The organism is Streptomyces sp. NPDC032198 (genome assembly GCF_040636975.1).
GTDB lineage: Bacteria > Actinomycetota > Actinomycetes > Streptomycetales > Streptomycetaceae > Streptomyces.
In genome coordinates this window covers 56,052-171,394 of record NZ_JBEZVL010000013.1, presented here as the reverse complement: position 1 = coordinate 171,394, position 115,343 = coordinate 56,052, and the positions used below count along the sequence as shown (strand labels likewise).

At 71.4% G+C, this 115,343-nt stretch carries 78 protein-coding genes and 3 pseudogenes (2 of these 81 cut by a window edge); 56 read left to right on the top strand and 25 right to left on the bottom strand.

The window, feature by feature from the left end; genetic code table 11:
• The 10 genes from AB0E78_RS31315 to AB0E78_RS31270 all read left to right on the top strand — a co-directional run.
• Nucleotides 1-4,127, top strand: partial view of an amino acid adenylation domain-containing protein gene (locus tag AB0E78_RS31315; protein ID WP_361839555.1) — the 3' portion only. It extends 2,467 nt beyond the left edge of the window; 4,127 of the gene's 6,594 nt are visible here — the last part of the coding sequence; its start codon lies off the left edge, out of view; it ends in the stop codon at nucleotides 4,125-4,127.
• Nucleotides 4,124-8,767, top strand: a complete 4,644-nt coding sequence (locus AB0E78_RS31310; protein WP_361839552.1) for an amino acid adenylation domain-containing protein — start codon at nucleotides 4,124-4,126, stop codon at nucleotides 8,765-8,767. Before AB0E78_RS31315 ends, AB0E78_RS31310 begins: the two co-directional genes overlap by 4 nt.
• Before the next feature lie 82 nt (nucleotides 8,768-8,849).
• Entirely contained in the window at nucleotides 8,850-22,775 is a 13,926-nt protein-coding gene (locus AB0E78_RS31305; protein ID WP_361839550.1) for an amino acid adenylation domain-containing protein, read from the top strand.
• Nucleotides 22,776-22,818: 43 nt separating this feature from the next.
• Nucleotides 22,819-29,322 carry an amino acid adenylation domain-containing protein gene (locus AB0E78_RS31300; RefSeq protein ID WP_361839547.1) on the top strand — a complete coding sequence of 2,168 codons (6,504 nt, stop codon included), beginning with the start codon at nucleotides 22,819-22,821 and terminating at the stop codon, nucleotides 29,320-29,322.
• A gap of 3 nt (nucleotides 29,323-29,325) precedes the next feature.
• Nucleotides 29,326-29,553 carry an MbtH family protein gene (locus AB0E78_RS31295; protein WP_361839545.1) on the top strand — a complete coding sequence of 76 codons (228 nt, stop codon included), beginning with the start codon at nucleotides 29,326-29,328 and terminating at the stop codon, nucleotides 29,551-29,553.
• Nucleotides 29,554-30,840, top strand: a complete 1,287-nt coding sequence (locus tag AB0E78_RS31290) for a cation:proton antiporter (protein WP_361839543.1) — start codon at nucleotides 29,554-29,556, stop codon at nucleotides 30,838-30,840.
• 116 nt (nucleotides 30,841-30,956) lie between these two features.
• Nucleotides 30,957-32,468, top strand: coding sequence for a tryptophan 7-halogenase (locus AB0E78_RS31285; protein ID WP_361839541.1), 1,512 nt, complete (start codon nucleotides 30,957-30,959; stop codon nucleotides 32,466-32,468).
• Nucleotides 32,469-32,515: 47 nt separating this feature from the next.
• A complete protein-coding gene (locus AB0E78_RS31280; RefSeq protein WP_361839538.1) occupies nucleotides 32,516-33,688 on the top strand; it encodes a cytochrome P450 in 1,173 nt (390 codons plus the stop codon).
• 7 nt (nucleotides 33,689-33,695) lie between these two features.
• Complete coding sequence (locus AB0E78_RS31275) at nucleotides 33,696-34,913, top strand: cytochrome P450 (RefSeq protein WP_361839535.1); 1,218 nt, start codon at nucleotides 33,696-33,698, stop codon at nucleotides 34,911-34,913.
• A gap of 11 nt (nucleotides 34,914-34,924) precedes the next feature.
• The gene (locus tag AB0E78_RS31270; RefSeq protein WP_361839533.1) at nucleotides 34,925-35,248 is read left to right on the top strand and encodes a ferredoxin; all 324 of its coding nucleotides are present in this window, start codon (nucleotides 34,925-34,927) and stop codon (nucleotides 35,246-35,248) included.
• Here AB0E78_RS31270 and AB0E78_RS31265 read toward each other — a convergent pair.
• Together AB0E78_RS31265 and hppD are read right to left on the bottom strand one after the other, a co-directional pair.
• On the bottom strand, nucleotides 35,242-36,342 hold the full coding sequence (locus AB0E78_RS31265; RefSeq protein ID WP_361839530.1) for an alpha-hydroxy acid oxidase: 1,101 nt from the start codon (nucleotides 36,340-36,342) through the stop codon (nucleotides 35,242-35,244). The two genes, AB0E78_RS31270 and AB0E78_RS31265, sit on opposite strands and share 7 nt — an antisense overlap.
• Complete coding sequence (gene hppD, locus AB0E78_RS31260) at nucleotides 36,329-37,435, bottom strand: 4-hydroxyphenylpyruvate dioxygenase (protein ID WP_361839527.1); 1,107 nt, start codon at nucleotides 37,433-37,435, stop codon at nucleotides 36,329-36,331. The genes AB0E78_RS31265 and hppD overlap by 14 nt, the downstream gene beginning before the upstream one ends.
• 183 nt (nucleotides 37,436-37,618) lie before the next feature.
• Here hppD and AB0E78_RS31255 point away from each other — a divergent pair, with 183 nt between their 5' ends.
• From AB0E78_RS31255 to AB0E78_RS31225, 7 genes and pseudogenes are all read left to right on the top strand, one after another.
• Nucleotides 37,619-38,950, top strand: coding sequence for a PLP-dependent aminotransferase family protein (locus AB0E78_RS31255; protein ID WP_361839524.1), 1,332 nt, complete (start codon nucleotides 37,619-37,621; stop codon nucleotides 38,948-38,950).
• On the top strand, nucleotides 38,947-39,849 hold the full coding sequence (locus AB0E78_RS31250; RefSeq protein ID WP_361839521.1) for a prephenate dehydrogenase: 903 nt from the start codon (nucleotides 38,947-38,949) through the stop codon (nucleotides 39,847-39,849). Before AB0E78_RS31255 ends, AB0E78_RS31250 begins: the two co-directional genes overlap by 4 nt.
• Before the next feature lie 125 nt (nucleotides 39,850-39,974).
• Nucleotides 39,975-40,547, top strand: a complete 573-nt coding sequence (locus AB0E78_RS31245) for a hypothetical protein (RefSeq protein ID WP_361839518.1) — start codon at nucleotides 39,975-39,977, stop codon at nucleotides 40,545-40,547.
• Nucleotides 40,547-41,947 carry a peptidoglycan-binding protein gene (locus AB0E78_RS31240; RefSeq protein WP_361839515.1) on the top strand — a complete coding sequence of 467 codons (1,401 nt, stop codon included), beginning with the start codon at nucleotides 40,547-40,549 and terminating at the stop codon, nucleotides 41,945-41,947. Before AB0E78_RS31245 ends, AB0E78_RS31240 begins: the two co-directional genes overlap by 1 nt.
• Nucleotides 41,944-42,678, top strand: coding sequence for an ABC transporter ATP-binding protein (locus AB0E78_RS31235; RefSeq protein WP_361839512.1), 735 nt, complete (start codon nucleotides 41,944-41,946; stop codon nucleotides 42,676-42,678). The genes AB0E78_RS31240 and AB0E78_RS31235 overlap by 4 nt, the downstream gene beginning before the upstream one ends.
• 92 nt (nucleotides 42,679-42,770) lie before the next feature.
• Complete coding sequence (locus AB0E78_RS31230) at nucleotides 42,771-43,943, top strand: ABC transporter permease (protein WP_361839850.1); 1,173 nt, start codon at nucleotides 42,771-42,773, stop codon at nucleotides 43,941-43,943.
• Nucleotides 43,944-44,142: 199 nt separating this feature from the next.
• Nucleotides 44,143-44,574: pseudogene (locus AB0E78_RS31225) on the top strand (PPOX class F420-dependent oxidoreductase); the annotation flags it as partial.
• A 110-nt stretch (nucleotides 44,575-44,684) separates the two neighbouring features.
• Here the strand turns inward: AB0E78_RS31225 and AB0E78_RS31220 are convergent.
• A complete protein-coding gene (locus tag AB0E78_RS31220) occupies nucleotides 44,685-45,536 on the bottom strand; it encodes a LysR family transcriptional regulator (protein ID WP_361839510.1) in 852 nt (283 codons plus the stop codon).
• A gap of 208 nt (nucleotides 45,537-45,744) precedes the next feature.
• On the opposite strand from AB0E78_RS31220, the gene AB0E78_RS31215 reads away from it, so the two are divergent.
• The 8 genes from AB0E78_RS31215 (at nucleotide 45,745) to AB0E78_RS31180 (ending at nucleotide 51,388) form a co-directional block, all read left to right on the top strand.
• Nucleotides 45,745-46,548, top strand: a complete 804-nt coding sequence (locus AB0E78_RS31215) for an EamA family transporter (protein WP_361839847.1) — start codon at nucleotides 45,745-45,747, stop codon at nucleotides 46,546-46,548.
• A gap of 117 nt (nucleotides 46,549-46,665) precedes the next feature.
• Nucleotides 46,666-47,652: a DMT family transporter gene (locus AB0E78_RS31210; protein WP_361839507.1), complete on the top strand. Its 987-nt coding sequence runs from the start codon at nucleotides 46,666-46,668 to the stop codon at nucleotides 47,650-47,652.
• Between the two features lie 40 nt (nucleotides 47,653-47,692).
• Complete coding sequence (locus tag AB0E78_RS31205) at nucleotides 47,693-48,475, top strand: 2OG-Fe(II) oxygenase (RefSeq protein WP_361839504.1); 783 nt, start codon at nucleotides 47,693-47,695, stop codon at nucleotides 48,473-48,475.
• Nucleotides 48,476-48,586: 111 nt separating this feature from the next.
• Nucleotides 48,587-49,093 carry a methylated-DNA--[protein]-cysteine S-methyltransferase gene (locus AB0E78_RS31200; protein WP_361839501.1) on the top strand — a complete coding sequence of 169 codons (507 nt, stop codon included), beginning with the start codon at nucleotides 48,587-48,589 and terminating at the stop codon, nucleotides 49,091-49,093.
• Between the two features lie 27 nt (nucleotides 49,094-49,120).
• Nucleotides 49,121-49,858, top strand: a complete 738-nt coding sequence (locus tag AB0E78_RS31195; protein WP_361839498.1) for a 2OG-Fe(II) oxygenase — start codon at nucleotides 49,121-49,123, stop codon at nucleotides 49,856-49,858.
• Nucleotides 49,855-50,160 (top strand): Ada metal-binding domain-containing protein, encoded by a 306-nt coding sequence (locus AB0E78_RS31190; protein WP_361839495.1) that lies wholly within the window; start codon nucleotides 49,855-49,857, stop codon nucleotides 50,158-50,160. Before AB0E78_RS31195 ends, AB0E78_RS31190 begins: the two co-directional genes overlap by 4 nt.
• Nucleotides 50,157-50,720: a hypothetical protein gene (locus AB0E78_RS31185; protein WP_361839492.1), complete on the top strand. Its 564-nt coding sequence runs from the start codon at nucleotides 50,157-50,159 to the stop codon at nucleotides 50,718-50,720. The genes AB0E78_RS31190 and AB0E78_RS31185 overlap by 4 nt, the downstream gene beginning before the upstream one ends.
• A complete protein-coding gene (locus AB0E78_RS31180; RefSeq protein WP_361839489.1) occupies nucleotides 50,717-51,388 on the top strand; it encodes an alpha-ketoglutarate-dependent dioxygenase AlkB in 672 nt (223 codons plus the stop codon). Before AB0E78_RS31185 ends, AB0E78_RS31180 begins: the two co-directional genes overlap by 4 nt.
• Nucleotides 51,389-51,398: 10 nt before the next feature.
• Here AB0E78_RS31180 and AB0E78_RS31175 read toward each other — a convergent pair whose 3' ends face one another.
• Nucleotides 51,399-52,019 carry an L-threonylcarbamoyladenylate synthase gene (locus AB0E78_RS31175; protein ID WP_361839486.1) on the bottom strand — a complete coding sequence of 207 codons (621 nt, stop codon included), beginning with the start codon at nucleotides 52,017-52,019 and terminating at the stop codon, nucleotides 51,399-51,401.
• Nucleotides 52,020-52,085: 66 nt separating this feature from the next.
• Nucleotides 52,086-52,844, bottom strand: a complete 759-nt coding sequence (locus AB0E78_RS31170) for a protein phosphatase 2C domain-containing protein (protein WP_361839483.1) — start codon at nucleotides 52,842-52,844, stop codon at nucleotides 52,086-52,088.
• Nucleotides 52,845-53,081: 237 nt separating this feature from the next.
• Here AB0E78_RS31170 and AB0E78_RS31165 point away from each other — a divergent pair, with 237 nt between their 5' ends.
• Together AB0E78_RS31165 and AB0E78_RS31160 are read left to right on the top strand one after the other, a co-directional pair.
• Nucleotides 53,082-53,978: an AraC family transcriptional regulator gene (locus tag AB0E78_RS31165; protein ID WP_361839480.1), complete on the top strand. Its 897-nt coding sequence runs from the start codon at nucleotides 53,082-53,084 to the stop codon at nucleotides 53,976-53,978.
• A gap of 173 nt (nucleotides 53,979-54,151) precedes the next feature.
• A pseudogene (locus AB0E78_RS31160) lies at nucleotides 54,152-54,718 on the top strand (dioxygenase); the annotation flags it as partial.
• Nucleotides 54,719-54,822: 104 nt separating this feature from the next.
• On the opposite strand, the gene AB0E78_RS31155 reads toward AB0E78_RS31160, so the two are convergent.
• Nucleotides 54,823-55,197 carry a TIGR04222 domain-containing membrane protein gene (locus AB0E78_RS31155; protein ID WP_361839477.1) on the bottom strand — a complete coding sequence of 125 codons (375 nt, stop codon included), beginning with the start codon at nucleotides 55,195-55,197 and terminating at the stop codon, nucleotides 54,823-54,825.
• Nucleotides 55,198-55,416: 219 nt separating this feature from the next.
• Between AB0E78_RS31155 and AB0E78_RS31150 the strand changes: the two genes are divergently transcribed.
• From AB0E78_RS31150 to AB0E78_RS31140, 3 genes are all read left to right on the top strand, one after another.
• Nucleotides 55,417-56,421, top strand: a complete 1,005-nt coding sequence (locus AB0E78_RS31150) for a winged helix-turn-helix domain-containing protein (protein WP_361839474.1) — start codon at nucleotides 55,417-55,419, stop codon at nucleotides 56,419-56,421.
• A 194-nt stretch (nucleotides 56,422-56,615) separates the two neighbouring features.
• A complete protein-coding gene (locus AB0E78_RS31145; RefSeq protein ID WP_361839473.1) occupies nucleotides 56,616-57,305 on the top strand; it encodes a peptidoglycan-binding protein in 690 nt (229 codons plus the stop codon).
• 96 nt (nucleotides 57,306-57,401) lie between these two features.
• Nucleotides 57,402-58,112: a C39 family peptidase gene (locus AB0E78_RS31140; RefSeq protein WP_361839470.1), complete on the top strand. Its 711-nt coding sequence runs from the start codon at nucleotides 57,402-57,404 to the stop codon at nucleotides 58,110-58,112.
• 249 nt (nucleotides 58,113-58,361) lie between these two features.
• Here the strand turns inward: AB0E78_RS31140 and AB0E78_RS31135 are convergent, their stop codons facing one another.
• A complete protein-coding gene (locus AB0E78_RS31135) occupies nucleotides 58,362-58,955 on the bottom strand; it encodes a sigma-70 family RNA polymerase sigma factor (RefSeq protein WP_361839467.1) in 594 nt (197 codons plus the stop codon).
• A 155-nt stretch (nucleotides 58,956-59,110) separates the two neighbouring features.
• Between AB0E78_RS31135 and AB0E78_RS31130 the strand changes: the two genes are divergently transcribed.
• Complete coding sequence (locus tag AB0E78_RS31130; RefSeq protein ID WP_361839464.1) at nucleotides 59,111-60,166, top strand: MerR family transcriptional regulator; 1,056 nt, start codon at nucleotides 59,111-59,113, stop codon at nucleotides 60,164-60,166.
• A gap of 28 nt (nucleotides 60,167-60,194) precedes the next feature.
• Here the strand turns inward: AB0E78_RS31130 and AB0E78_RS31125 are convergent, their stop codons facing one another.
• Genes AB0E78_RS31125 through AB0E78_RS31115 form a run of 3 tightly spaced genes read right to left on the bottom strand, consistent with a single transcriptional unit; the run spans nucleotide 60,195 to nucleotide 62,278 of the window.
• Nucleotides 60,195-61,286, bottom strand: coding sequence for an iron-containing redox enzyme family protein (locus AB0E78_RS31125; protein ID WP_361839461.1), 1,092 nt, complete (start codon nucleotides 61,284-61,286; stop codon nucleotides 60,195-60,197).
• Nucleotides 61,276-61,611, bottom strand: a complete 336-nt coding sequence (locus AB0E78_RS31120) for a CDGSH iron-sulfur domain-containing protein (protein ID WP_361839458.1) — start codon at nucleotides 61,609-61,611, stop codon at nucleotides 61,276-61,278. The genes AB0E78_RS31125 and AB0E78_RS31120 overlap by 11 nt, the downstream gene beginning before the upstream one ends.
• Nucleotides 61,595-62,278 carry a HemK2/MTQ2 family protein methyltransferase gene (locus AB0E78_RS31115; RefSeq protein WP_361839455.1) on the bottom strand — a complete coding sequence of 228 codons (684 nt, stop codon included), beginning with the start codon at nucleotides 62,276-62,278 and terminating at the stop codon, nucleotides 61,595-61,597. Before AB0E78_RS31115 ends, AB0E78_RS31120 begins: the two co-directional genes overlap by 17 nt.
• A gap of 363 nt (nucleotides 62,279-62,641) precedes the next feature.
• Here AB0E78_RS31115 and AB0E78_RS31110 point away from each other — a divergent pair, with 363 nt between their 5' ends.
• The 3 genes from AB0E78_RS31110 to AB0E78_RS31100 all read left to right on the top strand — a co-directional run bounded on the left by AB0E78_RS31110 (nucleotide 62,642) and on the right by AB0E78_RS31100 (nucleotide 66,572).
• A complete protein-coding gene (locus AB0E78_RS31110) occupies nucleotides 62,642-63,946 on the top strand; it encodes an ATP-grasp domain-containing protein (protein ID WP_361839452.1) in 1,305 nt (434 codons plus the stop codon).
• Nucleotides 63,947-63,982: 36 nt separating this feature from the next.
• The gene (locus AB0E78_RS31105; protein WP_361839449.1) at nucleotides 63,983-66,067 is read left to right on the top strand and encodes a CocE/NonD family hydrolase; all 2,085 of its coding nucleotides are present in this window, start codon (nucleotides 63,983-63,985) and stop codon (nucleotides 66,065-66,067) included.
• A 148-nt stretch (nucleotides 66,068-66,215) separates the two neighbouring features.
• Nucleotides 66,216-66,572 (top strand): PRC-barrel domain-containing protein, encoded by a 357-nt coding sequence (locus tag AB0E78_RS31100; protein ID WP_361839446.1) that lies wholly within the window; start codon nucleotides 66,216-66,218, stop codon nucleotides 66,570-66,572.
• Nucleotides 66,573-66,730: 158 nt separating this feature from the next.
• Here the strand turns inward: AB0E78_RS31100 and cpt are convergent, their stop codons facing one another.
• Together cpt and AB0E78_RS31090 are read right to left on the bottom strand one after the other, a co-directional pair.
• Nucleotides 66,731-67,264, bottom strand: coding sequence for a chloramphenicol phosphotransferase CPT (gene cpt / locus AB0E78_RS31095; protein ID WP_361839443.1), 534 nt, complete (start codon nucleotides 67,262-67,264; stop codon nucleotides 66,731-66,733).
• A 78-nt stretch (nucleotides 67,265-67,342) separates the two neighbouring features.
• On the bottom strand, nucleotides 67,343-67,756 hold the full coding sequence (locus AB0E78_RS31090; RefSeq protein ID WP_361839441.1) for a hypothetical protein: 414 nt from the start codon (nucleotides 67,754-67,756) through the stop codon (nucleotides 67,343-67,345).
• Between the two features lie 212 nt (nucleotides 67,757-67,968).
• Between AB0E78_RS31090 and AB0E78_RS31085 the strand changes: the two genes are divergently transcribed.
• The 3 genes from AB0E78_RS31085 (at nucleotide 67,969) to AB0E78_RS31075 (ending at nucleotide 72,683) form a co-directional block, all read left to right on the top strand.
• A complete protein-coding gene (locus tag AB0E78_RS31085) occupies nucleotides 67,969-69,231 on the top strand; it encodes a 4-hydroxybenzoate 3-monooxygenase (RefSeq protein ID WP_361839439.1) in 1,263 nt (420 codons plus the stop codon).
• Nucleotides 69,232-69,344: 113 nt separating this feature from the next.
• Nucleotides 69,345-70,886 (top strand): SulP family inorganic anion transporter, encoded by a 1,542-nt coding sequence (locus AB0E78_RS31080; RefSeq protein WP_361839436.1) that lies wholly within the window; start codon nucleotides 69,345-69,347, stop codon nucleotides 70,884-70,886.
• A gap of 228 nt (nucleotides 70,887-71,114) precedes the next feature.
• Nucleotides 71,115-72,683 (top strand): esterase, encoded by a 1,569-nt coding sequence (locus AB0E78_RS31075; protein ID WP_361839433.1) that lies wholly within the window; start codon nucleotides 71,115-71,117, stop codon nucleotides 72,681-72,683.
• Between the two features lie 84 nt (nucleotides 72,684-72,767).
• Here the strand turns inward: AB0E78_RS31075 and AB0E78_RS31070 are convergent, their stop codons facing one another.
• Complete coding sequence (locus AB0E78_RS31070; RefSeq protein WP_361839431.1) at nucleotides 72,768-74,309, bottom strand: carboxylesterase family protein; 1,542 nt, start codon at nucleotides 74,307-74,309, stop codon at nucleotides 72,768-72,770.
• Nucleotides 74,310-74,481: 172 nt separating this feature from the next.
• Here AB0E78_RS31070 and AB0E78_RS31065 point away from each other — a divergent pair, with 172 nt between their 5' ends.
• Entirely contained in the window at nucleotides 74,482-75,030 is a 549-nt protein-coding gene (locus tag AB0E78_RS31065) for an isochorismatase family cysteine hydrolase (RefSeq protein ID WP_361839428.1), read from the top strand.
• Entirely contained in the window at nucleotides 75,027-75,809 is a 783-nt protein-coding gene (locus AB0E78_RS31060) for a uracil-DNA glycosylase (protein WP_361839425.1), read from the top strand. Before AB0E78_RS31065 ends, AB0E78_RS31060 begins: the two co-directional genes overlap by 4 nt.
• 24 nt (nucleotides 75,810-75,833) lie before the next feature.
• On the opposite strand, the pseudogene AB0E78_RS31055 reads toward AB0E78_RS31060, so the two are convergent.
• Nucleotides 75,834-76,178: pseudogene (locus AB0E78_RS31055) on the bottom strand (DUF6766 family protein); the annotation flags it as partial.
• Here AB0E78_RS31055 and AB0E78_RS31050 point away from each other — a divergent pair.
• A complete protein-coding gene (locus tag AB0E78_RS31050) occupies nucleotides 76,108-76,476 on the top strand; it encodes a hypothetical protein (protein WP_361839422.1) in 369 nt (122 codons plus the stop codon). The pseudogene AB0E78_RS31055 and the gene AB0E78_RS31050 sit on opposite strands and share 71 nt — an antisense overlap.
• 319 nt (nucleotides 76,477-76,795) lie before the next feature.
• Here the strand turns inward: AB0E78_RS31050 and AB0E78_RS31045 are convergent, their stop codons facing one another.
• Together AB0E78_RS31045 and AB0E78_RS31040 are read right to left on the bottom strand one after the other, a co-directional pair.
• Complete coding sequence (locus AB0E78_RS31045) at nucleotides 76,796-76,990, bottom strand: CsbD family protein (RefSeq protein ID WP_361839419.1); 195 nt, start codon at nucleotides 76,988-76,990, stop codon at nucleotides 76,796-76,798.
• A gap of 135 nt (nucleotides 76,991-77,125) precedes the next feature.
• The gene (locus AB0E78_RS31040; RefSeq protein WP_361839416.1) at nucleotides 77,126-77,587 is read right to left on the bottom strand and encodes a VOC family protein; all 462 of its coding nucleotides are present in this window, start codon (nucleotides 77,585-77,587) and stop codon (nucleotides 77,126-77,128) included.
• A 216-nt stretch (nucleotides 77,588-77,803) separates the two neighbouring features.
• On the opposite strand from AB0E78_RS31040, the gene AB0E78_RS31035 reads away from it, so the two are divergent.
• Nucleotides 77,804-78,868, top strand: coding sequence for a YafY family protein (locus AB0E78_RS31035; protein ID WP_361839413.1), 1,065 nt, complete (start codon nucleotides 77,804-77,806; stop codon nucleotides 78,866-78,868).
• On the opposite strand, the gene AB0E78_RS31030 is transcribed toward AB0E78_RS31035, so the two are convergent.
• Nucleotides 78,798-79,808: a hydroxyacid dehydrogenase gene (locus AB0E78_RS31030; protein ID WP_361839411.1), complete on the bottom strand. Its 1,011-nt coding sequence runs from the start codon at nucleotides 79,806-79,808 to the stop codon at nucleotides 78,798-78,800. The two genes, AB0E78_RS31035 and AB0E78_RS31030, sit on opposite strands and share 71 nt — an antisense overlap.
• Nucleotides 79,809-80,274: 466 nt before the next feature.
• Here AB0E78_RS31030 and AB0E78_RS31025 point away from each other — a divergent pair, with 466 nt between their 5' ends.
• The 8 genes from AB0E78_RS31025 to AB0E78_RS30990 all read left to right on the top strand — a co-directional run bounded on the left by AB0E78_RS31025 (nucleotide 80,275) and on the right by AB0E78_RS30990 (nucleotide 88,683).
• On the top strand, nucleotides 80,275-81,603 hold the full coding sequence (locus tag AB0E78_RS31025; RefSeq protein ID WP_361839408.1) for a sugar ABC transporter substrate-binding protein: 1,329 nt from the start codon (nucleotides 80,275-80,277) through the stop codon (nucleotides 81,601-81,603).
• The gene (locus AB0E78_RS31020; protein WP_361839405.1) at nucleotides 81,600-82,574 is read left to right on the top strand and encodes a sugar ABC transporter permease; all 975 of its coding nucleotides are present in this window, start codon (nucleotides 81,600-81,602) and stop codon (nucleotides 82,572-82,574) included. The genes AB0E78_RS31025 and AB0E78_RS31020 overlap by 4 nt, the downstream gene beginning before the upstream one ends.
• Nucleotides 82,571-83,437: a carbohydrate ABC transporter permease gene (locus AB0E78_RS31015; protein ID WP_361839403.1), complete on the top strand. Its 867-nt coding sequence runs from the start codon at nucleotides 82,571-82,573 to the stop codon at nucleotides 83,435-83,437. The genes AB0E78_RS31020 and AB0E78_RS31015 overlap by 4 nt, the downstream gene beginning before the upstream one ends.
• Nucleotides 83,438-83,492: 55 nt before the next feature.
• On the top strand, nucleotides 83,493-84,785 hold the full coding sequence (locus tag AB0E78_RS31010) for an alpha-L-fucosidase (protein WP_361839400.1): 1,293 nt from the start codon (nucleotides 83,493-83,495) through the stop codon (nucleotides 84,783-84,785).
• Nucleotides 84,786-84,863: 78 nt separating this feature from the next.
• The gene (locus AB0E78_RS31005) at nucleotides 84,864-86,300 is read left to right on the top strand and encodes a polysaccharide lyase 6 family protein (protein ID WP_361839397.1); all 1,437 of its coding nucleotides are present in this window, start codon (nucleotides 84,864-84,866) and stop codon (nucleotides 86,298-86,300) included.
• Nucleotides 86,297-86,791, top strand: a complete 495-nt coding sequence (locus AB0E78_RS31000; protein WP_361839394.1) for a hypothetical protein — start codon at nucleotides 86,297-86,299, stop codon at nucleotides 86,789-86,791. Before AB0E78_RS31005 ends, AB0E78_RS31000 begins: the two co-directional genes overlap by 4 nt.
• Before the next feature lie 14 nt (nucleotides 86,792-86,805).
• On the top strand, nucleotides 86,806-87,450 hold the full coding sequence (locus tag AB0E78_RS30995) for a GDSL-type esterase/lipase family protein (protein WP_361839391.1): 645 nt from the start codon (nucleotides 86,806-86,808) through the stop codon (nucleotides 87,448-87,450).
• Nucleotides 87,451-87,555: 105 nt separating this feature from the next.
• Nucleotides 87,556-88,683 (top strand): S1 family peptidase, encoded by a 1,128-nt coding sequence (locus AB0E78_RS30990; protein ID WP_361839388.1) that lies wholly within the window; start codon nucleotides 87,556-87,558, stop codon nucleotides 88,681-88,683.
• A gap of 64 nt (nucleotides 88,684-88,747) precedes the next feature.
• On the opposite strand, the gene AB0E78_RS30985 is transcribed toward AB0E78_RS30990, so the two are convergent.
• The 3 genes from AB0E78_RS30985 to AB0E78_RS30975 all read right to left on the bottom strand — a co-directional run bounded on the left by AB0E78_RS30985 (nucleotide 88,748) and on the right by AB0E78_RS30975 (nucleotide 92,530).
• Nucleotides 88,748-90,250, bottom strand: a complete 1,503-nt coding sequence (locus AB0E78_RS30985) for a carotenoid oxygenase family protein (RefSeq protein WP_361839385.1) — start codon at nucleotides 90,248-90,250, stop codon at nucleotides 88,748-88,750.
• Nucleotides 90,251-90,420: 170 nt separating this feature from the next.
• Nucleotides 90,421-91,581, bottom strand: a complete 1,161-nt coding sequence (locus AB0E78_RS30980) for an agmatine deiminase family protein (RefSeq protein ID WP_361839382.1) — start codon at nucleotides 91,579-91,581, stop codon at nucleotides 90,421-90,423.
• A gap of 379 nt (nucleotides 91,582-91,960) precedes the next feature.
• Entirely contained in the window at nucleotides 91,961-92,530 is a 570-nt protein-coding gene (locus AB0E78_RS30975; protein WP_361839379.1) for a DinB family protein, read from the bottom strand.
• A gap of 286 nt (nucleotides 92,531-92,816) precedes the next feature.
• Here AB0E78_RS30975 and AB0E78_RS30970 point away from each other — a divergent pair, with 286 nt between their 5' ends.
• The 5 genes from AB0E78_RS30970 (at nucleotide 92,817) to AB0E78_RS30950 (ending at nucleotide 99,966) form a co-directional block, all read left to right on the top strand.
• Complete coding sequence (locus AB0E78_RS30970) at nucleotides 92,817-94,088, top strand: alginate lyase family protein (RefSeq protein ID WP_361839376.1); 1,272 nt, start codon at nucleotides 92,817-92,819, stop codon at nucleotides 94,086-94,088.
• A 298-nt stretch (nucleotides 94,089-94,386) separates the two neighbouring features.
• Nucleotides 94,387-95,520 (top strand): serine hydrolase domain-containing protein, encoded by a 1,134-nt coding sequence (locus tag AB0E78_RS30965; RefSeq protein ID WP_361839845.1) that lies wholly within the window; start codon nucleotides 94,387-94,389, stop codon nucleotides 95,518-95,520.
• A gap of 384 nt (nucleotides 95,521-95,904) precedes the next feature.
• Nucleotides 95,905-97,359 carry a hypothetical protein gene (locus AB0E78_RS30960; RefSeq protein WP_361839843.1) on the top strand — a complete coding sequence of 485 codons (1,455 nt, stop codon included), beginning with the start codon at nucleotides 95,905-95,907 and terminating at the stop codon, nucleotides 97,357-97,359.
• A gap of 163 nt (nucleotides 97,360-97,522) precedes the next feature.
• Nucleotides 97,523-98,938 (top strand): NAD-dependent succinate-semialdehyde dehydrogenase, encoded by a 1,416-nt coding sequence (locus AB0E78_RS30955; protein ID WP_361839373.1) that lies wholly within the window; start codon nucleotides 97,523-97,525, stop codon nucleotides 98,936-98,938.
• Nucleotides 98,939-99,138: 200 nt separating this feature from the next.
• Entirely contained in the window at nucleotides 99,139-99,966 is an 828-nt protein-coding gene (locus AB0E78_RS30950) for an aldo/keto reductase (protein ID WP_361839370.1), read from the top strand.
• A 69-nt stretch (nucleotides 99,967-100,035) separates the two neighbouring features.
• Here AB0E78_RS30950 and AB0E78_RS30945 read toward each other — a convergent pair whose 3' ends face one another.
• From AB0E78_RS30945 to AB0E78_RS30935, 3 genes are all read right to left on the bottom strand, one after another.
• Nucleotides 100,036-102,453, bottom strand: coding sequence for a SpoIIE family protein phosphatase (locus AB0E78_RS30945; RefSeq protein WP_361839367.1), 2,418 nt, complete (start codon nucleotides 102,451-102,453; stop codon nucleotides 100,036-100,038).
• 118 nt (nucleotides 102,454-102,571) lie between these two features.
• Nucleotides 102,572-103,711 carry an endonuclease/exonuclease/phosphatase family protein gene (locus AB0E78_RS30940; RefSeq protein ID WP_361839364.1) on the bottom strand — a complete coding sequence of 380 codons (1,140 nt, stop codon included), beginning with the start codon at nucleotides 103,709-103,711 and terminating at the stop codon, nucleotides 102,572-102,574.
• Complete coding sequence (locus tag AB0E78_RS30935) at nucleotides 103,708-104,274, bottom strand: M15 family metallopeptidase (RefSeq protein WP_361839361.1); 567 nt, start codon at nucleotides 104,272-104,274, stop codon at nucleotides 103,708-103,710. The genes AB0E78_RS30940 and AB0E78_RS30935 overlap by 4 nt, the downstream gene beginning before the upstream one ends.
• 186 nt (nucleotides 104,275-104,460) lie before the next feature.
• Between AB0E78_RS30935 and AB0E78_RS30930 the strand changes: the two genes are divergently transcribed.
• Both AB0E78_RS30930 and AB0E78_RS30925 read left to right on the top strand, forming a co-directional pair.
• Nucleotides 104,461-105,156 (top strand): response regulator transcription factor, encoded by a 696-nt coding sequence (locus tag AB0E78_RS30930; RefSeq protein ID WP_361839359.1) that lies wholly within the window; start codon nucleotides 104,461-104,463, stop codon nucleotides 105,154-105,156.
• Nucleotides 105,149-106,273: a HAMP domain-containing sensor histidine kinase gene (locus AB0E78_RS30925; protein ID WP_361839356.1), complete on the top strand. Its 1,125-nt coding sequence runs from the start codon at nucleotides 105,149-105,151 to the stop codon at nucleotides 106,271-106,273. Before AB0E78_RS30930 ends, AB0E78_RS30925 begins: the two co-directional genes overlap by 8 nt.
• A gap of 82 nt (nucleotides 106,274-106,355) precedes the next feature.
• Here the strand turns inward: AB0E78_RS30925 and AB0E78_RS30920 are convergent, their stop codons facing one another.
• Together AB0E78_RS30920 and AB0E78_RS30915 are read right to left on the bottom strand one after the other, a co-directional pair.
• The gene (locus AB0E78_RS30920) at nucleotides 106,356-106,970 is read right to left on the bottom strand and encodes a dihydrofolate reductase family protein (protein WP_361839354.1); all 615 of its coding nucleotides are present in this window, start codon (nucleotides 106,968-106,970) and stop codon (nucleotides 106,356-106,358) included.
• A 119-nt stretch (nucleotides 106,971-107,089) separates the two neighbouring features.
• Nucleotides 107,090-115,343 carry the 3' portion of a type I polyketide synthase gene (locus AB0E78_RS30915; protein ID WP_361839351.1) on the bottom strand. Its footprint extends 194 nt past the window's final position, so 8,254 of the gene's 8,448 nt are visible here — the last part of the coding sequence; the start codon falls outside the window, past its right edge; it ends in the stop codon at nucleotides 107,090-107,092.

The window sequence follows — 115,343 nt, the reverse complement described above, 5'->3', positions numbered from 1 at the left end:
CCGACGAGCCGACGCTGGTGGCGCCCGAGGAATCCGCCGGGGCGCCGGTGGTGCCGGAGCCCGTGCCGTTCGAGCTCTCCGCCGAACTCACCCGGGGAGTCGCGGAGTTGGCCCGCTCCCAGGGCGTGACCCTCAACACGGTCGTGCAGGGCGCGTGGGCCCAGATCCTCGCCAGGCTCGTGGGGCGCACGGACGTGGTGTTCGGCACCCCGGTGGCGGGCCGGCCCGCGGAGCTGCCGGGCATCGAATCGGCGGTCGGCCTGTTCATCAACACCGTGCCCGTACGCGTGAGCCTGGCGGCGGACCAGTCGGTCGCCGGAATGCTCGCGGACCTGTGGGAGCGACAGATCGCACTGATGGCCCAACAGCACCTGGGCCTGCGGGAGATCCGCCAACTCGCGGGTCCAGGCTCGGTGTTCGACACACTCGTGGTCTTCGAGAACCTCCCCAAGACGCCGGACAGCACCGGAACGGGCGCCGACCTGGCCATCCGCACCCTCGGGGAGCCCGAGGACAGGGGCCACTACCCGATGGCGCTGATCATGGTCCCCGACGCCCGCCTGAGGGGTCTGCTCGTGCACCGCCCGGACGTGGTGGGACGCGACAGGGCCGAGGTCGTGATCACCGCGCTGCGCCGCGTCCTGGAGCAGATGGTGACGGACCCGTCCGCGCCGGTGGGACGGCTCGACATCGTCACCGAGCCCGAAGGGGCCGAAGGAGTCGAAGGGGCTGAGAGGGCCGAAGTGTCCGAGGCGCCCCACGTGATGACGGCACCGGAACTCTTCGCCGAACAGGCGGCGGCCACACCCGCCGCGGTGGCGGTGGTGGACGGCGGGCGCTCGTTCACGTATCGCGAGGTGGCTGTCCAAGCTGCGGGCCTGGCACGGTACTTGACGGACAGGGGAGTGGGGTCGGAGACGCGCGTGGCCGTCCTGGCGGACCGCTCGGCGGAACTGGTGACCGCGCTCATCGCGGTGTCGGCCGCGGGCGGTGTCTACGTCCCCGTGGACCCCGGCCTCCCCGCCGCGCGGCTGCGCATGCTGCTCGACGACGTGGCCCCGCCGGTCCTGGTCTGCGTGCGCGAGACCCGCGACGCGGTGCCGGACGCGTACACGGGGCAACTGGTGGTCCTGGACGACCCGTCGGTCGCCCGGACCGTGGCCGCGTACGCGGACGGTCAGACGGAAAACGCGGAAGAGCGCGCACCGTTGACCGCGTCCCACGCGGCATACGTGATCTACACGTCCGGATCGACCGGCATCCCCAAGGGCGCGGTCGTCCCCCACCGGGGCCTGCGCAACCTCGTGGCCGACCGCATCGAGCGCTACCGCATCGGCGCGGACAGCGCGGTGCTCCAACTCGTCTCGCCCAGCTTCGACGTCTCCATGTCGGACATTTGGCCGGTCCTGTGCGCGGGCGGCCGGCTGGTCCTCGCACCGCCCGCACGGCGCCACGCGACCGGCGAGGAACTGGTCGACCTGATGCGCGCGGAACGGGTGACGCACGTCGCGATGACCCCGACCCTGCTGGCGCAACTGCCGCCGGAGGAACTGCCCGCGCTGCGCGTCCTGGTCATCGGCGGCGAACCCGTCTCCGACGAACTGCGCGGCCGGTGGTCGGCGAACCGCGAGATCTACAGCGAGTACGGGGTCACCGAGGCGACAGTTGCCTCAACGGTGAGCCGCGCCCTCGGCGCACACGACGAACCGTCGATCGGCCGGCCGGTCGCCAACACCTCCGCCCACGTCCTCGACGCGTTCCTGCGGCCGGTGCCCGCGGACACGGTGGGCGAGCTGTACGTGGCGGGCGCGGGTCTGGCACGCGGCTACCTGCGGCGGACGAGGCTGACGGCACGGCGCTTCGTGGCCAGCCCGTTCGCGCACGGCGAGCGCATGTACCGGACCGGGGACCTGGTGCGCAGGACCGGCACCGGTGACCTCGTCTACGCAGGCCGGGCCGACGCACAGGTGAAGGTCCGCGGGTTCCGGGTGGAGCTGGGCGAGATCGAGGCGGCACTCGCCGGACACCCCGCCGTCGGCCGGGCCGTGGTGATCCTCAAGCAGGACCGGCGAGGGGAACGGCGTCTGGTCGGCTACGTGGTCGGCACCGGCACCCGGCCCGGCGGCCCCGAGGCCGGTACGGAGACGGTGGACGGACCATCGGTACGCGAGTACGCCGCGAAGGCGCTGCCGGACTACATGGTGCCCGCGGCCGTGCTCACCCTCGACACACTGCCGGTCACCCCGAACGGCAAGATCGACGTCCCCGCCCTGCCCGCCCCCGACTTCGCCGATCACGTCAGGGGCCGGGCGCCGGCGGGCGAGGCGGAGGAGATCCTCTGCGCCCTGTTCGCCGAGGTCCTCGGCCTGGAGCGGGTCGGCGCCGACGACAACTTCTTCCGGCTGGGCGGGGATTCGATCAGCTCGATGCAGCTGGTGAGTCGCGCCCGCCGGGAGGGAGCCTTCTTCAGCGCCCAGGACGTGTTCGAGCACGGGTCACCCGAGGGCCTCGCCCCCGTGGTCAGGCTCGGCGCCGGGCGTGTGTCGGGGCCGGACGTGGGCGAGGGCGAGGTGACCTGGACGCCCGTGATGCGCGCCCTGGGCGAGCGCGCCCTCGGCGGCGGCTTCACCCAGTGGGTGGTGATGGGCACGCCCGCGGGTCTCGGCACCGAAGTCCTCGCGGCGGGCCTGGGAGCCGTACTCGACACGCACGACATGCTGCGCGCCCGCGCCGTGGCGGACGACGGCACCGGGCCACGCCTGGTGGTGGGCGAGCGGGGGTCCGTGGACGCGGCGCGCCTGATCACCCGGATCGACGCGGCGCAGCCACGAACGGACGCCCCGGGCAACCCCGACGACCCGGACGCCCTGGACGCCCTGGACGACGTGGAGGCCCTGGTCGCCCCGGACGCCCTGGACGAGCTCGCGGGGCGCGCCGCGCGCGACGCGGTCCTGCGTCTCGACCCCTCCGCCGGAGTGATGGTCCAGGCCGTGTGGCTGGACGCGGGCCCGCGGCGCATCGGCCGACTGGTCCTCGTGGTGCACCACTTAGCGGTCGACGGCGTCTCCTGGCGGATACTCGCCCCCGATCTGCGCGCCGCGTGCGAGGCGGCAGCCAGGGGACAGAAGCCCGTACTCGACCCGGTGGGAACGTCCTTCCGGCGCTGGTCCAGGCTCCTCGTCGAGGAAGCGACCGGCGGGAACCGCGTCGCGGAACTCGAAGGCTGGACCGCCCTCCTGGGCGACCGGGCAGAACCACCGCTCGGCGAACGGGCCCTGGACCCGGTACGGGACACGGCGGCAGGCATGCGCCACCGGACCTGGACGGTGCCGGCCAAGCAGGCGGCGACGCTCGCGGGACCGACACCCGCGCTCTTCCACTGCGGCGTGCACGAGGTGCTCCTCGCCACGCTGGCCGGAGCGGTCGTCCGGGCCCGCCGGGGCGCCGACGGCACGGTCCTGATCGACGTCGAGGGACACGGGCGCAAGCCGGTCGGCGACGCGGACCTGCTGCGTACCGTCGGATGGTTCACCAGCGTGCACCCCATCCGCCTCGACCTGTCCGGCATCGACGTGACCGGCGCGGCAGCCGGCGGCCCCGCCGTCGGCACGCTCCTGAAGGCCGTCAAGGAGCAGGCGCGGGCGGTCCCCGGCGACGGCCTCGGATACGGGCTGCTGCGCCACCTGAACCCCGAGACGGGACCGGCGCTCGCCGCGCTGCCGAGCCCGCAGATCGGCTTCAACTACATGGGCCGCTTCCCCGCGGCCGCCAGGACGGACGCCGTCGGGCCCTGGCAGATGGCGGGCGAAGAGGCGATAGGGAGCTCCACCGCCGACGCCATGCCCGCGACACACACCCTGGAGGCCGGTGCGACCGTCCGCGACGCCGACGGAGGACCCGAGCTGACCCTGTCGCTGAGCTGGCACGGAGCGGTCCTCGACGAGGCGGTCGCGGAACGCGTCGGCCACCACTGGCTCGACCTGCTCGCGGGCCTGGCCGCACACACCACGGACCCGGCGGCGGGCGGCCACACCCCGTCCGACTTCCCCCTCGTGGAGCTCGCCCAGGACGAGGTCGAGCAGTTCGAAGCGATGGCAGCAGAGCTCGAAGGAGGGCGTTCGCTGTGAAGACCCCCACCCCCGCCACGGGGCACGCGCCCGCCGCCCCTCGGCCGGCGCCGCAGGCCAAGGGCTCCGCGCTCGCGGAGGTCTGGCCGCTCTCGCCCCTCCAGGAAGGGCTCCTGTTCCACGCCGACTTCAACGGCCAGGGACCCGACGTCTACACCGTGCAGAACATCCTGGCGGTCGAAGGCCCCCTGGACGCGGACCGCTTCCGTGCCTCCTGGGAGGCGCTGCTGGCCCGGCACGCGGCGCTGCGGGCGAGCTTCCAGCGGCGCAAGACGGGCGAGGCCGTGCAGCTCATCACCCGCGAGGTCGTCCTGCCGTGGAGCGAGGCCGACGTCTCGGACCTCTCCGAGGCCGCGGCGAAGGCCGAGACGGAACGCCTGGCCGAAGGCGAACGCGCGCGGCGGATCGACCCTGCGGCGGCGCCCCTGATGCGGCTGCTCCTGATCCGTGCCGGCGAGCGCAGGCACCGCCTGGTGATGACGAGCCATCACATCCTGATGGACGGCTGGTCGGCGCCGGTCCTGCTCAACGAGCTCGCCGAGATCTACGCGGCGGGCGGCGACGCATCGGGCCTCAGGCCCGCCACGTCCTACCGGGAGTACCTGGCCTGGCTCTCCCGGCAGGACAAGGAAGCCGCACGCGCCGCCTGGAAGGCGGAGCTGGCCGGAGCGGACGAACCGACACAGGTCGTGGGCCCCGCGAACCCGGCACGCGCCGACACACCTCCGAAGAAACGCTCCGCCCACCTCGCCGGGGAGACGACCGAGGCGCTCGCCGCGCTGGCCCGCGCCCACGGTCTGACGATGAACACCGTCGTGCAGGGCGCGTGGGCGCTGGTGCTCGCCCGCCTTGCCGGACGTACGGACGTGGTGTTCGGCGCGACGGTGGCGGGCCGTCCCCCGGAGCTGCCGGGCGCCGATTCCATGATCGGCCTGTTCATCAACACGCTGCCGGTGCGGGTCCGGCTCGACGGCTCGCAGCCGCTGCTCGACCTACTGCGCGAGCTGCAGGACCGCCAGTCCGCGCTGCTGGCCCACCAGCACCTCGGGCTCCCGGAGATCCAGCAGCTCGCGGGCCCCGGCGCGGGCTTCGACACCCTCCTCGTGTACGAGAACTACCCCCGCCCGCCCGCGGAGGCGCCCACGCCCGACGCGATCTCCCTCACCACGGTGGAGTCGCGCCAGGCGACCCACTACCCGCTGTCCATCGGCATCGCTCCCGGCGAGCGCCTGCGGGTGGACGTGACGTACCAACCCGACCTGGTGGACGACGCGGTGGGCGACGCACTGGGCGGGCTGCTGATACGGGTGCTGGAACGCCTGGTGGCGGATCCGTCCGTGGTGGTGGGGCGCGTCGGTGTGGCGAACGCGCTCCCCGAGCACGGCACGGGGACGCCTTCGGTGGATGAGTCGGTGCCTCGGCTGATCGCGAGGCGGGTGTCGGAGTCACCGGACGCGGTGGCCGTCCAAGGCGAACAGGCAACCTCGTACAGGGAGTTGTGGAATCGCGCGGGCCGTTGGATGACGCATCTGGCATCCCTGGGCGTGCGGCGGGGTGACCGTGTCGCGGTGGTGATGGAGCGGTCGCCGGATCTGGTGGCCGTACTCCTGGGCGTGTGGCGAGCGGGCGCGGCCTATGTGCCGGTGGACGTGGGTTCACCGGCGGAGCGGGTGGCCTTCGTACTGGCGGACGCGGCTCCGGCGGCGGTGGTGTGCACGTCGGAGAGCCGGCGCGTGCTGCCGGAGAAGACTGCCGGGAGCCTGGTGGTGGCGGACGACCCGCAGGTCACCGAGGCATTGGACACAGCTGAGGGCGGGGAGTTCGCCGCACCGGTGGCTGCGCGGGACGTGGCGTACGTGATGTACACGTCGGGGTCGACCGGCACCCCCAAAGGCGTGGCGGTGCCGCACGGGAGCGTCGCGTCACTGGTGGGGGAGCGGAGCTGGGCGGTGGGCCCGGCGGACGCGGTCCTGATGCACGCCCCGCACGCCTTCGACGTGTCGCTCTACGAGCTGTGGGTCCCCCTCGCCGCCGGTGGCCGCGTGGTGCTTGCGGGGCCCGGCGTCGTCGATGCCCAGCAGGTGCGCGAGCACGTGCGGGGCGGCATCACGGCGCTGCACCTGACCGCCGGTTCGTTCCGGGTGCTCGCGGAGGAGTCCCCGGAAAGCTTCGTGGGCCTGCGTGAGGTCCTGACCGGCGGGGACGTCGTCCCGGCCGCATCGGTGGCGAGGGTGCGGAAGGCGTGCCCCGAGGTCACGGTCCGCCATATGTACGGGCCTACGGAGACGACCCTCTGCGCGACCTGGCACGTGCTGAGGGCGGGCGACGTGATGGACCCCGTACTGCCGATCGGACACCCGCTGCCCCACCGCCGCGCACTCGTCCTGGACGCGTTCCTCCAGCCCTTGCCCGCGGGCGTGACCGGTGAACTCTACGTGGCGGGCGCCGGGTTGGCGCAGAGCTACTGGGGCAGCCCCGGTGCGACGGCCGACCGGTTCGTGGCCTGCCCGTCCGCACTCGGCGAGCGGATGTACCGCACCGGCGACCTGGTGCGCGAGAGCGACACCGGTGAGCTCCTGTTCGTCGGCCGCGCGGACACGCAGGTCAAGGTGCGGGGATACCGCGTCGAGCTGGGTGAGGTGGAGGCGGCCCTGACCGCCCACTCCGCCGTGGCCCAGGCGGTCGTCGTAGCCCGTGAAGACGGTCCGGGGGAGCGCCGCCTCGTCGGCTACGTCGTCCCGGACGGCCGGACGGTGGACCCCCGCACGGGCGCCCCCAGCACAGTGGACCCCCTGCTCCTCCGCGAGGACGTCGCCCGGACGCTGCCCGACTACATGGTGCCCGCCGTCGTACTCGTCCTGGACGCCCTGCCGGTGACCCGCAACGGCAAGGTCGACCGCGCGGCCCTGCCCGCGCCCGACTTCGCCGAACGCGTCACGGGCCGCGAGCCGCGGAGCGAGGCCGAGGAGACCTTGTGCGGCTTGTTCGCCGAGGTGCTCGGCCTGGAGCGGGTCGGTGTCGAGGACAGCTTCTTCGAGCTGGGCGGCGACTCGATCATGTCGATGCAGCTCGCCGCGCGGGCCCGCCGCGTGGACCTGCTCTTCAAGGCACAGGACGTCTTCGAACACGAAACCCCTGCCGGGCTCGCGGCCGTCTGCGGGCTCGCGGAAGCGACGCCCACGACGCCGGACGTGGGTGTGGGCGATGTGCCCTGGACGCCGGTGATGCGGGAGCTCGGCGAGTCGGCCGTCCGCCCGAAGTTCGCCCAGTGGGCGATCGTGGGAGCTCCCTCCGGCCTCGAACGGCACGTCCTGGCCGCCGTGTTGGGCGCGGTCGTGGACACCCACGACGTACTCCGCGCGCGAGTGGTCCCGGACGAGGCGGGGCCGCGGCTCGTCGTCCACGAGCGGGGCTCGCTGGATGCCGGTGAGCTGATCACCCGAGTGAACGCGACCTATGCGGTGGCAGGCACCCTCGACGACATCGCGGATGAGGCGGCACAGGAAGCCGCGGAGCGTCTCGACCCGTCGGCGGGCGTCATGGTCCAGGTGGCGTGGGTGGATGCCGGGCCGGGACGTGTCGGCCGACTGGCCTTCGTGGTGCATCACTTGGCGGTGGACGCCGTTTCGTGGCGGATCCTCGTTCCGGACCTGAAGGCCGCGTGCGAAGCGGTGACCGCCGGCCGGGAGCCTCGACTCGACCCGGTGGGCACCTCCTTCAGACACTGGTCCAGGCTGCTGGTCCAGCAGGCCGCCGAGCAGACGCGCGTTGCCGAACTCGCCCAGTGGAAAGCCCTGTTGGAGCCGGGGGAACCCTCGCTAGCAGAGCGGGAGTTGGACGCGGGCCGCGACACCGCGGCGACCGTACGCCGCCGGTCGTGGGCCGTGACGGCGGAGCGGGCGGCGATTTTGGTGGGTCGGGCGCCGGCGGTTTTCCACTGTGGGGTGCATGAGGTGCTGCTGTCGGCGCTGGTGGGTGCGGTGGCGCTGTGGCGGAAGGAGGCGGCTCCTGGGGTTCTGGTGGATGTGGAGGGGCATGGCCGTGTGCAGGCGGGTGAGGTGGATTTGTCGCGTACGGTGGGCTGGTTCACCAGTGTGCATCCGGTGCGTCTTGATGTCGGGGCCGTGGATGTGGGTGCGGTGGCGTCGGGTGGTCCGGCGGCCGGGGCGTTGCTGAAGGCGGTCAAGGAGCAGGCGCGGGCGATACCGGGTGACGGTCTTGGCTTCGGGCTCCTGCGTCATCTCAACGCGGACACGGCACCGCTCCTTGCGGCCTTGCCGCGTCCGCAGATCGGCTTCAACTACCTGGGCCGCTTCACCGCCGACGCGGCGGGGACCTCGATCGGCGGTTCCCTCGACCCGGCCATGCCCGCCACCCACACGATCGAAGCGGGCGCGGTCACCGTCGACACGGCCGCGGGCCCCAGGCTGACCCTCACGCTCAGCTGGGCTGCCGAGCTCCTCGACGAGGCGGCGACGGAACGCCTCGGCCGACTCTGGCTCGACCTGCTCGGTGGTCTCGCCGCCCACACGGCCGACCCCACCGCAGGCGGGCACACGTCGTCCGACTTCCCGCTCCTCGACCTCGCGCAGGACGAAGTCGACGAGCTCGAATCCGGTTTCGCCGACGACATCCCGTAGCCGCTGTGCCCGGCCCCGATCCCACTCCTGCATCCGCACGCCGCAACCCGCTGCGCAGCAACTCGCTCTGAGGAGAGAAGCGATGACCCGATCCCTTGTCGAGGACGTGTGGCCGCTGTCGCCACTGCAGGAAGGGCTGCTCTTCCACGCCGCCTTCGACAGCGAGGGTCCCGACGTCTACCAGGGGCAGCGGCTGCTCGAACTGACCGGCCCACTGGACGCGGACCGGCTGCGGGCCTCATGGCAGGCACTCCTCGCCCGGCACGCCGCCCTGCGGGCGAGCTTCCGCAGGCGCAGGACCGGCGAGGCGGTGCAGGTCATCGCGCGCGACGTCGAACTGCCGTGGCGTGCGGCCGACCTCTCCGGGCTCCGGGAAGAGGACGCGTCGGCCGAGGCGGACAAGCTCGCGGGCCGGGAGCGTGCCGAGCGGTTCGACCTGGCGAAGGCGCCGCTGCTGCGGCTCCTGCTGATCAAGGTCGGCGCCGAGCGGCACCGCCTGGTGGTCACCAGCCACCACGTCCTGATGGACGGCTGGTCCATGCCGGTGCTGCTCGGCGAACTCTCGGCGGCCTATGCGGCGGGCGGCGACACCTCGGGGCTCCCGCCGGTGACGTCGTACCGGGAGTACCTGGCCTGGCTCGGCCGTCAGGACAAGGAGGCGGCGCGGGCCGCCTGGCGGGCGGAACTGGACGGGGCGGACGGGCCGACGCTGGTCGCGGCCGAGGACCCCGGCCGGTCGCCGCTACCCCCGGAGAGCCTCATCGAGGAGTTCCCCGGTGAACTGGCCGGGGGTCTGGTGCAGTTCGCCCGCGCGCATGGGCTGACGGTGAACACCGTGGTGCAGGGCGCGTGGGCGCTGGTCCTCGCGCGGCTCGCCGGGCGCACGGACGTCGTGTTCGGTGCCACCGTGGCGGGCCGGCCGATGGAGCTGCCGGGCGTCGAGTCGATGGTCGGTCTGTTCATCAACACACTGCCGGTACGCGTCCGCCTCGACGCCGGTCAGCCGGTCGCCCGGATGTTCGCCGAACTTCAGGAACGTCAGTCGTCCTTGATGGCCCATCAGCACCTCGGGCTGCCCGAGGTGCAGGGACTTGCCGACTCCAAAGGCGCGGTCTTCGACACCCTCGTGGTGTACGAGAACTATCCGAGCCCGCCCGCCGAGCCCCCGTCGCCGGACACCTTCGGGGTGCGCGTCGCTGTCGGCCAGGAGACCGCGCACTATCCCTTCACGCTGGTGGTGGCGCCCGACGGCGAGCGGATGCTCTGCAAGCTCGACTACCGCCCCGACCTGTTCGACCGCGAGACCGCCGACTCGGTGTTCGCGTGGCTGGTGCGCGTGCTCGAACAGGTGGTGGCGGATCCGGCCGTCCTCGTGGGACGGATCGGGGTGCTCGCGGCGCCGGAGCGCGGCCTGGTCGTGGAGGGATGGGGCGGCACGGCGGGGGAGGTGCCGCGCGGCCTGGTCCCGGAGCTGGTGGCCGAACGCGTGGCAGCGACGCCGGACGCACCGGCCGTCGAGGGTGAACGGTCCTTCTCGTACAGGGAGTTGTGGGAGGAGTCCGGGCATTGGGCCCGGTATCTGTCGGACACGGGGGTGCGGCGCGGTGACCGCGTCGCGGTCGTCATGGAGCGGTCGGCCGAGCTGCTGCCCATCCTGCTGGGCGTGTGGCGGGCGGGCGCCGCCTATGTGCCGGTCGACGCGGGCTTGCCGCCGGAGCGCGTGGGCTTCGTCCTAGAGGACTCGGCTCCCGTCGTCGTGCTGTGCACGGAGAAGACCCGGGCCGTCGTGCCAGGCGGTCCTGAGCCGGTCGTGGTCGACGATCCGCGCGTGCTGGGGGCCGTGCGCGCCGCGCCCGCGGCCGCCGATCCGCCGGTGCTCGTGGGCGCGGACGATGTGGCGTACGTGATGTACACGTCGGGTTCCACGGGGGTGCCCAAGGGCGTGGCCGTCTCGCACGGCAGCGTCGTGGCGCTGGTGGGGGAGCGCGGCTGGTCCGTGGGCGCGGACGACGCGGTCCTGATGCACGCCCCGCACGCCTTCGACGTGTCGCTCTTCGAAGTGTGGGTCCCGCTGGCCGCCGGAGGCCGTGTGGTCGTCGCCGGGCCGGGCGCGGTGGACGCCGAGCAGGTGAAGGAGCACGTGGCCCGCGGGGTCACATCGGTGCATCTGACCGCCGGTTCGTTCCGCGTCCTGGCAGGGGAGTCGCCCGAGTGCTTCACCGGCCTGCGCGAGGTCCTGACGGGCGGGGACGTGGTCCCGGTCGGTGCGGTGGCCCGGGTGCGCGAGGCCTGCCCCGATGTGGTCGTACGGCATCTGTACGGGCCGACCGAGGTGACCCTGTGCGCGACCTGGCGGCTCTGGGGCCCGGACGACGCCGTGGGGTCGGTGCTGCCCATCGGCCGCCCCCTGGGCAACCGGCGGGTGTTCGTCCTCGACGCGTTCCTCCAGCCGGTCCCGTCGGGAGTGACCGGGGAGCTGTATGTGGCGGGCGAGGGCCTGGCCCAGGGGTACTGGGGCCGCGCCGAGCTGACGGCGGAACGCTTCGTGGCCTGCCCGTTCGTACCGGCCGGGCGGATGTACCGCACCGGGGACCTGGTGCGCTGGTCCGACACCGGTGAGCTGCTCTTCGTCGGCCGTGCGGACGCGCAGGTCAAGGTGCGCGGCTTCCGGGTGGAGCTCGGGGAGGTGGAGGCGGCTCTCGCCGCGCACCCGGCGGTGGCGCAGGCGGTCGTGGTCGCCCGTGAGGACGGTCCGGGCGAACGCCGGCTGGTCGGCTACGTCGTGCCCGAAGGACCTGAGGGAGTGGACCCCGAACTCGTCCGCGCCCATGTGGCCAGGACGCTCCCCGACTACATGGTCCCGGCCGCCGTGCTCTCCCTGGCCGAACTCCCGGTGACCCGCAACGGCAAGGTCGACCACAAGGCCCTGCCCGCCCCCGACTTCGCGGCACGGGCGACCGGGCGCGCGCCGCGCACGGAGACCGAGGCGTCCCTCTGCGGCTTGTTCGCCGAGGTGCTCGGCCTGGAGCGGGTCGGTGTCGAGGACAGCTTCTTCGAGCTGGGCGGCGACTCGATCATGTCGATGCAACTGGTCGCGCGAGCCCGCCGGGTCGGCGTGGTGGTGACGCCTCGGCAGGTCTTCGACGAGAAGACCCCGGAGCGGCTGGCACGCGTCGCGGAAGCCGGGGGTGCCGCGCCGGCCGTGGCGCGGGCGCGCGACGCGGGTGTGGGCGACGTCCCTTGGACGCCGGTGATGCGGGAGCTGGGGGAACGCGGGCTGCGCGGTGGGTTCGCGCAGTGGATGATCGTCGGCGCCCCGGCGGATCTCGGCCGGGATGTGCTGACGGGCGGTATGGGCGCCCTGCTCGATGCGCACGACATGCTGCGGGCACGCGTGACGACCGGCGGTGACGGCCCCAAGCTGACGGTGGGGCAAAGGGGTTCGGTCTCTGCCGAAGACCTGGTCGTCCTTGTCGGTGCGCAGGACACGCCGGCGGACTCGCTGGATGACGTCGCGGTACGGGCGGCGCGCGAGGCGGTGGAAAGGCTGGACCCGGGCGCGGGTGCGCTGGTCCGAGCCGTGTGGGTGGACGCCGGTCCGGGGCGTGTCGGACGGCTGGTCCTCGTCGTGCATCACCTGGTGGTGGACGGCGTCTCGTGGCGGATCCTGCTGCCGGATCTACGTGCCGCGTGCGAGGCGGTGGCAGCAGGTCGAAAGCCGCAACTGGACCCGACCGGTACGCCGTTCAAGGCCTGGGCGGAAGCACTGGCGGAAGAGGCGACCGGCGAACGCCGGACGGCCGAACTCACCGAGTGGACCGAGCTGCTCGGCAGCACGCCCGAACAGCCTTTGGGAACACGGGGCTTGGTGCCGGAACGGGACACCGCCGGGACCATGCACCGCCGGTCGTGGACCGTGACGGCGGAGCGGGCGGCGATTTTGGTGGGTCGGGCGCCGGCGGTTTTCCACTGTGGGGTGCATGAGGTGCTGCTGTCGGCGCTGGTGGGTGCGGTGGCGCTGTGGCGGAAGGAGGCGGCTCCTGGGGTTCTGGTGGATGTGGAGGGGCATGGCCGTGTGCAGGCGGGTGAGGTGGATTTGTCGCGTACGGTGGGTTGGTTCACCAGTGTGCATCCGGTGCGTCTTGATGTCGGGGCCGTGGACGTGGGTGCGGTGGCGTCGGGTGGTCCGGCGGCCGGGGCGTTGCTGAAGGCGGTCAAGGAGCAGGCGCGGGCGATACCGGGCGACGGTCTTGGCTTCGGGCTCCTGCGTCATCTCAACCCGGACACGGCACCGCTCCTAGCGGCCTTGCCGCGTCCGCAGATCGGCTTCAACTACCTGGGCCGCTTCACCGCCGACGCGGCGAAGAACACAGTGGCCCCCTGGGAACTGGCCGGAAGCGAGGCGATCGGCGGCTCGATCGACCCCGACACACCGGCGCTGCACGCCCTGGAAGCCAGCGCCGTCGTACAGGACACCCCCGAAGGCCCCGAGCTGACCGTGACCCTGAGCTGGCCCGGCGGACTCCTCGACGATTCCGACGCGGCAGAGCTCGGCCGCGCGTGGGAGCAGGCCCTCGGCGGCCTTGCCGCGCACACCGCCGGTCCCGCGGCCGGCGGACACACCCCGTCCGACTTCCCGCTCCTCGCCCTCACGCAGCACAACGTGACGGAACTTGAGGCAGCGGAACCGCAGTTGGCCGACGTATGGCCGCTGTCGCCGTTGCAGGAAGGGATGCTGTTCCACGCCACGTTCGACGAGGAAGGCCCGGACGTCTATCAGAGTCAGCGGCTCATGGCGCTGGACGGGCCGCTGGACGTCGGCAGGCTGCGCGCCGCATGGGAGGCGCTCCTCACCCGGCACGCGGCCCTGCGGGCGAGCTTCCACCGGCCGGAGTCGGGCGAAGCGGTACAGGTCGTCGCGCGGCGCGTGGAACTCCCCTGGCGCGAGGCCGACGTGTCGGGCCTGCCGGAGGCCGAAGCGCAGGCCGAGGCCGAGCGCCTGGCCGAGCGTGAGATGGCGGAGCGCTTCGACCTGACCAGGGCGCCACTGCTGCGCCTGCTGCTCATCCGCTTCGGCGAGAACCGGCACCGCATCGCCGTCACCAGCCACCACATCCTGGTGGACGGCTGGTCCATGCCGGTCATCCTCAACGAGGTGTCCGCGCTGTACGCGGCGAACGGCGACGTGACGCACCTGAAGCCGACCGCCTCCTACCGCGACTATCTGGCCTGGCTGGAGCAGCAGGACGCGGAGGCCGCACGGGCCGCCTGGCGGGCGGAGCTGGCCGGAGCGGACGAACCGACGCTGGTGGCGCCCGCGGACCCGGGCCGGCCACCCGTCGCGCCCGAAGTCAGTTCCGCGGAGCTCTCCCCGGAGCGAACCCGGGCGCTGACCGAACTGGCCCGCGCCCATGGGCTGACGGTGAACACCGTGGTGCAGGGTGCGTGGGCGATGGTCCTCGCGCGGCTCGCCGGTCGCACGGACGTCGTGTTCGGCGGCACCGTCGCGGGGCGGCCCCCGGAGCTTCCCGACGCCGAGTCGATGATCGGGCTCTTCATCAACACCCTGCCGGTACGCGTGCGGCTCGACGCCGGTCAGCCGGTCCTGGACATGCTCGCCGAGCTCCAGGCACACCAGTCCGCTCTCATCGCCCACCAGCACCTCGGACTGTCGGAGGTCCAGCAAGTCGCAGGGCCCGGCGCGGTCTTCGACACCATGATGATGTTCGAGAACTACCCGCGGAACTCGGCCACGCTGCCCGGACCGGACGGCGGTCCCGCGGCCGACGAGGTCACGATCACCCAGCTGAGCACCCTGGCAGGGACCCACTACCCGCTGGCGGTCGGGATCGTCCCCGCCGACCGGCTCCGCGTCCTGGTCACCTACCGGCCCGATCTGATCACCAGGGAGAACTCCCTTCGGACCGCACGTCAGGTCGTACGAATCCTTGAGCAACTCCTCGCGGAGCCCGCGCTGTTGGTGGCACAGGTGAGCCCGCTGGACGCCGCCGACCGCGCAACGGTCGTGGAGGCGTGGAACGCCACGGGGGCACAAGCGCCTCGCGTGACCGTGCCTGAGCTGATCGCTGAGCGCGTGGCGTCGTCGGCGCCGGGCGCGGTGGCCGTCGAGGGCGAACGGACGGTCTCGTACGAGGAGTTGTGGGCGGAGTCGGGTCGATGGGCCGCACATCTGGTGGAGTTGGGTGTGGGCCGGGGTGACCGTGTGGCGGTGGTGACGGAGCGGTCGCCGGACCTGCCGTCGCTGCTCCTGGGCATCTGGCGGGCCGGTGCCGCCTACGTGCCGGTGGACGTGGGGTGGCCGGCGGAACGGGTCGCCTTCGTCGTGGACGACGCGGCTCCGGCGGCAGTGGTGTGCTCGTCGCGGAGCCGAGGAGGGGTGCCGGACATCGCTGCCGCCCCCGTCGTGGTCCTTGACGACTCTCGGACGCGGGTGGCGCTGGCGGCGTACGGGACCAACGGCCCGATCGTCCCGGTGACCGCACACGATGTGGCGTACGTGATGTACACGTCGGGGTCCACGGGCACCCCCAAGGGCGTCGCCGTGCCGCACGGGAGCGTGGCGGCGCTGGTGGGGGAGCGCGGCTGGTCCGTGGGCACGGACGACGCGGTCCTGATGCACGCCCCGCACGCCTTCGACGTGTCGCTCTACGAGATGTGGGTCCCCCTCGCCTCCGGTGGCCGTGTGGTCATGGCAGAGCACGGAGTGGTGGACGCCCAGCGGATGCGCGAGCACGTGAAACGCGGGGTGACGTCCGTCCATGCCACGGCCGGCCAGTTCCGCGCCCTGACGGAGGAGACACCCGACTGCTTCACCGGGCTGCGCGAGGTGCTGACCGGCGGCGACGTCGTCCCGGCCGCATCGGTGGCCCGGCTGCGGGAGGTCTGCCCGGATGTCACCGTCCGGCACATGTACGGCCCGACCGAGGTGACCCTCTGCGCGACCTGGCACGTGCTGGAGCCGGGCGACGCGATGGACTCCGTACTGCCGATCGGGCGTCCGATGGAGGGGCGGCGGACCTACGTCCTTGACGCGTTCCTGCAGCCGGTGGCGCCGGGCGTGACCGGTGAACTGTACGTGGCGGGTGCCGGGTTGGCGCAGGGCTACCGGGATCGCCCGGGCCCGACCGCCGAACGGTTCGTGGCCTGCCCGTACGCACCCGGCGAGCGGATGTACCGCACCGGCGACCTGGTGCGCTGGACCGAGGACGGGGAGCTGCTCTTCGTCGGGCGCGCGGACGCGCAGGTCAAGATCCGTGGCTACCGGGTGGAGCTGGGCGAGGTGGAGGCGGCCCTGGCCGCCCACCCCGCCGTGGCCCAGGCCGTGGTCGTCGCCCGCGAGGACCGGCAGGCGGAGCGCCGCCTCGTCGGCTACGTGGTCCCGGACGGCAGCGGCCCGCCGCCGGACCCCGAGCTCGTCCGTGCCCATGTCGCCGCGACGCTGCCCGAGTACATGGTCCCCACCGCCGTCCTCACCCTGGAAACCCTCCCGGTGACCCGCAACGGCAAGGTCGACCGCGACGCCCTGCCCGCCCCCGACTTCGCGGGCAAGGTCACCGGGCGTGAACCGCGCACGGAGGCCGAGGCGGTCCTGTGCGCGCTGACGGCCGAGTTGCTGGGCCTGGAACGGGTGGGGCCCGACGACAGCTTCTTCGAGCTGGGCGGCGACTCGATCATGTCGATGCAACTGGTCGCCCGTGCCCGCCGCGCGAACCTGCTCCTCAAGGCACAGGACGTCTTCGAGCACGAGACCCCCGCGGGCCTCGCGGCCGTGGCCCGGCAGGTCGGCGCGGAGACGGCCACCGCGGCATCGGGTATCGGTGACGTCCCCTGGACGCCCGTGATGCGAGCGCTGGGCGAGCGCGGCCTGCGCGGCAGGTTCGCGCAGTGGACGATCGTCGGCGCCCCCGCAGGTCTTGGCCGGGATGTGCTGGCCGGTGCCGTGGGAGCCGTCCTCGACACGCACGACATGCTGCGGGCCCGCGCCACGGCAGGCGGGGGAGCCGGCGAGCACGGCTCGGACGGACCCAGGCTGTCCGTGGGGCCGCGTGGCTCCGTCGATGCCGCGTCCCTGGTCACGCGCGTCGACGCGACGGGCGCACCGGCCGAAGCGCTGGACGAGCTCGCGGACGAGGCGGCCCGTGCGGCCACCGAGCGCCTCGACCCCTCGGCGGGTGTACTGCTCCAGGCCGTCTGGGTGGACGCCGGTGAGGAGCGGGCCGGCCGACTGGCCCTCGTCGTGCACCACTTGGTGGTCGACGGACTGTCGTGGCGCATCCTCGTCCCCGATCTGCGGATCGCCTGCGAGGCGTTGGCGGCCGGACAGCAGCCGGAGCTCGACACGGTGGGCACGTCGTTCAAGCAGTGGACGGACGTCCTGGTCACGGAGGCCGCCGCCGAAGCCCGGACCGCCGAGCTCGCGGACTGGACCGCTCTGCTCGGCCCGGCCGAACTCCCGCTCGGCAAGCGGCAACTGGACCCGGCACTCGACACCGCGGCCACCATGCGCCGCCGCTCGTGGACCGTGCCGCCGCACCTCGCGAGCACTCTTGCGGGCGCCACACCGGCGCTGTTCCACTGCGGAGTGCACGAGGTGCTCCTGTCGACGCTCGCGGGCGCGGTCACGCAATGGCGCGGCGCGAGCGGTTCCGTACTCCTCGACGTGGAGGGCCACGGCAGGGAGCCGCTCGCGGGCGCCGAACTCTCCCGCACGGTCGGCTGGTTCACCACCACCCACCCCGTCCGTCTGGACGCGGCCGGGATCGACCTGGCCGAGGCACGGACCGGCGGCCCGGCGGCCGGAACGCTCCTGAAGACCGTCAAGGAGCAGGCGCGGACGATACCGGCCGACGGGCTCGGCTTCGGCCTCCTGCGCCACCTGAACCCCGACACCGCACCAGCCATGGCGGCCCTGCCGACCCCGCAGATCGGCTTCAACTACCTGGGCCGGTTCATGGCGGAGACAGCGGCGGGCCCGGTCGCCCCCTGGCAGCTCGCAGGCGGTGAGGCGATCGGCGGCTCGGTCGACCCGGACATGCCCGCCCTGCACGCCCTGGAGGCGGGTGCCGCCGTGCAGGACACCCCCGAGGGGCCGCAGCTGACGGTCACGCTGACGTGGCCCAGCGGCGTGATCGAGGAGCCGGAGGCGGAGCACCTCGCCCGGCTCTGGCTCGACCTGCTCGCCGGTCTGGCCGCCCACACCACCGCCCCCCCGCCCGATGCCGCCACCGGCTCCACCGCGGGCGGACACACCCCCTCCGACTTCTCGCTCCTCGACCTCGCGCAGCACGAGGTCGACGAACTCGAAGCAGCGGTATCGGAGTTGGCCGACGTGTGGCCGCTCTCTCCGTTGCAGGAAGGGCTGCTGTTCCACGCGGGATTCGACGAGCAGGGACCGGACCTCTACGAAGGGCTGCGCGTACTCGACCTGGAGGGGCCGCTGGACGTGGACCGGCTGCGGGCCTCATGGGAGGCCATCCTCAGCCGGCACCCGATCCTGCGGGCCAGCTTCCACCGGCGTGCGTCGGGCCAGGCGGTGCAGGCCATCGCCCGGTCAGTGGAACTCCCCTGGCACGAGGTCGACCTGTCGGCACTCCCGGCACCGGAGGCCCGCGCCGCTCTCGACCGGATCGTCGAGGAAGAGCGTGCCCGCCGACTGGACGTGACGGTGGCCCCGCTGCTGCGCCTGCTGCTGATCCGTCTCGGCGAGAACCGGCATGCCCAGGTGGTCATCAACCACCACATCGTCACCGACGGCTGGTCGCTGCCGGTGCTCATCGCCGAGATGTCCGAGATCTACGCGGCAGGCGGCGACGGCCGTGCCCTGCCCGCCGCGACCTCGTACCGGGAGTACCTGGCCTGGCTGGAACGGCAGGACAAGGAGGTGGCGCGCGAGGCCTGGCGCAGGGAGTTCGCGGGCGCGGACGAACCGACGCTGACGGTGCCCGAGGATCCCTCCGCCGCGCCGGCCGTGCCGGAACGCGTGCCTTTCGAGTTCGGCGAGGAACTCACCCGCGGTGTCGTCGGCCTGGCGCGCGGACACGGCCTGACGGTGAACACCGTCGTGCAGGGCGCCTGGGCGCTCCTCCTCGCCCGGCTCGTCGGACGTACGGACGTGGTGTTCGGCGCGACGGCGGCCGGGCGGCCCGCCGAGCTGCCCCGCGTGGAGTCGATGGTCGGCCTGTTCATCAACACGCTCCCCGTCCGGGTCGATCTGGCGGCGGAGCAGTCGGTCGCCGCGATGCTGACCGGGCTCCAGGAGCGGCAGGTCGCGCTCATGTCCCACCAGCACATCGGCCTCTCCGAGATCCGCGGGCTCGCGGGCCCCGGCGCCGCCTTCGACACGCTCGTCGTGTACGAGAACTACCCGCGCCCGCCGCTCCGTGAGCCCTCGCCCGACACCCTGTCCATCCTCCCCGGCGGCACACCGCAGGACACGGGCCACTACCCCCTGACGCTGATCGCGGTGCCCGGCGATCGCCTGCATGGCGAATTCATCTACCGGCCCGGCGTGTTCGACCGTGCCTGGGCCGAGGAGATGGTGGCGGCACTGGGCTGCGTGCTCGAAGGGATGGCCGCCGATCCGTCGGCGCCCGTCGCACGGGTGGGCGTCCTGGGCGGGACGCGCCGCGAGCTCGTCGTCGGCGAGTGGAACCGCACGCGGGTCCTCGTGGCCGCCGAGCCATTGCCCGAGCTCTTCCGGCGGCAGGTGGCGCGGTCGCGCGATGCCGTCGCCCTGGTGTCGGGCGAGCGGACGCTGTCGTACGGAGAGCTGGAGGCCGAAGCGGGACGCTGGGCCCGCCGTCTGATCGCGGCGGGCGTGGGTCCTGAGCGCCGCGTGGCCGTGCTGGCACCCGGATCGGCGGCGACGGTGGTGTCCCTCCTCGCGGTGTCCATGGCGGGCGGCGTCTTCGTACCGGTGGACCCGGGATACCCGCGCGAGCGCGTCGCGTTCGTGCTCGCGGACGCGGACCCGGCGGTGGTGCTGTGCACGCGGGAGACGCGTGCCTTGGTGCCGGACGGGTTCGCGGGTCACCTGATCGTCACCGACGACCCGGAGGCCACCACGGCAGTCGCCGAACAGACGGCCGGACCCGTCGACGACGCGGAACGCACCGGACCGCTGGGCGCGGACAACGCGGCCTACGTGATCTACACCTCGGGGTCGACCGGCACGCCGAAGGGCGTGGTCGTGCCGCACGCGGGGCTCGCCAATCTGGCGCGGGCGCAGATCGAGCGGTTCGCGGTGGGGCCGGACGCGAGGGTGCTCCAGTTCGCTTCGCCGAGCTTCGACGCGGCGGTCTCCGAACTGTGCATGGCGCTGCTCTCGGGAGGCACCCTCGTGGTTCCGGGTGCGGACGCCCTGCCGCCCCACGTGCCGCTCGGACAGGCGGCCCGCACCTGGGGGGCGACCCATGTGACGGTGCCCCCGAGCGTCCTCGCGGTGGAGGAGGAACTCCCCGCGGAACTGCGGACGTTGGTGGTCGCGGGCGAGACGTGTCCCCCGGCGCTCGTCGACCGGTGGTCCACGGGACGGCGCATGGTGAACGCGTACGGGCCCACCGAGCTGACCGTGTGCGCGGCCATGAGCGCGCCCTTGTCGGCGGACGAGGGAACGGGCCGGGACGCGGTGCCGATCGGCCGCCCGATGGCCAACGTCCAGGTGTACGTCCTGGACCGCTTCCTCCAGCCCGTCCCGCCGGGAACGCCGGGCGAGCTGTACGTCACGGGCGCGGGAGTGGCCCGCGGATACTGGGCGCGGCCCGGTCTTACCGCCGAGCGGTTCGTGGCGTGCCCGTACGTGCCCGGCGAGCGGATGTACCGCACCGGCGACCTGGTGCGCTGGACCGACGACGGCGAACTCGTCTTCATCGGGCGCGCGGATGCCCAGGTGAAGGTGCGCGGCCACCGGATCGAACCGGGCGAGGTCGAGGCGGTCATCGCCGCGCACCCCGGGGTCGCCCAGGCGGTGGTCGTGGCGCGCGACGACCGCAGGGCCGGCGAGCACCAGCTGGTGGCGTACGTCGTCGCCGACCCCACGGAGGCGTGGCAGACCGATCAGCTCATGGCAGCCTTGCGCGATGCCGCGGCCGAGCGGCTGCCCGCCTCGATGGTCCCGTCCGCGTTCGTCCCGCTGGAGCGGCTGCCCCTCACCGCGAACGGGAAGGTGGACCGGCGTGCGCTGCCCGCCCCCGACTTCGCGGGGAAGGTCTCGGGAAGGGAGCCGCGCACGGAGACGGAGGCCCTGCTGTGCGGCCTGTTCGCCGAGGTGCTCAACCTGGAACGGGTCGGTGTCACGGACAGCTTCTTCGAGCTGGGCGGCGACTCGATCTCCTCGATGCAACTGGCCTCCCGCGCCCGCCGCTCCGGCCTCGTGGTGACACCCCGGCAGATCTTCGAGGAGAAGACCCCGGAGCGCCTCGCCACCGTGGCGGAAACGGTCGACGGCTCCGGCCACACCGCCGTCGAGGACATCGGCGTCGGCGAGGTGCCCCTGACCCCGGTGATGCGGGAGCTCGGCGAGCCCGCGCTCCGGCCGCGGTTCGCGCAGTGGGCGGTCATCGGCGCCCCGGCCGGCCTCGGACACGACGTACTCCTGACCGGCGTGGGCGCGGTCATCGACACCCACGACATGCTGCGCGCACGCGTGGTCACGGCGGACGACGACGGCACAAACGGCGACGTGACCGAACCGCGGCTCGTCGTCGGCGAACGAGGATCCGTTGACCCGGCGACCGTGGTGACCCGGGTGGCCGCCGAGGACGCGGCGGACGGATCACTGGACGAGATCGCCGAACGTGCGGCGAAGGAGGCCGCCGAGCGCCTCGACCCCGCGACGGGCGCGATGTTCCAGGTCGTGTGGGTGGACGCGGGCCCGGCACGGACCAGCCGACTGGTCCTGATGGTCCACCACCTGGCCGTGGACGGAATGTCCTGGCGGATCCTGGTGCCCGACCTGGCCCTCGCCTGCGAGGCCGCGGCGGCGGGCCAGGAACCCGTGCTCGACCCGGTGGGGACCTCCTTCAGGCGCTGGGCGAACCTCCTGTCGGCACAGGCGACGGGACCGGACCGCGTGGCGGAGCTCGACGCGTGGACGGCCCTCCTCGACGGCACCGAGCCGCTCATCGGCCGACGTGCGCTCGACCCGGCGGTGGACACCGCCGAGACCACGCGCCGCGTGTCCTGGCAGGTCCCACGGAGGGATGCCGCCACGCTGGCGGGCCGCACCCCCGCGCTGTTCCACTGCGGGGTCCACGAGGTGCTCCTGGCGACGCTCGCGGGCGCGGTCACGCACTGGCGCGGCGAGGGCGGGCCCGTACTCCCCGACCCCGTACTCCTCGACATCGAGGGCCACGGCCGTGAACCGGTCGAAGGCGCCGAACTCTCGCGCACCGTGGGCTGGTTCACCAGCACGCACCCGCTCCGCCTCGCCGTCGCCGACGTGGACCTGACAGAAGCGGCAGACGGCGGTCCGGCCGCCGGAGCACTCCTGAAGGCGGTCAAGGAACAGGCACGGGCGGTGCCCGGCGACGGCCTCGGATACGGCCTGCTGCGCCACCTGAACCCCGACACGGGCCCCGTGCTTGCCGCCTTGCCCGGCCCGCAGATCGGCTTCAACTACCTGGGCCGGTTCACCGCAGGTGACCCGTCCGACGGCCGTACGGTCGCGGCCTGGCAGATGGCCGGGGACACGGCGATCGGCGGCTCGGCCGACCCGGACATGCCGTCCATGCACGCGCTGGAAGCGGGCGCGGCCATCGTGGACACTGCTGACGGGCCCGAGCTGACCGTCTCGCTCAGCTGGGCGGGCCGCGCCGTCGACAACACCGCGGCGGAACGCATCGGACAGCTCTGGCTGGACATGCTCGGCGGTCTCGCCGCCCACACCACCGATCCCACGGCCGGTGGACACACGCCGTCCGACTTCCCCCTCCTCGGCCTCGCGCAGAGCCAGATCGAGGAGCTCGAAGCCGGATTCAACCCGCACTGAAGCCCTGAGGCTCCGAGGCAACGAAGCTCCGAGGAGAGAAGAGATGACCCGATCACCGGTCGAGGACGTGTGGCCGCTGTCGCCGCTCCAGGAAGGACTGCTCTTCCACGCCGCCTTCGACGACCAGGGCCCGGACGTGTACACCGTGCAGTCCGCACTCGACATCGACGGCCCCGTGGACGCGGGCCGGTTGCGGGCATCGTGGGAGGCGCTCCTGGCCCGGCATGCCGCACTGCGTGCCTGCTTCCGGCAGGTGAGCGGCGCGCAGATGGTGCAGGTCATCGCGCGGGACGTGGCGCTGCCCTGGCGTACGGAGGATGTGTCGGACCTCGGCGGGTCCGCACAGGGGGCCGCTCTGGAACGCCTCGCGGAGAGCGAACGGGCCCAGGCCTTCGACCTGGCGGCGCCACCGCTGCTGCGCCTCCTCCTGATCCGGACCGGCGAGCACCGGTACCGGCTGGTCATCACCAGCCACCACATCCTGATGGACGGCTGGTCGGCGCCGATCCTCATCGGTGAGCTCGCCGAGATCTACGCGGCGGGCGGCGACGCCTCCCGGCTCGGCCGCACGACCTCCTACGGCGAGTATCTGAAGTGGCTCGGCCGCCAGGACACGGCAGCCGCGAAGGACGCCTGGCAGGCGGCACTCGCGGGCACCGACGAACCGACCCTGGTGGCACCAGCCGTCCCCGACCGGCTCCCCGTCTTCCCCGAGAACGTGACCGAAGACCTCCCCGAGAAGGCCACGCGGGGCGTGACGGAGCTGGCCCGCGCCAACGGCCTGACGGTCAACACCGTGGTGCAGGGCGCGTGGGCGCTGGTCCTTGCGCGGCTGGCCGGGCGCACGGACGTCGTGTTCGGCGCGACGGTGGCGGGCCGTCCTCCCGAGCTGCCGGGCGTGGAATCAATGGTCGGGCTGCTCATCAACACGCTGCCCGTGCGCGTACAAATCCACGGTGATCAGCCGGTGTTGGAGATGTTCCGCGACATTCAGGAACAGCAGTCCGCTCTGATGGCACATCAGCACCTGGGCCTCCCGCAGATCCTGAAGGCGGCGGGCCCGGGAGCGGGCTTCGACACGCTCCTGGTGTTCGAGAGCTTCCCCCAGCCTCCGGCCGCCGCCGCGTCGCCGGACAGCGGGAGCCTCTCGCTCAGGCCGGCGGGGTTCACCCGCGAGGCCGCGCACTATCCGCTGACGCTGGTCGTCGGCCCCGCCGAACGCCTGCATCTGAAGCTCGAGTACCGGCCGGACCTGTTCGACCGAGGTGTCGCCGCGGCGGCGCTCGCCTCGCTGGTCCGGATCCTTGAACAAGTGGTCGCCGATCCCACGGTGGTGGTGGGACGCGTCGGGGCGATGGCGGCAGTCGAGCGCGGTGCGGTGCTGCGGTCCCCGCAGGCGGTGGTGCCGGAGCTGATCGCCGGGCGCGTGGTCTCGTCGCCGCGCGCGGTGGCTGTCCAGGGCGAACGAGCGCTCTCGTACGGGGAGTTGTGGGCGGAGTCCGGCCGCTGGGCCCAGTACTTGTCGGGCATGGGGGTGCGGCGCGGCGATCGCGTCGGGGTGGTGATGGAGCGGTCGCCGGACCTGCTGGCCCTGCTCCTGGGAATCTGGCGTACGGGTGCCGCCTATGTGCCGGTGGACGCGGGCTGGCCGAGGGAGCGCGTGGCGTACGTCCTGGAGGACGCGGCTCCGGTGCGCGTGGTGTGCACGCGGGAGTGCCGGGACGTGCTGCCGGAGCAGGCCGCGGCGCGATCGGTGGTCCTGGACGACCCTCAGGTGCGGGCGACGCTGGCGGCGTGCGGAACCGACCAGCCCATGGTCCAGGTGGCCGCGCAGGACGTGGCGTACGTGATGTACACGTCGGGCTCGACGGGTGAGCCGAAGGGCGTGGCGGTGCCGCACGGAAGCGTGGCCGCGCTGGTGGGGGAGCGCGGTTGGTCCATGAGCACGGACGACGCGGTCCTCATGCACGCCCCGCACGCCTTCGACGCGTCGCTCTACGAGATCTGGGTCCCGCTGGTCGCGGGCGGCCGCGTCGTGGTCGCCGATCCCGGCGTGGTGGACGCCCAGCAGGTGCGCGAGCACGTGAAGGGCGGCGTCACGGCGGTGCATCTGACCGCCGGGTCGTTCCGGGTGCTCGCGGAGGAGTGGCCCGACTGCTTCGCGGGACTGCGCGAGGTGCTGACCGGCGGTGACGTCGTCCCGGCCGCATCGGTGGCCCGCGTGCGCGAGGTCTGCCCGGACGTCACCGTCCGCCACCTGTACGGCCCGACGGAGACGACCTTGTGCGCGACCTGGCACGTGCTGAGGCCGGGCGACGCGATGGACCCCGTACTCCCGATCGGAAGCGCGCTGCCCCACCGCCGCGCCTTCGTCCTCGACGCGTTCCTCCGGCCCCTGCCGCCGGGCGTGACCGGCGAACTCTACCTGGCGGGCGCGGGGTTGGCGCAGGGCTACCGGAACGGGCAGGGCCTGACCGCCGAGCGGTTCGTGGCGTGCCCGTACGCACCCGGCGAGCGGATGTACCGCACCGGCGACCTGGTGCGCGCGACCGGGGACGGGGAACTGCTCTTCGTCGACCGCGCGGACGCGCAGGTCAAGATCCGTGGCTTCCGGGTGGAGCTCGGTGAGGTGGAAGCGGCGCTGGCCGCCCATCCCGCCGTGGCCCAGGCCGTGGTCGTAGCCCGCGAGGACGGCCCGGGCGAGCGCCGCCTCGTCGGCTACGTCGTACCCGAGGGGACGGAGACCATAGACCCACAGCTCGTCCGCGCCCACGCGGCCGAGATCCTGCCCGACTACATGGTCCCGGCCGCCGTGCTGGCCCTGGGCGCCCTGCCCGTGACCCGCAACGGCAAGGTCGACCGCAAGGCCCTGCCCGCCCCCGACTTCGCCGAGCGCGTGTCGGGCGGCAAGCCCCAGACGGCGGCCGAGGAAACCCTGTGCCGGCTGTTCGCCGAGGTGCTCGACCTGGAGCGGGTGGGACCCGACGACAGCTTCTTCGACCTGGGCGGCGACTCGGGCCTTGCGATGCGCCTCGCGGGACGGATCCGCGAAGAGTTCGACGCGGAGCTCGGCATCCGGCAGTTCTTCGGCTCACCGACACCGGTGGGGGTGGCCCGGCTGCTCGCCACCAAGGCGCGGCCCGTGCTGCAGCCGGTCGAGAACCGCGACGAAGTCCCGGTCACCGCAGGGCAGTTCCGGACCTGGCTGATGTCCCGGCTCGACGACGAGGCGGGCACCGACCGCATCCCGGTGGCGCTGCGGCTCAGCGGCGAGCTCGACCAGGAGGCGCTGTGGGCGGCTCTCGGCGATGTCGCCTCGCGGCACGAGATCCTGCGCACCACTTTTGACGGAGAGCGCGGCGGCATGAGGCAGCGCGTCCTGGACGCCGCCGTGTCCCGTCCGGCGCCGGCCGTCGTGCCGGCGACCGAGGCGGAGCTGCCGGAGCTGCTGGCCGCCCGCGCCGGGCAACCGTTCGACCTCGGCCGGGAGTCGCCCTGGACGCAGACGCTCCTGCGTCTCTCGGACTCCGATCACGTGCTGCTCCTGGTGGTGCACCGGATCGCCGCCGACGACGCATCGCTCGACGTCCTGGTCCGTGACCTGGCGACCGCGTACGGCGCGCGCCGCGAGGGTCGCGTACCGGAACGGGCCCCGCTGCCCCTCCAGTTCGCCGACTACGCGCTCTGGGAGCGGCAACTCCTCCAGGGCGAGCAGGAACCCGAGAGCCTGGTCAACGACCAACTCGCCTACTGGCAGGACGCGTTGGCGGGAATCGACCCCGAGATCGCGCTGCCCGCCGACCGGCCGCGGCCCGCCGTCGCCTCGCACCGGGCGGGCACCGTCCCGCTGCACCTCGACGCCGAGGCGCACGGCCGCCTCGCCGACCTGGCCGAGGACGACGGGACGACGACGTTCATGGTGGTGCAGGCGGCCCTCGTGATGCTGCTCGCCCGGCTCGGCGCCGGCACCGACGTCACCATCGGCACGCGGATACCGCGCCGCGACGAATCCGGCCTCGAAACGCTGGTGGGCCCCTTCGCCGGGGCGCTCGCCCTGCGCACCGACGCGTCCGGCGACCCCACGTTCCGCGAGCTGCTCGGCCGGGTGCTGACGGGCAATCAAGAGGCACGCGAACACCGCGACGTGCCCTTCGAGCGCCTCGTGGACGCCCTGGAGCTGCCGCCCTCGCTCGCACGCCACCCGGTGTTCCAGGTGCTCCTCGAGGTCGACGACAGCGTCGCCGAGCCGTGGGACCCCTGGGAGCTGCCCGGTCTGCGCACCGCCCGCCTGGGGGCGGGCGCGGAATCCACCGAGCTCGACCTGTCCTTCAGCCTCACGGAACGGTACGAGCCGGACGGCGACCTCGGCGGCATCGACGGGCAGCTCCGTTACGCCACCGAGCTGTTCGATGACCCCACCGCGCAGACACTCGCGCGGCGGTTCATCCGGGTCCTGGAGCAGGTGACCGCCGATCCCGAGCGACGCCTGAGCGCGGTCGACGTCCTGCTCGACGCCGACGAGGCCCGCCGCCTCGTGGCGGGCGGGAACGACACCGCGGCCGGACGCCCGGCACGCACCGTGGTGGAGATGCTGGCCGAGCAGACGGCACGTACGCCCCACACGGTCGCCGTCACGGATCCGCGGGGCTCCCTGACGTACGAGGCGTTGGACGCCGCCGCGGGGCGGCTCGCCCGGCGGCTGGCCGAGCGGGGGGCGGGCCCGGAGAGCGTCGTCGCCGTGGCGCAGCCCACCGGTAACGCGCTGGCCGTCGCGCTGCTCGGCGTACTGAAAGCCGGAGCGGCCGTCACCTTCGCCGAGCATCCCGCGAGCCCTTCGGCCGCAGGCGCTCCCGCCGCCGGCGGAATCCTGGTCTGCTCCGAGGCGGCCGCCTCGGCGATGCCCGCCGACGCCACCACGCAGGTCGTGGTCCTCGACGAACCGGCGCGGGACGAGACCGACGGGCTGCCGGAGGAGACTCTTTCCGCCCGGCCCGCCCTTCTGGGGCACGCGGCTCTCGTCATCGCGGGCGCCGTCCTGGAACACCGCACGCTCGCCTCCCACACGACGTACCGCATGCATGCCTCCCCGGCGTTGGGAGCGACACCGCTGCTGGACGCGAGGGCCCCGTCCGCGGCGCTCGTGACGCCCCTGCTCGCGGCACTCTGCGCGGGAGGGAGCGTGCGGCTCGGTACACCCGGTCAGGACTTCGCGGCCGAGGAGCCCGGGACCCTGGTGGTCACCACCCCCGAGCTGCTCGAAGCCGCCCCCGAGGCCCTGGTCGTCGACCTGGCGGGCGAGCCGCGGACCCTGGACCAGTTGCGGGAGCGGCGGGAGCGGCACCCCTCGGCACCGTTGGTGTGCGGCTACGGAGTGCCCGAGACGGGCGGGGTCTGGCTGGAGGACCGGACGGGCCCCGGGACGACCGGGGTGTGGGAGCCCCGCACCGGCAGCCCGGTCCCGAACACCCGCGCCCTCGTGCTCGACGAATGCCTGCGCCCGGTACCGCCGGGTGTCACGGGCGACCTGTACCTGGCGGGCGTCCTGCTGGCCCGCGGCTACGCGGACGGCCCGGGACGCACGGGGGAACGGTTCGTCGCGTGCCCCTTCGGCGCCGCGGGCGAGCGCATGTTCCGTACCGGCGAACGGGCGAAGCGGACGACCACGGGACGCATCGCCGTCCAGCCCGAGGAGCAGGCGTGGAAGCGGGACACCGGCGCGGGGCGGCGCCTCGGCAGGAGCCGGGGCGACCTGGGTGTCCTGCTGCCCCTGCGGCCGGAAGGCAGCCGCCCTCCGCTGTTCTGCCTGCACACCGGCATGGGCCTGAGCTGGACGTACGCCGCTCTCCTGCCGCACCTTCCGCAGGACCAGCCGGTGTACGGGATACAGGCGCGGGGGATCGCCCGGCCCGGTGAACTGCCGGGCAGCATCGAGGAGATGGCGGCCGACTACGCGGACGAGATCCGCGCCGTTCAACCCGTCGGCCCCTACCGCCTCCTGGGTTGGTCCATCGGCGGGACCATCGCCCAGGCCGTCGCCGCCCGCCTCGAGGAACTGGGCGAAGAAGTGGCGCTCCTGGCGCTGCTGGACGCCTACCCCGGCAGCGGCGCCGCCAAGTCGCGGTTCCGCGGCGAGGAGGGACAGGAGTCGGAGGGCTACGGAGTGCTGCGGCAGGGAGAGGGCGCCGACGTGTCCTCCCTCTACCGGTCGTCGGGCATGAGCGAGCAGGCCCTCTCCAATCTGGAGACGGTCGTCCGCAACATGTCGGGGTTCGCGCCGGATCACACCCCTCGCCCCTCCCGCGGTGACCTGCTGCTCTTCGTGGCGGCCGCCGACCGGACCGAGGAGCGGACCGTGGCGGACGCCGTCGCGAGCTGGCGCCCCTACATCGAGGGCGACATCGAGACGCACGAAGTACCCGTCGGCCATTACGACATGCTCAAACCAGAAGCCCTGACGCGCGTCACGCGCGTCCTCACGCGGAAACTCGGCGCAGCGAATCCCGGCCGCCGCACATCAACCCGGAACCCAGCAACCGAAAAGGACTGAACGATGACCAATCCGTTCGACAACGAAAACGGCACCTTCCTGGTTCTCGTCAACGACGAGGGACAGCACTCCCTGTGGCCCGCCTTCGCCGAGATCCCCGAAGGGTGGACCACCGCGCACGGCGAGGGCACCCGGCAGGAATGCCTCGCGTACATCGAGGAGAACTGGACGGACATGCGGCCCAAGAGCCTCGTCGCGGACATGAGCAGGCACGGGACGGCGGCGTCGTAGGTGGACACCGAATCACTGGTGACCGTGGCGATCGGCGACGTGGCCGTCATCGTCATCGTCTCCCGTCTCCTGGGAGCGCTGGCCCGCCGCTGCGGCCAGCCGGTGGTCATCGGCCAGATCGTCGCCGGTATCGCCCTGGGCCCGACGCTGCTCGGCCGCCTGCCCGGGGACCCGACCTCGAAGCTCTTCCCGCCGGAAGTGCTGCCGTTCCTGACGGTGCTCTCACAGATCGCCATCGTGATCTTCATGTTCGTGGTGGGGTACGAGATGGACTGGCGGCAGCTGCGCCAGGGAGGCAGAGCGGCGGCCACCGTGGCGCTGTGCGCGTTCCTGGTGCCCGCCGGACTGGGCGCGGGTGCGGTGGGCGTGTTCCACGGGGCGTTCGACGCGGTCCAGCCGGGGCACGCGGACGGCAGGGCGTTCTGGCTGTTCATGGCCGTGGCGGTGTCCGTCACCGCACTGCCCGTGCTCGCGGCCATCGTCCGTGAGCGGGGGCTCGCGGGCACCCCCGAGGGCACGGTGGCCACCACGGCCGCCGGGCTCATGGACGTCGTGGCGTGGCTGGTCCTCGCCGCCGCGCTCGCCGGCACCGGGCACGCCACCGGCAGGTCGTGGCAGCTGACGCTGCTCCTGATCGCCCTGTTCGTGGCCGCCTTGTTCCTGGCGGTGCGGCCGGTGCTCGGGTGGTGGCTCCGGCGCTCCAGGGCGCTGCATGCCCACCAGCTCACGATCGCGCTCGGCCTCGCGCTGGGCAGCGCCTGGGTGACCGCGGAGCTCGGCCTGCACCCCGTGTTCGGCGGGCTCCTGGCCGGCCTCACGATGCCTCGCAGGGACGGCGTGCCGGACGCGGACGTGCTGCGGCCGATGGAACAGACCTCCGATCTGCTGCTCCCGCTGTTCTTCGTGACGACAGGGCTGTCCTTCAACATCGGATCGCTGGACGGGAACGGCGGCCTCCTGCTGCTCCTGATCCTCGCCGTGGGGGTCATCGGCAAGCTCGGACCGGCGTACGCGGCGGCACGGCTCAGCGGCATGGACTCCTACCGGTCGGCGACCGTGGCCACACTGGTGAACACCCGCGGACTCACGGAACTGATCGTCCTGAACGTCGCGTTGAACGCGGGCATCATCGGCCCGCCGCTTTTCACCGTCCTCGTACTCATGGCATTGATCACCACCTTTATGACGGGGCCTTTGTTGTCCCTGACAGGGCGCAGGCACAAGCGGGAAACGCGGCACACTCCGAAAAAGAACGCCGTCCACGAGCTGACGGATGGACGGCCTTGACGCCCGGGCAGGGCGATTTCAGACTCAATTGAGCGTCAGTACCCATGGGAAAAAGGGGCTCCTCGGGCGGATGCCGTGCAATTCGGTATCCCGTCCGGGAGAAAAGGGGAGGAGGGATGACCTTGCCGGATTCCGAGGAATTCGACGTGGTGGTGGTCGGCGGAGGGCCCGCCGGGTCGACACTGGCCGCACTGGTGGCCATGCAGGGGCGGCGGGTGCTGGTCCTGGAGAAGGAGTTCTTCCCGCGCCACCAGATCGGTGAGTCGCTGCTGCCGTCCACCGTGCACGGCGTGTGCAGGCTGACCGGTGTCGCGGACGAACTGGCCAAGGCGGGCTTCCCGCGCAAGCGCGGCGGCACCTTCAGGTGGGGGGCCAACCCGGACCCCTGGACCTTCTCCTTCTCCGTATCCCCGCGCATGAGCGGGCCGACGTCGTTCGCCTACCAGGTGGAGCGGTCCAAGTTCGACGACATCCTGCTCAAGCACGCCCGCAAGGTGGGCGCAGAGGTCCGCGAAGGCTGCGCCGTGCTCGACGTCATCGCCGACGACGAGCGGGTCAGGGGCGTCACGTACACCGACGCCGACGGCAACGAACGCCGGGCGCTCGCCACGTTCGTCGTGGACGCGTCGGGCAACAAGAGCCGTGTGTACCAGCGGGTGGGCGGCAAGCGCGAGTACTCGGAGTTCTTCCGCAGCCTCGCCCTGTTCGGCTACTTCGAGGGCGGCAAGCGGCTCCCGGAGCCCAACTCGGGCAACATCCTGTCGGTCGCGTTCCCGAGCGGCTGGTTCTGGTACATCCCCCTCAGCGACACCCTGACGAGCGTCGGCGCCGTGGTGCGGCGCGAGATGGCCGAGAAGATCCAGGGTGACCAGGAGAAGGCGTTCATGGCACTCGTCGACGAGTGCCCCCTGATCGGCGAGTACCTCGCGGACGCCAAGCGGGTCACCACCGGCCAGTACGGACAACTGCGCGTCCGCAAGGACTACTCGTACCACCACACGACCTTCTCCCGCCCCGGCCTCGTCCTCATCGGCGACGCCGCCTGCTTCGTCGACCCGGTGTTCTCCTCGGGCGTCCATCTGGCGACGTACAGCGCGCTGCTCGCGGCCCGTTCCATCAACAGCGTGCTGTCCGGACGCGTCGACGAGGAACCGGCGTTGAAGGAGTTCGAGGCCCGCTACCGGCGCGAGTACGGCGTGTTCTACGAATTCCTGCTGTCCTTCTACGACATGCACCACGACGAGGACTCGTACTTCTGGCAGGCCAAGAAGGTCACCCAAACCGCGCGGCCCGAACTCCAGTCGTTCGTCGAGCTCATCGGCGGGGTCTCCTCCGGCGAGCGCGTCCTGACCGAGGCCGAGATCCTCGCCAAGCGCTTCTCCTCGGACTCCGAGGAGTTCGCCGCCGCGGTCGACGAACTGGCCGGCAGCCAGGACGGAAGCATGGTGCCGCTGTTCAAGTCGTCGGTGGTGCGCGAGGTCATGCAGGAGGGCGGTCAGGTCCAGATGCGCGCCCTGCTCGGGGAGGACGCCGAAGCGGAGGCCCCGCTGTTCAGCGGCGGTCTGGTGCCGTCACCCGACGGCATGTTCTGGCAGCTGCCCGTGTCCGCCCAGAGCCCACCCGAATAGAAGCCGAGCAGAAGCCGAGTAGAAGTCGAGCAGAAGGAGGTCCGCGCATGGCGCGGCCGTCAGACCTCTCCATGCACAACCGCAGGGACCGCCTCGACCCGCTTCCCGAGTTGAGCGAACTCAGTGCGCGGGCACCGCTGTCCGAGGTCGAACTCGTCGACGGGGCGAGCTCGTCGCCGGGCTGGCTCGTCACGGGCCAGGACGAGGTGCGCGCGGTCCTGGGCGACGCGGAGCGGTTCAGCACGGCCCCGCCCGCGGGCGGCAACCGGCCGGTCCAGGCGGGCAACCTCATCCAGTACGACCCGCCCGACCACTCCCGGCTCCGGCTGCTGCTCACCCCGGAGTTCACCGTGCGCCGCATGCGCGGCCTGGAGCCCGCCGTCGAATCCGTCGTGGCGGACTGCCTGGACTCCATGGAGAAGGCCGGACAGCCCGCCGACTTCATGCGGCACGTCGCCTGGCCCGTCCCCGGCCTCGTCATGTGCGAACTGTTCGGGGTGGAGCGCGACGACCGCGCGGAGCTGGCGCGGCTGCTCAAGGTCAGCCGCCCCGCCTTCCGCGGTCGGCAACTGCAGATGACCGCGGGCGCCGCCTACCTCGCGTACGTCGACCAACTCGTGGCCCGCAACCGGCGCGCACCCGGCGACGACCTGCTCGGCAGGCTGGTGCGCGCGCACGGCGACGACATCGACGACGACGAACTCGTCGGACTCACCGCGTTCGTCATGGGCTCGGGCGTCGAGAACATGGCCAGCATGCTGGGCCTCGGTATCCTCGCGCTGCTCGAACACCCCGACCAGCTGGGCCTGTTGCGGAAATGCCCGCACCTGATCGACCAGGCGGTGGAGGAGTTCATCCGCTACCTGTCGATCATCCCGACCGCGTCGCCGCGGACCGCCCGCGAGGACGTACCCCTGGCAGGCAAGGTGATCAAGGCCGGGGACCAGGTGGCCTGTTCGCTGTTCGCGGCCAATCGCGTCCGGCCGCCCGGCACGCCGCCGGACGTCCTCGACATCACCCGTGAGGCCACCGCCCACGTGGGGCTCGGCCATGGCATCCACTACTGCATCGGGGCCTCCCTGGTGCGCATGGAACTCAAGAGCGCCTATCTGGCGGTGCTGCGCCGCTTTCCCGAGCTGCGCTCCGCCACGCCGCCGGAGGAGATCCGCTTCCGGACACAGGCGCCGTACGGCGTGGAGACACTGCCCGTCACCTGGTAGGGGAGCGATGACATCGACGACCGAGCCCGGACTCGTCCACACCCGCCGCGCACGCTTCGGCCCGGCCGAGGAACTGCGCCGGCTGTCCGAGGGGCGTCCCGTCACCAGGATCGACGTGGGCCCAGGGACTGACGGAGTGCCCGTCTGGCTCGTCACGGGCCACGCCGAGGTGCGTCAAGTCCTCGGCGACCACCGGCGGTTCTCCACCCGGCGCCGCTTCGGACCGGCCTCGTCGCGCTCCTCGCAGGGGCGGGGTGAAGGGCCTCGGCCCGACGAGCTCATCGGGCAGCTCATGGACTACGACCCGCCCGAGCACACCCGGCTCCGGCACATCCTCACGCCCGAGTTCACCCTGCGCCGGATGCGCAGGATCGAGCCGGGCGTCACCGGCATCGTCACCGAGCACCTTGACGCCATGGAACGCACGGGCCCGCCCGCCGAACTGGTCGCGGCCTTCGCCTCACCCGTCCCCGGCGCGGCCCTGTGCGAGCTGATCGGCGTGGAGCGCGACGACCGCGCCGACTTCCTGCGCCGCTGCCACGCCTTCCTCGCCCCCGGCCGGGGACGCCAGCGGCGGGCGGCGGCCGGGGAACTGCTCTCGCGGTACGTCGCCGCGATGGTGGCCCGGCAGCGCACGGACCCCGACGAGGGCTTCCTGGGCATGCTCATCCGCGATCACGGCGATGAGGTCACGGACAAGGAACTGCGTGGCGTCTGCGTCCTGTTGGTGCTCGCAGGCCTCGACAACATCTCGGGCATGCTCGGCCTCGGCACCCTGCTGCTGCTCGCCCACCCCGACCAGCTCGCCGCGGTCCGCGACGACCCCGGAGCGGTGGACCGCGCCGTCGAGGAGCTGCTGCGCCACCTGTCGGTGCCGCACGCGCCGACGCCACGGACCGCCCTGGAGGACGTCACCGTCGGCGGGCAGCTCATCAGCGCGGGGGAGCACGTCCTGTGCTCGCTGCCGATGGCCAACCGTGACCCCGCGCTGCTCGCCGAACCCGACCGTTTCGACATCACGCGAGAGCCGGGAGCCCACGTCGCCTTCGGCCACGGCATCCACCACTGCCTGGGCGCGGCACTGGCCCGGATGGAACTGCGGATCGCCTACCCGGCGCTGCTGCGGCGCTTCCCCGGCCTGCGCCTCGCCGTGCCCGAGGACGAGGTGCCGTTCCGCGTGCACGCGCTCGCCCACGGGGTGGAGCGGCTGCCGGTGACCTGGTGAAGAGCCATCCGGTGACAGAGATCGCGGAAGCCAACGCGGAGGAGGAGCAGATGGACGTACGGGTGGACCGCCACCGATGCGCGGGTTCCGGGCTCTGCATGGCCCAGGTCCCCGCGGTCTTCGACCAGTCGGACGAGGACGGCAAGGTTCTGCTGAACGTGCCGGCCCCCGGATCCGAGCTGGCAGGGGCCGTGCGCAGGGCAGCCGCCCGCTGCCCGTCCGGCGCGATCACGCTCCACGAGAGCGACCACGGGTCCGAGCACGCACCCGAGGACGAATCCGAGCCCGGACCCGAGCACGATCCCGAACGCGCACACGACACAGCTGGTCACTGAGGCAGTCGCACCGTACGCAGTTCCCTGGCCGCCGCGACACCGGCGCAGCCCGCGAGCCCCAGCGCGTCGCGGAGCTCGGCGGCCAGCAGGTCGAGGACCTGCAGGACGCCGGACTCACCGGCCGCGGCGAGCCCCCACACCGGAGGCCGCCCCACGAGGACCCCGTCCGCCCCCGACGCCAGCGCCTTGAGCACGTCCGTGCCGCCGCGCACGCCGCCGTCCACCATGACCTCGCACGCGCCGCCGACGGCATCGACCACCCCGGGAAGGGCCTCGATGCCGGGCAGCGCGCCGTCGAGCTGGCGGCCGCCGTGGTTCGACACCACGACGGCGTCCACGCCGAGGCCGACGGCCCGCACCGCGTCCTCGGGGGCCAGGATGCCCTTCACGATCAGCGGGAGACGGGTGGCCGCCCGCAGTTCCTCCACGCAGGACCACGTCACCGCGGGCGAGAACGCCTCGGCGGTGTGGGCGGCCACCGCCGAGCCGACCGTGCCGGAGCGGTGCGCCGCCGAGGGCGCACCGCCGTCGAGATGCGCCGCCCGCACATGGCCGGGCAGCGCGAAGCCGTTGCGTACGTCCCGCAGCCGGCGGCCCATCCAGGGCACGTCGACGGTCAGCATCAGCGCCTCGCAGCCCGCGTCCTCGGCCCGGCGCGCCAGATCCAGGGACCGCTGCCGCTCACGGAGCCAGTAGAGCTGGAACCACACCGTGCCGCCGACCGCCGTGATCTCCTCGACGGGGACGGTGCTCAAGGTGGCCACGGTGAACGGCACACCGGCCGTCTTCGCCGCCCGAGCGGTTGCCAACTCGCCCTCGGGATGCACCAGTCGGTGGTACGCGATCGGCGCGACCGCCACCGGCATCCGCACCGGGCGGTTCAGCAGCGTCGCGTCGGTGGCGCACCCCGAGACGTCCCTGAGCACCCGGGAGGCGACGAAGATGCGGTCGAACGCCTCCCGGTTCGCGTCGAGGGACCGCTCACGGCCGCTGCCACCCGCGATGAAGTCCCACACCTCGGGTGACAGGGCCGCGGCCGCGGCGCGCTCGACGTCGCTCAGATCGCGCGCGGCCGCGGGATCACCGCGCCACACGCTGCCCGGTCCGTTCCAGCTCCACGGCCTCGTACAGCGCCTTGATGTTGGAACTGCCGAAGGTCTGCGCGCCCTGGCGCTCGATGACCTCGAAGAAGATCGTGCCGCGCGGGTGCGCCGACGCGGTGAAGATCTGGAAGAGCTGACCGTCGTGGTCCTCGTCGACGAGGAGGTTCGTCGCGCGCAGTTCGTTCAGGGTGTGGGACTTGAGCCCGATCCTTTCGGAGAGCAGGTCGTAGTACGTCGACGGGGTCTGGAGGAATGCGACACCGCGCGCGGACAGCGCGCGCACCGACCGGACGGCGTCCCTGCTGGAGAAAGCCAGATGCTGCACGCCCGCGCCGTGGTGGCTCTTGAGGAATTCGTCGATCTGACCGGGCTGCGCCAGCGGATCGGGCTCTATGAGCGTCAGCGTCACCGCTCCGGCCCCCGCGCTCTGCACGACCTTGGAGTCCATCGCCTGGGCGCCGACGACGATGTGCTCCTTGAACACCTCACGGAAACCGAGAGCCTGTTGATAGAAGCGGGCCGTCGATTCGAGGTCGCCGGCGTTCAGACACACCGCTATGTGGTCGATGTCGAGGAGCCCCGCCTCGCTGGTGCGCGCCTCGCGCGAGCCGAGCGCCGGAACGAAGCCCGGCGGGAGTCCGGGGCCTTCGCCCGGGGTCCGCTCGACCAGCGTGTGCACCACGTCGCCGAAGCCGCTGACGGCCGCGGTGACGGCGGGGCCCTCGCCCACGTGCCGCGTCGGCTGCCGCACGGGACGCGCGCCGCCCGCCACCGCGGCGGCGAAGGCCGCGGACACGTCGGCGGTGCGCAGAGCGATGTCGGCCACGCCGTTGCCGTGCATGGTCACGTACGTGGTCGCGGGATGCCGTCCCGCGGTCGCCTCGGTGAGCACCAGGGTCATCCGTCCCTGGCGCAGGGCGATACTGCGGTGCTCGGCGGATCCGCCGGTGCCGACGACCGTGAAGGCGTACTTGTCGACCCAGGCGAAAACCGCCGCCTCCAGGCCGTCGACGTACATCTCGACATAGTCGATCGCGAGATCCGCGAGGTCACTGTTGGGGGCCGTTGCGGGTAAATCCGTCATCGGAGTCCTCGTGGGAAGAAGAATGTGGATTCCTGGCTCACGACGCGCCGGTCGCGGAATGCCGGAACGGCAATAGGCGCGAGGCGGGAATTCTCTTTGCGGCCCCGATAGTACGACCGCCTCCGCGGTTCTCGCACCTGTCAAGCCATTGCTGTGGATCTGTTGTCAGGAGACGCTGAAGTGATGGAAATCCTGCAAACCGAAATCGCCGTCGCGGAGTTGAACGCGGCCACGCTGCACGCGTCGCTCTCCGATGTGTCGATGGAGTCCATGAACCTCCTCAACCAGATCGCCGACACCTATCCCGACGCGATCTCCTTCGCGGCCGGGCGCCCCTACGAGGGCTTCTACGACGTGACCCAGATCCACGACCACCTCCGGGTCTTCTGCGACCACCTGCGCACCCGGCTCGGCCTGAGCGAGGCGGAGACCGCACGCACGCTGTTCCAGTACGGCGCGACGAAGGGGATCATCGGCGACCTCGTGGCGCGCAGTCTCGCCGTGGACGAGGGCATCGACGCCGACCCCTCGTCCGTGGTCGTCACGGTCGGCTGCCAGGAGGCGATGTTCCTGCTGTTGCGCGCGCTGCGCGCCGACGACCGCGATGCCGTGCTCGCCCCCAGCCCCACCTATGTCGGCCTGACGGGGGCCGCGTTGCTCGCCGACATGCCCGTGCTGCCGGTGCGCACCGGTGCGCACGGCATCGACCTCGACGACCTGCTGGTCCAGCTGCACCGGGCCCGCGCCGCCGGGCAGCGGGTCCGCGCCTGTTACGTGACGCCCGACTTCGCCAACCCGGTGGGCGTCAGTCTGCCGCTCGCCGACCGGCAGCGGCTCCTGGACATCGCCGCCGCCGAGGACCTGCTGCTCCTGGAGGACAACGCGTACGGAATCCTGAGCGGCGCCGCCGACCGGCCGCCCACGCTCAAGGCCCTCGACCGGCACCAACGCGTCGTCTACCTAGGCTCGTTCGCCAAGACCGTGATGCCGGGCGCCCGCGTGGGCTACGTGGTCGCCGACCAGCGGGTGACCGGCCGCGGCGGCGGTGACGTACTGCTCGCCGATGAGCTGTCGAAGCTCAAGAGCATGCTCACCGTGAACACCTCACCGATCGCCCAGGCGGTGATCGGCGGCAAGCTCCTCGCCCACGACTGCAGCCTGGTCGCCGCCAACCAGCAGGAGACGGACGTCTACCGGCGCAATCTGGAGCAGGTGCTCGACGGCCTCGACCGGCGCCTCGGGAGCCGCCCCGACGTCACCTGGAACGTGCCGACCGGCGGCTTCTTCATCGTGCTCACCGTGCCGTTCACCGTCGACGACTCCCTCCTGGAGTACGCGGCGCGCCGCCACGGCGTGCTGTTCACACCCATGCACCACTTCTACGGCGCGTCGGCCGGGTTCCGCCAACTCCGCCTCGCGATCAGCACGTTGACGTACGAGCGGATCGAGCAGGGCCTCGACGGGCTCGCCGCGCTGATCCGTGAGCGGCTGGACGGGGATGGTGAGGTCGCGTGACGATCCGCACCATGACCGTCGTCGGCACCGGCCTGATCGGCACCTCGGTGGCCCTCGCGGCCCGTCTGCGCGGTGTGACCGTGTACCTCTCCGACCGTGACGAGTCCGCTGTCCATGCCGCCGCGGTGCTCGGCGCCGGACGGCCCGAGCCCCCGCAGGGCCCCGTGGACCTGGCCGTCCTCGCGGTGCCCCCCAGCCAGATCGCCCCGGTCCTTGCCGAACTCCAGTCGCGTGGGCTGGCGTTGAGCTATACCGACGTGGCGAGCGTGAAGGCGCTCGCCGAGCGGGAGATCCTGGACACCGCCCCCGAGCCGTCCCGCTACATCGGCGGCCACCCCCTGGCGGGCCGCGAGCGGTCGGGCCCCCTCGCCGCCCGCGCGGAGCTGTTCCGGGACCGTCCCTGGGTGCTCACCCCGACGCGCCTCACCTCCCGGGCCGCCTTCGGCCGCGCCCTGGAACTGATCGCGCTGTGCGGTGCGGTGCCCCGCGTGATGCGGGCCCGCGCCCACGACGACGCGGTGGCGCTGACCTCCCACGCTCCCCATCTGGTGGCCAGCCTGATGGCGGCCCGCCTGGGGGATGGGCCGCCGGAGGCCGCCCATCTGGCGGGACAGGGACTGCGCGACACGACCCGGATCGCCCGCGGCGACTCCCAGCTGTGGAGCGACATCGTCGAGTCCAACGCGGCGGCGGTCGCCGACATCCTCACCCGGCTCCAGGAGGATCTCTCCAGCGTCGTCGCCGCCCTGTACGACCTCGCCGACCGTGAGCGGGGGCGGGAACTGTCGGGCAAGAGCAGGCACACCCTGGTGGACCTCCTTGACCGCGGTGCCGCCGGGGTGGGGGAACTGGACGAGCCCCGGCCGTCTGGACAGCCCGTCCCTTGCCCTCCCCGGTGAAGTTCCCTGTCGCCGCAGGTGAGTTGGGGTGCCTTCCCCGTCGGCGGCCGGGAGCCGGGGGAGCCTGTACGGACGGCGTCGCTTGTATCCGCCGTGTGACCGGTGCCCGCGTAGAACTTGGCCCCATGTCCACCACACACAAGCGAACCGCACAGACACTGCTCGCGGCGTCGGCGCTCGTCGCCGGCGTCCTCCTCACCGGTTGCTCCGGTGACTCGTCGGCCGCGTCGTCGGACAGCCCGAAGAAGGCCGACGCCTCGCCCACCAGCCCCTTCGACCAGGCACTCGCCTTCTCCCAGTGCATGCGCAAGAACGGCGTGTCCGGCTTCCCCGACCCGCAGAAGGACGCGGGCGGCGGCATCGCGCTCACGCCGGGCGGCGACGTCGACCCCAACTCGCCGGAGTTCCAGTCCGCCACGGAGGCCTGCCGCGACAAGATGCCCCAGGGCGGCCAGCTCGGCGGGGGCGGAGGCGGCGGCAAGGCGCTGGACTCGGCCAAGGTCGCGGCCTGGGCGAAGTGCATGCGCGAGAACGGCCTGCCCAAGCTGCCCGACCCGGAGATCAACGGCGGCAACATGTCGCTCGACTTCGGCGCGAGCGGCATCGACCCCGGCAGTGACGCGTTCCAGAAGGCCAGGGTCGCCTGCCAGGACAAGTGGCCCGGCGGCGGCCTCACCGGCTCCGGCGGCGGCGCCTGATGACCGCCCCGGACGAGACCCGTGAGAGGGAACGGGACGAGGAGACAGCGGAGTTCGACGAGGCCGAGGAGCCGGTCCGTGGTGCGGTCAACGGCTCCGGAGCCCTGGAACTGCACAAGACCGGAGAGGTGTCCGAGCGGCCCCCCGGCGCGGTCGGCACCGGGCGCGAGGAGACCGACCCCGAGAAGACCGCCCTGGAGAAGGCGTCCCTCCAGAAGACCGCCCCCGAGGCCGGTGGCGGGGACGGCGGCGACGGCGAAGGGACGACGCCCCCGCCGGCGAGCGGCCGCAGGCGCCGCCCCCTGCGGATGTCGCTGATCGTCGTCGCCGCGATCGCCGTGGTCGTCGCGGCGGGAGCCGCCACCACCGGCGTCTTCGGCGACGACGGCTCCGGCTCGTCGGGTGCCGCTCCCTCCGCACCGCCGAAGACCGCCAAGGTGGAGCGGACCACGCTGACGCGCACGGAGTCCGTGGACGGGAACCTCGGCTACGGCGATCCGACGGCCGTGCAGGGCCCGGCCCCCTCCAAGACGGGTGCCGGGATCATCACCTGGGTGCCGGGCGACGGCGACACCATCAAGCGAGGCCAGACGGCTTACAAGGTGGAGGAGCAGAAGGTCCCGCTGCTCTACGGCTCCACCCCCTTCTACCGCCCGCTGAAGACGGGCACCGAGGGCAAGGACGTCGAGATCCTGGAGAAGAACCTCTCCGCGCTCGGCTACACCGGCTTCACCGTCGACGACACGTACGACGCCGGTACCTCCCAGGCCGTACGGGACTGGCAGGACGACCTGGGCCGTCAGGAGACCGGGACCGTGCAGCCGTCGGACGCCGTGGTCGCCCCCGGCGCCAGGCGCGTCGCCGAGGTGAAGGCCACGGCCGGAGCCCCGTCGAACGGGCCCGTCCTCACCTGGACCGGCACCGAACGCACCGTCACCGTCGACCTCGACGTGCAGTTCGAGGACATGGTCGAGAAGGGCACCAAGGCCACGGTCACGCTCCCTGACGACACCTCGGTCCAGGCCGAGGTGACCGACATCGGCACCCCCACCACGCCCTCCCAGGACGGCGGCTCCGGGGGCTCGGGCGGCGGTCAGTCGGGCGGCGACGACAAGCCCACCCTGCCCGTCGAGATGAAGGTCAAGGACCAGAAGGGCCTGGGCCGCTACCAGGCCGCCGCCGTGAAGATCTCCCTGAAGGCGGAGACCCGCAAGGACGTGCTCGTCGTCCCGATCAACGCCCTGGTGGCGCAGCGCGGTGGCGGCTACGCCGTGCAGGTCGTCGAAGCGGACGGCGACGTGAGGACGCGGACGGTCAAGGTCGGCATGTTCTCCGACAGCATGGTCGAGGTGTCCGGAACCGGCATCACCGACGGCACGGTCGTGGGGGTCCCCAAGTGACCGCTGCCGCCCACCCGGTGGTCGAACTGGCCGGAGTCTCCAAGACGTACGGAGAGGTCGAGGCGCTCAAGGGCGCCGACCTCGTCATCCGGCGCGGGGAGCTGCTCGCCGTCGTCGGCCCGTCCGGCTCGGGCAAGTCCACGATGCTCAACATCATGGGCACCCTCGACCGCCCCACCACCGGAACCGTGCACATCGACGGGCACGACGTCGACCGCCTCAGCGACCGGGAACTCTCCGCGCTGCGGGCCGGGACGATCGGCTTCGTCTTCCAGCAGTTCCATCTCGCCCCCGGCGTACCGGCGCTCGACAGCGTCGCCAACGGCCTGCTCTACAGCGGCAGGCCGCGCGGCGAGCGGCGCAGACTCGCCGAGCGGGCCCTGCGCCGGGTAGGCCTCGGCCATCGGCTGTACCACGAACCGCACCAGCTCTCCGGCGGGGAGAAGCAGCGCGTCGCCATCGCCCGAGCGGTCCTCGGCGACCCGCCGCTGCTGCTCGCCGACGAGCCGACCGGAGCCCTCGACTCCCGTTCCGGCGCGGTGGTGATCGAGCTCCTGCACGAACTGCACCGGGCGGGGACCACGGTCGTGGTCATCACCCATGACCGGGACATAGCGGGCTCCTTGCCGCGCGAGGTCCGGATCAAGGACGGCCGCATCGAGGCCGGAGCCGCCGATGCCGACGAAGCCGCCGGCCTGGCCGAGCTGCTCCCCGAGGAGGCCCTGCGATGAGCCCGACCAAGGAGTTGAGTACGACAGGGGAGCGGGGCCCGGCGCAGGAGCCGAACCGCCTCGCACCGCCGCCGCGCCCCAAGCCGGCCCGGATGGGCCCGGCCGACGTGCTGCGGGTCGGCGGGTCGGGCCTGCGCTCGCGCCCCATGCGGGTGTTCCTCTCGGCGCTCGGCATCGCCATCGGCATCGCGGCGATGGTCGGCGTGGTGGGCATTTCCACCTCCAGCAGCGAGGACCTCAACCGGCGCCTCGCGGCCCTCGGCACCAACCTCCTGACCGTTGCCCCGGGCCAGTCCTTCGCCGGTGACGCGGCCCATCTGCCCGACTCGTCCGTCGACATGATCGGCAACATCAAGGGCGTCGAGTCGGTCTCGGCCATCGGCAAGACGAGCGCCAAGGTCTACCGCAACGACCACATCAAGAAGGAGGAGACCGGCGGCCTGAACGTCTACGCGGCCCGTACGGACCTGCCGAAGACGGCGGGCGCGGAGCTCGTCGAGGGCCGCTGGCTGAACGCCGCGAACCAGCGGTACCCGGCCGTCGTGCTCGGCCCCAAGGCCGCCGAACAGCTGGGTGTCTTCCGGGCCGGGCCCGACACGAAGGTGTGGCTCGGCGGTCAGTGGTTCACCGTCGTCGGGATCCTCGCGCCCAACGAGCTCGTCCCCGACCTGGACTCGGCCGCGCTGGTCGGCTGGCCCGTCGCGGAGAAGGAGCTGGACTTCGACGGCTACCCGACGACGGTCTACACCCGCGCCGAGGAGTCCGCCGTGAGCGACGTCCAGTCCGTGCTCGGCGCCACCGCCAACCCGGAGAACCCCAGCGAGGCGAACGTCTCGCGGCCCTCCGACGTCCTGGAGGCCAAGGAGGCCACCGACGACACCCTCAGCGGTCTGCTGCTCGGCCTGGGCGCGGTCGCCCTGCTGGTCGGCGGGGTCGGTGTCGCCAACACCATGGTCATCTCGGTCCTGGAACGCCGCTCCGAGATAGGCCTGCGCCGCTCGCTCGGCGCCACCCGCGGCCAGATCCGTACGCAGTTCCTCTGCGAGGCCCTGCTGCTTTCGGCCCTCGGCGGCCTGGGCGGGGTCCTGCTCGGCATAGCCGTCACCTCCGGCTACTCCACCTACCAGGGCTGGCCCTCGGTGGTGCCGGTCTGGGCGATGGCGGGCGGTGTCGGCGCGACCCTGGTCATCGGCGGGCTCGCCGGGTTCTATCCCGCGGTCCGCGCGGCGCGGCTGCCTCCCACCGAGGCGCTGGCCACGACATGACGTCCCAAGATCCGGGACGCACAGAGCCAGGACCCGTAGACGTGTGACCCCATGGACGCGGTGCCTTCGTCAGCCCAAATCCCCCGCGGGCGACGAGGGCATCGCTTTTTTCCGCGGTGCTTTCCCTGGGCTTCAGCACGTTGTCGAGAAGGGATGGTTCCGCTGTCTGGACAGCCATGACCCGCCGTATTCTCGCCGCATGACTGAGCACTTAGGGAAAGTCGACGACAATGCCCTGCTCGAACTGCTCCAGGAGCAGCGCATCGGCACGCTCGTCACCCTCAAACGCGACGGCCGCCCGCAACTCTCCAACGTCGGTTATGCCTACGACCCCGACGAGCGCGTCATCCGCCTCATGGTCACCGACAGCCGCGCCAAGACCCGCAATCTGCGCCGTGATCCGCGCGCGAGCTTCCTCGTCACGGACGGCGCCGGCTTCTCGTACATGATCGCCGAGGGCGACGCCGAGCTGACGCCGGTCGCGACCGATCCGCATGACGCGGTCGCCGACGAACTGGCCCTGGTCTTCCGGGGGTTCCAGGGCGAGCACCCCGACTGGGAGGGGTTTCGCGCCGCCATGGTGCGCGAGGGGCGTCTGGTGATACGGCTGCACGTCAAGCACGTGTACGGAGCCGCGGGGAAGCGGATCCTCGCGGGGAGCGCCCCCTCGGGGCCCGGGAACGGCGGTCCGGTGGTGGCGGGACGCCCCGGTCTGCAGCTCGGCACGGACGGCCCGCCGCCTCACGTGCGGTAGAGATCGGTCAGGAGCGCCACCGCGGCGTGCGTCATCGGGTGCGGGTCATGACGGCGCCAGATGAGGTGCACGGCGATGGGGTCGGCGTCGCGCAGCGGGCGGAACACGACACCGTCCCTGCGGTACTGGTTGGCGGTGCTCTCCGGGGTGAGGCCGACGCAGCGCCCGGACGCGATGATGGCCAGCCAGTCGTCGATGTCCTGGGTGTACTCCACCGGGGGGCGGGCCTCTTCGGGCCACAGCTCGGCGGTGGTGGTGCCGGTGCGCCGGTCGATGAGCAGTGTCCGCTCCCTTATGTCGGCCAGGGGGATGGACCGTCGTCCGGCCCACGGATCGTCGTCGGCCAGGGCGCAGAAGCGGCGCTCGTGACCGACGACGGCGCTGGCGAAACGGGTCTCGTCGAAGCCGGTACGGACGACGGCGAGGTCGCACAGGCCCTCGGCGAGCCCACCGGTCGCCGAGTTCGTCCGGATCAAGTACAGCTCGACGTCCGGGTGTCCGGCAGCCCAGCGGCGCTGGAACTCCGCGGTGTGACGGCCCATCGCCGACCAGGCGTGGCCGATGCGCAGCCGGGTGTGTCCGGTGGTCGCCTCCCGGATGAGGTCGTCGGCCTCCGCGAGCAGGTGCCGGGCCCGGGCGAGCACCTGCACTCCCGCGGTCGTCGGCGTGACGCTGCGGCTGGTGCGGTGCAGCAGCCGCACCCCGAGGACGCCCTCGAGACCGCCGAGGGTGCGGGACACGGCCGCCTGGGAGACGCCCAACTCGGCGGCGGCATCGGTGAAGCCGCCGCTGTCGACGATGGCGACGAGGCAGCGCAGATGCCGCAGTTCCAGATCCATGGCCGCAGTGTAGGGATGACCGGCGTGCATGGATGACCAGAACGTATGGATGAGCACGCGCATGCATTTTCCGTATGCGCGTCGATGACGCATCCTGCGGTGCATGCGACCGTCTCAGAGCCACGCCGTGCCCGCCGCCGTCCAGGGCGTCGAGGCCGCTCCCGGAGCCCCGGCGGGCACGGGCAGTTCACGAAGTCGCCTTCCGGGCATGGCGATGATGTTCGGCAGCGGTCTGTCCAACCAGGTCGGTGCCGCCACGGGCGCCTTGGCGTTCGGCGTGATCGGCCCCGCCGGTGTGGTCGCCGTACGGCAATGGGTCGCGGGAGCCGTGCTCCTGACGGTGGGCAGGCCCAAGGTGCGCGCCTTCACCTGGCGGCAGTGGTGGCCGCTGCTGTGCCTGGCGGCGGTCTTCGCCACCATGAACCTGTCCCTGTACACCGCGATCGACCGCGTCGGCCTCGGCCTCGCGGTGACCCTGGAGTTCCTGGGCCCGCTGTCGGTCGCGCTGGCCGCGTCCCGCCGTGCGGTGGACCTCGGCTGCGCGGTCGTGGCGGGGGCCGCGGTGGTGGCGCTGGTCCGCCCGCAGCCCAGTACGGACTACGCCGGCATCGCGCTCGGGCTGCTCGCCGCGGCCTGCTGGGCCTCGTACATCCTGCTCAACCGCACGGTCGGCGCCCGGCTCCCCGGCGTCGAGGGGTCGGCAGCGGCGGCGGGAATCTCCGGGCTCCTCTATCTCCCGGTCGGCATCGTGGTGCTCGCCCACCACCCGCCGACGGCCTCCGCCCTCGGCTGCGCTGCCGCCGCGGGCATCCTCTCCTCCGCGGTCCCGTTCCTCACCGACCTGCTCGCCCTGCGCCGGGTCGACGCCCGCTTCTTCGGGATCTTCATGAGCGTCAACCCGGTCCTCGCGGCGCTGGTCGGCATGGTCGTCCTGGGGCAGTCCCTGGGCTGGGTGGAGTGGCTGGCCATCGCGGCGATCGTGACGGCGAACGGGGTCAGCGTCCTGAAGTAGGCATGGCGGATGTAGCTGAGCTTAATAAAAGTTCAAAACTTGTTGCTTGTTCTTTCAGGTCGGTGGCGGCATCGTTCCTGACGTCGGCTAACAACGGCCCGAACAAGGAGAGCAACAGTGAGCGGCGTCCCTGGGAGAACGTGGGCAGCGGCGAGGGTGGGCGTGCTCGCCCTCCTCTGGGGATCGACCTTCCTGTGGATCAAACTGGCCTTGGACGGCCTGTCTCCCGTCCAGGTCACCCTCCTGCGCTGCACGCTAGGGGCGGCCACCCTGGCGGTCCTGCTCGTCAGCACACGCAAGCGTCTTCCCCGGGGCCGCGCGACGTGGAAGCACATCTTCGTCGCCGCCTTCTTCTGCAACGCCCTGCCCTTCGGGCTGTTCAGCATCGGGCAGCAGACGGTCGACTCCGGGGTGGCGGGGGCGCTGAACGCGACGACTCCGCTGTGGTCCGTCCTGATCGGCCTCGGCATCGGCACGGAACGAGGACTGCGTCCCGTACGCCTCGCCGGGCTTCTCATCGGTTTCGCGGGTACGTCGCTGATCTTCGCCCCGTGGCAGCAGTCAGGGCTGACGAGCTGGGGTGCTCTCGCGATCGTGGGGGCGGCGGCGAGCTACGCCGTCGGCTTCGCCTACATGGGGCATCACCTCGTCGGGAAGGGCCTGCCCACCCTGTCCCTCTCCGCGGCCCAGCTCATGGCGGCCACGGGCCTGACGGCGCTGGCCCTGCCGGTCGGCGGCCTGGAGACGGTCCACGTCGACCCCACGGCCCTGATCGCCGTCGTCATCCTGGGGATCTTCGCCACCGGCATCACGTTCCACCTCACCTACCGGATCATCGCGGACGAGGGCGCCACCAACGCCGCGACCGTCGGGTATCTCCTTCCGGTGGTCTCCGTCGCGCTGGGCGCCATCGTGCTCGACGAGGCCTTCAGCTTCCGGGTGGCCGCGGGGATGGCGGTCGTACTCGTCGGAGTGGGCATGACGCGTCGGCAGAAGCGGACCCGGACCCCGGGTGCATCCGATGCGCCCAAGGCGCGGGCGACCATGAACGCCACGTCCGAATGCCGCCAGCGCCCGCCCGCGCATCCGGCGAGCATCGAGTAGACCGGGGCAGCCCTGCCCCGGCCTGCAAAGGACCGGGAACATGAACGAGCCCACCCTCACCCCCGCACTCTTCGGCCACGCCGCCGAGCCGCAGACCACACCGCCCGTCACGTCCGACCCCATGCTGCCCGCCCTCGGCACGTTCAACTGGAGCGACCTGTATGCCCAGTTGAACGAGGAAGGGGTGGCCGTCACGCCCCCCTTGCTGTCGCGCGAGCAGTGCCAGGAGATCAGCGGCACGTTCGACAAACCGGGCCTGTTCCGCTCGACCGTGGTCATGCAGCGCCACAACTTCGGCCGCGGCACCTACAAGTACTTCGCCGACCCGGCGGCCGTCCCGCTGGTGCGGACGCTGCGCGAGAAGCTGTATCCGCCGATGGCCTGGATGGCCAACCAATGGGCCCCGCGCCTCGGCGAGCGCACCTTCCCGCCCATGCTGGACGAGCTGATCGCCGAGTGCGCGGCGAACGGCCAGCGGCGCCCCACCCCGCTGATCCTGAACTACGGCGAGGGCGACTACGCCTGCCTGCACCAGGACATCTACGGCGACATCGTCTTCCCCCTGCAGATCGCCGTCATGCTGAACCAGCCCGGCGAGGACTTCACCGGCGGCGAGAACGTCTTCGTGGAGCAGCGGCCGCGCTTCCAGTCCCGCGCGATCGTCGTCAGGCCGCAGCTCGGCCAGGGCATGATCTTCCCCGTCCGGCACCGGCCCGTCCCTGGCCGGAACGGCTACCGCCGCCACCCCATGCGGCACGGCACGAACGCCGTGGAGTCCGGCCACCGCAACACCCTCGGCGTGATCTTCCACAACGCCCGCTGACGTCAGCGCCATGTCCGATTCCCGCCAGCACGCGCGCTCGCGACCCCGCACTGTTGAGGTGCAAGGGAAGCAAGCAAGAAGGCAAGGAAAAGGAAGCAGAGGGAGGTCATGATGACCGTCCACACGACCATCACCAGCCCGCTCGGTGAACTGCTGCTCGTGGGCCAACCGACACCGGACGGCGGCGTGGCACTGACGTCACTGTCCATGCTCGGACAGAAGAACGCACCCGCCGTGCACAGCAGTTGGGTCCACGACCGCGACCGCTTCTCCGGCATCGCACGACAGCTGTCCGCCTACTTCGCCGGTGAACTCACCTCGTTCGACATCGAGTTCACCCCGAGCGGCACGGACTTCCAGCGGCGTGTCTGGGCCGCCCTGGAAGAGATCCCGTACGGCACGTCGACCACCTATGGCGCACTCGCCGGGCGGATCGGTGTGGACCGCGGCCGGATCCAGGCCGTGGGCGCCGCGATCGGCGCGAACCCGCTGCTCCTCGTGCGCCCCTGTCACCGCGTGATCGGCGCGGACGGCTCCATGCGGGGCTATGCGGGCGGCGTGGAGCGCAAGGTCGAGCTCCTCACCCTCGAAGGTGCCCTGCAGTCCACTCTCGTCTGACCCGCACGACCACGAAGGACCCTCATCATGATCGACACCACCGCTCACCCGGCGGCCGGCCACGTCGGCGAATGCGTCGCGGCGGGGGACTGGGACGCGCTGGCCGCCGAGCTCGACGAGCACGGCCACGCGCTCACCGGCCGGCTCCTGACCCCGGAGGCCTGCCGCGACCTCGCCGCCCTGTACGACGACACCGACCGCTTCCGCTCCACCATCGACATGGCCCGCTACCGCTTCGGCTGCGGCCAGTACCGCTACTTCACCCACGAACTCCCGGATGTCGTACACGAGTTGCGCGAGGCCTTCTACCCCCGGCTGCTGCCCATCGCCCGCGACTGGGCCGCGCGGCTCGGCAAGCCCGCCCCCTGGCCCGACAGCCTGGGGGAGTGGGTGGAGATGTGCCACGCGGCCGGGCAGGCCAAGTCCGCGCAGATCCTCCTCCGTTACGGGCCCGGCGACTGGAACGCCCTGCACCGCGACGTCTTCGGCGAGATGGTCTTCCCGCTCCAGGTCGTCGTCGGGCTCGACGCCCCGGGAGCCGATTTCACCGGCGGCGAGTTCATCATGACCGAGCAGCGTCCCCGCGCCCAGTCCCGCGGGTCGGCCACGACCCTGCCGCAGGGGTACGGGCTGGTCTTCACGACCCGCGACCGGCCCGTCGCCTCCCAGCGCGGATGGTCGACCGGGCCGATGCGGCACGGCGTGAGCACCGTCCGCTCCGGACGCCGGCACACCCTCGGCCTGGTCTTCCACGACGCGGCGTGAACCCCTCCCGGGCAGGAGGAGGGCCGCGCCCGCGTACGTACACGCTGTGCGGCCCGGACGGAAAGCCGTACCCCAGCGGCACACCCGGCACCCTGGGCGGGCATCGCCGAGGGCGCCTGTACGGCCGCCTCGACTGCCCCTCCGCGCTGCGGGCCGTCGCCCGCGGCCCGTACGCCACCCACCGGGTGTTCTTCCCCGACGAGGCCACCGCGATCGCGGCCGGATACCGCCCCTGTGCGGTCTGCCTGCCCGGTCAGTACGCTCGCTGGAAAGCAGACCCAGAAAGCACCGGCACACCATGAGCATCCTGAAGGAGCGGGAGTCCTCCCGCTCACCCCTGATCGGCGCCGCCGAGCCGGCCGCCCACGCGGACCTGCCCGCGCCCGCCGCCCACACCGAAGCCGAACTCGCCGCTCTCATCGACCTGTTGACCCTCCCGAAGGCGCGGATCGAGACCGTCACCGTCGGCCACAGTCGTGACGCCGCCTCCCGGGCCGCCGCCGAAGCCTTCGCCGCCGCGTGGACGGCTCGCGGCGGCACGGTCCTCACCACGGTGAGCTGGCCCGAGACCGCCGCGTCCTGGCTGCGCCCCGCGCACCGGCTCACCGCGGAAATCCCCGACGCCTGGGTACTGGCCGCGGCTCCCCTCGGGTTCGCCCAGCTGGCCCGCCGCCTGCGCCACTCCACCGACTGGGACCCGGCCCGCAGTTACGCCTTCGCCTCCCTGCAAGACTCCCGGGTCCCCGCGCTCGCCGGGGACGACGTCCTGCACGGCCTGCGGGGTGCCACCGCCGACGGCGCCCCCTGGGACGTACGCCACCGCTGGGTCACCACGCACCTGCCCGCCGGGGCGACCCCGTGAGCGCCCTGATCCCGCGACCCACCACGGAGATCGCCCCCGGGGCGGTGCACGTGCCGGAGTGGCTCACCCTGGACCAGCAGCGCGAACTCGTCACGGCGTGCCGTGCATGGGCCACCGGCCCCGTGCCGATCCGCCACACCGAGCTGCCGCGCGGCGGGGTGATGTCCGTGCAGACGGTGTGCGTGGGCTGGCACTGGCAGCCGTACCGCTACACGCGGACCGCCGACGACGTGAACGGCAGACGGGTCGCGGAGTTCCCGGACTGGCTGGTCGAGCTGGGCCGCCGGGCGCTCACGGCGGCGTACGGCGACGTGCCGGGCGCGGCCGACTGCACCCCGGACACCTACACGCCGGACACCGCGCTGATCAACTTCTATGACGGGCAGGCCAGGATGGGCATGCACCAGGACAAGGACGAGCGGTCGTCGGCCCCCGTGGTGTCCCTGTCCATCGGCGACACCTGCGTCTTCCGCGTGGGCAACACGGAGACCCGCACCAAGCCCTACACCGACATCGAACTGGCCTCGGGCGACCTGTTCGTCTTCGGCGGCCCCTCGCGCTACGTCTTCCACGGCGTGCCCAAGGTCCACGAGGGCACCGCGGACCCCGCCACCGGCCTGACCTCGGGCCGCCTGAACATCACGATGCGGGTCACCGGCCTGCGGTGACCCGGAGCGGCTACTCGAACCGCGAGGTGTCGCCCGCGCCGCGGCGCACGATCTCGGCCTCGCCGTCGGAGAAGTCGATGACCGTGGTCGGGCTCGTGCCGCAGTCGCCCGAGTCGACGACGGCGTCCACGACATGGTCGAGGCGTTCCTTGATCTCCCAGCCCTGGGTGAGCGGCTCCTCCTCGTCGGGCAGGAGCAGCGTGCTGGAGAGCAGCGGCTCACCGAGCTCGGTGAGCAGCGCCTGCGTGACGACATGGTCGGGAATCCGGACGCCGACCGTCTTCTTCTTGGGGTGCAGGAGCTGGCGCGGCACCTCCTTCGTCGCGGGCAGGATGAAGGTGTAGCTGCCCGGCGTCGCCGCCTTGATCGCACGGAACACGTCGTTGTCGACGTGCACGAACTGACCCAGCTGTGCGAAGTTCTGGCACACCAGGGTGAAGTGGTGGCGATCGTCGAGGTTCCGGATCTTGCGGATCCGGTCGAGGCCGTCACGGTTGCCCAGCTGGCATCCGAGCGCGAAACAGGAGTCCGTCGGATACGCGATCAGCGCACCGGACCGGATGCTGTCGGCCACGGTGCTGATGCTGCGCGGCTGGGGGTTCTCGGGGTGCACGTCAAAATACTTCGCCATCCGGCGAGCGTACGTGATCGCATCAGGAGTCCCTGGCTTCTCGGCCGCTTCCCGGCGGTCCCGGCCTCACTCGTCGTCGACGACCGAGATCAGCGCGAGAGTGATGTTGTCGGGGCCGCCGGCGTCGATGGCGGCCTTCCACAGTTCGAAGACCGCCCGGCCGCTGTCGTGGGCCGTGAGCAGCTCGTTCAGGGTGTCCTCGGGTACCGGGTCGGTCAGGCCGTCGGAACACACCAGGAAACGTTCACCGCCGACGAGCGGCAGCGTGCTGACGTGCGGGGTGACCGCGCTGAAGCGGAGCGCACCGCCCAGCGCCTGGGTGACGATCGACGTGGTGCGTCGGCCGGGCGCGGGCGGCGGGCTGTCGTCGACGCTCACCTGGCGGAGCGCGCCGTCCTCGCGGCCGCGGCTCACGTCGAGCACGCGGCTGTCGCCGACGTTGAACACCACCAGCTCTTTCCCCAGGAGGACGACACCCGCGACCGTCGTCCCCATGGTCGTCAGCTCCGGATCGCGCTCGGCGGCCGCGTACACGGCGTGATTGCAGGCGTTCAGCGCGTCATGAACGGCCTGCTCGCCGTCCAGCGACGCTCCGATCGCCGCCAGCTGCCGCACGACCAGGCCGCTGGCCACCTCGCCGCCCGGCTGACCGCCGATGCCGTCGGCGACCGCGACGACCAGGGGGTTGCCGAGCGGGAACCCCAGGGTCTGCGGGTTCTCCGTCATCGTCCCGCACAGCGTCCATGGGCCGACGGCCAGGCTGTCCTCGTTGTGATCGCGTACGAGCCCGGGATGGCTCAGAGCGGTGACCGTGATGTACGGCATCCGTGGACCCCCTCTCCGCAACGGCAGGCGTGTTCCGCACCCCCATTGTCACGCCGGGAGCCGCTCCCGGCTCAGTGGCGGACCGTGGCCGGCCTCTGCCCGCAGGTGACGGGGCGTGCCATGGTGGGGAAGTCGGCTGGTCTGGACCAGCTTCCGGTCGTGGTGAGGAGCGTACGCATGCGCGGCACAACGGTCTTGCCCGGAGAGGGGAACAGCGGATTACCCGGCGAGGAAGGGATGCCGACGCACCGCCTGGAAGTGCCGATGCCCAACGCGCTGCCGTTCGCCATCGGCACCTTCGACACCATCGGGCCGATGTCGCGTGCGGCGTTCCCGCACCGGCACACCTTCCACGAGATCGTCCACGTCACCGGCGGCACCGGCAGGCACGTCGTCGACCTGGCCGGTTTCGCCCTGCGGCCGCCGAACCTCTTCTTCATCGCCCCCGGCCAGGTCCACCACTGGGAGAACGTCACCGGCCTGGAGGGAAGCGTCATCCTCTTCACCGACGACTTCCTCCTGGACCACCCCGCCGACGGCCACGCACTGCGCGGGCTCGGACGGCGCTCCTGGCTCGAACTCCGTGCCGAGGCCGCCGACGCGATCTCGCGCCTCGTCGCCGAGCTGGACGGTGAGTACCGTGCCGGGGCCGACGGATTCCAGGGCGTGCTGCGGGCCCTGCTGCACGTCCTCGTGGTCCGCGCGGCGCGGCTGCCCGCACACCATGCGGATGCGGCCCCGCCGGCCCCGCACACCCGGCCCGGCTCCGTCGCCGCCGCGTTCGTGGCCCTGCTCGGCACCCCTGAGGGCTCCCTGTGGTCCGTGCGTGAGAGCGCGCGGCACCTCGGCGTCTCCGAGAGCTACCTCAGTGAGGCGGTGAAGACGTCCACCGGCCGCACGCCCGGTGAACTGATCCGGCAGACCCGCGTACACGAGGCCAAACGCCTGTTGCTGCGCACGGAGTTGTCGGTCCGTCAGGTCGCGGGCCGGGTCGGCTTCGGTGATGCCGCCTACTTCTGCCGCTTCTTCCGCCGCGAGACCGGCGCGAGCCCCGGGGACTTCCGGCGCGGCCGCGGCGATATTCACCACGACCACCGACTTGAGTCCATCGCCCGCGCTCAGCCGTCCGCATAGCTTCGGAGCCGATCCGGAACCCACCCCACCCCCCTTCAGGAGGAGCGATGGAGCGCGAGATCGGCACGACCGGAGACGGCATACGGGACGACGGCGGGACCGACGAGCCGAAGGGATCCCAGGGCGGCGGTCCCAGCCGCAAAACCGTCCTGAGAGCGGCCGCCGCGGTGGGCATGTCCCTGCCCGTGGCCTTCATGGGCGTCCCCGCACTGGCCCGCACGGCCGGCGAGCGGGGCGTGCTGCCGGAGGCGACCCCGGCCTGCGACGACGGCGACGACCCGACACCTCCGCAGATGGAGGGGCCCTACTTCAAACCCAACTCGCCCCAGCGCACCTCGCTCCTCCAGCCCGGCACCCCGGGCGTGCGGCTCACCGTCACCGGTTACGTATTCGGGCGCGCCTGCCGGCCCATCTCCCGGGTTCTGATGGACTTCTGGCAGGCCGACACCTATGGGACGTACGACAACACGGGGTACCGCTTCCGGGGCCACCAGTTCACCGACGCGAACGGCGCGTTCAAACTCACCACGATCGTGCCCGGCCTCTACCCGGGCCGCACCCGGCACCTGCATGTCAAGGTGCAGGCCCCTGGGCGCCCGGTGCTCACGACCCAGCTGTACTTCCCCGGGGAGCCGCGCAACAACACGGACCCGATCTTCGACTCCCGGCTGCTCATGAACGTACGCACCGTCGGAAACGCGAAGGAGGCCGACTTCGACTTCGTCCTGAACGTGCCGCAGTAGGCACGGCGCTTTTCAGTCGCTGCCACCTCTGCCACCTCCGTCCGAGCCGTGGTCCAGGGCGTGGCCCATGCGGAGGAGGGCCCGGCCGATGCCGGGCGGCATCAACTGCGCCTCCGTGACACCGCGTCGGACCGGGCCCTGGTCACCAGACCCAGGTCGGCGAGCCGGTTGCCGATCTCCGCCACCTCGGGGGACTCCCGGAGTTCGGCGCACACGGACGCCGTGCTGCGGCTGTTCGGGCACGCCGTGACCAGGGCGCGCTCGACCAGCCGCTCCGGCAACTCCTCGTATGCGGCGTCCACGGCGCGTATACGTGTGGCCCTGAGCCTGACCAGTTGGCGCTCGGCCAGCGCTATCACGGCGCACTCCGCCACGCGCCGCGCACCACCCGCCAGATAGGCGACGTCGTACAGCCCAAGTGCCTTCCGATCGCCCGCCGTTGTCGTCGTCGTGGCCCGCTTGAAGTACATCCGCATGCCCCCACCCCCTCATCCGGACACCCCGTCTTGCGGCTGTGGTGCCCGACGCCGGGAGCGCACATCCCTCTCCCTCGCCGCTTCAGAGCAACACTTGAGGGTCGTGGCACCATCCGTCTCTCTTGACAGCAACCGCCCCACGGCGATCGCCTGGAGCCCTGCCGTGCGGCGACGCGGCGGCCACGGGACCGGGCACGGGCACACGGGGAGAGGCGGGCCATGCTGCGGGTGTACTTCACGGCCGAGGATCTGGCGCGGGTGCGGGTCGCATCGGGCCCTGACTTCCTCTGGGAGATCAGCAACAGCGTGCAGACGCTCCAACGGCGGGACGGAGCAAGGGTGTTCGGTGCCTGGCGTCGGTGGGCGAGGCCACGCCTCTCGGACAGCTGCCGGCTCCTCTCGCCCCTCCTGCCGCCGCACGGCTGCTCCCCGGACTTCCTCACCCCCACCCACGGAGCGGGCGAGACGCTCCACGCGGCGGTCGACACCCTGGTGCGCACTCCCCGGCCGCGGCTGCGCACCGATCTGACACGGGTGGCCGCATCGCGTCGGCTCCCGGGCTGGACGGAGTCGCTGGCGCAGGGCGACGCCGCCGCTCTGCGGCAGTTGGGGCAGGCCCTCCATACGTACCACCTGGAGGCGCTCGCGCCGTTCTGGCCCCGCATCCACGCCCAGATCGACGCCGACCGCATCATCCGCCTGCACAGCCTCCTCGACGGCGGGACCGACGGGCTCCTTGCCGGGCTGGGTCCTCAACTGCGCTGGAAACCGCCGGTGTTGGAGGCCGACTATCCCGTGGACCATCAGCTGCGGCTCGACGGCCGTGGGATCACCCTGCAGCCCTCGTTCTTCTGCTGGCCCACGCCCGTCACGCTCGCCGACGGCGAACTGCCGCCCGTCCTGGTCTATCCCATCGACCACGCGATGGACTGGACCCACCCCGCGCCCCCTCCCGCACCCCAACTCGCACCCCCCGCCCGTCCGGACGACGGCGCCCTGGGGCCGCTCATCGGCCACACGCGCGCCGCGGTCCTCAGAGCGGCCCGCACCGGTTCGTCCACGGTCGAGCTCGCCCGTCTCCTCGCGGTCACCCACCCGGCCATCAGCCAGCACGTCAAGGTGTTGCGCGCCGCGGGCCTGCTGACCACCGTCCGCAGGGCGGGACGGTCGCTTCATGTCGCAACGGCGGAAGGGCGCGCGCTGCTGCGCAGTTGCGGGTCGTAAGTCTGGGCTTTCAACGATTGCGTCTGGCATGGGCATGCAAGGAAGCTGACCGGGCTGTTGCACACGCATCCCCCCACCGCGTTGCGTCCCCAGCACCCCGCCCCGCGCGCACCGCTCAACGCGCGTCCACGTGCGAACTCCCGCGCACGGCACGAGTCCTGGGGACGCATCGACGATCCGATGAAGGAGTGGCGTTGCGCACTACTCGTACTCTCACCCGCCGCGCGGCCGTGGCCGCCTCGCTCGCCGTGGCCTGCACCCTGTGTGCCGTGCCCGGCATCGCCCAGGCCTCCGAGCCCCCCACGGCTTCAGAGACTCCCGAGGCATCCGCCGGGCACGGCCTGAAATGGTTCCAGGAGCGCCACGGCCTGCCCCGGACCGGCTCCGTCGACGGCCCGACCGCCAGAGCCCTGCAACAGGCGTCCGACACCGAACTGCACCGGACCTTCCGTACGGCCGCCGACCTCGGGCCCGAGGAACTCGCCAACGCGCGCACCGTCATCGGCGTCGGCAAGGGCGCGCAGATCCCCGAACAGGGCATGGTCATCGCGCTGATGACCGCCATGCAGGAGTCCAAGTTCGTCAACTACCTGACGCCGGTGGACCACGACTCCCTGGGGATCTTCCAGCAGCGCCCGAGCACCGGCTGGGGCACCCCGGAGCAGATCACCGATGTCGCCACCTCGTCCAAGTCCTTCTACGGAGTGGCCCCCTTCGGCAGCAACCCGGGGCTGATCCAGATCGACGGCTGGCAGACGATGCCCCCGGGTGACGTCTGCCAGGCCGTCCAGGTCTCCGCCTTCCCCGACCGCTACGCGCAGTGGGAGCAGTTCGCCCGCGACCTGCTGGCCCAGGAAGGGCCCACGGTCCCGCCGATTCCCTGACCCCAAGGGGCATCACCGGGTCCACCACGAACGCCGGCCCTCGCCTCTCGCACGCCCCTGAACACTTCTTCACCCCTCACACCACCAGGAGCCCGTATGCGCAAGAGACTTGTCTCCACCGCGATCGCCGTGGCAGCCGTCGGCGCGCTCGTCACCCCGGCCGCCGCCCAGGCGGACCCCGCGCGCCCGCACGGCGTATCGGTGCTCGGCCACGGCTCGAAGGCCGGGACCGCGGTCGTCAGCGGACAGAACGAGCCCGGCACCCGGCTGCGCGTCGGCGGTGCGCGGACCAGGAGCGCACACACGCTCCCGGTCGACTACCAGGTCCAGGAGACCGGCTACTGGTGCGGTCCCGCCGCCACCCGTATCGCCCTGTCCGCACGGATCACCCCGCCCAGCCAAGGCTCTCTGGCCGCGCAGCTCGGCACCACCGAGGCGGGTACGGACCACATCAGCCAGGTGACCGGCGTGCTCAACGCCAACCTCGGCACCGGCTGGTACGAGACCAAGGAAATGCCGAACGACCCGCCCACCCAGGCCCAGAAGGACCTGCTGTGGAACGACATCGTCCTGGACATCGACAACAACTACCCGCTGGTGACCAACATCGTGGCCCCGCCCGGCAACCAGCCGCCCGGCTACCCGTCGGACCAGACGATCTACCACTACTTCACGGTCATCGGCTACGACGACGCGAACCGCACCGTCCTCATCGCCGACCCCGCGTCCTTCGGCGGCAACCAGATCTACTGGCTCTCCTTCGATCAGCTCGCCACCCTGATCCCGCCGAAGGGGTACGCCGCCTGAGCGGCGAGGGGTGAGCAGGGAGCAGCGAGCGACGGCTGTGGGCGGCGCCACCGACACATGCGCCGCCCACAGCCCGTTCGGCCGCCGTCTCGGGGGTGACGGCGACAGCCTCAGCGGCACCGACTCCGCTGAGGCCGAACAGGGAGCAGGGTCCAGGCGTTCCTGCCGACCTCAGGCTGACGGTCACGACGAACTACTACCTTCTTCCGTCGTCTCCGGGTGCTTGGATGCACCGGAGCCCGAGATTTCTCAGGGGTCTTCCCGCACGTCCTCCAGGCGGACGCGCAGACTGTGGATGCCGCGCCGGGCATGGCTCTTGACCGTGCCCAGCGGCCACCCGGTGCGCGCGGCGATCTGCGGGTGGGTCAGGTCCTCGTAGAACGAAAGACGCAGCACCGTTCGCTGGGGAACCGGCAGCCTCGCCAACTCCACTGCCAGCAGCGTCCGGTCGAGGACCGCCGAGGCCATGTCGGCCTGGGCGCGGTGATCCAGGGCGGCATACTGCGCCTGCGCGCCCTCGACGAGCGCCGCACGCCGGGTGCGCGCGTTGAGCGCGTCCGCGATCCGGTGCCGCGTGATGCCCGTCAACCAGCCGGCCAGACTGCCGAGTTCGGGGCGGTAGCCCGCCCGGCCGCGCCACGCGGCGAGGAACACCTGCTGCGTGATGTCCTCCGCGTCACGGCTGTCGCCGAGCGCGCGCTGCGCCAGGGCATGCACCAGCGGCCCCCACCTGCGGTAGACCGCGGCGAGGCTCGCTTCGTCTCCACCGGCGAGGCCCCTGGCCAGATCCGTGGCCGGCTCCCCGACCGGGGAACGCACCGGCTGGCGCACCAGTGTGCTCATCGACGCTTAGTCAGCTCCTCTGTGGCGATCACAATCGCCGTACGACCGGACGGAAACGGGCAGTCGCGCCGTCGCCGTGGGCGCGATCCGGTCATCCTGGGAACAGCCGCTCACGCACGGCAACTCGCATCGGTTGTGCGTCGTATCGTGGCCGGATGAGCGAGGGGCAACACCGCGGTCAGGACAGCGAGTCGGCCCGCACCGGACTCACCACCGGCGCCCTGGCGCGGCGGCTGGGGGTGTCACCGACGACGTTGCGGACCTGGGACCGCAGGTACGGCCTTGGCCCCGCCCGGCGCGATGCCGGCCATCACCGCCGCTGGTCCGAGCGGGATGTCGCCATGGTGGAGGAGATGGGCCGCCTCACCTCCTCCGGGGTGCCCCCGGCCGAGGCCGCCCACGCGGCGCTCAAGCTGATCGACGCCGGCAGCGGCGCCGACCCCGCCCCGGACACGGGAGCCGGGCCCGCTCCCGTCCGGGCCGTCGTGCCGCGACCGCGACGGCCCGCTCGCCCCGCCGCGACGCCGTCACCCGACACGTTCGTCCGCCGACGGCGCGGTCTCTCGCGCGCCGCCGTTCGGCTCGACGCCCCCGCCGTGCAGGACCTGCTGGACGACGCCGTGGAGAGCCACAGTCTGATCACCGCCTGGCAGGAGGTGATGGTGCCGACGCTGCACGCGGTGGGCCGCAAATGGGAAGAGGCCGGGGACCGTTACGTGGAGGTCGAGCACCTGCTGTCCTGGCACGTCTCCCGCACCCTGCACCGCTGCACCACGGCCTCGGTCGCCGAGGCCCCGCCGAGCTCGCCCGCCGCGAACACACCCCTCGTGCTGGCCTGCGTACCGGGTGAACAGCACTCACTCCCGCTGGAGGCGCTCAGCGCGGCGCTGGGTGAACTGGGCGTCCCGCAGCGGATGTTCGGCGCGGCCGTGCCGGTCGAGGCGGTCGCGGCAGCCGTGCGCAGGACCGGACCGGCCGTCGTGGTGCTGTGGGCACAGGCCCGCTCCACCGCGAGTGTCCCGCTGGCCCGGCACATTGCCGAGACCCGGTGGGGAGTGCGCGGCGCCCGCGGCCGTCCCGTGGTCATGCTCGGCGGGCCCGGGTGGGCAGGTCCCGCGGTGCGCGGTGCGCTGCGGCCCACCAGCCTGCGGGAGGCGCTGACCCAGATCGGCAGGGTGCGCGGGGAAGCCACGGCCGGCCGCGGGAGGTAACCCCCGCCGTCACCGTCCCCCCCGGGTGTCAGCCCGCTGCCGGCAACGGCGTGCGCAGAGCGCTGCGTTCGTCGCGCCAGGCCGCCAGGAGCCGTGCACCCAGGCGGTCTTCGAGGAAGCCCGTGGCCTCGATGCCGAAGACCACGTCGGACTCCAGGCCGGGTTCGCTCGCGAGGAGGCCGCCGATCACGTCACGGCGCACCACCTGCTCATGGACCGCGTCGGCCTCCACGTGCTCGTCGTAGAAGCGCTCGGCCGCCCGCCCCGCGCCGCACCTGCGCATGGCCTTGGCAAGCCGCCGCGACCCGGGGGACGAGGTCACCTCCACGGCGGCGAAGTGCCCGACGAGCGCGCCGCGCAGCGCCCGGTGCAGGCCGAGCAGGGACATCAGATTGACCGTGGCGAGCACCTCGCCCGGGGCGGCGTCGAGGTAGTGCCCGTACGCCGTCTCCAGCGAGAGGTCCTCCATGAGGTCGGCGAAGAGCCGGGCATGGATGTCCTCGGCGCGCCCGGCCCCGAACTCGTCGAACTCGACGGCCACCATGCCCGCCTTGGCCCGGCCGTGCAGCCGGGGGATGACCCAGGCGTGCGGGTCGGCCTCCTTGAGGTGGTACAGCGAGCGGGCCGCCGCGTACTCCCGCAGCTGCCACAGTTCGCCGTCGCGCTGGAGATGGTGGCTGACGCTGTCGGGGCTGTGGCCGATCGGCTCCACCAGGAGGTCGGCCAGGGCGCGTTCGGCACTGTCCGTGGAACGGCAGTTGGCGCGCAGGGCACCCAGGAAGCGCCCTTCGAGCGCGCGGCGCAGGCCCAGCAGTTCGGGGTCCCATTCGAGGTCGTCACGGACGCCGTCGAAGCCTTGGTAGTGCAGCTCGTAGAGGGTGTAGAGGGCGAGCTGGAGATCGTCGCCGTACGGGTCGGCGTCGTGCGTGTCGAGGGGGAGCTGGCCGGGACTCCCGCCGGAACGCAGCGTGCTGACCACGAGGCGGGACAGCGGGCCGCGGGGCTCGGGCAGGGCGGGGCTCGCCCGGCGCGACTCGCGGACACCGCCGGGGGCGGCCCGGCTCGCGGCGCTCTCCGTGTCCTCGGCGCGCTCGGGCTTCGTGGCGTTTTCAACGGACATCGGGTGCTTCCTCCCCCGTCGTGTTCTCGGCATCCTCGGTGTCGGTATGCGGGTCGGCATGGTCGGGCGAGGTCTCGTCATCGGCCTTGACGCGGCGGCGGTGGCTGGTGTCGCACCACGGGTAGGTCCGGCTGCGGCGGCAGGTGCAGATCGCGGCGGTGAAACGCCGGGAAGCGATGACGCTGCCGTCGTCCGCGACCACCTCGACGGGGCCCTCGACGAGCAGCGGGCCCTCCGGGTCGATCGTGACGCGGCGGGGCCGCTGGTCCCGTGTGGTCGGCGCGGGGTCAAGTGCGGTCGGCGCGGGCTCAGGTGCGTTCGGCACGGATGACCACCAGTTCTTCCATGTCCTTGTCGCCCTCGATCAGCCCTTGCCCGCGCAAGTAGGCCAGTCTCGAGCGTAGGACCGGACCGAACGGAATCAGGGCGCGGTCGGCGACCGAGGTCTCCAGACCCGCCTTCGACAGGCGCCGCAGCGTGTCGTCGGTCCCGCACAGGGCCGAGTGGACCATCAGCAACACGCCCCCGGGGCGCAGCGCTCGGGGAGCCGCGGCACAGATCCGGTCGACCACCGCGCGGCCGTCCTGCCCGGCATCCCAGGAACGCGCCGCACCGCGCCGTGGCAGGCGGTGGGAGGGGGAGGGGACGTACGGAGGGTTGCTCGCCACGACGTCGTAGGACCGCCCGGGAACAGCGGCCGTGAGGTCGCCCCGCAGGACCGTGATGCGCTGCCGCGCCGCCAGCGCGTTGAGGCGGGCGGTCAGGACGGCACGCCAGGCGATGTCCACCGCCGTCACGTCGGCACCGAGCCGCGCCGCGTGGACGGCCAGCGCGCCGCTGCCGGTGCCGAGGTCCAGTACATCCGTGCCCGGGCCGATGTCCTCGCGGCACAGTGCGCGGGCGAGGAGGCCCGTGTCGTCCTGCGGCGCGTAGACCCCGGGAAGGGTCAGCAGATGTCCCGGGGCCGCGCCTGCGGTCGTATCGGCGATCATCACGCACCTCCGGTCGTCGCGGGGCCGGCCGGGCGAAATCCCTCCTTGCTCCGCCCTCCCACCACCCTCCGCTGTTCCCGCGCCCGCCACCACTCGAGTGATGACGCACAGTGACATGCCGGACGGACTGCGTGCCTCTCTTGCCTCACATGGGTTCCTTTGGTGCTCGGAGCTCGCTCCCGCGACTGTCGTCCGTCCCTGGTGCCCTGCGAACGGTGGAGCACACGTGGGGTGCCCGCGGGGCGCGGGAGCGGCGCCGGGGCACGCGCAGGGGCGCTGATTGCGCCACTGCGGCGTGGGTACGCGGCATGCCTGCCACACCAGCGGAACAGCTGTCGGCACCCCAACCAACGAAAGGACGCCATGCCGTACAACATCTTCGTTCTCGGCCTCGACGAGGCCAATCTGCCGACGCTGCGCGCCGTGCCGAACGCGCAGGAGTACGTCTTCCACCCTCTGCTCACCGTCGACGAACTGCAGAGCGGGGAGGTGTCGGTCCCCGGGCTGCTCGCCGAGGCCGAGCGGGTCCTCGACGCGTTCGACGGCCACATCGACGCGATCGTCGGCTACTGGGACTTCCCCGTGAGCACGCTCGTGCCGATCCTCAGCGAGCGCTACGGGACGCGCAGCACCAGTCTGGACTCCGTGGTCAAGTGCGAGCACAAGTACTGGAGTCGCCTGGAGCAGCAGCGGGTCACCGACGCGCATCCGCCGTTCGGCCGCGTCGACATGGAGAGCGCCGACCCCAAGCCGCCCGAGGGCATGGACTTCCCGATGTGGCTCAAGCCGGCGCTGTCCTACTCGTCGGAACTGGCCTACGGGGTCGGGGACCAGACCGAGTTCACGGAGGCCGCCGACCGCATCCGCGAGGGGATGGGACGCATCGGGCGGCCGTTTGAGGACATACTCGCCCGCGTCGAGCTGCCCCCGGAGATGGCCGACGTCGGCGGCCAGGTGTGCCTGGCCGAAGGGGCGCTGAACGGCATCCAGGTCGCGGTCGAGGGATACGTCCACGAGGGCCGGGTCACCGTCTACGGCATCCTCGACTCGATCCAGTACCCCGACTCGTCGTGCTTCCTGCGCCACCAGTACCCCTCGCGGCTCCCCGAGCCCGTCCTCGAGCGGCTGCGGGACGTGTCGGAGCGGGTGATGCGGCAGATCGGCATGGACGCGGCGACCTTCAGCATCGAGTACTTCTACGATCCACGGTCCGACGTGCTCAACCTCCTTGAGATCAACCCGCGTCACTCCCAGTCCCACGCGGAGCTGTTCGAGTACGTGGACGGTGTGCCCAACCACCACTGCATGCTGAGCCTCGCGCTGGGCAGGGATCCCGCACTGCCGCACGGCGAGGGCCGGTACGACACGGCCGCCAAGTGGTACTACCGCTGGTTCGCCGACGCCACCGTCCATGACGTCCCCTCCCGCAAGGACATCGAGAGCATCGAGCGCCGCATCCCCGGAGTGCGCATCGACGTGCTCGTCGAGGAGGGGCAGCGCCTCTCGGACGTGTGCGACCAGGACAGCTACAGCTACGAGTTGGCCCACATCTTCACGGGAGGGGAGAACGAGGACGACATGCGGGCCAAGTACGACCAGTGCGTGGCGGCGCTGGGCCTCACCTTCGACGAGGCCGAACCGGGCAGCCGCGACACGAAGAACGACTGAACCAAGCACCGCCGCAACACGAAGGAGCGATCCGGCTTGCGCTATGTGAGCGACCTTCCGTACGAGACCAAGGAAGAGGAGAACGTCTCCATCCCCGCGGCGGACGGAACCCGCCTCGCGGCCCGCATCTGGCGGCCGACGTCCTCCGACCAGGACCCCGTCCCCGCGGTCCTGGAGTACATCCCCTACCGTCAGCGCGACCTGACCGCCGAGCGCGACTCCATCCACCACCCGTACATCGCCGGGCACGGCTATGCCTGCGTACGCGTCGACCTGCGTGGCACCGGCGACTCCGAAGGGGTGCTCAAGGACGAGTACCTGGAGCAGGAGCAGACCGACGCCGAGGACATCCTGGCCTGGCTCGCCGACCAGCCCTGGTGCGACGGCACCACCGGCATGATGGGGATCTCCTGGGGCGCCTTCGCCGCCCTCCAGGTCGCCGCGCGGCAGCCGGAGAGCCTGCGCGCCATCGTCATCGCGTCCTTCACCGACGACCGGTACGCCGACGACATGCACTACATGGGCGGCGCGCTCCTGTCGGACAACCTGGCCGAGGCGGGCACGATGTTCGCCTACGGCACCTGTCCGCCCGACCCCGCGATGGTGGGGGACCGGTGGCGCGACATGTGGCACGAGCGCATGGAGGGCACCCGCCCCTGGGTGCTCGAATGGCTCCGGCACCAGCGCCGCGACGACTACTGGCGGCACGCCTCGGTCTGCGAGGACTACCAGGCCGTACGCTGCCCCGTCCTCGCGTCGAGCGGCTGGGCGGACGGCTACTCGAACGCCGTGACGCGCCTCCTGGGCAATCTGGACGTGCCGCGCAAGGGGCTCATCGGCCCCTGGTCCCACAAGTTCCCGCATCTCGGTGAACCGGGCCCCGCCATCGGCTATCTCCAGGAAGTGGTGCGCTGGTGGGACCACTGGCTGAAGGGCGTCGACAACGGCGTCATGGAAGGACCGATGCTGCGGACGTGGATGCAGGACAGCGTGCCGCCCTCCACGTCGTACGAGGAACGTCCTGGACGCTGGGTGGGCGAGCCGTCCTGGCCCTCGCCGCACATCACTTCCGTCGTGCGGCGCCTCACACGTCACGGTCTCTCCGACCCGGTCTCCGAGACCCACGCGACTCCCGAGTCCGCCGAGTACACCGAAATCCCGGAAGGGCCGGAGGCAGCGGGTGCGGGCGAGGGCCTCTCCGTCCAGTCTCCGCTCTCCGTGGGCCAGTTCGGCGGGAAGTGGGCCTCCTACAACGCGCCCCCCGACCTGCCCTACGACCAGCGTGAGGAGGACGGCGGCTCACTGGTCTTCCAGACCGAGCCGCTGACCGAGCGCACGGAGATCCTCGGCTCGCCGTGCGTCGAACTCGACCTGAGCGTCAGCGAACCCGTCGCCATGGTCGCGGCCCGCCTGTCCGACGTGGCCCCCGACGGCAGCGCCACCCGCGTCAGCTACGGCCTGCTCAACCTCACCCGTAGCGAGGCGCACAGCGACCCGCGTCCCCTTGAACCCGGGCGCCGCTACCGCGCGGTCATCCCGCTCAACGGTGTCGCGCAGGCCTTCCCGCCGGGTCACCGCATCCGCGTGTCCCTGTCCACCTCGTACTGGCCGCTGGCCTGGCCACCGCCCAAGCCGGTGCTCCTGACCGTGTACGAGAGGTCGAGCACCCTGACGCTCCCGGTCCGCCCGCTGGCGGAGCCCGACGCGCTGCCGGACCAGCCCTTCGACGAACCGGAGGGCACGCGGCCCAGGAGCCCCGTCCGGCTGGTCGCCCCCGAGGAGCGCTGGCTGGTCAAGCGTGATCTGGTCGATTACGCCGCGGAGCTGGAGATCGTCAAGGACCGGGGGACGGTGCGCCTTGAGGACATCGGCCTCGACGTCGGCTGCCGGGCCTACGAGCGCTACACCTCGGTGGCCGAGGACTTCACCTCCGCCACCGGCGAGTCGGCCTGGACGATGTCCTTCCGGCGCGACGACTGGGACGTACGGGTGGAGACCCGCACGGTACTCAGCTGTGACGAGGACCAGTTCCGGGTGGACGCCACCCTGGACGGTTACGAGGGAGACCGGAGGGTTTTCTCACGCACCTGGAATGAAACGGTGCCCCGCGACTTGCTGTGACACCAAGGCGGAACCAGCCTTGCGGAGTCGGCCGGAAGTATCTGTTTGGCCGCTTTCCGGCAGGGCACCCGATGCGTTGGAGGTTGATCATCTCCTCCCGCTATGTGAATCCCTGCGTTTCAGGGAAAACCAAATTGAGGAGTTCTCGATGAGCAACGAAATCTGGAGCTACGCTCCCACCGCCGGGCACGGCCCGGACGCCGATCTGACGGGCTACAAGGTCGAGGCCGCGGACGGTCACATCGGCAAGGTCGACAAGCACTCGAACGAGGTCGCCAACCAGTACATCGTGGTCGACACCGGGGTGTGGATCTTCGGCAAGGAGGTGCTGCTGCCCGCGAGCACCGTCACCGCCATCGACCACGAGGCGCGGAAGATCCTGGTCTCGCGCACCAAGGACCAGATCAAGGACGCGCCCGAGTTCGACAAGGAGAAGCACCTGGGCGACCCGGCCTACCGCGACCAGCTCGGCGGCTACTACGGCGGTCTGGGCCCGGGCCACTGACCCGCGCCGGGGCGTGAATTCACCGCCCCACTGACCCCGATGGCGTCCGAGGCATCAAGTGCCTCGGGCGCCATTCGGCATTTACGGAACTGGGGCAATGAGTTCACCGATGACTGACACGAAAAACCTGCATCGAATAGGAATGGGCGGCGTGTCGTTCAGGCGACGCGGGCGGCGATGGCTCGTGCGCACTCCAGTGATTCGGTATGGGTCGTGTCCACCTCCATGTCGTAGAGCACGTCGCGGTGGACCACCTCGGCCTGGGAGGCGGCCATCCCGGCGACCCGGTCGCCCCGCGCCGTCTCGCGGCCCGCGGCGACCGTGCTGTCACAGCGGACGCCGACCCACAACACCCCCAGATCACCGAGGGCCTTCTGCCACCGGGCCTGGGATGCCGCACCGCCGAGGAAGACCTCGTCGACCACGACGCGGGCTCCGGCACGGGCCATCGCCGCGATCCCCTCGATCCACGCCGCCTCCAGCGCCCGGAATTCGGGGCCGACGGTGACCTCGCCGTCCGCGGCGAACTCGATGCCCTCCGACGCGGTCCGCAGGGACGCGGGCATCGCGTCCACCAGCGTGTCGCAGCCGACGGCCAGCCACGGATCCGGCAGCACCGCCTGCAGGCACCGTGCGATGCCGGACTTCCCGGAGCTGGACCCGCCGTTGAGAATGATCACTTGAGTCGTCACCGCGCCACCGTAGGAGCATCACCGCACGGCGGGAAACGGATTTCGGCGGCCCCGGTCGGGATACGTGAACGGTCCGGGTCAGCCCGTGCCGTCGTACGGGCTGATGCGGCGGTACGCGGCGCGCGCGTGCAGCACGCGCCCCGCCGTCGTGCCGACAAGAGCCGCGGCCAGCAGGCACGTGATCCACTGGGGGTCGCGGTGCCCGGCCCAGGAGATCTCCCCGATGGGGTGCGTGGCGAAGACATTGAGGAGCGCCCAGCACAACAGGGCCGTCCCCGGTGCCGCGACGAAACGGCCGCGCAGTCCGAGCAGCGCGGCCAGCACGGAGAGAGCCGCGAGCGCGATCCCCGTGCGGTCGAGCGCACCGAGCAGATCGAGCACGGTCACCAGGACGAAGGCGCCCGCATACGCTCCCGTCCAGATGAAGGGCGTGGCCACAGGTTCGGGAACGACCCGCACGCCTTGGGCGATGTACCGCCACTCCACCACCATCGATTCCTCCCCACCGCCGGTCCGCCGGGGCGCCGCTGCCCCGGGGACGTCCGTGACCGGCGCCTCCCGCAACGAGACCGGCACACCCGGTGATCAGGCACGGGCGTGGTCTCGGGCAGATTGTCGCACCACATCCGATGCCCGCCGTCCGGATCCGCGGAGACCGCCCGGGGTGGTCTCACGGTTCGTCGTGTCCGCGTCATACTTCCCCGATGAACCTCGTCTCGACCCCCGAGTCCTCCGCGCCGCGACGGCGCGCCCGCGTCGTCGTCGTAGGAGCCGGACCGGCGGGCCTCACCGTCGCCAACATCCTCCGTGCCGCCTCCGTCGACTGCGTGGTCCTGGAGACGGAGAGCAGAGAGTTCATCGAGCAGCGGCCCCGCGCGGGCTTCATCGAGGAATGGGCCGTGCGCGCCCTCCAGCAGCGGGGGCTCGCCGACCGGCTACTGGAGGGCGCGCAGACGCAGGGCGAATGCGAGTTCCGCTGGGCGGGGGAGCGCCACCGGTTCGCGTACGGAGAGCTCTCCGGGCACCGCCACTTCGTCTATCCCCAGCCCCTGCTGGTGACGGACCTGGTGCGCGCCTACGCCGACCGGGCGGGCGGCGACATCCGTTTCGGCGTACGCGACGTGGAACTGCACGGCATCGACACGGACCGTCCCTCCGTGTCGTACACCGACCCGCGGACGGGCGAGCGCATACGCATCGACTGCGACGCGATCGCGGGCTGCGACGGCGCGCGCGGCGTGACGCGCACCTACCTGGGGTACCTCGGGACGGAGCGGGCCACCGTCGCCCGGCACGACTACGGCATCGGCTGGCTCGCCCTCCTCGCGGAGGCGCCACCCTCCTCGGACTGTGTCGTCTTCGGCCTCCACCCGCGCGGATTCGCGGCCCACATGGCCCGAAGCCCCCAGGTCACCCGCTACTACCTCGAATGCCCGCCCGGCGACGACCCCGAGAACTGGTCCCACGAACGTGTCTGGTCCGAGCTGCACGCCCGCCTCACCGTGGCCGGAGCGCCGCCGCTCACCGAGGGGCGACTGATCGAGAAGCGCGTCCTCGACATGCACAACTACGTCGTGGAACCCATGTCCCACGGGCGGCTGTACCTCGCGGGCGACGCCGCGCACCTCGCCGCTCCGATCGCCGCGAAGGGCATGAACCTGGCGCTGCACGACGCCCTGCTGCTCGGCGACGCACTCGTCGCCTATTGCGGGGAAGGGGAGGGTGAAGGGGCAGTGGAAGGCGAAGGGGACGACAGCGCGCTGACCGGATACTCGGAGGCCTGCCTGCCGAGAGTGTGGCAGTACCAGGAGTTCTCCCAGTGGCTGTCGGAACTGCTGCACGGGCCGTCGTCCGGTGACCCGTTCAAGGCGGGCACCGCGGCCGCCCGACTGCGCAGGATCCTCGGCTCACCGGCCGCCGCTGCCGCGTTCGCCGAGCTCTACATAGGCAAGGGCGCCGGCAACTGAGGCTCGGCGCGGGGGAGGCAGCTTCCTCGGCACTCACCGCGGCCGTCGCGGTCACTCTCGATCTCTACCGTAACGTTGGGGTCCTCCCCCTTTTTTTCCGCACGCCCCGGGTGATGCCAGGCGCTGCCCGAGCACGACAGGTACCTCTCTTGTCCACGTCCGCACTGTCCCCGGCCGCCCGGCTGCGTGGCCTGCGCCCCGACTGGCTGTCCGACCCGAAGGTCTGGCGCACCGAGGTGCTCGCCGGTCTGGTCGTCGCGCTCGCGCTGATCCCCGAGGCGATCTCGTTCTCGATCATCGCCGGGGTGGACCCCGCGATCGGTCTGTTCGCCTCCTGCACCATGGCCGTGACGATCTCGATCGTCGGCGGGCGCCGCGCGATGATCTCCGCGGCGACCGGCGCCGTGGCCCTGGTCATCGCCCCGCTCAACCGCGAGCACGGCCTCGGCCATCTGGTCGCCGCCGTCATCCTGGCCGGGATCTTCCAGATCATCCTGGGCGCGGTCGGCGTCGCCAAGCTGATGCGCTTCGTCCCTCGCAGCGTGATGGTCGGCTTCGTCAACTCCCTCGCCATCCTGATCTTCATGGCGCAGGTCCCCGAGATGCACGACGTGCCCTGGCCCGTCTACCCGCTGATCGCGGGCGGGCTCGCCCTCATGGTGTTCTTCCCGAAGGTCACCAAGGTGATCCCGGCACCGCTCGCGTCCATCGTGATCCTCACGGTGATCACGGTCGGCGCCGGAATCGCGGTGCCGACAGTCGGCGACAAGGGCGAGCTGCCGTCCTCCCTGCCGGTGCCGGGCCTGCCCGATGTGCCGTTCACCATGGACACGTTGACGACCGTCGCGCCCTATGCGCTCGCCATGGCGCTGGTCGGTCTGATGGAGTCCCTGATGACCGCCAAGCTCGTCGACGACATCACCGACACCCGCTCCTCGAAGACCCGTGAGTCCATCGGCCAGGGCATCGCCAACATCGTCACCGGCTTCTTCGGCGGCATGGGCGGCTGCGCCATGATCGGCCAGACGATGATCAACGTGAAGGTGTCCGGCGCCCGCACCCGCCTGTCGACCTTCCTCGCGGGCGCGTTCCTGATGGTCCTGTGCATCGTTTTCGGACCCGTCGTCTCCGACATTCCCATGGCCGCGCTGGTCGCCGTGATGGTGATGGTCTGCTTCGCGACCTTCGACTGGCACTCCATCGCGCCCAAGACACTGCAGCGGATGCCCGCCGGCGAGATCACGGTCATGGTCGTCACCGTGGCGTGCGTGGTCGCCACGCACAACCTCGCCGTCGGTGTGGTCGCGGGCTCGGTCACCGCAATGGTGATCTTCGCCAAGCGCGTCGCCCACTTCGCCCAGGTCGCAGCCGTCACTGCCCCTGATGGTGGCAGCGTGCGCTACTCCGTCACCGGTGAACTGTTCTTCGCCTCCGCCAACGATCTCGTCGGACGGTTCGACTACGCCGGCGATCCCGACCAGGTCGTCATCGACCTGACGGCCGCGCACATCTGGGACGCCTCGTCCGTCGCCGCCCTCGACGCGATCGAGAGCAAGTACGCGCAGCGCGGCAAGACGGTGGAGATCATCGGCCTGAACAGGCCGAGTGCCCAGCTCCACGAGAGACTCAGCGGCGAACTGACCGGCGGCCATTGACCGTTGGGCCGCCGAGGTCCGAGGTCCGAGGCCCAACGTCCGAGACCTGAGGTCCGCGTTTCGCAACTTATGTCACTGGTGTGTCACGCCCATGGCAAGCACCACAACTCCCGTGCGGCTTCCGAGGTCGAACTGGGCGTCAGTGAGGAACGGGCACGTACCGAGTGATAGCGCCACATGCCCGGATCTTTGCGCTCATGCGTCATCAGACCTTCGGGGGAGCAGGCCATGACCAGCACGTCCATCGGCACCAGCATCGAGACCGGCACCGACACGAGCACCAGAACCGGCACCACCTTCCGATCCCGCCGCACCAAGACGTCCGCAGCCGTCGCGGCCGCGTCCTTCCTGCTCCTGACGGGGGTCAGCATCGCCGCCGCCCCCTCGGCCCTGGCAGGCGTGCCGGGCGGCACGAGCGCCGCCGACCGCAACTCCGACTTCGACGGCGACGGTTACGACGACGTCCTGATCGGCGCGCCGGACGGCACCGTCAGCGGCAAGGAGGGCGCGGGGTACGTCACGGTCCAGTACGGCGCGGCCAACGGCATCGGCGTCAACAACAGTGTCCCCAAGGCCCGTACGGCTGTGTTCAGCCAGTCCACCACCGGTGTGCCCGGCAGCTCGGAGACGTACGACTCCTTCGGTTCGGCCGTCGCCACGGGCGACCTCGACGGTGACGGATACGACGACGCGCTCATCGGCGCTCCCGGCGAGGACGTGGGAGAGACGGAGAACGCAGGCCGGGTCACGGTCCTGTTCGGTTCGAAGACCGGACTGCGGACCGACCGCGTGCTGAACCTCGCCGCCGCACACCCCGAGGAGGGCGCCCGCTTCGGAATGTCCGTCACCGCGGCCCGCTTCACCGGCACCACCCCCAACGACATGGTCGCCGTGCTCGACCGGCGAGGCGCCCAGCTCTTCACCTACGAGGGGGGCGCGCTGCACTACACCGACTCCGTCGACACCACGGAGCACCCCGCGGGAACCGCCATCCAGCCCGGCTATCTGACGACCGGCGACTACGACAGCGACGGCTACGCCGAGCTGGTCATCTCCGGCTACAGCCCCGACGACGGCTACAAGCAGGGCTGGTCGTCCGTCTTCGCGGGCGGCGAGAGCGCTGTCACCCACATGCGCGACCTGAACGGCGGCCTGGGCACCGCGTCGGGCGACGTCAACAACGACGGGTACGACGACCTGGTCGTCGGCCAGTCGAAGACCTCCGCCGACCAGCCGCAGGGCGCGAACGGAGGACTGGTGGGCGTCTATTACGGCGGCGAGGAAGGCCCCGTCGGCCAGGAGCCGGACAACGCGCCCCAGTGGTGGACGCAGGACTCCCCGGGCGTTCCCGGCACGGCCGAGGAGGGCGACGACTGGGGCGGCGAGCTGTCCGTGGACGACGTCGACGGCGACGGTTACGCGGACGTGGCCGTCGGCGCCTCCGGCGAGGACGTGGGGACGGTACCGGACGCGGGCGCCGTCTGGCTGCTGCGGGGCTCGGCCGAGGGACTGACCGGCACGGGTGCGCAGTCCTTCGACCAGAACACCGCGTACGTCCCCGGCGTGGTGGAGGAGAGCGACGGGTGGGGCGGGCAGATCCGCCTCGCCGACACCGACCGCGACGGCCGCTCCGAGCTGATCGCGGCGGCCCCCGGCGAGAACACGCGCGACGGAGCGGTCTGGGTGCTGCCCGCGAGCACGAAGGGCCTGGTGGCGGACGGCTCCTGGTCCTACGGCGGTGCCGCCCTCGGTGCCCCGGCGACCCGCGCGGCGTTCGGCTCGGCCGTCGACGAGTGACCGGCCGGGGCGGGGCGGCGACGAAGGGTCGCCGCCCCGCCCCGGAGGCAACGGGCGCAGGCTGTCCATGTGCTCCAGAGTGCTTCAGAGCAGCGGCAGAACCGGAAACGTGTGGTCCTGCCAGATCCGGCGCGAGGCCTCTTCCGGGTACGTGGTGACACTCGGCCGGGTGTCGAAGAGCCGCACGAGGCGCCACTCGGCGTCGTAGGCGGGCCAGCCGGGGTCGCCGTTCGTGGCGAAGCCCGTCCACGCGGCACGCATACGGGCGGACAGCTCGGCCGCCTCCGGGGGCGAACCCTCGCCGATGAGCGCGGCGGGCTGACCGCGGTCCAGGTTGCCGAAGACGAGCGGCACGTCGAGCCCGTGACAGGCGCCGAGCACACCGCCCATACCCGGGGCGGGCCACGTCAGTTCGTAGACATGGGCGCGGCCACCGGCGCCGCTCTGGGCCTGGGCCAGGTGGAGGCTCGGCATGCGGAACACCCAGTCGGACTGGACCAGTTCGTGCAGTTCGTCCGGGCCCGCGGCCGGAAAGCCTTCGCGGTAGCGGCGTGCACCGTCACCGCCCGGGCCGCCGGGGCCGAAGACACGCAGAGCCGTCTCCGCCTGTTCCGGTGTCACCTGACCGAGCAGCCCGTCGAGTGCGGTGAGCAGCCGCTGCTCGTCGCGGGTGTGACCGACGAGGAGCTCGATGCGACGCCCCGAGCCCTCGGCCAGCGCCTGCCACGGAGTCACCGGCAGTGCGTCCCCCTCGACGACCGGGGAGAAGGTGATCGACCGGTGCGCCACCGGACCCCAGCGATCGGCCCACTGCTCCATCTTGGCGCCGACCGCGTCCCCCGCGGCCGACAACCGGGCCGGGTCCACCGCGGACAGCTCCTCCACCGTGGGCCGCAGCCCCAGTTCGGCGGCGCAGGCCGTGGCGATGTCGGCGGCGAGCTCCGGCGAGAAGAACGTGCCCTGCACGCTCTGCGCCACGGCCCGGCGGAAGAGTCCGGCCGCGCGCGGCATCGCCAGGAGCGCGGCCACCGACCCGCCGCCCGCGGACTGGCCGAAGACCGTGACGCGGTCCGGATCGCCGCCGAAGGCCCGGACGTTGTCACGCACCCACTCCAGGGCGGCGACCTGGTCGAGGAGCCCCCGGTTGGCGGGCGCCCCCTCGAACTGCCCGAAACCCTCCAGGCCCACCCGGTAGTTGAACGTCACCACGACGACGCCGCCCTCCCGGGCGAGGCGGCCGCCGTCGTACTCGGGAAGGCCGGACATGCCGATCGTGTAGGCACCGCCCTGGATCCACACCATCACCGGCAGCCCCGCGCCCGGCCCCGGCTCCGGCGACCAGACGTTGACCGTCAGCCAGTCGTCGCCCACCACCTCCCGCGCCAGCGCGTCCATGCCGAAATGGCCGCCCTGCGGGGGCGGTGGTCCGAACGACTCCGCCGTCCGCACTCCGTCCCAGCCCCGTACGGGCCGGGGCGCGGCGAAACGCAGCCCGCCGACCGGCGGCTCGGCGAACGGGATGCCGCGGAAGACCGCCACCCCCGCCTCCCGCAGCCCGCGCACCGCTCCGCCCGCCACACGGACTTCGGGCCGCGACCCGGACGGCTCCGACATGCCAGCGGTCATCACAACTCCCTCTCCCGACAGGATCCGGACACTTGGGAGCATCTCGCCGAATCCGGATGCCGCGCCAACCATTTACACCCACCGTCTACGGGTGAAGCCATGAGGCAGACGCCACCGCGCCCTCAGGCGGGGCAAGCGCGGATACGGGTGTGGCGCGTGATGGACTCGGGGCATGGTTGTGAAGGCTCTCATCGTCGTCGACATGATCAACATGTACGACCACCCCGACGCGGAAATCCTCCGCGGGTCGGTCAAGGAAGTGCTGCCGAACGTCCGCAGGCTGATCGAGCGGGCGCGGACCGAGGACATCACGGTGATCTACGCCAATGACAATTTCGGTCTGTGGCGCTCGCACCACGACGAGCTCCTCGACATGGTCCTGAGCGGCCCGCACGCCGATCTGGTCGCTCCGATCCGCCCCGAGGGCGATTCGCTCTTCGTGGTGAAGGCCCGGCACTCGATCTTCTACGAGACCCCGCTGGAGTACCTGCTCCGCCAGCGCGGCATCGATTCCGTGCTCCTCTGCGGTCAGGTGACCGAGCAGTGCATCCTCTACTCGGCCCTCGACGCCCACATCAGGCACCTGGATCTGGTCGTGGCCGAGGATGCCTGCGCGAGCATCCACAGCGATCTCGCCGCCGCCGCGCTGCAGATGATGGAACGGAACATGCAGGCGCGCATCGTCCGTTCCACCGACGATGCGCTGTTCGGGTCCGCATGAACGAGCTGGACGAGCTGGACGCCCGGATCGCGGGGTGCGCCGCGTGCCCCCGCCTCGTCGCGTGGCGGGAGGAGGTGGGCCGGGTCAAGCGGGCCGCCTTCATGGACTGGACGTACTGGGCCAGGCCCGTGCCCGGGTTCGGGCCGCCGGACGCCTCGCTGCTCGTCATCGGGCTGGCGCCCGCGGCGCACGGCGGGAACCGGACGGGCCGGATGTTCACGGGCGACCGTTCCGGAGACGTCCTGTACAAGGCGATGTACGAAGTCGGCCTCGCTTCGAGCCCGCTGGCGGTCTCCCTGGACGACGGCCTGACGCTGCGTGGGGTACGGGTGACGTCGCCGGTGCACTGCGCACCGCCCGAGAACAAGCCGACCCCCGGTGAGCGGGACACGTGCAGGCCGTGGCTCGTGCGGGAGCTGGAGTTGCTGGGGCCGCGGCTGCGGTCGGCGGTGATTCTGGGGGCGTTCGGCTGGCAGGCCGCCCTGCCCGCGTTCGCCGCGGCGGGGTGGCGTGTGCCGAAGCCACGGCCGCGGTTCGCGCACGGCACGCGGGTGACCCTGGAGCGTGCGGACGAGCAGGCAACCGGAGGCCGCTCAGGGGCGGCCGCCGCAGCCGGGGAATCCGGCCCGGGGCCGGTCACCCTGTACGGCTGCTTCCACGTCAGCCAGCGGAACACGTTCACGGGCCGGCTGACCCCGGACATGCTCAAGGACGTCCTGCGCGCGGCAGCGGGCGAGGCGGCGATCCCGCCCTACGCACCGGTGGACGACCGGCACTGATCGACGAGGCTCCCGTCGGCGGCCTCAGCCGCCTTCGACCCCGGTCGAGTCATGCGCCGAGCCGACCGGCTTCGACTCCGGTGAGCCGCGTTGGCGCAGATAGACGGAGAAGATGGCCATCGACCCGACGGCGAGGAGCTCGGACTGCCAGTTCTGCAGGGTGCGGTTCCAGAAGTCCGCGGCGCCCAGGTACTGGAACCAGCTGACCGGCGCCTGGAGTTCCCGCAGGTGTTCCTCGTTGTACGCGGCCACGCCGGTGACGGACTGTGCCAGCCAGGAGAACAGGAAGAACGTGCACATGAGTGTGCCGAGCGACCGGGAGTACCAGGCCTGCCGTGCGCCGCCCCCGGCTGCCCAGCGCGGGGAGTCGGGCGCCGGGGAAGGACGACAGGAAGAACGTGTCGCGGTCCGTCACGACCCGGGCCTGACGCCCGTACACGTCGACGACGCGCACCTCGTCCGCCGTGTCCGCCTCGGGCAGCCCCGCATCGGACAGCGCACGCGCGCACGGCAGTTCGGCGTTCTGCTCCAGCTCTTCGCGCGTCCCGGGGGCCAGCGCCGCGCAGCCCCGCTCGGTGTCCGGCGTACGCAGGTTCTCCTGGAAGAGGACCACCGCAGCGGAGGCGGAGTCCTCGCGCTCCTGGACACTGCCGCAGCCGCCGAGTAGGGCGAGCAGCACCACCGCGAGCGCACACCGTCCCGCTCCGCGCATACCGCGCACCAGATCTGCTCTCCTTCGCGGGCCGCCGGGCTCCTGGCCCGCACCGGGGCGGTGATCCGCCGGGGGTACGAGCGCTGCCGACGATGCCGCACGCCCATCCGGTGGGCGGTCCTGTCGCGTCCGACACGCTGTGCCGACCGCAGCGATTCATCGTGGCGGCCTAGAGCGGGCCCGGACCACCCGCCGTGAGAGCCGTGTGGCGGGAGCCGTCCGGAATGGCCGAAGCCCCCGCACGGGAGTGGGCGGGGGCTTCGGTGAAGTCAGGTCAGGCGCCGTCGCGGCGCTTCATGGAGTCGCGCGCGTCCTCTGCCCGGTCGCGCGCGTCGCCCATGGCCTTCTTGGCGTCGCCCTTCGCCTGGTCCATCTTGCCCTCGGCCTGCTTGCCGCGGTCGCCCGTGACCTTGCCGGTCATCTCCTTGGCCTTGCCCTTCATCTTGTCCATGCCGCCCTTGTCAGCCATGACCACTCCTTTGTCGGTGCAGCGCCCACCGGTGTCACAGACGGTGTGGGCCTCTCGCTTCAACGTAAGCGGGAGACGGCGACCCCGCCCGTCCAGCCGTCACGCACCGTGACGACAGGAGAGTGGCGGGCGGAGTCAGTCCAGGCAGAACTCGTTGCCCTCGGGGTCGGTCATCACGATGAGGCCGGCGCCCAGCGGGGGAGCGGGCTCATCACGGCGCACCCGCTTCGCCCCCAGCGCGACGAGGCGGTCGCACTCGGCCTCCAGCGCCGCCATGCGCTCCTCGCCCTGCAGTCCGGGAGCCGCACGGACGTCGAGGTGGACGCGGTTCTTCGCGATCTTGTCCTCCGGGACCTGCTGGAAGAACACGCGGGGACCGTCCCCCGCCGGATCCTCGATGGCCGACCTCGAGTTGCGCTGATCCTCCGGTACGCCGATCCGCGCGAGGAAGTCGTCCCACGCCGCCAGCGCGTCGGCGCCATCGGGCAGGTCGACGCCGGGCGGGCCGGGGTGGACGTAACCCAACGCGTCGCGCCAGAAGGACGACAGGGCCCGCGGGTCATGGGCGTCGAAGGTGATCTGGATGTGACGGCTCATCGGCTTGCTCCGTTCGCGGCGGTGTTCGTGTGCGGGCAGTTCAGATGCGGCTGGCAGTTCAAGCGGGCCAGGCAGTTCAAGCGGGCCAAACAATTCAGGCGGGCTTCACGCTGCTCACGCGGTGTCCGGTTCCAGTGGAGTCCGTCTGCGTTCATGGAGCCACCGTGACACCCATGGCGGACAGGATCGGTCCGCCATCTCTGGCAGTCTGAGCGCATGGACGGGGCACGCGACGACGAACTGGGCACCACGGAGCGGGTCCTCACGCTGCTCGGTCTGCTCCAGCAATGCCAGGTGTGGACGGGCCCCGAGCTCGCCGCCCGGCTCGGGGTCACGGCCCGCACCGTACGGCGCGACGTCGACCGGCTGCGCACGCTCGGCTATCCGGTGCACGCGGGCCAAGGCGTCGGCGGCGGCTACCGGCTCGGTCCGGGGCGGGACCTGCCGCCGCTGCTCCTCGACGACCAGGAGGCGATCGCCACCGCGGTCTCGCTGCTCGCCGGCGCGGGAGGCGCGGTCGCCGGTGCCGGAGATGCCGCACTCCAGGCGCTGACCAAGCTCGACCAGGTGCTGCCCGCACGGCTACGGCACGAGGTCCGCGCGCTCTCCGAGTCGGTGGAGTTCTTCAACGGAGGCCGCGCGCCCGTCGACCCCGAGGTGCTCATGACGCTGGCCAGAGCGTGCCGTGACGAGGTCGAGGCCGGCTTCGACTACCCCTCCAGGGGCGAGGTGGGAAGGCGGCGGGTCGAGCCCTACCGCCTGGTGGCCTCCGACCGGCGCTGGTATCTCCTCGCCTTCGACCTCGACCGTGACGACTGGCGCAGCTTCCGCGTCGACAAGATGACCGACGCGTCCGCACGGACCTTCCGCTTCCGCCCGCGCGAGGCACCCGACGCGGCCACCTACGTACAGGAAGGGGTGGCCAGTCGGGTCTATCCGCATCAGGCGCGCTTCCTCGTGCACGCGGCGGCCGACACGGTGCGCGCGCAGATTCCGGCGTCGGCGGCGGTCGTGCGGCCGCGGGGGAGCGAGTGCTGCGAGGTGCTGAGCGGCGGCGAGCGCCTCGACGCCGTGCTCATGCACGTGCTCCTGCTGGGGCACGACTTCGAGGTGCTCGACCCGCCGGAACTCGGCCAACGCTGCCGCGTACTGGCGCAGAGGCTCCGGTCGGCCGGGACGACGGACCCGTCGCCCGCGGACGGTCCGGGTGTCAGGCCAGGGATGCGGCATGGGCGGGGTCGATCGCGTGGCGGAGGGGCTGCTCCCGCAGGAAGCGCCTGAGTTCGTCGCGTACGAGGTGTCCGAGCCGGTGGCGTTCGGCCCCCAGCGCACCGCCGAGGTGAGGCGTCAGGACGGCGTTGGGGAGGGTGAACAGCGGCGAGTCCGCGGCCGGGGGCTCCGGGTGCGTGACGTCGAGGACGGCGGTGAGGTCGGGCCTGGCGTGCAGGACCTCCGCCATCGCCGCCTCGTCGATGAGCGCGCCCCGGGCCGTGTTGATCAGAGTCGCCCCCGGCAGCAGGGAGTTCAGCAGCTGAGCGCCGACGGAGCCGCGGGTCTCGGGCAGGAGCGGGGCGTGGAGGCTGACGACGTGGCAGGTGGCGAAGAGCTCCTCGATGCCGACGAGTCGTACGCCCATCTCCTGTGCGGCGGCCTCGCGGGTGAGGGGATCCGTGGCGAGGAGGTCCACGTCGAAGCGGCGCAGATGGGCCGCGACGAGCCTGCCGATGTGGCCGAGCCCCATCAGACCCACCCGTGACCGGTAGGCGCCGGGAACGGCGGGGTTGGGCGGGAACTTGCGGCTGGCGGCCATGTCGCGGCCGATGCGGTGGACCTGCTTCAGCCCGAGGAGGACCTGCGCGAGCGTGAACTCGGCCACCGGGACGGCGTTGGCCGCTGCCGCGGAGACGATCGGGATGCCGCGCTCCCAGAACGCGGGCGTCGTCAAGTGCCGTACGGAACCTGCCGCGACGAGCACGGCCCGCAGCGCGGGGGCCTGCGCGAGGAAGGCGGCGTCGAGGACGGGAGCGCCCCAGCCGGTGAGCAGGATCTCGGTGTCGCGCAGCACGCCGGGGTGGTCTTCGAGCTGCTGCCGGGTGAGCGGTGGGCCCTGCCGGTCCACGAGCAGGTCGATGCCGGCGAGCACCTCGGGCGGATAGACGTCGGCCCTCCGTTCCTCCTCCATGACCAGCAGTGCTGTCGGTCGGCGTGCTGTCTCGTCCATGTCGATGACGCTCCTCGGCTACCAGCGTGTGGGCCTGTGGGGAAAAGTCCGTCTGGGTGTGGAAGGTTGGCGCAGCTTGTTCGAAATTTCGAAAATTCGCCGCTCCGGGCGACGATACATCGGATGACTGCGGATGGCCGATGTGTCTACGGAGAAACGGAAGTTGGCTGACACGGGACGGCCTGCCCGGGGTGCGGGCAACGCGTGTACTCGCCGTGAACGCGTTGGGTCGATGCCCTGTACAGCGAGAACTTCAAGGCGGTGGGCGGGAGTTCAAGGTCTCCCTCCCCATGGGGACGTGGTCCGCCGCGGGGTGGTGTACAGGGGGAGTGTGCGTACGGCGTTCGGTGGGTCGATCAGGAAATTTTGTATTCATCGGAGTATTGACCCGGGATTTGCCGCGCCGTTAGCGTCCCCGGCAAGCGCTTACTAGGGGCGGCCGTGACGCAGTGAAACGGGAGTTGTGATGCAGAGATCGCGGTGGATCGGTGCGGGTTTCCTCGCATCGGCACTGATCCTCACCAGCTGTACATCAGGTCCCGCGGGAGCGGACGTCGAGCAGGACTCCAAGGCACCGCTCGAACTGTGGACCAGGACGACACCGGGCGGACCGGGGGAGAAGGGCACGCTCGCCCTGGCCGCCGCCTTCGAGAAGTCCACCGGCCTCAAGGTCAAAGTGACGGCCATCTTCGACGACTTCGAGACCAAGCTGCAGCAGCGGGCCGCGCAGAAGGACCTCCCCGACATCGTCATGAACGACGTGACACAGCTCGGCGCCATGCACAGCCAGGGCCTGCTCCGCGAGATCGACCTGGACAAGATCAAGAGCAGCGGTGAGATCACCGCGCAAGGCCTCGACTCCGGAAAGAGCCTGGACGGCAAGCAGTTCGGCCTACCGTACTCGGCGCAGGCCACCGGGCTGCTCATCCGCAAGGACTGGCGCGAGAAGCTGAAGCTCGACGTCCCCGAGAACTGGGACGACTTCGCCGCGATGGCCAAGGCCTTCACCACCAAGGACCCGGACGGCGACGGAAAGAAGAACACCTACGGCCTCGCCGCCCCGCTGTCCACCAAACGCGGCTACGCCTCCTGGTACTTCTCCAACTTCCTCTGGGCCGCGGGCGGAGACTTCATCGCCGACGCCGGGGGCGGGAAGTACCGGCCGGCCATGTCCACGAAGAACTCGGTACGGGCCGTCCAGTGGTTCCGCGACCTGGGCTGCAAGGGCAAGGCCATCCAGCCCGGCGCGGTCACCATGGACACCCCGCCCACGAACGAGACGTTCGAGGCGGGACGGACCGGCATGTTCGCCGTCGGCCCCTACCTCCTGCCCCGCTTCGACGAGGTGCTCGGCAAGGACAAGTACGAGGTCGTGCCGATGCCCAAGGGCCCGAAGGACGCGACCGTGCTCGCCGAGGGCGGCTCCGTCTATCTGATGGCGGGCTCCGCGAACCGGGCGGGCCAGGACTCCTTCGCCGACTTCGCCGTTTCCGCCAAGGGCCAGCGCACCGGGATGAAGGGCGAGACCGGCTTCACCGTCCAACTGCCCGTCAACAAGACCGTGGACGTCTCCAAGGTCCGTCCCGACCCCCGCTGGCAGACCTACGCCGAGGTCTACCGCTCCTCGGGCCGGTACGCCCCCTCCATCCCGAACTGGACCGCCGTACGGCAGACCACCGCGGAGGCCATCAACGCCCTGATGGCGGACTGCGGCCTGAACACCAAGAAGGAGCTGCGCGACCTCGACAAGCAGCTCGCCGGCATCCTCGAGGAACAGGGAATCGCCGCGTCATGAGCCTCGACCAGGTGAAACGCGCTCCGCTCGGCGGCGGACGGGGGGCCACCGGCCCTGCGGGACCCCCGGACGGCGCGGGCGCCGGGGGCCGCCGAAGACACAGCCGCCGGTCCGGCCGGTGGTGGACCCCCTGGCTGTTCCTGGCGCCCGCGCTCCTCCTCTTCCTGTACTTCAAGTTCATCCCCATGGCCAACGCCCTGACGATGTCCTTCCAGGAGGTCCAGCCCTACCTCGGCAACCGGTGGGTCGGCACCCAGAACTACGCCACCGTGCTCGGCTCCGACGGCTTCCGCGAGGCCGCCTGGCACACCGTCGTCCTGGCCGCCGGGCAGACGGCGGGCTCGATGCTCCTCGGCCTGGCGCTCGCGCTGCTGATGGAGGGGCAGGGCCGCCGCATCGGCATCGTGCGCTCCGCGGCGTTCCTGCCGGTCGTGGTGCCGATCGCCGTCGTCGCCGAACTGTGGCGGATCATGTACCACCCGACCGAGGACGGCATGCTCAACTCCGTCCTCGGCCTGGTGGGGTTCGGCCCGTCCGGGTTCATCAACGACCCCGACTCGTCGCTCGTGTCGATCATGCTCACCGGCATCTGGCGCGGCGCCCCCTACGACATGATGATCTTCCTCGCCGGACTCGCGAGCGTGGACCGCGGTCTCTACGAGGCCGCGAAGGTCGACGGCGCCTCCAGACTGCAGCGCGTGTGGCACGTGACGGTGCCCGGCCTGCGGTCGGTGTTCTCGATCCTGTTCATCCTCGCCGCGATCCGCGGACTGCGGGTGTTCACCGAGGTGTTCCTGCTCACGAACGGCGGCCCCGACGGCTCCACCGAGGTCGTCATGACCCTGATCTACAAGCTCGGCCTCGAACAGAACCGGCTCGGCGTCGGGGCGGCGGGAGCGGTCCTCCTGTTCGTCATGACGCTGATCCTGACGATCGTCGTCCACCTCGTGCGCCGCAGGGAGAGCAAATGAACGCGCCGACCGAGACCGCACTCGGCCTGACCGAGAGCAGGAGCACCGCGGGGCGGGCCCTGAAGGCCGTCACATACCTCCTGGTCCTGATCGTCTTCGCGGGACCGCTGCTCGCCCTCCTCGTCAGCGCCTTCAGCAAGGTCAAGGACCCCACCCAGCTGAGCGTCATCCCCTCGGGCGCCACCCTGGACAACTTCCGGATCGCCTTCGACCAGGGCGTGCTGGCGTACCTGCTGAACTCGTTCTTCGTGGTCGGCTTCGGCCTGCTGCTCCAGGTGGCCGTTTCCGTCCTGGCCGGATACGCACTGGCCCGGAAGGTCTTCCCCGGCATGACGGTGGCCCTCGTGGCGATCCTCGCCACGCTGATGCTGCCCGAGGAGATCCTGGCCCTGCCGCTGTCCCTGATCCTCGCCGATCTGCCGGTCGTCCACTTCAACCTCATCGGCACCCTCGCGGGAATGATCGTCCCGCTGGGCGCCTGGGGATTCTCCATCCTGGTGATGACCGAGTTCATGAAGGACGTGCCCAAGGAACTCGAAGAGGCAGCGCGCATCGACGGCGCCGGTGACCTGCGCATCTTCGCCCAGATCATCCTGCCGATGTGCAAGCCGGCGCTGGGCGTCATCGGCGTCTTCGGCTTCACGATGATCTGGGACCAGTACCTGCTGCCCCTGCTCGTCGCCACGGACTCCTCCTCCTACACGCTGCCGCTGGCGCTGCGCACCCTGCGGATCGACCCCGACGTCACGCCCGGAGTGGTCCTCGCGGCCTCGCTGCTCGCGCTGCTCCCCTCCGTGATCGTCTTCTTGTTCTTCCAGCGCTCCTTCGTGCACGGGCTGTCCTCCGGAGCCCTGAAGGGCTGATCAGCCCCGGAAACCCGCCCGCCGCACCACCCACGACCGCAAGGAGCGACACCCCGTGAGCCCGACCGAAGCCCCCGACACCACCTGGTTCACCACCGACCGGTTCGGCATGTTCGTCCACTGGGGCCTGTACTCCCTCGCCGCCCGCCATGAGTGGGTCAAGAACCGGGAGAAGCTCTCAGACGAGCAGTACCAGGTGTACTTCGACCACTTCGACCCCGACCGCTACGACCCGGTCCGGTGGGCGCGGACCGCCAAGGCCGCGGGCATGCGGTACGTCGTGCTCACCACCAAGCACCACGACGGCTTCTGCCTGTGGGACAGCGCCCTCACCGACTACAAGGCCACCAAGACCCCGTACGGCCGCGACCTCGTCCGGCCGTTCGTCGAGGCGTGCCGCGCCGAGGGGCTCAAGGTCGGGTTCTACTACTCGCTCATCGACTGGCACCACCCGTCGTTCCCCGTGGACGGCACCCACCCCCAGCGCGACGACGAGGAGTTCAAGGCCGCCACCGCCGACCGCGACATCCGCGACTACCGGAGCTATCTGCACGGCCAGGTCCGCGAGCTGCTGACCGACTTCGGACGCGTCGACTACCTCTTCTTCGACTTCTCGTACGCGGGCCGCCACTGGTGGGGCGGCAAGGGCCCCGACGACTGGGACGCGCCGAAGCTCCTGGAGATGATCCGCGAACTCCAGCCGCACACTCTCGTCAACGACCGGACCGGACTTCCCGGCGACTTCGTCACCCCCGAGCAGTACCAGCCCGCGGGCCCGATGACCAAGGACGGGCGGCCCGTGGTCTGGGAGGCCTGCCAGACACTCAACGGCAGCTGGGGCTACGACCGCGACAACCTCGACCACAAGAGCGCCGGCCTGCTGATCCGCATGCTCGTGGACGGCGTGTCCAAGGGCGGCAACCTGTTGCTCAACGTCGGCCCCACCGGCCGCGGCGACCTCGACCCGCGCGCGGTCGGCACCCTCGGCGAGCTCGGCCGCTGGACGGACCTGCACGAGCGGGCGTTCCGCGGCTGCGGCCCGTCCCCGTACACCGCACCCGCCGACTGCCGCTACACCCAGCGCGGCGACCGGCTCTACGTCCACCTGTTCTCCTGGCCCCTGCGCCATCTGCACCTGCCGGGGCTCGCGGGACGGGTGCGCTACGCCCAGCTCCTGAACGACGCGTCCGAGATCACCCGGATCGAGATCGCCCCCGGCGAGCCCGCCCTCAACACCGAGATGGGCGGACAGCCCGCGGGCACCCTCACCCTCCAACTCCCGGTACAGCGCCCCGACACACCCGTGCCGGTGATCGAGCTGTATCTGGACACCGCGGCGGCCGGCTGACGGCTCGTCGGCCGAAGCCGCCCGGACCCCCTTCCACCCGCGAAGTCCCTTTCCACCAGCACCCCCCACGGAGGCAACATGAAACGCCGCACCTTCCTCACCGGCACGGCCTTAGGAGCAGCGCTCACCGCCGTGCCGCTCGCCGCTCTGCGTACGGCAGGCGCAGCCGAGAGCGGGACGTCCGCCACGGTCAGTTCGCTGAGCGACCTGCAGAAGGCGATCAACAGCGCCGCACCCGGCGCCCGCATCGTCCTGGCCGACGGCACCTACACCGTCCCGTCCGGCACCTCCATCAACATCTCGGGCAAGAACGGCACCCAGGACGCCCCCATCACCATCTCCGCCGCGTCCCGAGGCGGCGCGGTACTCCGTGGCGAACGCGGCTTCGCCTTCAGCGACTCCAGCAACATCACCGTCAGCGGCTTCGCGTTCCGCCAGAGCACCACCCTGGAGATACCGGCGAACTGCTCGCGCATCCGGCTGACCCGCAACGACTTCCAGCTCGCCGACATCGAGGGCCTGCACTCGGTGATGGTGCGCGCGGACGACAGCAAGGTCGACCGCAACCACTTCCACGGCAAGACCACCCTCGGCGTCTTCCTCTGCGTGGAGGGCTCCGGCAGCACGGCCATGGCCCAGCGCGTGCACATCCTGCGCAACCACTTCTCCGACCACAGCTTCGCGGGCGCCAACGGAGGGGAGCCCATCCGCCTCGGCGTCAGCCCTCGGGCGCTCTCCGCTGCCCACGCCGTCGTGGAGTACAACCTCTTCGAGCGCTGCGACGGAGACCCCGAGGCCATCTCGGTGAAGTCCTCGGACAACACCGTCCGCTACAACACGATCCGCGACAGCACTGGCGGCATCGTCCTGCGCCACGGCAACCGCACCCGCGTGGAGAGCAACTACCTCCTCGACGGCAAGGAAGGCCTGCGCCTCTACGGGAACGACCACGTGGTCCTCAACAACTTCGTGGCGGGCCTGTCCGGACGCGCGCTGGTGGTCGGCAGCGGCAGCACCCGCGACCACAACTCCGGTGAGACGCCCGAGGAGCGGCGCGGCAACGACGCGTGCGACCGCGCGGTGATCGTGCACAACACACTGGTCGGCAACGCCGAAACCCTGGCGGGGGAGACCCGGGACTACGAGCCCCAGAAGGTGGTCATTGCCGACAACCTCCTGGTGGGTGACTCCGGCAGCCTGGTCGCGATGGGGAAGACCACCGGCTTCACCTGGCAGAGCAACATCCTGTGGGGCGGTGCGGCCAACGGCAACATCCCCACCGGCGGCTTCACCCGGGTCGACCCGCTCCTGCGGAAGGAGTCCGACGGGGTGTCCCGGCTTACGGCGGGCAGCCCGGCGATCGGCAAGGCGACGCTCGGCAGCCCCGCCGTGACCGACGACATCGACGGCCACCCGCGGGGCGGCACACGGGACATCGGCGCCGACGAGTACGCGACGACAGCCCCACTGCGCCGCCCCCTCACGGTGGCCGACGTCGGCCCGAACGCGGCATGAGCGGGGACAGCGCGGCCGTGAGCAGGCCGGGGCTCTGCTCCGTCACCTTCCGGCACCTGCCCGCCGCCGAGGTCGCGCGCCGCGCCGCGGACGCGGGCTCGACGTCGTGGAGTGGGGCGCGGACGTACACGCGCCTGCGCAGGAGCGGGACACGGTCCGCGCTGTCCGTGATGTCTCCGACCGTTACGGGCTCGCCTGCTGCTCGTACGGCTCGTATTTCCGCTCGGGGGCGGGCGAGTTGGCCGATTTCCCGGCGCTCGCCCGCGCCGCGGCGCTCCTCGGGGCACCACCGACTTCCGCTGGCCGATCGCGACGAGCTGTGGACGGCGGTCTTCGGCCACCTGCGCGAACAGCACCTGCACCCAGACGCCCTCCTGGAGTTCGTGCCCGGCAACGACCCCGCTCTGCTGACGCGTGAGGCCGACACACTGCGACGTACGGTGGCCCGGCGCTCGGAGCGGCCGGCGAGAACGGCCGGGCGCCCGCACTGAGGAGGCAGACACACATGCACATCACGGCAGACGACAGGCTCCTGTTCATCGGCGACTCCATCACCGACGCGGGCCGCGACCGTACGGATCCCACCTCGCTCGGCAACGGATACGTCCGCGAGATCGAGCAAGCTTTGCGCGCCGAGGCGGGCGGCGCAGGACCCGTGCCCGAGGTCATCAACAAAGGCGTCAACGGCCACCGCGTGTACGATCTCGAATCCCGCTGGACCACCGACGTCATCGACCCGCGGCCCACCGTGGTCACGGTCAAGATCGGCATCAATGACACCTGGCGGCGCTACGACAGCCAACTACCCAGCCCGGTCGCCGAGTTCGAGGACTGCCTGGACCGCCTCCTCACGCACACCCGGCAGAAGCTGTCCGCCCGGCTCGTCGTCATCACGCCCTTCCTCCTCCCGGTCACCCCGGAGCAGGAGAGCTGGTTCGAGGACCTGGCCCCCCGCACCGAAGCCGTCCTGCGCGCGGCGCGCGGCAACGACGCCCAACTGGTGCGCGCGGACCTGCTCCTGCCCGGTGCCGCCGAGGCGAGCGGTGCGGAGGCCCTGGCCCCCGACGGGGTCCATCCGAGCCCGCGCGGCCACCGGCTGATCGCCGAGGCATGGCTCGCCGAGGTCATGGCTTCCCACGGTCATCGCTGAACACAACTCCCGTCGCACCCGTATCTAGGGCCGGACATGTCACCGGCTTCGGCCGGTGACCGGATGCGGAATCCCCCACGGGACACCCCCACAGGAGGCGACGAGTTGAGGCACAAGCGAATACCCAAGCGGAAGGCCGTACTGGCAGGGGCGGCGGCCCTGGGCATGGTCGCGACGGCCGTGCTGCTGCAACAGGCCAACGCCTCGCAGTCCGGTTCGGAGACCGCCTCAGGGGCCGCTGCCAAAAAGGTCAGCGCGGCATCGGCGACGAAGCTGGTCGAGCCGCTGGCCTCGCAGCTCGGTGACGCGTACGCCGGGGCGTACTACGACGAGGCGAAGCAGCAGCTGGTCGTCAACGTCGTGGGCGACGACAACGCGGTGAACGTCCAGGTGAAGAGAGCTGGAGCGGTGGCGCGGAGCGTCGACAACAGCGCCGGTGAGCTGGGTGCCGCCACGAAGACACTGAGCAGCCGGGCCACCATGGCCGGAACCGCGTGGGCCACGGACCCGAAGACGAATCAGATCGTGGTCACGGCCGACCGCACCGTCACCGGCGAACGCTGGGACAAGCTGGAGTCGACCGTCGAATCCCTCGGCTCGGGAATGGCCCGCATCCAGAAGTCCGCGGGAGAGTTCAAGCCCTTCGCCGCGGGCGGTGACGCCATCTTCGGAGGCGGCGCACGCTGCTCGCTCGGCTTCAACGTGACGACCGACGACGGAGCTCCCGCCTTCCTCACCGCGGGGCACTGCGGGGTGGCCGCCGACAGCTGGTCGGACGCCCAGGACGGCGCGGCCATCGGAAGCGTCCAGGCCGCGACGTTCCCGGGGGACGGCGACTTCGCCCTGGTCACATACGACGATCCGGCGACGGAGGCCCCGAGCACGGTCGACACGGGTGACGGCCAGACGGTGGAGATCACACAGGCCGCCGAGGCGGCGGTCGGGCAGGAGGTGTCCCGCATGGGCAGCACCACCGGCCTCCAGGACGGCGTGGTCACCGGCCTCAACGCCACGGTGAACTATCCGGAAGGCACCGTCAGCGGCCTCATCCAGACCGACGTCTGTGCCGAACCGGGAGACAGCGGGGGCTCACTGTTCACCGCCGACGGCAGCGCGATCGGCCTCACGTCGGGCGGCAGCGGCGACTGCACCGCGGGCGGCGAGACCTTCTTCCAGCCGGTGACCACCGCACTGGACGCGGTCGGCGCGACGATCGGCACCGGCGGCAACTGACGGACTCGGCCGGTCGGCGGCGGCCGACCGGCCGAGACCCGCGGCCCCTAGTGCTCAACCGCGGCTACAGTTCCCCGACCCAGCTTCCGTGGAAGCCCAGCGGGACCCGGCCCGGCAGGTGGACGCGGGCCAGTGGGCGGGACGTGAAGTCCTGGGCCGCGAGGATCACCAGGTCGGTGGCGCCGCGGTCGGGGTCGTGCACGTAGGCGAGGAGGTAACCGTCGTCCTCGTCCCGCGCGCCCCGGCGCGGCACGAACACCGGCTCGCTCGCCGCCGCGCCCTTCGGGAAGCGCACCACCTCCTTGCTGTCGCGCAACATGTCGTGCTTGACCAGGCAGTTGCTGAACTTGTCGTCCGGCGGCACCCCGTCCACCGTCTCGTACGCGCGCCACATCTCGGCCGCGCTCGCCGTGTACCCGTAGCGGTGCCTGCGCGAGACCAGGGATTCGTTGACGCGAGGGAACTCCTGGGGCAGATCGTCGATGCGAGAGCTGTGGACCCGGCCGGCGCGCAGGTCGACCGTCCAACGGTCGAGCGTCGGCGTGCCGGTCGTGAACGGGCCGCCGTTGCCCCGCCCGGCCACGTAGAACGGGGCGGGCATGCTGGTGTACTCCACCACCACCGACTCGCCCTGGTCGTACGCGTTGAGGGTGTGCGAATAGAAGACCGGGTCGATCTCGAACCAGCGGGTCGCGCCGCCGGCCCGCGGCATCACCCCGACGCGCATAGGGTGCCGCTCGTTCCAGACGTATGGCACCGCCGCCCCCGACTCGGCTGCCGCCGCGTCGAACGTGACCGGGACGTCCACGATCACCACGTACTTCTGCGTGAGGGCGAAGTCGTGCATCATCGGCGCGTCCGGCACCGGGATCCGGCTGCTCCGTGCCACCCGGCCGGTCCGGTCGATCATGATGTGCCGGACGTGGTCCCAGGTCGGGTAGTACGCCACCGCGTGCAGCTCGTCCGCTGCCGCGTCGTACTTGGTGTGCGCGGTGAACGCACCCCGCAGCGTGGAGCGGAAGTCGTACGGACGCACCGTGCCGAGCTCGCCGTCCAGCTCGTACGGCAGCGGCCCGCCCTCCTGGAGGGCCAGGATCCGCCCCTTGTACGGGATCACGTGCGTGTTGCACGCGAAGTCGTCCGGCGGGACCTCGCCCGGGTACTTCTCGCCCAGCTTCTTCGCCACCTGCGAGGAGCGCACCCACCGGTTCCGGTACCACTCGGCGTGTCCGCCCCGCAGCCGTACCCCGTGCACCATGCCGTCGCCCAGCATCCAGTGATGGGCCCGCGGGTCCTCCAGGCCCAGTGCGTTCGGGCCGGTGCGCAAAAAGCGGCCGTCCAGGTCGCGCGGCACGCGGCCCGTCACCTTCAGGTCGAACGCGGTCAACTCCTCGGTGACCGGCGCGAAGGCGCCCTTCAGGAAGGGGAGAGACCCTTCGCCGCTCCCGCCGACGGCCCGGCCCTGGGACGCCGCGGCCTCCTGGCCGAGCCCGTACCCGCCGACCACGCTGCCCGCCGCCGCGAGCGCCGCCCCTTGGAGAATCCTCCGCCGCGTATGACCGGTCATCATGTCTCCCCGTTCCCGTCGGTGACCGGCGGGGGAAACCGCCGGACTGTTCGCTGGTGACGGGAACAAGCCTGCGCCGACGAGGGCCATGAGACAGGAGGTCTGAGGCCCGGACCAGGGGTGTTGCTGACGCCACCCCCTCTATTGCCACCCCCTCTGTTGAAGAGGCGTCAGTCGACGGGCCCGCCGGGCTGATCGTGCGTCGAGCAGTGGATGCCGCCGCCACCGGAGGCGATGGTGTCGATCGGGATATGCACGACGTCGCGCTGGGGGAAGTGCTCCCGCAGGATGCTCTTGGCGCGCTTGTCGGCCTTGCGGTCACCGAACCTGGGCAGGAAGACAGAGTCGTTGGCGACGTAGAAGTTGGTGTAGGTCGACACGAAGTCGTCGCCCTCGCCGGTGATCCTGTCCAGGTCGGGCTGCGGCAGGTCGATGATCTCGAAGGGGCGACCCTTGGCGTCGGTGGCCTTGGAGAGAACGGACTTGGCCTGGTCGGCGGCGCGGGACCACGCATCGGCGGGCATGCCGGGGAAGGCCCGGTCCAGGAGCACCACGCCGGGCGCGGTGAACCGCACGAGGCTGTCCACGTGTGCGTCGGTGATGTCCTCGCCGCGCACGCCGGCCAGCCAGATCACCTTTTTGATGCCCAGCGTCCGCTTGATCTCGTCCTCGATCCGGTCCCGGCTCTTTCCCGGGTTGCGGTTGTCGTTGACGATCGAGCTCTCGGTGATGAGGAGCGTGCCCTCGCCGTCGGTCTCGAAGGAGCCGCCCTCGGCGACCAGGGGCGCCTTCCTGCGCGGGATGTCGTACTCCGACAGGAGGGTGCGGCCGACGCGGGCGTCGTTCGTGTGCTCCTGCTTGTTGCCCCACCCGCTGAAGTTGAGGTCGACGCCGACGACGTCACCGTCCTGCTCCACGAACACGGGCACGGTGTCGCGGGCCCACAGGTCGTCGACGGCCAGCGGGATGACCTCGACGTCGCGCCCACAGGCCTTCTGGGCGGCCTTCTGCTGGTCGGACCTGGCCAGCATCACGACGTACTCGTACTCCGCGATGGTGCGGGCGACGCGGGCGATGTCCTCGCGTGCGTAGGGGAGGTCCTCCTCCCACACCGACTCAAGGGCGGGCCACGACATGAAGGTGCGCGCGTGGCTCTCCCACTCGGCCCCCATGCGCAGGCCCTGGGCCCCCGTGTCGCGGGCGGTGCTCGCGGCCCCCGTCAGCTCGTCACCGGGACCGCACGCCGTGGCTCCGATGACGGCGGAGCCGATTCCGGCGAGGGCGCGGAGGGCTGAGCGGCGTGAGGGGGCCGACGGGAGGAGGGGGGACACGGTGAACTCCGATCATCGTGATGAGGACCAAGCTATCCATCGGCATGGCAGGACGCGCGCGGAGCACGGTGGGGCTACTCGACGGTTCGACGACTCTGACACAGACTGAAAATTCAGTCAAAAATGTCGAGTGTCCGAGATCGTCGGGCCGGGAGCAGCCCGATGGAGTTCGGGTGCATGGCGCCCCGCGCTCACCAGATCCTCGAGGCGGCCGCGCCGCTGCCGCACGGTTGATCGCCCATCGCGATGTCCGCGACCTGCGCGTCGAGAGCGGCTCGCCGCCCTGCTCGAAGGGCTCGGCGCGGGCTCCACAAGGGGCTTTCTTCGGCTCTTCGCGCTACTGAAAAATCAGTCAGAGAGTATAGTCGGCGGACCCGCCTCAGGCCATGCTCTGCGCGCCGTCCATGGACTCACGGATGATGTCGGCGTGGCCGGAGTGCTGGGCGGTCTCGGTGACGATGTGCATCAGTACCCGGCGGGCCGACCATTGCGCGTCGCCCTCGAACCACGGAGCCTTCGGCAACGGCCACGTGACGTCCAAGTCGGGCAGGGCGGCGACCAGTTGGTCGGTCCTGCGGGCCACTTCCTCGTAGTCGGCCAGTACGCCGGCCAGCGTCTCGCCCGGCAGCATCCGGAAGCCTTCTGCCCGGTCGGCCCAGTCGGCCTCGGTCATGGATGTGAAGTCCGGCATCGTCGCCGGGCCGTTCAGGATGAAGTCCACCCAGGACTTCTCGACCCCGGTGACGTGCTTGATCAGGCCGCCGATGCACAGCTCGCTCGCGGTGGTCCGCAGCCCGGCCTGCTCGTCCGTGAGGTCGCGTGCGGTGAAGCGCAGGAAGTGCCGGTGTTTGGCCAGGGTTTCCAGCCACTCGGCACGCTCACCGGTGACGGCCGGGGTGTTCGTCGAGTCCGTCGGCTCGGTGGTGTTTGTCGGGTCGTTCGAAGTCATGGTCTCCGCCTTCCGATGTTCCTGTCCCGCCGGTCAGGACCACACTAAGAGGCATATAGGCCAGAACGGGGCCTATATGGAAGGCCGGTTCCTCGACGCCGGGTGTGAGCGAGCGAGGGTGCCGGTCGTAAGCGAGTACCCAGCGAGTCGCCAACGAGCCGTCGTGTCACACCCGTTGCCTGAGCGGCCCGCGGGTTCTACGCTCGCCCGGTCCAGATGGCGAACATTGTTCATGTATCTGACCAACTCGTCCTTCGTCCTTCGTCACTCGTGACTGGAGTGTGTGATGCGCGCAAGATCCCGGGTGCGGTTCGGCGCCTTGCTCACCGCGGCGGCGGCCCTCGCCTCCGCCCTGATGCCGGTCGCGAACGCCTCCGCCCGCGAGGACGCCCCGCGAACCGCCGTGCTCGACGGCGAGCGGCTCCAGCGGACCAAGCTCCGCCTGCAGCATGGTGACCCCCAACTCAAGCGCTCTGTGCGGGACGTGACGACACGCGCCGACGCCTGGCTCGGCCAGGGACCCTGGACGGTCGTCGACAAGCCGAAGCCCGCACCCGGCGGTGACGTGCACGACTACCTGAGTCAGGCGCCCTACTGGTGGCCGACGCGGGCGCCGACGGCCGACAACCCGTGGGGCTGCCCGTACGAACAGCGCGACGGGCAGCGCAACCCCGAGGTCGACACCGGGACCGACCGCCAGGACGTGGAGAAGGTCTTCGACGCGACGTACGACCTCACGCTGGCCTGGTACTACACGGGAAAGAAGCGATACGCCGAGAAGGCGGCCTCCGTCCTGCGGACCTGGTTCCTCGCTCCGGCGACGAAGATGAACCCGAACCTGGACCACGCACAGTTCATCCCCTGCAAGTACGACGGCCGGGCCATCGGCATCATCGACTTCTCGCAGTCGTACACGAGCGTCGTCGACGCGATCGCGATCCTCGGCACGGGCGCACCCGGCTGGTCGAAGAGCGACCGCTCCGCGATGACGAAGTGGAACAGGGATTTCCTCGGCTGGCTCGTCGACAGTGACTTCGGCAAGCAGGAGGGCGCCGCGCAGAACAATCACGGCACGTTCTACGACATGCAGGTCGCCGCCCTCGCCTACGCCACCGGCGACACGGCGCTCGCCCGCCGCACCGTGCTCGACGCCCGCGCCCGCCGCATCGACCCCCAGATCGCGGGCGACGGCGGCCAGCCGCAGGAGCTTGCCCGGACGCGGAGCTGGCACTACTCGACCTTTGACCTGGTCGCCTACACCCGGCTCGCCGCCATCGGCCGGAATGTGGGCGTGGACCTCTGGTCGCATCAAGGCCCCGACGCGCAGAGCCTGTTCAAGGCCGTCGGGTATCTCCTGCCCGCGGCGACGGGGGCGGCGCGGTGGCCGCACCCGGAGCTGGAGTTCCACCGGTTCGCCGCGAGCGATGTCGTGCACGCGGCGGCCGACGCCGGGGACCCGGCCGCTCGCAGGGCGGTCCCGAAGCTGGAGACGCCACCCGGCGGAGACCTGTGGGCGCTGCGCCCCGCGGCCGAGCAGCTCGACTCGATCGCGGGCTGAGCAGCGGCGGGAGAGGGAGAGGGAGGCGGAGGGGGACGCCGAGCGCCGGACCCGGGCGCGAGCACCGCGGGACGGGACCGGAGTACCGGGGGATAGCCCCACCCGGGCCGGGCGGCTAGCAGGATCGTTCCGGGCAGGCGCTTCCGGAAATGCTGGGACCGGCAGAAATGCCGCTGGTTTCCCATCATCCCGATCCCGTAGGAGTTGGCGCGTGCGCGAGCAGGTATGGCAGAGGTCCGGTTCCCCCAGGCAGTTCTCCCGGCAGTCCCCCCGGCAGACCTCCCGGCAGCAGGGCGGTCTGCGCAGGGTCGTCCCGGCCGTGGCCGCGGCGGCCGTCGGTGTCCTGACGCTGGGTGCCCTGGCACCGCCCGCGGTGTCCGCCGCGCGGCCTGACACCGTCGACACCGTCCAACAGGGCCTCAACGGCCTGGTGCACACCGACGGACTGCCCGCCGCACTGGCCGGCGTCAAGGACGGTGAAGGCCGCAAGGGCCACACCCGCAACTACACCGCGGGGGTCGGCGATCTGGCCACCGGCTCCAAGGTTCCCAGGGACGGCCGGGTGCGCATCGGCAGCAACACCAAGACATTCACCGCGGTGCTCGTGCTGCAACTGGTCGCCGAAGGGAAGATCGACCTCGACACCTCGGTCGACACTTACCTGCCGGGCCTCGTCCGAGGGGAGAACATCGACGGAGGACGCATCACCGTCCGCCACCTTCTGCAGCAGACGAGCGGACTTCCCAACTACAGCAAGTACCTTGACGAACCCCGGTACTTCGCTCCGCGCGAGCTCGTCGACATCGCACTCCAGCACAAGGGCGAGTTCGATCCCGGAAAGAAGTGGGAGTACAGCAACACGAACTACGTGCTGGCCGGCCTGATCGTCGAGAAGGTCACCCGGCATTCCCTCGCCGATGAGCTGGACCGGCGCATCATCAAGCGCATCGGGCTGCGCCACACCTACTTCCCCGACCGCCGCGACACGACCATCCGGGGACCCCGCCCCCACGGGTACTACCGGGACGCGGCCGACGCGCCCCTCCAGGACATCACGGAGATCGACCCTTCCTGGGGATGGGCCGCAGGTCAGCTGATCTCCACCAACTCCGACCTCAACCGCTTCTACTCCGAGCTCCTGGGCGGCGGCCTCCTCCCGGAGGCCCAGCTCGCCCAGATGCGCGGCTCCACGCTCCCCGCGGAAGACACCTTCGGCCCCGGTGCCCGCTACGGCCTGGGGATCGTGAGCAAGCCGCTTCCGTGCGGTGACGGCCTCTACTGGGGCCACGGCGGCAGCTTCCCGGGGTACGAGACCCGGGGCGGAGCCACCGACGACGGCCGCGCCGCCAACGTCGCGGTGACCATGCAGCTGGACGACGAGGCGGGCAGGGCGCGAGTCGACAAGGTCGTGGAATCGGCGCTGTGCCGCTAAGTCGCTTTATCGACCTGGCACTTGTAGCACCGTGAGGGTGTGAGGTTCGGCCCAGGGCCGACGGGGTGGTTTCCCTTCGGGGAAGCCACCCCGTCGGCCGTCGGGGGGTGCTCAACGCCATCAGGCGTCTGACGGGCGGAGGCCTGGATCAGGCGCCTTCTCTCATGCCCGCCCTCACCGATCCTGTCCCCGCCGTCGTCCCCGCACCGGATCTTCGCGCTGCGCTCCCAAGCTACCCGGGTTAGTTTATCCACGTTTTTCCTACTTATGTCTTCTGTCCTGTGCCTTGCAGGCCGGAAGGGGAGCCCTGCTGCGCGTAGGGGAAGGCAGGCGATGGTCAAGACGTTGAACGCCCCGCTCGTCGGGCTGGAGAGCCGCGGTCCGATGCCGGCCGCCCGTACTCCGCGACGCATCAAAGGCCTGGGCGGGGTGGCTGCCGTGGCGGCGGCTTTCACCTTGCTCCAACTGGTCCTCGTACGGCCCGGCATGGGGCTCGGATGGGACGAGGCGGTGTACGTCAGCCAGGTCAGCGGCCACACTCCGGCGGCGTTCTTCAGCGCCCCCCGTTCCCGCGGGATCTCCCTGCTGGTCGCGCCGATCGCCTCGTGGTCGTCGTCCACCTCGCTCCTGCGGGTCTATCTGGCCGTCCTGTCCGGCCTCGGCCTCTTCCTGGCGCTGCGCATCTGGCGGGGGCTGTTCCCCGAACGGGTGGTCGTCCTGGCGGGCGTCCTGTTCGCGACGCTCTGGGTGACCGTGTTCTACGGCCCGGAGGTCATGCCCAACTACTGGGTCGCGATCGGCGCCCTGGCCGGAGTCGGCTGCTTCCTGCGCGCCCAGGCCGACCGCCATGACCGGCCGGCGCTGTGGGGCGCGGGGGTGAGCGCGGCGCTGCTGGCGTGGATGCGGCCCACCGACGCCGTCTGGGTGGTCCTCCCGCTGTTCGTACTCCTGGTGTGCGTACGCCGGTGGCGGCGCCCGCGGCTGCTGGCGGCGCTCGTCGTGGGCCTGGGGTCGGGGGTCGTCGGCTGGGTGGCCGAGGCGTACGTCAGTTTCGGTGGCCTGGGCGCGCGCCTGGCCGACGCCTCCCGGATCCAGGGCGGTCTCGGCTGGAACATCGCCGTCCTGGATCAGCTGCGCAGCCTGGGCGGCCAGACCCTGTGCCGTCCGTGCGACAGTTCGCTCCCGGCCCCGCAGCTGATCGCGTGGTGGTTCGCCCTGCCGCTGCTCGCCGCCGTCGGTCTCGCCGTCGCGGTCAGGGGGCGGCGCACCGCGCGCACGCTCCTGCCGCTGGCCTGCGCCATGACGGCGAGCATCCCGTACCTGTTCATGATCGGATACGCCGCGCCGCGCTTCCTGCTGCCGTTCTACGCACTGCTCGCCCTCCCGGTCGCCGATGCCCTCGTTCACCTGGTCACCACCGCGCGCCGGGCCTGGCGTCCGGCGGTGGTGACGTTGGCGACTCTGGCGTTCGCCGGGCATCTGGCCATGCAGTACGTGGTGCTGGAGGACGCCGTGTCCCGGTCCACCGCAGGGCGGCAGGAGTGGGCCCGCACGGCGGCCGAGCTGCACCGGCTCGGCGTACGGCCGCCCTGCGTCCTGAACGGATATGAGGCGCTCCCGATCGCCTTCTACGCCGGGTGCTCCTCCGCCCAGACCCAGGGACACAACGCGAACACGACCCGGCAGGACTTCCTCCGGACCGCACGGCGGACGCCGACGGCCACGCTCACCACGGAGGAGGAGGGGCCGCCGGGATACGCGCGCGACTGGCCGTCCCATCGCTTCGGCGACCTGCGGATTCATGTGAGTCCCGCGGCCCGGGCGGGTACCCGGGAGTGAGGTCCGGCGCGCACCGTCCGCCCGACTCCCGCAGAGGGCTTTACGCACCCTTTTTGGCATATGAACTGTTTGCGCCTCGTGAGGTCGGGTACCCCGGGATGGGGCCGGAACGCAGCGTTCCGTCCTGAGCCTCACCGCCCTCACCCGTCGCTCTGGAGAGTTCATGTCAGATCAGCGCAAAAGTTCGTTTGCGACCGTGAGCCCGTACACGGGGGAGACCCTCGTGGAGTTCCCGGCCATCGAGGGCGAAGAAGTCGATGCGGCGGTCGAGACCGCAGGTGATGCGTTCGACGCATGGCGCAAGCGCCCGATCGCGGACCGTGCGGCCCTCGTCGGACGCGCCGCCGACCTGATGAAGGAGCGCAAGGAAGAGCTGGCCCAGCTCATCACCCTGGAGATGGGCAAGCTCATCTCCGAGGCCCGCGGCGAGGTGGACCTCGCCGCGTCGATCCTGGAGTACTACGCGCGGCACGGGCCGGACTTCGCCGCCGCCGAACCGCTCGACGTCGATGAGGGGGAGGCGTACCTCGTCAGCGAGCCCCTCGGTGTGCTGCTGGGCGTCATGCCGTGGAACTTCCCGCTCTATCAGGTGGTCCGTTTCGCGGGGCCGAACCTGGTGCTCGGCAACACCGTGCTGGTCAAGCACGCCGGTATCTGCCCGCAGTCCGCTCTGGCCCTGGAGACGCTCTTCCGTGACGCGGAAGCCCCCGAGGGTGTCTACACGAACCTCTTCGTGAGCCACGAGGAGATCTCGCGCATCATCGACAGCCCGGTGGTCCGCGGAGCTTCCCTGACCGGCAGCGAGGGGGCGGGATCCAAGGTCGCCGAACGGGCCGGGCGGAACATGAAGCCCAGCCTCCTCGAGCTCGGCGGCAGCGACGTCTTCATCGTCCTCGACGGCGAGGGCCTCGACCGCACGATCGGGGCCGCGGTGGCGGGCCGGATGGCGAACACCGGCCAGAGCTGTGTGGCCTCGAAGCGATTCATCGTGCTGGAGGACGTCTACGACGACTTCGTCGACGGCCTGCGTCGCAAGTTCGAGGAGCTGCGGCCGGGTGATCCCGCGGACGAGGCGACCACCCTGGGCCCGCTCTCCTCCGAGCAGGCGGCGTCGGACCTGGCCGATCAGATCCGCGAGACGGTGGACCAAGGGGCGGAACTGGTCACCGGCGGCCACCGGATCGACCGTCCGGGTGCCTTCGTCGAACCGACGATCCTCACCGGCGTCAAGCCGGGGATGCGTGCCTACGCCGAGGAGCTCTTCGGGCCCGCCGCGGTCATCTACCGCGTCGCCGACGAGGACGAGGCCATCGCCCTCGCCAACGACAGCCAGTACGGCCTCGGCGGCTCCGTGTTCTGCGCGGACGTGGAGCGCGGCCGACGGGTCGCGGAGCGCGTGGAGACCGGCATGGTCTGGGTCAACCACCCGACATCGACCCAGCCCGACCTGCCGTTCGGCGGCATCAAGCGCTCGGGCTACGGGCGTGAACTCTCGAAACTCGGCATGCAGGAGTTCGTGAACCGCAAGCTCGTCAGGGTCCTGCCGCCCGACGCGGAGCTGAGCGGAATCGCCGGCTGACCGGCCCGAGCGCGTCCCGCCGGTCGGCTGACCAACCCGGTCGTGCGCGGCGGGACAAACACTGACCATACGTGTGTTTTACGGCTGAGTGAGCGGAGAGGCGTACCTATATGAGGCGTACCGATATACGACCCTCCGCACGCACAGTCCGCTGATCAAACGGACCGCTGATCGCGAAACCAGCAAGGCAAGGAGCCACCGTGACCGCAGTACCCGCCATCACTCTCAACAACGCCGTGCGGATCCCCCAGCTCGGCTTCGGCACCTTCCAGATCGAGCCGGAGGAGACCCGGGAGACGACGCTGGCCGCGCTGGAGGCCGGCTACCGCCACATCGACACGGCCGAGATGTACGGCAACGAGAAGGAGGTCGGCCAGGCGGTCCGTGACTCCGGCATCGACCGCGCCGACATCTTCGTGACCAGCAAGCTCAACAACGACGCCCACGCGCACGACGACGCGCTCAAGGCGTTCGACCGCACGATGGACGACCTCGGCCTCGACTACCTCGACCTCTTCCTCATCCACTGGCCGCTGCCGGGCAAGGGCGACTTCGTCGAGACCTGGAAGGCCCTGGAGGAGATCTACCGCTCAGGGCGGTCCAAGGCCATCGGAGTCTCCAACTTCCAGCCCCACCACCTGCGTCGGCTGATGCAGGACAGCGACGTGGTGCCCGCGGTCAACCAGATCGAGGTGCACCCCTACCTCACCCAGGACGACGTCAGGGCCTTCGGCGCCGAGCACGACATCGCCACCGAGGCCTGGTCGCCCATCGCGCAGGGCAAGGTGCTCGACGACCCGACCATCAACCGCATCGCGCAGCGGGTGGGGAAGTCGGCCGCACAGGTGACCTTGCGTTGGCACCTCCAGCGCGGCGACATCGTCTTCCCCAAGTCGGTGACCCAGAAGCGCATCGAGGAGAACTTCGACCTCTTCGACTTCGAGCTCAGCGAGGGCGACATCGGTGAGATCTCGGCACTGAACCGCGACGAGCGGACCGGCCCCGACCCGGAACGCTTCAACGGCTGAGCACTTCAACGGCTGAGCGCCCAACGGGAGAAGGCGCCTGACGGGCCAAGGCCACGTCAGGCGCCTTTCTCACCCCGGTGCAGAGGGAAAGGCCTGCTCGGTCCAGATGGTCTTGCCGGAGCGGGTGTAGCGCGTTCCCCATCTCTGGACGAGTTGCGCGACGATGAACAGGCCGCGCCCGCCTTCGTCCTCGTCGCCGCTGTGGCGCAGGTGGGGCGAGGTGTGGCCCTGGTCCGCGACCTCGCACAACAGGGTGCGGTCACGGATGAGGCGTACCTGGATCGGTCCCTCTGCGTACCTGACCGCGTTGGTCACCAGCTCGCTGACGACGAGTTCCGTCGCGAACGACAGCTCCTGAAGGCCCCACTCGTGCAGCTGCTGGGTCGCAAGCTCCCGGGCCCGGCCCGCGGCCACCGGCTCCGGGGGCAGCTCCCACTCGGTGACCTGCGAGGTGTCGAGTTCGCGGGTGCGGACGAGCAGCAGGGCGGTGTCGTCGGCCGTCGAGCCGCTGGGCAGGAGCTGCGCCACGGCCCGGTCGCAGAGCTCCTCCAGCGAGGCGTGCCGGTCGCTGAGTACCGCTGCCAGGGTGTCGAGTCCGTGGTCGATGTCGCGGTCGCGCGCCTCGACCAGGCCGTCGGTGAAGAGCGCCAGCAGGCTGCCCACCGGCAGCTCGATCTCCAGCGACTCGAACGGCAGGCCACCGAGGCCCAGCGGCGGACCGGCCGGCAGATCGGGGAAGGTCGGCGCACCGTCCGGGGTGACGACCGCGGGCGGCAGGTGACCTGCCCTGGCCATGACACAGCGCCGTGACACCGGGTCGTAGACCGCGTAGAGGCAGGTCGCCCCGGTGGTCACATCGGCGTAGGTCCCGTCGGGTGTGCCCAGCTCGCTGCGCTGCTCCTCCGTCGACTGCGCCACCAGATCATCGAGGCGGGAGAGCAGCTCGACGGGGTCCATGTCCATCTGTGCGAAGGCCCGTACGGTCGTGCGCAGCCGGCCCATGGTGGCGGCTGCCTGAAGACCGTGGCCGACCACGTCGCCGACCACGAGCCCGACCCGGGTTCCGGAGAGCGGGATGACGTCGAACCAGTCGCCGCCGACCCCTGTCACGTCGTCCGTGGGCAGGTAGCGGTGGGCCAGCTCGACCGCTGACTGCTCGGGCACGTGCTGGGGCAGCAGCTGGCGCTGGAGGGCGAGGGAGGCGGTGCGTTCACGGGTGAAGCGGCGGGCGTTGTCGATGGACACGGCCGTACGGGCGACCAGCTCGTCGGCCAGCGCGACTTCACCGCTGTCGAAGGTGGCCCCGCCGGTGCCGCGGATGAAGGTGACGAGGCCCAGCGTGCTGTTCCCGGCCCGCAGCGGCACGACCAGGACGGTTTCGTCGAGCACGAGCCCACCCGAGGCGAGGCTGCGATGCTGCGGCGAACCAGGCGGGTACTCCACGGAGTGATGTACGGCCGGGGGAGAAGCGGCGGGCTGCTGCCCGGGATTCTCCTCGGGCACCTGGACGTCGGCTTCCTCGGCCGAGCAGCGGGCGACCTGCACCAGAGACGTCGCCGCCGCGCCGCTGGTGGCCGGCACCTCGCCCTCTAGGACCCCCTGCGCGAGGTCGACGGTCACCGTGGTGGCGAATTCCGGTACTGCCACCTCGGTGATCTTCTCGGCGGTGACCCGCACGTCGAGGGCGGTCCCGATTCCGCGGCCCGCCTCGACGAGCAGGGCGAGGCGCCGCTGCGCCTTGTAGCGGTCCGTGATGTCGAATGCGTCCTCGCACACTCCGATGACGCGTCCATCGGCGTCCTGGAGCCGGTAGTAGGCGCAGGACCACAGGTGGTCCGTTTCCGGGTCGCTGGGCGGCGGGCCCTGGAAGTGCAGATCCAGAAAGGGTTCGCCGGTCTCCAGCACGTGCCGCATGACCGCTTCGAGCGTGGGCGGATGCCCCTTGGTCACGAACCTTCCCCCGGAGTACAGCTGATCGGCCCGGAGGCCCCGGAACTCGGCGAACGGGCGTCCGATCTCTCGTTCGTACGCCGTGTTGCACCAGGTCAGGCGCAGATCGGTGTCGTAGATGCCCAGGCCGACGGGGGACTGGGTGGCGAGCCCCTGCAGCAGGGCCTGCCGGGATTCCCACAGCCGCAGATCCTTCAGTTCCGTCGCGACGAGGACGCGCGCCGCTGTCCCGGCGCCGGGCAGGGGGCACACCGCGGTGGCGACGATCAGCTCCCGCCCGTCCCGGTGCCGGGCGACGTGCAGCTCGTGCCCCCGGAACTCGGGAGGCAGCGGGAGGAAAGAGGGCGCGGGGCCGGGTGACAGGAACGCGGCCAGGGTCCGGCCGACGATCTCCTGCGGCTGATAGCCGAGCAGCCGTTCGGCCGCGGGGCTCCACCCGATGACCGTGTCCTGGGCGTCGACGACCGCCGTGGCCGCCCTGGTGACGTCGAGGGGCCCACGAAAGTCAGCCCCCTGCTCCGCGTTCGATGCCGTCATGGCGCCACACCAGCCCCGTTCATCCCCTACAGAATCCGCTGTCCCCGGTCTCGGCACAACCGCGGTACACCCACTCAACGGAACCGTGACCCGGACGTGGCCTGCGAAGGTGGAACGCTCACCAACTGATTCCGGCCGCCACCGGCAGATGGTCGCTGCCGGTGGCGGGCAGTACCCAGGAGCTCCTCGGCTCCACACCGCGGACCAGGATCTGGTCGATCCGTGCCACCGGGAACTTCGCCGGCCAGCTGTAGCCGAAGCCGTCCCCGGCCGTGTCCTGGGCCGACCGCAGCTGGGACGTGAGGCCGGCGAACGCGCGGTCGTCCGTGGTGCCGTTCAGGTCGCCGAGCAGCACCAGCCGCTTGTTCGGCTCGGCGGCGACGGCCTCGGCGAGCGCCTTCGCGTTGCGGTCCCGGTCGTCCGTCCCGAATCCGTCCCCGGGAACCACGCGTACGGACCCCAGGTGGGCCACGTACACCGCCAGCGGCCCCTGGTCCGTGGCCACCGTGGTGCGCAGCGCCCGGCTGTCGGCCAGTCTGACGTCCTCCGGCTTGGTGTCGGCCAGCGGCCCGACATCCTGCTTGATGTCGACCGGCCGGGTGCCCGAGAGCGGCAGCTTGCTCCACAGGCCGATCGTGCCCATCACCTTGTGGTGCGGGTATGTCTGGGCCAGCTCCTTCTCGTACAGCGGCTTCGCCTCCGTGGTGATCTCCTCCAAGGCCAGCACGTCCGCCTGGGAGGCGGCCAGGTCGCGGGCGGTGCCGACCGGATCCGCGTTGTCGGCGCCGACGTTGTGGCTTGCCACGGTGAGGTCGCTGTCCGGGTGGGACTTGTCGGTGAGCAGCCCCCCGAAGAGGCTCAGCCACACCACGACCGGCAGCAGCAGCGCGATCACCGCGGAAGCGGAGCGGCGCCACAGCGCCCCGGCCAGCAGCACCGGAACGAACAGGCCGAACCACGGCAGGAAGGTCTCCACCAGGCTGCCGATGCCCCCGCGGTCCGGGATCTGCGCGTGCGCCAGCATGAGCAGGCCCAGCAGCAGCGCAAGCCCCGCAAGAACGAGACCGCGCTTCCAGGGCCCCGTCCGGCCGGCCGTGCGGAGCGCCCGGCGGATGCGCGCGCGCCAACTCCCGTAGTCGGTCTCCGGGTAGCCGGTATCGGAGCGCCCGGTCTCCGGGAGGCCGACGCCGCGGCTGTCCTGGTCGGTCTCCGCCGTGTCCGCGTGCGCCATCGTCTGTCCTCGTTCACTGCCGTTCACTGGTGCATCCTCGGGTCCTGGGTGGGGTCGGCATACATCCGCGGGCAGCCGTCAGTGATCGCATCGGTGCGCAGTTCGTAGTGCCAGGGTTCGTTGCGGTAGATCCGGCACAGGCCGTATCCGGCGCCGTGCTGGGACAGCCACGCCGTCGCATCGGAGCGCCCGATGTCGACCGCGTCCCCCGACACGTGCGGAGATGTCGCGGTGGTGGCTACCCATCGGGCGGCCTCCTCCTCGGACCCGTACTCGGCGACCGCCTTGCGAAAGAGCTGCTGCTGGTACTCCGGGGAACGCCAGCCGCTGTTGACGTAGAACGCGACTCCCTCGGCCGAGGCAGCCGTGGCAGCCCGGCGGAGGGCCTTGAGCAGATCCGTGTCGAGATGGGTCACAGCCGGAATCGCGTCATCGAAGACCGTCACGCCGTCGGGGACGACACCGTCGGCCGCTCCGAGCCCACTACGGCGCTCACTGCCGAGAGAATGCGAGGGCGATGCGGCTGAGTGGGGCGCGGACTTCGACACTTGGTAGCCGAGAACCGCGGTGATCACTGCTATGACGGCCATCAGGCCGACGACAAGGGCCCGGCCGATCAGGCGGGTCGTCTTTCGCGTCGGGCGGGCTGTTCGCGCTGATGGCGAGGCTAAGGGCGGGGTTCGAATCATGCTGCCAGTCAAGGCAGCTTGGTGTTGTCGCCACGTATGCGGTTTTCGATACGCGGACGATATGTGCCGACTCGTAACATCGGTGACATGCGTGTGCTGATCGTCGAGGACGAGCCCTATCTGGCAGAAGCGATTCGCGATGGCCTGCGCCTGGAAGCGATCGCGGCCGACATCGCAGGCGACGGCGACACCGCTCTGGAACTGCTGAGCATCAACACGTACGACATCGCGGTCCTCGACCGCGACATCCCCGGACCCTCCGGCGACGAGATCGCCGAACGCATCGTCGCGGGCGGCAGCGGCATGCCGATCCTCATGCTCACCGCGGCCGACCGGCTCGACGACAAGGCCTCCGGGTTCGGACTCGGAGCGGATGACTACGTGACGAAGCCCTTCGAACTCCGGGAACTGGTGCTCAGACTCAGAGCACTCGACCGCAGACGCGCCCACAGCAGGCCGCCCGTGCGAGAGATCGCGGGGCTGCGGGTGGATCCCTTCCGCAGGGAGGTCTATCGGGACGGTCGCTATGTGGCGCTGACCAGGAAGCAGTTCGCGGTTCTCGAAGTCCTCGTCGCCTCCGAGGGCGGTGTCGTCAGCGCCGAGGAACTCCTCGAACGCGCGTGGGACGAGAACGCCGACCCGTTCACCAACGCCGTACGCATCACCGTCTCGGCTCTGCGTAAGCGTCTCGGCGAACCCTGGATCATCGCCACGACGCCGGGCGTCGGGTACCGCATCGACACGCAACCGGAGTCCGGACGCGAGGGAGCCGACTGTGGATAGGGCGCCTGGAATGAGCGTCCGCGTCAAACTCACCCTCAGCTATGCCGGATTCGTCATGGTTGCCGGGGCCATGCTGCTCGTGGCCGCGTGGGTGTTCCTGACGCGTGTGACACACGTCGGGCTCAGATTCGAGCCTGACTACGGCATACCGGTCCTCCGCGCTTTCGCTCCGATCGCCGCCGTCGCGCTGACGTTCCTGCTGGTGTTCGGGCTCCTGGGAGGGTGGCTCCTCGCCGGCCGCATGCTCGCCCCCCTCACGCGCATCACGTACGCGACACGCATGGTCACGAACGGATCGCTCTCGCACCGGATCCGGCTGCCGGGCCGCAATGACGAGTTCCGCGAACTCGCCGACGCCTTCGACACGATGCTCGTACAGCTTGAGGCCCACGTCGCCGAACAGCGGCGATTCGCAGCCAACGCCTCGCACGAGTTGCGTACCCCGTTGGCGATCTCGAAGACGCTTCTCGACGTGGCCCGCACTGACCCGAACAGCGACACCGGTGAAGTCATCGAGCGCCTCCACGCCGTCAACACCCGGGCCATCGACCTCACCGAGGCGCTGCTCGTGCTCAGCCGCGCCGGTCAGCGGTCCTTCCCCCGCGAACGCGTCGACCTGTCCCTCTTGGCCGAAGAAGCCGCCGAGCGACTCCTGCCCCTCGCGGAGAAGCACGGCGTCACGCTTCAGACCGGCGGCGACATCACCCCCACGATCGGATCCCAGGCGCTCCTGCTGCAGTTGATCACGAACCTCGTGCACAACGCGGTCGTCCACAACGTGCCGGAACAGGGCACCGTGTGGGTCAACACCAGTGTCCGCGGCGCCCGCCCCGACACCGTGGTGCTCACTGTCGAGAACACCGGCGAGAAGCTCGCCCCACAGCTGGTCTCGACACTCACCGAACCCTTCCAGCGCGGCACCGAGCGCGTACATACCGACCACGCGGGCGTCGGCCTGGGCCTGGCCATCGTCAAAACGATCACTCAGGCACACGACGGCACCCTCACCCTCACCCCGCGCTCTGCCGGCGGGGTCCGCGTCACCGTGGAACTGCCCGCGACACCGGGCGCATCGGCAGGGGCTGGAGCGGAGAGGAACGCGCCGCCACCACAGTGAATCTGGGATCGTTCAGCCGAGAGGTCGTCACGAGGTATCGCCACGAGACGTAGCCACGAGCGGGACGTCGTCAGAAGAGGCGTCAGAGGACGTCGTAGACCAGGTGCGTGGCGGTCGATGTCGAGGTGACGCTCCGCTGTACCAGCCCGCGCGGTGCCACGCCGGTGAACAGGGGCGTCCCGGAGCCCAGTACGACGGGTGCAAGGTGCAGCGACAGCACGTCGACCAGCCCGGCGTCGAGCGCCGAACAGACGGTTGCGCCGCCGCCCATGAGGACGACGTCGAGATCCCTGCCGCCGGCCGAAGATGCCGCCTCGGCGCGCTCGCGCGCGGCGGCGACGGCGTCGCGCAGACCGGTGGTGACGAACGTCCAGTCGAGGGAGGTGAGCCGCATCGACTCCGGCGGTGAGCTCGTCACGACGACGAACGCGGGCTTGCCGACCTCGCCGGCGCCGTAGCCGGTCTTGTCGTCCCAGCCGTTCGGTCCGTCGACCACGTCGAAGAGGTGACGGCCGAGCACGACGGCTCCCGAGCGGGCGGTCCCCTCGCGCAGGACCCGTAGGTCCTCGGGGTCGTCGGAGAACGCCCAGGTGTGCAGGGCCTCGCCTCCGGTGCCGAGACCGTTGCCGGGGTCCGGGTCAGGCCCGGTGACGAAGCCGTCGAGCGAGACCGAGATGTCAGCGATGATCCGAGTCATACAAGGGCAGACCCTGTCGGCCGTCCGAACTCATCGCTTGACTCGCCAAATGCCCAGGGCGCCCCTCGTGGCGGCCCAGCGGCGGCGCGGGCCAACCCCGCCCCCGCCGCCCCCGCCGTTCACCGGACTCGCTTCGTCGTTCGTCCGTCGAGCCAGTCGCGGATCGCTGATGCCGTGGTCTCCGCGTGCTCCCGCATCATCGTCAGATGGTCGCCAGGGACGTCCACGACATCGTCCGCCGCAGGCCACGACGTCCGCCAGGCGTCGGTGTCCGCGGAGGCCGCCATGGCGGGGGTGGGGAGCGACGCGCGGATCAGGAGCGTCGGCGTGGCGACCGGCTCGGGGGTCCAGTCGAGGAAGATCCGGTTGTAGGCGCCCATCGCGGCCAGGGCAGCGTCGTCGTCCCCGGTCAAGTCGGTGGGGAGGCCGGTGGCGAGGTCGCTTCGCCCGGGGACCCGCGGTGGCGGGGCGGCCAGGGACAGCAGCCAGTCCGTGCCGCTGTTGTCCGGAGTGATGCGGTAGGTGTCCAGGAGCACCAGGCCGGTCGGTGCCCGGCCCACGCTTTCCAGGTGGTGGGTCACCAAGTGTGCGACGTTGCCGCCCGCCGACCGCCCCACGACCACGAAGGGCCCGTCCCCCGCGTGCCGCAGCACGCTCTCGGTCTGCGCACGCGCCAGCGCGACGCGGTCCGCCGGTACGGCCGGGCCGGCGCCGATGCCGGGATGCGGGAACTCCAGGACGTCCAGGTCACCGTGGAAAGAGCCGTGGAAGCCGGGGAAGTCTCCGCCGCCCGACGCGAACGACGGCTGATATGCCGGGAAGTAGAGGATCGTCGGCCTGCCGGAGCCGGGGCGGCCGTGCGAGCGGCGGATCGGAGGCAGGGCGTGCTCGGCGCTCCGGGCGGCCGTGAAGGTCGGCAGCGCCCAGGACGCGGTGACCAGCAGATGCATCGCCGCCACCGGCTGCCCGGCGGCACTGACCGTCCGGAAGAGCGAGGAGAGGGTGTACGTGGGCCGCTCGGCCGCTGTGGCCCTGGGGGCGTCTTCGGGGGCTGCCCCTGTTGTGGTGTCTTCGGCGGCGGCTTCTCCCTCCAGCGGGTCCAGCAGGCCCAGCAGGTGGCGAGTCAGGTCGTCGACCGTCCGATGCTCGAACACCACTTCCACCGGCAGCCTGACGTTGAGCGCCATGCTCAGCAGGTTGCGGATCTGCACGGCCGTCAAGGAGTCGAACCCCAGCTCGGCGAGTGACTTGCCTGCCGGGAGCGCGTCGCCGTCCGGGTATCCGAGCACCGCGGCCACATCGGCCAGCAGCAACTCCCTTAGCACAGACTCGCGTTCGCCCGTCGGCAGCCGGGTCAGCCTCTTCCGCCAGGCTCCGGGCTCGAGGGCCTGCTCGGAGGCGGAGCCACTGCCAAAGCCCCTGCCAGATCCACTGCCGGAGCCCGTCGCCGTCGGCCGCCTCCGAGGGGCGAGTCCGCGCAACGGCGGCGGAACGTGCCCGGTGTTCGACCGGAGCGCGCCCCGGTCGAGGAGGATCGGCGCCAGTACAGGCTCCGCCGAACCCAGCGCGGCATCGAACAGAGCGAGCCCTTGCCGGGTGGACAACGGGACGAGCACGTCACGTGTCTGTGGGCGCGGGCGTGAAGGGTCGGAGGCCGGCTCCGCCGCCATGCCGTCGGCGTGCTCCCACGGGCCCCATGCGAGCGACACCGCCGGCAGTCCTTCGGCGGCGCGGCGCTGGGCGAGGGCGTCGAGGAACGTGTTCGCGGCCGCGTAATTGCCCTGGCCTGCCGGGCCGAGGAGGCCGGATACGGAGGAGAACACGACGAACGCCGAGAGCGCCATGTCCCGGGTCAGTTCGTGCAGATTCCAGGCCGCGTCGGCCTTCGGCCGCAGCACTGCCGTCATCCGCTCCGGGGTCAGCGAGTCCAGTACGCCGTCGTCGAGCACCCCGGCGGCGTGCACCACGGCGGCCAGCGGTGGCTCGCAGCGCTTGATCACCTCGGCCAGCGCCACACGATCGCCCGCGTCACAGGCAACGATGTCGACCCGGGCTCCCAACTCCTCCAGTTCGGAGCGCAGTTCATCGGCGCCGGGCGCCTGCGGTCCCCGGCGGCCGGTCAGCAGCAGATGTCGTACGCCGTGTGCCGAGACGAGGTGACGGGCCAGCTCCGCGCCCAGCGCGCCGGTGCCTCCGGTGACCAGCACTGTGCCGTCCGTGCCAGTCGTGCTGCCCGTTGCGTCAACGCCAGGCGGGACGTCCGCGCTGAAACCGGTCGCCGCGCCACCCGCGTCATCGCTGACCGGGGCGAGTCGCGGAACCGTCACCCGGCCCTCGCGCAACCGGAGTTGTGGCTCGCCGGTGGCGACGGCCGTCGGCAGCATCCGTAGCGACTCGGGCCGCCCGTCCACATCAACCAGGACGACACGACCGGGCAGCTCCGACTGGGCCACGCGCACCAGTCCCCAGACGGCTGCACCCGCCAGGTCCGGCACCGGGGCGGTGGCGTCCCGCGTCACGACCACCAGCCGTGAGCCCGCAGTGCCGGGATCGCCCTGCCAGTCCTGCAGCGTCTTGAGGACCCCGCCGGTCAACTCGTGCACGTCGGGCAGCGGATCGTGATTCGTCGGACAGATGTCGGCTGTCGTGCGGGTGTCGGCTACGGTCGCACGCGCGACCGCTGTGAGGGCCATGAACCGGGGGTTCGTGCCGCCGGGCAGGAACTCGGCGAGGCCCAGCGGGTCGAGCCCACGCACCTCCCACGCGTGCTCCTCACCGTCATCCGGGAGGTCACGGACACCAGAGGTATCGAGGGCATCGAGCGGGACCCATTCGGGACGCAGCAGAGCCCGACGCGTGATGTCCTCCGTCAAGTCGGCCTGCCCGGACGGGAGTTCCTTGGTGGTCAGTGAGCCCACGCGGGCCACGAGCCTGCCGTTCGGGTCGGCGAGAGTGAGTGAGACCGTGTCCGTGCCGGTACGCGTGAGCCGGACCCGCAGTTCCGTGGCGCCGGAGGCATGCAGGCTCACACCGCTCCACGCGAACGGCACCCGGACCGTGCCCAGGTCGGCGGGCGCGGCGAGCAGCGGTGCGTGCAGCGCGGCGTCGAACAGTGCCGGATGGAGCCCGAAGTTGTCGGCCTCCGGGGTGTGTGACGCGGACAGGCTGACCTCGGCGAAGACGTCGTCGCCGCGCACCCAGACCGCGCCGACCCCTTGGAACGCGGGCCCGTAGGAGAGCCCGGCGTCGGCCAGAGCGGCGTACGCGTCGGAGAGATCAACCGCCTCGGCCCCCGGGGGAGGCCACTCAGCCAGCGTGTCCTCCCTTGTCCCCTCCCAGTTCTCCCTGGCTCCGTCCCCCGTCTCCGAATGCCGCCACCGAACCAGTTGTCCGGACACGTTCAGGGTCCATGCAGCGTCCTCTGCGGATTCCTCCGGCCGGGAGTAGACGTCGACCGCTCGCCGGCCGGAGTCGTCGATACCGCCCACCACGACCTGGATGCACACCGCCGAGGAACCGGGCAGGGCGAGTGGTGAGAGCATCACGAGGTCGTCGATCGCCCCGCAGCCCACTTCGTCCGCCGCCCGTACCGCCATCTCGACGAAGACCGTCGCGGGCACGAGCACCTTTCCTGCGATGACGTGGTCGGCGAGCCACGGGTGGGTCGGGAGGGACAACAGTCCGGTCAGTACGGTCCGTTCCGTGCCCGGCACCGGGAAGGCGGGGCCAAGGAGTGCCGAGGCATCGGGCGTGGCTGTGCGCGGAGCGTCCAGCCAGTACCGCTGACGCTGGAAGGGATACGTCGGCAGGTCCACGCGCCGCGCGCCGGAACCCGCGTACACCGCCGCCCAGTCGACATCGACCCCGGCCACGTGCAGTCGCGACACTGCGGACAGGAGGGTCTCCGGTTCGTACTCAGCGCCACGGGTGGCGACGGCGAGAACGGAGTCGGCGGCACGTACGTCGGAACCGCCGTCGTACGCATCGGCCAGACAGTCGGTGGCCGCCGTGATGAGGACCGGCCCGGGGCCGAGCTCCAGATAGGCCGAGACCCCGTCGTTAGCCAGCCGGCGCACGGCGTCGGCGAAGCGCACGGGCAGTCGGGCATGGCGTACCCAGTACTCGGGCGAGCACAGTTCAGCGGCCTGGGCGGGGCGGCCCGTCACAGTGGAGACGATCGGGACGCGCGGCGAGTGGAAGGTCAACTCCCTTGCAACAGCGCGGAACTCGTCGAGCATCGGTTCCACCAGGGGCGAGTGGAAGGCGTGACTAACCCGCAGCCGTACGGCCCTTCGCCCCCGCGCCTCGAAGTCGGCGGCAACCGCGTGCACGGCGTCCGTCAGGCCCGAGAGCACCACCGATCGGGGCCCGTTGACGGATGCGATCTCGGCCTGCCCCTCGAACTCACCTAGTGCGGCGCGGACTTCGTCCTCGGTCGCCTCCAGCGCCACCATCCCGCCGCCGACGGGCAACGCCTGCATGAGTCGGCCGCGGGCGGCGACGAGCGTCGCCGCGTCGGGCAGATCAAGTACATCGGCGACATGCGCGGCGGCCAGCTCGCCGATGGAGTGTCCCACCAGGTGATCGGCTCGAACGCCCCACGACTCGAGGAGCCGAAACAGCGCCACCTCGAAGGCGAACAGTCCGGCCTGCGCGAAGTCCGTACGGTCCACGAGAGCCGCATCCGACGAGCCGGGCTCCGCGGCAAGCACCGCGCTGAGCGGCCGGGGGAGACGGCCGTCCAGGTGACGGCACACCTCGTCGAAGGCTTCGGCGAAGACGGGTAAGGCCGCACGCAGTTCGGCACCCATCCCAAGGCGCTGGGCACCTTGCCCGGTGAACAGGAAGGCCGTACGGATCTCCGGCGCGGCCAGGCCTCGCACGACTCCCGGAGCCTTCTGGCCTTCCGCGAGTGCGTTGAGCGCATCCAGCGTGCGTGTCCGGTCGCCGGTCGGGATCATCGCCCGATGAGGGAGAGCGGAGCGCGACACAGCGAGCGAGTGGGCGACGTCGGTGGGCAACAGGCCTGGCTGGTCGGCCACTTGGGATGCCAGCTGTCGTGCCTGGGCGCGCAAGGCGGGTTCGTCGGCGGCGGAGAGCAGCCACGGAGCGGACAAAGTCGCCCCGGTCGCCCCGGTCGCCCCGGTCGCCTCGGTCGTGGCGGACTCGCGGGGGCTCGCGGTGGTCTCTTGGGAGACGGCGGCGGGCTGCTGGGGCCCTGCGGTGACCTGCTGGGAGGGAGCGGTGGTGTCCTGGGAGCTGGCCACCCCGTTCCCCGGCGCCTCTTCCAGGATCACATGCGCGTTGGTCCCGCCGATCCCGAAGGCCGAGACCCCCGCACGCCGCGGCCGGTCCGATGCCGGCCAGGGTCGCGCGGCCGTCAGGAGTTCCACCTGGCCCGACCGCCATTCCACGTGGGGTGTCGGAGACTCGGCGTGTAGCGTCCGGGGCAGCTCGCCGTGGCGCATGGCCTGCACCATCTTGATGACGCCAGCGACTCCGGCGGCAGCCTGCGTGTGCCCGAGGTTCGACTTGACCGAACCGAGCCACAGCGGCACCGCGCGGTCTTGCCCGTACGTGGCCAGGATGGCCTGCGCCTCGATGGGGTCACCGAGGCGGGTGCCGGTGCCATGGACCTCCACCACGTCCACGTCCGAGGCGCGCAGCTCCGCGTCCGCGAGCGCCCGCGTGATCAGCCGCCGCTGTGCGGGTCCGTGGGGCGCGGTGAGCCCGTTGGACGCACCGTCGGAATTGATGGCGGAGCCGCGGAGCACGGCCAGGACCGGATGACCGTTCCGCCGGGCGTCGGACAACCGCTCCAGGAGGACGAGTCCCACGCCCTCGGCCCAGGCCGTGCCGTCGGCAGCCGCCGAGAACGACTTGCAGCGCCCGTCCGGCGCGAGGCCGCGCTGCCGACTGAAGGCGAGGAACGGGTTGGGTGTCGCCATCACCGTGACCCCGCCCGCGAGCGCCAGCGAGCATTCGCCCGAACGCAGGGCCCGCGCCGCCCAGTGCAGCGCCACCAACGAGGACGAGCAGGCCGTGTCGAGCGTGATCGCGGGACCTTGCAGACCGTAGACGTACGAGATCCGCCCGGAGGTCACGCTGCCCGCCGAGCCGAGCCCCAGCTGTGCCTCCAGCTCGTGCCGCCGCGTGAAGCGGGCGGCGTAGTCGGCGTACATCTGACCGACGAACACGCCGGTGTCGCTCTCGCGCAGCGACGCCGGAGCGATCCCCGCCCGCTCCCACACCTCCCAGGACGTCTCCAGGAGCAGCCGCTGTTGTGGGTCCGTCGCGAGTGCCTCGCGCGGCGAGATGCCGAAGAGACCGGCGTCGAAATCCGCTGCCCGGTGCAGGAATCCGCCGTGGCGTGTGTACGAGGTGCCGATCCGGTCGGGGTCCGGGTCGAACATGGCGGCAAGATCCCAGCCGCGGTCGGTGGGGAACTCAGTGATGGCGTCGCGGCCCTGTGACACCAGATCCCAAAGATCGTCGGGTGAGTTGACGTCCCCGGGATATCGGCAGCCCATGGCGACGATCACGACGGGGTCGTCGTGGTCGGACCTGTCCCGTCGGTCGTGCCGGTCGTGTGCCCGCGAGGAGGGCGTGGAGGGCTTGTCCTCAAAGAGCGCGGCGTGCAGGTGCTGGGCCACCGCGGCGGGCGTCGGGTGATCGAAGACCAGCGTCGCAGGCAGACTCAGCCCGGTCAGCGCGCCGAGCCGGTCCACCAGCTCGACCGCGCCCAGGGACGTCATGCCGAGGTCGGCGAACGGGCTTACCGCGTCGGGCAGATCCTCGGGCGCGCGCCCGCAGACGTCGGCCGTCTCCTCCAGCACCGTTTCGCGCAGGGCGCGTTCCCGTTCGTCGCGGGGGAGTGCGAGGAGCCGCTCGCGCAAGGCGGTGTCGACCGACGGGGCCCGCTCGGGGACCACCAACTTGTGGCGGGCGATCTTGCCGGACGGGGTGCGGGGGACGGTGGTGATCTCGCGGATCTCGGTCGGCACCTTGTAGTCGGCCAGCAGGGTCCGGCATTGGGTGAGCACCCGTCGTGCGTCGAGCCCCTCAGGGCCAGGTACGACCAGGGCGACCGGCACCTCGCCGAGCACGTCGTGCGGAAGCCCCACGACCACGGCCTCGGACACGCCGGGGCACTGTGACAGGACCTGCTCGATCTCCGTCGGGTGGATGTTCTCGCCGCCGCGGATGATCAGCTCGCTGACCCTGCCGGTGAGTTGGAGGTGGCCGTGTTCGACGAAGCGGCCCAGGTCACCGGTGCGGTACCAGCCGTCCCGGAGCGCGGCGGCCGTCGCCTCGGGCTGCTCGTGGTACCCCGTCATCAGGCTCGGCCCACGTACCCAGACCTCGCCCTCGGCCCCGCCCGGGAGGGCGTCGGCCCCGCCCGGAACGTCCTCGCGGCCGTCTGGCGCGACGACGCGTACGTCCACGCCGGGGACTGGCGTCCCGCAAGAGCCGTCGACCCTGGCCCCCTCGGGATGATTCGCCGTGATCAGGCCGCAGGTCTCGGTGCTGCCGTACACGTCGAGCAGCGGCGCACCCAAGGTCCCCTCGACGGTCGCGCGCAGTGCGAGGCCGCTCGGCGCGCCGGCGACCAGGCACATCCGTAACGCGCTCGGGGCCTGGGCGGCCTGGCCTGCCTGGGCCGGGGCCTTGCCGGCCGATTCGACGAGCCGGTGATACGTGGCGGGCACACCGCCCAGCACGGTGATCGGCCCACCGAGTACTTCGTCCGCGGTGAGCAGCTCCTGCAGCAGACCGCCGGACGGCAGCAGACCGCCCGGCGACGGCAGACCGCGGGACGGCGTCGGATCGCCGGCGATCCGGGCGCTCGCGCCCACGGCCGTCACACCCAGGATCGCCAGCGAGTGGCTGAAGCTGTGGAACAGCGGAAGCGGCCAGAGCACGCGGTCGTCGGGCGAGAGGCCGAGGAGCGGGGCATAGCAGGCGGCCACGGACCACAGAGCGGCCCGCTGGGTGGACAGCACCCCTTTGGGCCGATGGGTGGTGCCGGAGGTGTAGAGCATCCAGGCCGGATCGTCGAGCCCGAGCAGGTCGATCTCCGCCTCCGTGGCACACTCACTCGTGGTGGCCGCACGCTCGAACAGCTGGCCACCGCCGTCAGGCGTCGGTTCGTTGCCGGTGACCAGGACACCCAGGCGGTCGTACGGCGGCCCCGAATGCCGCAGTTGCGTGAGGTGCGCGAGGTGCGCGGGGTCCGTGATGACGTAGGCGGCGCCGCTGTCCTGAAGGAAGTGGGTCAGCTCGGCGTCGGATGAGCGCGGGTTGAGCGGTACGCCGACCATCCCGGCCCGCAGGACGGCGAAGCAACTCTCCACCATCTCCACGCGGTTGCCC

What these genes read in the sequence shown, in the direction of transcription:
- AB0E78_RS31305 (WP_361839550.1), top strand. Translation starts at nt 8,850, where the DNA reads ATGACCCGATCCCTTGTCGAGGACGTGTGGCCGCTGTCGCCACTGCAG.
- AB0E78_RS31300 (WP_361839547.1), top strand. Translation starts at nt 22,819, where the DNA reads ATGACCCGATCACCGGTCGAGGACGTGTGGCCGCTGTCGCCGCTCCAG.
- AB0E78_RS31295 (WP_361839545.1), top strand. Translation starts at nt 29,326, where the DNA reads ATGACCAATCCGTTCGACAACGAAAACGGCACCTTCCTGGTTCTCGTC.
- AB0E78_RS31285 (WP_361839541.1), top strand. Translation starts at nt 30,957, where the DNA reads ATGACCTTGCCGGATTCCGAGGAATTCGACGTGGTGGTGGTCGGCGGA.
- AB0E78_RS31280 (WP_361839538.1), top strand. Translation starts at nt 32,516, where the DNA reads ATGGCGCGGCCGTCAGACCTCTCCATGCACAACCGCAGGGACCGCCTC.
- AB0E78_RS31275 (WP_361839535.1), top strand. Translation starts at nt 33,696, where the DNA reads ATGACATCGACGACCGAGCCCGGACTCGTCCACACCCGCCGCGCACGC.
- hppD (WP_361839527.1), bottom strand. Translation starts at nt 37,435, where the DNA reads ATGACGGATTTACCCGCAACGGCCCCCAACAGTGACCTCGCGGATCTC.
- AB0E78_RS31255 (WP_361839524.1), top strand. Translation starts at nt 37,619, where the DNA reads ATGGAAATCCTGCAAACCGAAATCGCCGTCGCGGAGTTGAACGCGGCC.
- AB0E78_RS31245 (WP_361839518.1), top strand. Translation starts at nt 39,975, where the DNA reads ATGTCCACCACACACAAGCGAACCGCACAGACACTGCTCGCGGCGTCG.
- AB0E78_RS31240 (WP_361839515.1), top strand. Translation starts at nt 40,547, where the DNA reads ATGACCGCCCCGGACGAGACCCGTGAGAGGGAACGGGACGAGGAGACA.
- AB0E78_RS31230 (WP_361839850.1), top strand. Translation starts at nt 42,771, where the DNA reads ATGGGCCCGGCCGACGTGCTGCGGGTCGGCGGGTCGGGCCTGCGCTCG.
- AB0E78_RS31220 (WP_361839510.1), bottom strand. Translation starts at nt 45,536, where the DNA reads ATGGATCTGGAACTGCGGCATCTGCGCTGCCTCGTCGCCATCGTCGAC.
- AB0E78_RS31215 (WP_361839847.1), top strand. Translation starts at nt 45,745, where the DNA reads ATGGCGATGATGTTCGGCAGCGGTCTGTCCAACCAGGTCGGTGCCGCC.
- AB0E78_RS31205 (WP_361839504.1), top strand. Translation starts at nt 47,693, where the DNA reads ATGAACGAGCCCACCCTCACCCCCGCACTCTTCGGCCACGCCGCCGAG.
- AB0E78_RS31200 (WP_361839501.1), top strand. Translation starts at nt 48,587, where the DNA reads ATGACCGTCCACACGACCATCACCAGCCCGCTCGGTGAACTGCTGCTC.
- AB0E78_RS31195 (WP_361839498.1), top strand. Translation starts at nt 49,121, where the DNA reads ATGATCGACACCACCGCTCACCCGGCGGCCGGCCACGTCGGCGAATGC.
- AB0E78_RS31185 (WP_361839492.1), top strand. Translation starts at nt 50,157, where the DNA reads ATGAGCATCCTGAAGGAGCGGGAGTCCTCCCGCTCACCCCTGATCGGC.
- AB0E78_RS31175 (WP_361839486.1), bottom strand. Translation starts at nt 52,019, where the DNA reads ATGGCGAAGTATTTTGACGTGCACCCCGAGAACCCCCAGCCGCGCAGC.
- AB0E78_RS31170 (WP_361839483.1), bottom strand. Translation starts at nt 52,844, where the DNA reads ATGCCGTACATCACGGTCACCGCTCTGAGCCATCCCGGGCTCGTACGC.
- AB0E78_RS31165 (WP_361839480.1), top strand. Translation starts at nt 53,082, where the DNA reads ATGCCGACGCACCGCCTGGAAGTGCCGATGCCCAACGCGCTGCCGTTC.
- AB0E78_RS31155 (WP_361839477.1), bottom strand. Translation starts at nt 55,197, where the DNA reads ATGCGGATGTACTTCAAGCGGGCCACGACGACGACAACGGCGGGCGAT.
- AB0E78_RS31150 (WP_361839474.1), top strand. Translation starts at nt 55,417, where the DNA reads ATGCTGCGGGTGTACTTCACGGCCGAGGATCTGGCGCGGGTGCGGGTC.
- AB0E78_RS31140 (WP_361839470.1), top strand. Translation starts at nt 57,402, where the DNA reads ATGCGCAAGAGACTTGTCTCCACCGCGATCGCCGTGGCAGCCGTCGGC.
- AB0E78_RS31135 (WP_361839467.1), bottom strand. Translation starts at nt 58,955, where the DNA reads ATGAGCACACTGGTGCGCCAGCCGGTGCGTTCCCCGGTCGGGGAGCCG.
- AB0E78_RS31130 (WP_361839464.1), top strand. Translation starts at nt 59,111, where the DNA reads ATGAGCGAGGGGCAACACCGCGGTCAGGACAGCGAGTCGGCCCGCACC.
- AB0E78_RS31125 (WP_361839461.1), bottom strand. Translation starts at nt 61,286, where the DNA reads ATGTCCGTTGAAAACGCCACGAAGCCCGAGCGCGCCGAGGACACGGAG.
- AB0E78_RS31115 (WP_361839455.1), bottom strand. Translation starts at nt 62,278, where the DNA reads ATGATCGCCGATACGACCGCAGGCGCGGCCCCGGGACATCTGCTGACC.
- AB0E78_RS31110 (WP_361839452.1), top strand. Translation starts at nt 62,642, where the DNA reads ATGCCGTACAACATCTTCGTTCTCGGCCTCGACGAGGCCAATCTGCCG.
- AB0E78_RS31100 (WP_361839446.1), top strand. Translation starts at nt 66,216, where the DNA reads ATGAGCAACGAAATCTGGAGCTACGCTCCCACCGCCGGGCACGGCCCG.
- AB0E78_RS31090 (WP_361839441.1), bottom strand. Translation starts at nt 67,756, where the DNA reads ATGGTGGTGGAGTGGCGGTACATCGCCCAAGGCGTGCGGGTCGTTCCC.
- AB0E78_RS31085 (WP_361839439.1), top strand. Translation starts at nt 67,969, where the DNA reads ATGAACCTCGTCTCGACCCCCGAGTCCTCCGCGCCGCGACGGCGCGCC.
- AB0E78_RS31080 (WP_361839436.1), top strand. Translation starts at nt 69,345, where the DNA reads ATGCCAGGCGCTGCCCGAGCACGACAGGTACCTCTCTTGTCCACGTCC.
- AB0E78_RS31075 (WP_361839433.1), top strand. Translation starts at nt 71,115, where the DNA reads ATGACCAGCACGTCCATCGGCACCAGCATCGAGACCGGCACCGACACG.
- AB0E78_RS31070 (WP_361839431.1), bottom strand. Translation starts at nt 74,309, where the DNA reads ATGACCGCTGGCATGTCGGAGCCGTCCGGGTCGCGGCCCGAAGTCCGT.
- AB0E78_RS31065 (WP_361839428.1), top strand. Translation starts at nt 74,482, where the DNA reads ATGGTTGTGAAGGCTCTCATCGTCGTCGACATGATCAACATGTACGAC.
- AB0E78_RS31060 (WP_361839425.1), top strand. Translation starts at nt 75,027, where the DNA reads ATGAACGAGCTGGACGAGCTGGACGCCCGGATCGCGGGGTGCGCCGCG.
- AB0E78_RS31050 (WP_361839422.1), top strand. Translation starts at nt 76,108, where the DNA reads ATGAGTGTGCCGAGCGACCGGGAGTACCAGGCCTGCCGTGCGCCGCCC.
- AB0E78_RS31045 (WP_361839419.1), bottom strand. Translation starts at nt 76,990, where the DNA reads ATGGCTGACAAGGGCGGCATGGACAAGATGAAGGGCAAGGCCAAGGAG.
- AB0E78_RS31040 (WP_361839416.1), bottom strand. Translation starts at nt 77,587, where the DNA reads ATGAGCCGTCACATCCAGATCACCTTCGACGCCCATGACCCGCGGGCC.
- AB0E78_RS31035 (WP_361839413.1), top strand. Translation starts at nt 77,804, where the DNA reads ATGGACGGGGCACGCGACGACGAACTGGGCACCACGGAGCGGGTCCTC.
- AB0E78_RS31030 (WP_361839411.1), bottom strand. Translation starts at nt 79,808, where the DNA reads ATGGACGAGACAGCACGCCGACCGACAGCACTGCTGGTCATGGAGGAG.
- AB0E78_RS31025 (WP_361839408.1), top strand. Translation starts at nt 80,275, where the DNA reads ATGCAGAGATCGCGGTGGATCGGTGCGGGTTTCCTCGCATCGGCACTG.
- AB0E78_RS31020 (WP_361839405.1), top strand. Translation starts at nt 81,600, where the DNA reads ATGAGCCTCGACCAGGTGAAACGCGCTCCGCTCGGCGGCGGACGGGGG.
- AB0E78_RS31015 (WP_361839403.1), top strand. Translation starts at nt 82,571, where the DNA reads ATGAACGCGCCGACCGAGACCGCACTCGGCCTGACCGAGAGCAGGAGC.
- AB0E78_RS31005 (WP_361839397.1), top strand. Translation starts at nt 84,864, where the DNA reads ATGAAACGCCGCACCTTCCTCACCGGCACGGCCTTAGGAGCAGCGCTC.
- AB0E78_RS31000 (WP_361839394.1), top strand. Translation starts at nt 86,297, where the DNA reads ATGAGCGGGGACAGCGCGGCCGTGAGCAGGCCGGGGCTCTGCTCCGTC.
- AB0E78_RS30995 (WP_361839391.1), top strand. Translation starts at nt 86,806, where the DNA reads ATGCACATCACGGCAGACGACAGGCTCCTGTTCATCGGCGACTCCATC.
- AB0E78_RS30985 (WP_361839385.1), bottom strand. Translation starts at nt 90,250, where the DNA reads ATGACCGGTCATACGCGGCGGAGGATTCTCCAAGGGGCGGCGCTCGCG.
- AB0E78_RS30975 (WP_361839379.1), bottom strand. Translation starts at nt 92,530, where the DNA reads ATGACTTCGAACGACCCGACAAACACCACCGAGCCGACGGACTCGACG.
- AB0E78_RS30970 (WP_361839376.1), top strand. Translation starts at nt 92,817, where the DNA reads ATGCGCGCAAGATCCCGGGTGCGGTTCGGCGCCTTGCTCACCGCGGCG.
- AB0E78_RS30960 (WP_361839843.1), top strand. Translation starts at nt 95,905, where the DNA reads ATGCCGGCCGCCCGTACTCCGCGACGCATCAAAGGCCTGGGCGGGGTG.
- AB0E78_RS30955 (WP_361839373.1), top strand. Translation starts at nt 97,523, where the DNA reads ATGTCAGATCAGCGCAAAAGTTCGTTTGCGACCGTGAGCCCGTACACG.
- AB0E78_RS30945 (WP_361839367.1), bottom strand. Translation starts at nt 102,453, where the DNA reads ATGACGGCATCGAACGCGGAGCAGGGGGCTGACTTTCGTGGGCCCCTC.
- AB0E78_RS30935 (WP_361839361.1), bottom strand. Translation starts at nt 104,274, where the DNA reads ATGGCCGTCATAGCAGTGATCACCGCGGTTCTCGGCTACCAAGTGTCG.
- AB0E78_RS30930 (WP_361839359.1), top strand. Translation starts at nt 104,461, where the DNA reads ATGCGTGTGCTGATCGTCGAGGACGAGCCCTATCTGGCAGAAGCGATT.
- AB0E78_RS30920 (WP_361839354.1), bottom strand. Translation starts at nt 106,970, where the DNA reads ATGACTCGGATCATCGCTGACATCTCGGTCTCGCTCGACGGCTTCGTC.